Below are 112,217 nucleotides of genomic sequence, written 5' to 3'. Positions count from 1 at the left end.
CTTCGAGAGGGCGAGTTGGTACGGTTTCATGTGGTCGTTCGCCAACTGCGCGAGGAAGTTGTTCGCCACCTCGTCGACGGCGTCGTCGAGGTAGTCGTCGAGGGGTTCCATCACGGAGCGTTCGATGGTGAACTCGTGAGAGCCACCGCCCGGTTGCTGTATCACGTCGGTGAACGCCTCGAAGTCGTCGAAGTCGGCGTGTTCCTCTTTGTACTCGCGCGCCGTCGTCAGGTCGATGTTCACTCTGCCCTGCGTCTCCTCTTCGACGGCGTTCGCGATGCGGCGGTCCACCTCGTTGCCCGTGACGGCACCCGAGACGAACGGGGAGAGCTGTTCGCCGTGGCGGTACGCGGAGGCTTCGAGGTTGGTCGACCCCATGTTGACCGCGGCGAACACGCTGTCGATGGCCTCTAAGTCGTCGCCGAACGCCGGAATCGCCCCGCAGAGCGACTCGGGGAAACTGCGGACGAGGGCGTCGCCGACGGGGCTCTCTTCGATGACGCGGTTGAGGTTTCGCAGGCCGGGTTCGTTGTCGATGGTGGGAATCGCGTAGACGACGGCGCTGTCGCCGTCGAGGCCGTTCGCGGTCACCAACTCGGAGAAGAACTTCTTCGCCGACTCCGCACCGTCGTCGTCCTCGGGGAGTCCAGAGCGGAGCATGTACTCGACTCTGTCGGGGTACTCCTGGGCGGCCTGTTCGCCGTAGAGGACGCGTTCGTCGCCGGTCAGCGCGTCTTCGTACGTCGCGAGGCAGGTGAGCGTCCGAACCGTCTGCAGGTCGCCGTCGCCGTCGTAAAACTGGAGAATCGTTCGCGTACTCCCCAGTTTCACGCCGACGGGCGTGGGTCCGGTCGTCGATTCGTCGTCGAACGAGGCGTCTCCGTCTGTTCCATCCTCCGCCATACCCCCACCGTAGCGCACCGAATGAAAAACGTTGTCGGTCAATCGACAGACGCGACCCGCGGTCAGAGCGAGGGAGACCGACCCTGACGGGGGGACTCCTCGTCGCTCCGCCCGGCCATCGAGGCCAGTCTGGCGACGTGGACCAAGCTGAGGTGGTGGTCGTCCACGTCGAACTCCGTCGTGTTCGAGACGTTCCCCGAGAAGCCGATGAGGTAGTCGTGCAGTTCCGTCTCGACGTCTTCGGTGATCCAGTCGACCGAGAGGTAGTAGCGGAGTGCGTCCATCGTCCGCTTGAACCCGCCCTTGAGGACGAGGAACTCCAACCAGTCGAAGACGACGCGTTCGGCGGCGTACTCCTTCGGAACGCTGGAGAGGTAGGGCTTCTCTAAGGACCCGCCCGCGGCGGCCGTCTCGTGCATGAGTAGCTGTTCGAGTTGGTTGTGTCTGAGCGCCTCGCCGGCGCGCCCACGCGGACGGTCGTGCACCGGGTTGTCGAAGCGGAACTCGCCGACCTCCTCGAAGTCGAACCGCCGGCCGTCGTAGGAGCGTTCGTAGCCGAGTTCGTCGTACCCGCCTCGCGGCCCGTCGCGACCGTTTCGGCGGCCGTCACCGTCCCCACCGCCGAAGCCGAACCGGCTCACGATGTGGTCCGCGCGGGCGACTTCGTCGTACGCGCGCGCGTGGTCGCTGTATCCCTCTCGCGGTCGTCGAAGGCCGTCGTCCCGTCGGGAGCGCCCGCTTCGGTCACGTTCCTCGTAGCCGTCGTAGTCGTCGTGGTCGGCCCGGGTCTGTCCCCCGCGTCCGCCCCCGTCACGGTTCTCGCGGCGGTCGTAGCCTCGGTCGTCCCGGCGGTCGCGGCCGTCGCGTCCTCGGTCCGGACCGTCCGAGCGACTCCGACGTCTGCGACCCTCGCGCGGCGCGTCGGTGCGGGTCGGGCGACCCCCCTCGCCCCCGCGGCGACGGTCGTCGTCGGCGCTGTCTCGGTCGGTTCGTCGTTCGTCGGCGATACGCCGGAGTTCACGTAGGTCGTAGTTGTCAGGGTCTATCTTCATACCTCACCTCGCTCGCACGACGGCACGACGACGCCGTACGGTCACCTCCGGCGGCGCGGAGGCGACGTGCGTTGGTCCAGAACAGTCACGGGGTCGTGATAAACGTACCCCCGAGATTATCACCCGAGATAACGGGTCGCTCTCAGTCCGACGACGCCCCGCCGTCCGGCGCGGCGGCGCGACCCGAGACGTCGGGTTCGTCGTCTCCCGGTGGCGTCGAGTGCCCCTCCGAGTCCGTCCGGTCGTCCGGGGAGTCCGCCGAATCTCGCTCGGCGAACTCGACGCCGTCGGCCGACGCGTCGCGCACCTCGAACCGGTCGAGCATCGTCACCAACTGCGTCGTGTCCGTCGACAGCGACTGGATGCGGTCGTCGACGCTTCCGAGCGTCGCCGTCTGCCCCTCCGCGGCCGTCGCGACGGCGCCCGCCTCGCCCGCCATCTCCTCTGCGATACTCGCTATCTCGTCGGCCGTCGCCAACACCTCCTGCGCCGAGGTGGCCTGCCCGCCCGTCGCGTCGGTTATCTCGTGGACGCTGGCGTTCGTCTCCTCTATCTGTTCGACGATGTCGTCCAGCGACCGGAGCGCACCCTCCACGTCCTCGGCCCCGTTCCGGACCCCGTCGTGCATCCGTTCGACCCGTTCGACCACGCGTTCTCGCTGTTCGCCGATGTCCTCGACGAGTGCGGATATCTCCGCGGCGGAGGTCCGCGTCTCCTCGGCGAGCGTCTTCACCTCGCGGGAGACGACGGCGAAGCCCTCCCCCTCCTCGCTGGCGCGGGCGGCCTCTATCTGCGCGTTCAACGCGAGGACGTTCGTCTGCTCGGCCACGTCGGTGATGACCTCGACCACGTCGCCTATCTCGGCGAGTCTGTCGTCCAGTCGCTCAACCTCCTCGACGGTTCGCTCGGTCTCGGTTCGGATGTCGTCCATCCCGTCGAGGGCGTCGCCGGCGGCGTCGACACCGCCGTGGGCTCTGTCCGCCGTCTGCGCCGACAGCGACGCGAGTTCGTCGGCCGCCGAAGCGATCTGTTGGACGGACGCCGAGAGGTCGTTCACCTCCTTCGTGACGTGCGTCAGATTCTCGCTTTGCTCTTCGGCACCGGCGGATATCTGCTCGATTGACGTCGCGACCTCTCGGCTGGTCTCGCTGACGTGTTCGGTCCGTTCGGCGACGTCTTCGCCGAGGGCGGCGACCTGTCGACCGAACTCGGAGACGGTGACGATGGTTCCCTCCATCTCGTCCATCATCTCGTTGAACGAGTCGGCGATGTTCGCCATCTCTCTGGACCGACTGTCGCCGTCCATCCGGGCGGTCAGGTCGCCCGCGGCGGTCCGGTCCATCACGTCGCAGTACGCGTCCGCGTCCGCTCTCTGGTCGCGCAGGTCGTCGCGCATCTGGGCGACGCCCGCGAACACCTCGCCGAACTCGTCTTCTCTGTCGACTTCGAGGTCCGTGTCGAGCGCACCCGCTCTGAGTTGCGAGACGGCCCTGGAGAGTCGTTCGAGCGGTCTGACCGTGATACGCCGGAGGACGTAACCGACCGCGGCCAGCGAGACGACGGCGAGAGCGACGATGAGGAACACGTGCATCCCGACGGTGTGTTGGAGGGCGTACGCCGTCTTCGTCGGGACGTAGACGAGGACGACGGAACCGTCACCGCTCGGGGCGTACGCGACCAGGTGGCGTTCGTCCATCACGTCGTCCGCCGGACGTTCGAGGACCCCCGACTGTCCGCGCGTCGTCCGTTCGAGTATCGGACTGTCGGGGTCGATGTCGGCGAGGTCCGACCCGCCGGAACTGAACGTCGACTTCCCGTTCGCGGAGACGACGTGGACGAACGACCCGTTCATCTCCGTGTCGAGACGCGACTGGAGGACGGACACGTCGGCGGTGACGACGAGGGCCCCGTTCGGTTGACTCTGGACGCGAGAGCCGAAGGCGACGACGCGCTTTCCGGCCGCCGACGTGTACGGGTCCGACCGAACGACGTTGTCTGCGAACGTCGACTTGACGGACGAGACGAACGCCGTGTCACTCCACGGCGTCTCGCCGACCATCGAATCGTTCGAACTGGCCACGACTTCGCCGGAGTTCGTGTCGACGTAGTGGATGGCCGCGTATCCGAGTGGGAGTCTCGACCGCTCGGACTTCAGGTTCTCACTCAGGATGTACGACGGCGAATCGTACATCTCGTACGACGAGAGCATCCGCGTCGTCTCCCGTCGCTGTTGCATCCACTCGCCGAACTGGTTGGCCTGCAGTTCGGCTGTCTGTGCCACCTCCGACTGCGCGCTCGACTGCACCTCGGCGGCGACCGTCTGGTACTCGAACGCGGCGACACCGGCGAAGAGGACGATGACGACGAGGAACAGCGAGACGAGTTTCCGAGCGTAGCTTCCACGGACCTGTCGCGGCAGGAGCGACCGCCGACCGGTCGTTCCGGACCGACGTCTCTCCAGCAGGTCATCGAGCGAGCGTGTTGGCAGCCGTCTCCGAACTCGCCGAAGTGCGGCGCGAAACCAATCCATGCCCAGCGTGACACGAGTTGACGGATAAATTCTCTGCCGCGATTATCAAAAGCAGTAACGTCGGAGAGCTACGGTGCGAAGCCGGTCGAGACGCGGTCGGCCGAGAGTCAAATCGTCGTTCGTCCGGCGTTTGCACTGCGTACGCGAAGGTCACCGGTCGACGCGACGAGTTCGAGCGACCGGCCGTGGTCGCCGCCGACGTTCTCTGCGACGATACTGATACGCTCTCGGCCGAGAACCTCGCGGGCGGCGGCGACGTTTCGGTCGCCGATGCTCCCGTCCGTCGAGGAGAACTCGAACATCGTGCTGCCGCCGGCGAGTTTCGCCCGCACGTTGCGGGGGTTGGCTCCCCGGTCCACCATCGACTGGAGGAGGGCGGGAACGACCGTGTCGACGTACTTCGCCTCCTTCGAGTCGCCGTTCGCGTAGGGGAGCATGGCGTGTGCGAGTCCGGCGACGCCCGACGCGTTGTCGTAGAGGGCGATGCCGACGCACGACCCGAGTCCACTCGTCGTCAGCGTCTCGTCACCGGACACGACGCCGTAGTCTGCGATACCGACTTTCGTCCGCTCGCGAACCGTGTTCGTCGTGTCGCTCGTGTAGATTTTCATCGTGTGTGTCCGCGGAGACGAGACGGCCGGCTGACGGCCGCCCCGTCGGGGTGTCTACTGCGCCTCCGCCGCGAGTTGGTCGAGTGCCTCGCGGAGTTCGGACTCGTTCGGAAGGGCGTAGATGTCGCAGGTGAACGCGTCGTTCTCGGTCCGAATCGCCGAGTCGATGAGGAAGGCGTACTCCTGTGCTTGGGCGAGTTCGGTCGCCAACGGGTCGACGATGGCGGAGCCGATGTCGTCGACGTACGTGGGTGGCGATATCTCGATGACCGTCTCCAGCGCGTTCGCCCAGCCGTCGATGAAGCCCGACGTGACGATGTTTCCGATCTCCTGGATGGCGCTCTGCCGCATCGCCGGGTCGGCCTCCATGCCGGGCATGAGCGCGTCCGCCACCTTCTCGGCGGACTCGTCGTCGAACAGGATGGCGATGTAGCCCGACGGCGTCCCCATGAACTCCAACACGACGCCCTTCCGGGTCGCGTCGGTCAGTTGCATCGGCACCGCCTCGATGGGGACGAAACTCAGTCGGCTAACTTCGACGGCCGACTCCATGCCGGTCATCGCCGTGAGGTCGTCGGACGCCTGTTCGGCCCCCTCGGATATCATACTGGAGAACGACGTGAACGTCTCGATGGGGACCGAGTCCGACTCGCCTCCGGTGAGATTCGAGATGGTGTCGACCGAATCGTGCGTCGGGAGCATGTAGATGTGGAAGCCGACGCGACTCTCGCTGGTCTCCAGTTGGTTCCGGAACGCCAGTACGTGGTCGTCGCCGGTGGCCATCTGAAAGCCGGAGTCCCCGGTGATGTCTTCGAGCGTGCCCTCGGTCTGCGTGTCGACGAACGTCGGTGTGGTGATGTCGATAGACGTCTCGAGGTGGTCGGCCCACCCGTCGAGAAAGCCCCCGAGCATGATGTTCCCGAGTTCCTTCAGGCCGCTCGTCGCCATCTCGCCCTCGGGTTGGTCGGCCGCGCCCGGGACGAGGACGTCGACGAGTTCGACGGCCTCCGCTCGGTCGAACGCGAGGACGGTTCGACCGTCGATACCGCCGTTGAAGCCGATGTGAACCGTCACGAGGTCGCGTTCGTGGAACTCTCGCTCGACGTCCTGACGCGTACTGACCTCTATCTTCGTGACGTTGACGAACGTCTCGACGCCGGTGAGTTGCGAGAGCGACCCGGCGGCGCGTTCCGCACCGGAGTGAGCGAGGCGGCTGAACGTCCGTAGCGACTGGACGTCTAAGTTCATGCCTCGACGCTCACCACGTCGTCGATGGCTTGGAGGACGTTGGGCTTCTGGAACGGTTTCGTGATGTAGCCGTCCGCACCGGCTTCGACCGCCTCGCGCATCTTCTCTTCCTGCCCGACGGAGGTGCACATGATGACCGACGCGTTCGCGTCGAGCGACTTTATCTCGGTCGTCGCCTCGATGCCGTTTCGAATCGGCATCACGACGTCCATCGTGACCACGTCAGGGTCCAGTTCTCGGTACAGTTCGACCGCTTCGACGCCGTTCTCTGCCTCGCCGACCACCTCGTGCTCGCCGTCGAGCAACTGCTTCAGCAGGTTCCGCATAAACGCCGAGTCGTCCACGACCAGTACGGTGCTTGCCATGCTCCCACTTTCTGGGAAACCGGCTATAAACCCTTCCACCCCATTATCAACGCTGATACAGTACCGTCTCGGAATGGGGACGAACTGGCGGGAGGAGGCCGTTGTCGGGCGCTCGGGCTAGTCTCGCGGTGGTATCTGGAGACCGTCGCCCGCGAGCGCCTCGACGAGGTCACCGATGGAGTCACTCGTCGTCAGTCCGTGTTCGCGAAGAACCGGCGCGAGCACTTTCGTCGGGAACGTGACGTCGGTGTCGGACGCCAAAAGCAGGATACCGAGGACTTCCGCCGACGAGGCGTCGCCGTCGACGCTGTCGGCGTACCACGCGGCGAGGTCACCGAACGCCGTCGCCACGTCGTCGGAGAACAGTTCCCGATGGGAGACCGACCCGTCGAACGACGCCGTCAGTGAGAACCCGTAGTCGGCGTCGCGGTCGGAGACGTACCGGGCCATCTGCTGACTGGCGAACCGACCCCGCTCTTCTATCGTGTGGTCCGCTTCAGACGGGGCATCCCCGGTCTCGTCTACGTTCGGCGTCCCGTCGTTGTCGGTGGCGACGACGTACCGCCCCTCGCCGATTTCGGCGACGCGTTCGCTCTCGGTGTAATCCAACTGACGGGGACCGACGACTCCCTCTTCGCTCCGCCGTGTCGAACGGTCGCGCGGAGGGTCGTCGGAGGCCATGCCCGGAGGTGGCCTCGGGGAACTAATAAGACCATCGCCGACGCCGCGACTGTCGTCGCTCCGGTGGCGTACGTCCACCGGGCCGATGTCCCCTCACGATAACCAACACATTCACATTAACTCACGACAGAGATAGCTCCATCTATGGAGTCTGACAGGACCCTTGCAGCGCTGGGCAACGAATACAATCCCGATATCTTACGCGCTGCGGACGAACCTCACTCCGCTCAAGAGTTCAGCGAGATGCTCGATATTCCCATTGCGACGTGCTACCGTCGTATCGAGGAACTGACCGCCGCCGGCCTTCTCGACCTCCACGACAGAGTTCTCTCGGACGAACACCGCCGAACCAACGTCTACCGGCGCGAGGTAGACGAGATAGTCATCCGCTTCGACGGTCAGGAGTGCAACGTCCAAGTCACCGAACGACCCGAAGTGAAGAACAAACTCGACGACGTCTGGCGGCAGATCGCTCGCGACTGATCGCCCGACGCTGGGCCTGTTCTCTCCTTTTTCGTCTTTCGACGACGTTTCGACCCCCAACTGTTCGACCGCGGACTCACGTTCGCCCTCGCGTACGCGCACTATTTTACTCACGGCCGTGTGCTGGCTCTGTTATCGGCTCCGATAATTGGGACCGTAGCGTTATGTACGTAACACTGATTGTCAGTATCGTAGGTCTTCTCCTCCGGCAAGGGGGTGGGGCCGTACTGGAGATATACAACCCATGTTCGAACAATTTGACGCCGACCGCGGTCAGGTCGGTATCGGTACGCTCATCGTGTTCATCGCGATGGTCCTCGTCGCGGCAATCGCCGCGGGGGTCCTCGTGAACACGGCTGGCTTCCTGCAGGCGACTGCGCAGGACGCCGGGCAGGAAAGTGTTAACAAAGTTACCAACCGCGTCGACGTCGTCAGCACACACGGCATCGTCAACGACACCGGCAGCGGTCTCGCGGTCGACAGTCTGAACCTGACGGTTCGACTCGCCGCAGGTTCCGGCAGTGTCTCGCTCGAAGATACGACCATCAAGTACGTGAGCGACGACACCGCGCGCAACCTCGTGTACAAAAACGCAACGACGGACGCCGACGGCACGCAACTCGGTCCCGTTCACGAGTACAACATCAGCGGAAACGACCAGGGTCTGAACTCGACAGAGTTCACGGCGTACGCCCTCGAAGACGGTGACGACACGTCGTTCCCCGTCCTCAGCACGCAGGGCGACCGCTACGAGATGGTCATCAACACCTCGGTCGTCGAAGCGAACGGCGAAGGCGTCAGCACCGGCGATTCCGTGAAGCTCGAAATCACGAGCCGCTCCGGTGGTTCGACGCAGGTCATCCTGACGATGCCCCAGCAGCTCGCGGGCAAGAACAACAACGACCCAATCGCTCTCTAAGATAAGACCAATGTTCAACAAACTATTCAACGACGACGACCGCGGTCAGGTCGGCATCGGGACGCTCATCGTGTTCATCGCGATGGTCCTCGTCGCGGCCATCGCCGCGGGGGTCCTCGTGAACACGGCCGGCTTCCTGCAGGCGACCGCAGAAGACGCCGGACAGCAGAGCGTGGACAAGGTGACGAACCGCGTCGAAGTGCTCAACCAGCACGGCGTCGTCGGCGACGACACCATCCGCAGCATCAACCTGACCGTCCGCCTCGCGGCCGGTTCCAGCAGCGTCGACATGAACGAGACGTCGATCAAGTACCTCAGCGCGACCAACGTGCAAACGCTGACGAACCAGACGATCGTCGGAGATGACGGCACGGCGAACGTCGCCGACGCCGACGAGTTCGGTCTCACCGAGGTTACGGACGACGACGGGTCGTTCGGCGTGCTCAACAGCATGAACGACCGCTACGAGGTCGTCATCAACACGTCCGACGTCGAAGCGGGAGCGAACGACGCGGGTCACACGAACGGCCTCACCACGGGCGAGCAGGTCACGCTCGAAATCACGAGCCGAACGGGCGGCACGACGCAGGTCATCCTGACGATGCCCCAGCAACTCGCCGGTAAGGACGCGGGCGACCCCGTCGAACTCTAAGTTCGGCGCTCACTCCGAATCGCTTTTCGACTCTCCCATTTTTCACGGACGCTGACACGGTAGCGGCGGCACTCGCTCGGGACAGAGACGCGTCGTCCGACGCGGACGCACTGCTCCGGGGAGTGACGAACGCGAGACGGAGAGTCAGGAGGGGCGGGCCGTTACTCTAAGTCGCCTTCTTCGCCGAACCACGGCGGCGACTCGCCGACCATCGAGAACCCGGCCGCCTGCTCGTAGATCTGAATTCCGCCCTCGTTGATCTCTAAGGGGAACATCGAGTTCTTGATCGACTGCTTGCGCATCTTCGCGACCCAGACGTACCGGTTGCTCGTCGCGCCGGCGGGACTCTGGATGAGGTAGATGTTCCCGTCGGTGAGGAAGTTCTCCAGCCCGATTTCGGTCTCGGGGAAGATGGCCGACTGCTCGGTCGTCAGAAGCGAGGTCAGATCGCTCTCTTTCAGGATGTCGATGAACTTCAGGAGGTACTGACGCTGCTCTTTCTCGTCTTCGAAGAACAGCTGGAACATCGTCAGCGAGTCCAGGACGAGTCGGTCGTAGGAGGTGTCCTGAAGGTCGTCGAGGATGCGGTCGAGCGTCGAGGAGAAGTCACCGTCCCGGAGGAGCGTCCGCTTGTCGTACACTTTGATCTTCCCCTCGTCGACGTACTCCGACCAGCGGTCGAAGCCGATGGACTCGGCGGCCTCTCGGATGTCGTCTTCGGCCTCCTCGAACGTGAGGTAGATTCCGCCTTCGTCGAACTGGTCGACGCCGTTGTAGAGATACTGCAGACCGAGGATACTCTTCCCCGTCCCGGGGTTGCCACTGATGAGCACCGCGGCGTTCTTTACGATACCGCCGTTGAGGATGGAGTCGAGTCCGTCGACTCCGGTTTTTACGAGTTCTGGCATAGATGTTCACCCTCCATATAGGCTATCGGTTGGCTGTTCGGTCTTCCACCCGGATAATTCTTCTCACACGGGCTGAGACAGCGGTCTACCCCTCTGCCGCGGGTCCGACGTGTCGTATCACCGCTGATAATTTGGTGGCAACATTCTTGTACTGATGACTGTTCATTGGAGTCAATGCTACCTGTTCCCCCGACGTCGGAGTGCCCATCCGGCCGGGAACCGGCGAGACACCGGAGTGAGGGCCGCGTGTCTCAGTCGGACGGTGAGCGAGGCCACGCGGCCGTCCGCACACGACGGAGGCGAGACGGATGGGAATGATGGACTGGATAGACGGGGAAGACGAGGACGCGCTACCCGATGGTGACGCGACGGGTCTCGCGACGGACGGCCTCGGGTTCGACGAGGACCTCGACGACTTTTCCGACGACTTCGGTGACTTCGGAGACGAGGCGGACGACATGGACGGCTTCGACGACGAAGACGGCGACTTCGGCGGTGGCGGTGGCGGCGGCGGCGTCGACCCCGACACCGTCGCCGAACTGGAAGACCGCGTCTCCGAACTGGAGAACGAGGTCAGCGCCACGTCGTCCGGGATGAACACCGTCCGCGAGGAGAACAAACAGATCGGCGAGACCGTCGAAGAACTCGACGACACCATCCGCAAACTGCTCGACATCTACGAGATGGTGACGCGCGGAATCAACCCGTTCGTCGACGACGCCCGCGAGATGGGCGGACTCGAAGGCGGCGGGTCGTTCGGCCTGTTCGAGGCCGAAGAGGAGGAAGAAGAACACCTCGACCCCGACGTCGTGAGCGCCGACGCCGAGAGTTTCTTCGACGAAGACTTCGGCGACTTCGACTCCGAGGCGGAGGCCGAAGAGGCCGAGTTGGCCGCCGGCGACGAACTCTCCGAGAACGAACGGGACGACCCCTCGGAGATTCTCGGCGAGGAGGACCCGATGGTCGAAGACGACGGGGAGGACGAACCGAGCACCAGCGGGTCGAGCTTCGACGACCTGAAAGCCGAGTACGAGGAGGGAGACGGCTGGGAAGACGACGACGCGGACGTCGACGACAGCCCCCTCGACGCCGACGACCTGGCGGTCGAAGACGACGACGTCCCCACCACCGAGGAACTCGTCGGCGACGACGCGGACGACGCGGACGCGGACGAGGCCGAGGCGGCCGACGAAGCCGAATCGGAGTTCCTCGGTGCGACCGACGAACCCGACGCGTCCGAAGCAGCCGAACCGGACACCGGGTCGTTCGAGTTCGAGACGTCGGACACCGCGGAGACCACAGGCTCCGACTCGGGAGCGCAGGCCGAGCAGACGTCCGGACAGACCGCCGACGCGACGGCGGACGCCGACGTCTACCTCAGCGCCCTCCCGGCGAGTTACGTCGCCGAATCGGTCGCGCTGGAGTGGACGCGCTTTCTGGTCTCGGTCGGCGGCGCCATCGGCGCGGCGCGCGCCCTCCGGCAGTACCGCGAACAGGAGTGGATATCCCGCACCGTCGAGAGACAGATGAACGCGCACGTCCGAAACGCGGCGTCGTCGACGACAGCGGAGGAACCGCGTGACCTCCGCGTCGAACACCACAAAGAGAGCCTCACGTACGTGAGCAGGCTGGCTGGCGACGTCGCCGAAGCGCGTCTGCTCGAAGAACTGTCGCATCGGGGGGGTCACCGTGGGATTCGGCGTTAGCGGCTCGACGGCGATAATCTTCCTCGGTGTCCTCGTCTGCACGGGGACGCTGTACACCGCCGCGGCGGGGAGCGCAGAGCAACTCTCCGACGCACGGGACGCCACCGACGAACGACTCCTCGACCAGCGAAACACGGCGATAAACATCACCTCGGCCAGTTACACGAACAACAACGGCAGCTATCCGACCTCTATCGAAGTCGAGAACACCGGGACGACGACGTTGTCCGTCAACGACACCTCGCTACTCGTCGACAACGAGTACAGAGCGCTCAGTAACTCGACCGTACTGGAGGTCGACGGCACCGCCGGGACGGACATCTGGGCCCCCGGAGAGACGCTCCTCGTGGAGTTCTCCGGGGACGACGCGCCCCAGCGAGTCAAGTTCGTCACCGAGTACGGCGTCGCCGACGCGAACGAGACGGTGGTGAACTGAGATGGCGGACGTCTCCGCACCGACGCTCATCCTGTTCATCGCGAGTCTCGTCATCGCGGCGGGCGTCTCGGGCGTGCTCATCAACACGGTCACCGACATCAGTAGCGCGCTAGACGACCGAGGCGCGGACGTCTCGAAGAACATCCGGACCGACATGGAGGTTATCAGCGACTCGGAGTCGGCCGTCTACAACAGCACCTCCGGAAACCTTACGTTGTACGTGAAGAACACCGGAACGAGATCGATCCCCGCGACGGGGCAGTCGTTCGACGTCATCGTCGACGCGCAGTACCAGACCGACGTCACCGTCACCGTCGTGGACGGGGAGACGGGGTGGCAACCACACGGGGTCGTCAAGGTGGTCGTGAGCGGTCTCTCGCTCGACTCCGGCGACCACCGCGCGAAACTCATCGTCGACGGCGACGAGGAGATATTCCAGTTCAGAACGTAATCATGAAATCGAATCACTTCTCACTCGGGCTACAACAGCACGACCGGTTACAGAAGGAACTCGGGGGCGGGATTCCGAAGGGGTCTATCGTCCTCATCGAAGGGGACTACGGCGCCGGAAAGAGCGTCCTCTCCCAGCGGTTCACCTACGGGTTCAGTCGAGAAGATATCGTGACGTCGCTCATCTCGACGGAGTTGGGCGTGCGGGGCTTTCTCGACCAGATGCACTCGCTGTCGTACGACATGGTGAAACCGCTTCTCGACGAAGAAGTGCTGTTCATCCCGGCGGAGATAGACGCCTCGGGGACGCTCACCGGCGGCGCGTCGAAAGAGCGAAAGCAACTCCTCCGGCGACTCATGGAGGCCGAGACGCTCTGGGAGGCGGACGTGACCATCATCGACACGTTCGACGCCATCCTGCGGAACGACCCGCAGTTCGAGGCACTCGTCAGGCAGAACGAGGAGCGACAGGCCGCCTTGGAGATTATCTCCTTCTTCCGCGAACTGACGACGAAGGGGAAGACCATCATCCTCACCGTCGACCCCTCCACCGTGGACGACGACGCCATCGGGCCGTTCCGCTCTATCGCCGACGTCTACCTCCAGTTGGAGATGGTCGAAGTCGGTAACGACGTGCGGCGGAACGTCTTCGTCAAGCGGTTCGCGGGGATGGGCGAACAGGTCGGAGACCGCATCGGGTTCTCGGTCCGGTCGGGAATCGGCATCGTCATCGAGAGTCGGAGCGTGGCATAATGGCGACCGAACACGGCTCTGCGAAACTGTCCGACGACCTGAAACAGCACGCGATGCGCTGGGGACACCTGCGCGACCACCTCAAACGCTTCCGGCAGATAACGGGTGAGTTCCCGATGCTCATCGACGAGGCGTCCGGGGAGTACGAATCCCGGCGGCCGAACGTCATCTACCACCTCGGCGGCCCCATCTACGCGCAGGTGTACGGCAACTTCGGTGAGACGACGAAGTACTACACCATCGAACCGGAACTCGACGACGACGAACACGAGATATTCGACCAGGTGAAGGACAAACTCCTCGAACGCTCGGTGTCGAAACCGGCACCCGAAGCCGACGTCGAGTACGAGGACCGCATCGAAGAGTTACTCGAAGAGATCGTCATGCTGGAGGGAAAACAGCAGGGGCGGGTTCACGAACTCATCCAGCGACTCGACATCGGGCCCGTGCAGGTCACAGAGGAGACGTACGAGAAGATTCAGTACCGTCTCGTCCGCGACATCGTCGGCCTCGGCCCCCTCGAACCCATCATGCGCGACCCGGCGAACGAGGACATTCACGTCATCGGTCCCCGGCAGGTCGACGTCGACCACGGGGTCTACGGTCTGCTGGAGACGACCGTCGAGTTCGACTCGAAAGACCAGTTCGACAACTGGCTTCGGAACATGGGTGAGCGAATCGGCGACCCCGTCTCCGACGCGCACCCCATCGTCGACTCGACGCTCCCGGACGGGTCGCGTATCAACATCATCTACTCCGACGACGTGTCGCTGAAGGGGTCCAGCCTCACCATCCGTCAGGGCGACGACGTCCCCCTGTCGGTGTTCCAAATCGCGAAGTGGGGAACGCTCTCGCCGGAGCTGTGCGCGTACCTCTGGATGGCGCTGGAGAACGAGCGGACCATCTTCGTCGTCGGCGAGACGGCGTCCGGGAAGACGACGACGCTGAACGCCATCCTCTCGTTCATCCCGCAGGACTCGAAGATATACACCGCAGAGGACACCGCGGAGGTCCTTCCGCCGCACGACACGTGGCAGCAACTCCTCACGCGCGAGGGACGCGGGGCCGACTCCGAGGTGGACATGTTCGACCTCGTCGCCGCCGCCCTCCGTTCGCGTCCAGACTACATCATCGTCGGGGAGGTCCGTGGTGAAGAGGGCCGGATGGCGTTCCAGGCCGCCCAGACCGGTCACCCGGTGATGCTCACGTTCCACGCCTCGGACATCGTCTCGATGATCCAGCGTTTCACCGGCGACCCCATCCACGTCCCGGAGACGTTCATGTCGAACTGCGACATCGCCCTGTTCCAGAACCGGGTCAAACGCGGCAACGACACCCTCCGCCGCGTGACGAGCGTCCAAGAGATAGAGGGGTACTCGAAGGAGATGGGCGGCGTCGTCACCCGTGAGGCGTTCTACTGGGACCCCGTCGAGGACGAAATCGTGTTCCAGGGCCGGAACAACTCGTTCATCATGGAGGAGAAGATCGCGACGCTCCTCGGCTACGACGACACGCGGAAGATATACGACGACATCGAGTACCGCACCGAGATCGTCAACCGCGCCATCCAGGAGAACATCACGGGCTACCACGAAGTGAACGAACTCATCGAGGACTTCCAGCGGGACGGCGCCGAGGGCCTCCCGTTCGACATGGCGAGGCTGTAGCGATGTCCGAGGCGAGTACCACGGAGGGGTTCGGCGCACAGACCAGACAGGTGCGCGCGTTTCTCGACTCGGTCTTAGAGTCGTACGAGCGCATGCCGATGCCGATGCAGCGCTACGGAGTCGTCGTGTTGCTCCCGGCGTCGGTGTTCTTCCTCGTGGCACTCGTCGGTGCCCTCGCGCTTCCGCTCCCGTTACTCGTCCGCATCCCCGTGTTCCTCCTCGGTTCGCTCGTCCTCGCGGGCGCGCTGTTGTATCCGCGACTCCTCGTCGAGGAACAGCGCCGCGGCTTGGAGAACCAACTGCACCTCCTCATCACCCACATGACGGTGCTGTCGACGACCAACATCGACCGCGTGTCGGTGTTTCGGCAACTGGGGCGAGAAGAGGAGTACGGCGAACTCGCCATCGAGATGCGCCGCATCACCCAACTGGTCGATACGTGGAACCAGTCGTTGGACGACGCCTGCGAGCGTCGGGCCCGACAGGTGCCCTCGAAACCGCTCGCGGACTTCCTGGACAGACTCGCGTACTCGCTCGGGGCGGGCCAGCAGATAGACGACTTCCTCCTCGGCGAGCAGAACGCGATGGTCCAGAAGTACATCACCGTCTACGAGAGCGCCCTCGGAAACCTCGAAGTGATGAAAGACCTCTACCTCTCGATGATTCTCTCGATGACGTTCGCGGTCATCAACGCCATCGTCCTGCCCATCCTCACGGGGACGGACGCGACGATGACTATCGCGGCGGTCATCGTGCTGTTCGTCTTCGTCCAACTCGGCTTCTACTACGTCATCAAGACGATGTCGCCGTACGACCCGCTCTGGTACGTCCAAGACGAGTACCGGACGAAGGCCGACCGTCAGATAGACATCGCGCTGTACGGCGCCGTCGCGCTCTCGTTCGTCCTCGTCATGGTGCTGGCGCTCGGAACCGCCGGGTTCACTGACGTCGGGATGTCCGTCCGCGCGGTGATGCTCGACACGCCCGTCCCCATCCTCATCGCCGCACCGCTCACGCCGCTGGCCATCCCCGGCATCATCGCCCGACGGCACGAGAACCGCATCAAGGAACGCGACGAGGAGTACCCCGGATTTATCCGCGCGCTCGGTGCCTCCGAGACGGCGAAGCAGAGTACGACGACGGCCGTCCTGAAGACGCTCCGAACGAAGGACTTCGGCGTCCTCTCGCGGGAGATAGACCGCCTGTACGTCCGGCTCAACATGCGCATCGGCCCCGGACGGTCGTGGTTCTTCTTCACCGCCGAGTCCAGTTCCTACCTCATCCAGAAGTTCAGCGAGATGTACAACGTCGGACGGCAGATGGGTGGCAAGCCGAAACAGCTCGGCGAACTCATCTCCCGGAACATGAACGAGGTCATCAAACTCCGACGGCAGCGCCAACAGGCGACGGTGACGCTCATCGGCGTCCTCTACGGTATCACGGCGTCGGCGTCGTTCGCGTTCTTCATCGGCCTCGAAGTCGTCGAGATTCTGGCGTCGTTCTCGACGAAGATGAACCTCGGACAGATGCAGTTCGGACAACTCATCTACGCCGGCGTGTACGACATCCCGTTCATCGAGTATCTGCTCGCGCTCATCATCCTGTTCAACGCGCTGTTGTCGTCGCTGATGATCCGGATGGTCGACGGCGGGCACAAGGCGAACGCCTACCTCCACTTCGTGGTCCTCGTGTGGATCGGCTGTGCGAGTGCCGTCGCGACCTCTTCGCTCGCAGGAGCACTGATCAGTGTATGACGGACGAACTCGGCTCCGACACCGGCGTACCGACACCGACACCCGACGAGGGCGTCGAGACCGACTACCTCGCGGATTCGCGCACGGCGTCGCTTCGAACCGACGGCGGGAGCGACGGGGCAGACACCGACACCGGCGAGACGGCGGCGTCGCCCGCGTCGACCGGTGCGACGGGAGAAGACCTGCTCGAAGCCTACCGGAACAAGAAAGACGCGGCGGACGACGCGTCCGAGACGGACGCGGAACGCGAACGACGACTCAGACGGTCGAAGAACGGCGAGTCGATAATCGTCGACTTCGTCGCGAACTTCGTCGCCGGCGGAGAGGCGACGTTCGAACCGGTGAAAGGGCGCGTCCTGATGAGCGAACGCCGCCTCATCCTCGCCACCTCCGAGACGAAGACGGTGGTCCCCATCACCTCCATCTTCGACATCGCCGTGGGACAGGTCCCCGCAGAGGTCGAGGAGTTCTTCGACTACACGGTGATGGTCGGGTACGTCGTCGGCAACCGCCGGCGCACGACGGTCATCGGCGGCGACAGAGAGACCATCGAGAAGTTCTCGTTACTCCTCTTCCGGGCGGTCCTGAACGGGTCGACGACCCACGTGAAACACCCCGCGAAGGTGGGCGGGCGCGTGATGGACACGCCGAAGCGCAAGACCGGACTCCACCTCGACTACGAGTCCGTCGTCTTCCCCGGCAACGACGAACTCGGAGAGACGGAGGGACCGTTCGAGATAGACCTTGCCTCCGTCATCTTCTTCGAGGTCATCGAACGGACCATCGACGACGAGAAGCGACTCGTCCTCTCGGTACAACACGTCGAGAACGGCCAGACGGTCACCTCGGAGATGTCGATGGGGTCGCGCCGGAAGATGAACATCCTCGGCCGCTACCTGCGTCTCATCTACCACTGGATAAAGAGCGACGTCCGCGACGTGGAAGTCGAAGAGGAGACGCTCGAAGTGCTCGTCGGTCTCTACTCGACCGGTCCGGGAATCGACCTCGCGTCGCTCTTGGACCTCGACGAGGCCGAACTCGCGAGTCGCCTCGGCGAACTGTACGACGACAACCTCATCACCGAATCGGAACTCCCCTGCGACCTCACTCCGCAGGGCCGGTTCGTCGTCAACGAGGAGATAGAGGGCGTCAACGTCTGAGGCGCGTATCTGCGCTCTGCGTTCGGTCTCTCGGTCTCTTCTCGGCGACAACTCGGTCGCACGCCCGCGCTTGTCCTACCTCGTCACACTCGTCCGCGACCGCCGACGTGTCGCTCTCCGGTGTCTTCTGTTCTCGGAGAATCTCGAATCGGTCGGTCGTCGGGTCGGTCGTCGGGTCGGTCGTCGGGTCGGTCGTGGCGGTCGGTCGTCGGGTCGGTCGTCGGGTCGGTCGTGGCGGTCGGTCGTCGGGTCGGTCGTGGCGGTCGGTCGTCGGCGCGTCCCCGAGGTCACATGTTCGCGCCTTGGTCGTCGATGGCGTCCGCCGCGATGGACCGTCCGCGCGCGTTGAGTTCGACCTCGTGTCGAATTCGGACCTCGTCTAAGACGTGGTGGTCGATGAGTCTGACGAACAGTTCCTCCACGTCGTCCACGTCGATACCGAGGAACGCGGGGATGTCGAACGGCGAGACGCCCGAGTACAGCGCCATCAGCACCTGCTTGTCCTGTTTGGACAGTTCGAGCGCCGTCTCGGACTGCTCTTCGCCGATACGGAGCAGCGACTTCAGGATGCTCACCGGACGCTCGGGACCGGAGATGTACGTCTGGAGACTCGTCCCCTCGTCGTTCGAGTGTTCGACTTCGATGACCTCGCGCGGTTCCTCGCGGACGGTCCGCCGACCCATCTCGATGTCGCCGATGTCGTCCAGTCTGACGTGGACGAACGACCCCGAGACGGTCGCGATACTGACGGCTTCGTCCTCGACTTTCATGCGAGCGCCCTCCCACTCGGTGTTCTGGACGACGCCGCCCTCGACGGCGGGGTGCCGAACGAGGAACCGAACCGAGTTGAGCAGCGCGCCGTACAGTTCGAGTTCGAACTCCTCGAAGTCCTTCGGGGCGACGAGCACCACGTTCTCGCCGTCGTCGTACTGCAACGCCAGGTAGTCGGAGACGGTGGCGATACGCTGGTTCACGTCGAACCGGCCGCCGAGTTGCTGGATAGAGGAGAGCGGGAACGTCCGCTTACCTCCCGTCCCCGCGAGGATGAGTCGCTGGTTCGAGAGGAGGATGCGCCCGTTCGTCCAGTTCGCGTCGTTCAGCTTTCGGCCGCCGCGCTTGACTTGGAGGAACCGACCGCTCGTGTCCGCGACCTTCTTTTCTCCGGGTTTCATCGTCTCAGCTCACCTCACGAAGTCGTGTCGTTCGCGGCGTTTCGGTAGATTCTGAGGCGTTTCTCGACGGGGTCGAACCGACCGCGACAGGACTGCGGAACCGTCTCGGTCATCCCGATGGTGAGATAGCCGTCGGGGGTGAGAGACGACCCGAGCGTGTCGAATATCGCCTGCTTCGCCTCGGTGTTGATGTATATAAACAGGTTCCGGCAGACGACGAGGTCGAACGTGTCCGGCGGGCGCTGTTGGACCAGGTCGTGGCGGCGGAACGACACCAACGACTGCACCGCGTCGCTCACGCGGTACACGTCGTCGTCGCGTTCGACGTACTGCTCGTAGCCGTCGAGCGGTTCGAGTTGCGACGTCACGTCGTTCGTCTCCGAGACGTGGTACTCGCCCGCCCGGGCGGCGCGGAGTATCTCCGGTTTGATATCGGTGCCGAGGATGGAGACGTTTCGCGGGTCGATTCGGTCGTCGTCGTGCGCCAGCATCGCCAGCGAGTACGCCTCGCGGCCGTCCGAACACGCCGCGCTCCAGACGTTGACCCGCCGGTTCGACTGCGCGATGTCCGCGAGTACCTCTCTGAGCGCCGTCCACACCTCTGGATTGCGGAAGAAACTGGTGACGTTGACGCTCAGGGAGTTCAGCAACGCCCGCTGCTCTTCGTCGTCGTCGCCCAGCAACGACTGGTAGGCGTCGTAGTCGTCGACGCCGCGGCGACGCATCCGCGCGGAGATTCGCCGGTCGAGGTACGCGTCGTTGTACGAACTCGTCGCGAACGACAGCGACTCCTCGACGTACTCGAGCAGACGCCGAAACGCGGGGTCGGACGATTCGGCTCTCGCCATCAGTCGGCGGCCTCCTCGACGCCGGCCGCGTCGGAGTCGGACGACTCCCCGTTCGCGTCCGACGGCGGCGTCCACTCGCGCATCGCCTCCTTACCGCCGTCCGGCAGTTCGAGCGTGCTCACGTCGAGGATGGGGATGACGTTCCCGTCGCCGATGACGGCCGTGCCGGAGAGCCCCTGCGTTCCGCTGAGCGGCCCTTGAAGCGGCGTGACGACGACTTCCTCCTGTCGGGTGACGTGGTCGCAGTGGAGTGCGACCTGTCTGTCCTCCGGACGGATGCGAACGATCATGCCCGTCTCTCGCTCGTCGATGTCCACGTCGAGGGCGTCGCGGAGGCGGACGAGCGGGTAGATGGCGTCCTCGTGGACGACGACTTCCGCGCCGTTGACCGTCTCGACTTTCTGTCGGCGGGATATCTCGTCGATGTACTTGATGGGGACGCCGAACTCGCGTTCGCCGACGCGGACGAAGAGCACCTTGATGATGGCGACGGAGACGGGCAGGCGGATGGTGAACACCGACCCCTCGCCGGGCGTGCTGGTCACCGTCGCGGACCCGTCGAGCGCTTCGACGGTGGTCTTCACCACGTCCATGCCGACGCCGCGACCGCTCACGTCCGTTATCTCGTCGTTCGTGGAGAACCCCGGGTGGAAGATGTAGTCGTACACCTCCTCGTCGGGGAGTTCGTTCAGTTCCTCGCGGGTGGCTAGCCCCTTCGAGACGGCCTTGCTCCGCACCGCGTCGGCGTCGATGCCGCTCCCGTCGTCGGTGACGGTGATGACGACGGTGTCGTGTTCGCGCCGGGCGGCCAGTTCGATGGTCCCGGTTCGGGACTTCCCGTTGGCCTCGCGTTCGTCCGGCGACTCGATGCCGTGGTCCACGGCGTTCCGCAGGACGTGCATCAAGGGGTCGGATATCTCGTCGAGGATGGTCCGGTCGAGTTCGATGTCCGCGCCCTCCACGTTGAACCGAACGCGCTTGTCCTGTTCGCGAGCGATGTCGCGGACCATGCGCGGGAACTTATCGAACACCTTCTTCAGCGGGATGAGTCGCATGTCCATGACGGTGTTCTGGAGGTTCGTCGAAATCTTGTCCAACTCGTCCAACGTGTCGAGTCCGCCCGTCTGGTCGGTCTCGCCCTCCATCGCCTGCCGGAGTTTGATACGACTGGTGACGAGTTGCTCGACGAGTTCGTGGAGTTGGTCGAGTTGGTCCACGTCGACGCGGACGGACTTGACCGCCGAGATGGACCGGTCTTTGTCCTTCTTCTCGCGCGTCTCGGTCCTCTCGGCCTCGGACGTCTCCTGACCGCCGGGCGTCGCCGTCTCGTCGTCGGGGGTTTCCCGCGACGAATCGCCGGTGTCGTCGGTGTCGTCGGTGTCGTCGGTCTGGTCGCTCTCGTCGGTGCCGCCGGGAGCGTCTACGGCGTCGACTGCCGGCGTCGCCTCGGCGGCCGTCCCGGCTTCGGCGGGCGTCTGCGCGTCGGGTTCCGCATCGGATGCGTCGACGGATTCTGCGTCGGATTCGACTCCCGCGTCCGTCTCTGACTCGGCGTGGTCGGCCGCGGATTCCGCGTCGTCAGTCGACGACCCGGCGTACGCGGCTTCGACGGCCGCGACCGCTTCGGCCGCCTCGGCGGGGTCGATACCGTCGCCGTCGGCGTCCGAAGCGCCGGTCGCCTCGGCTTCGGCGTCCGCCACGTCCGTCGCTTCCGCTTCGGCGTCCGCCGTCTCCGCCTCCGTCTCGTCGGTGCCGTCCGGAGCGTCCGCGCCCGCCTCGTCCGCCTCGTTCCGCGGTTCGGCGTCTGCGCCCGCGCTCTCGTCGACGTCCGCGGCCGTCCCGTCGGCGTCCGCGTCGAACTCGTCGGTGAGAATCGCGGAGACGTCGGTGAGTTCGACGCGTTCGACCTTCCAGAGGTCCGCGAGCGTCGGGCCGAGTTCGGACTCGGGGACGTCCGCGACGAACAGCGCAAAGCCGTTCTCGAATCTGCCCTCTTCGATGCTGTCGATGTCGGGGACCGACCCCACGACGTTCACCTCGTCGGGGACGCCGCCGAGGAACAGGCCCGCGTCGACGCCCTTCATCTCACCCGCGTCGAGGTCGATGGCCGCGTGGTAGAGCAGTTCCGTCTCCGCGAACTCGTCGGCGTCGGTGTCGAGCGTCTCGGCGGCGACGGCCAGTGCGTCCGCTCCGCCCGACGCGTCGTCAGTCGCCGCCGAGTCCGCGTTTCCCGCCTCTTCGCCGTCCGCTTCGGCGGCCGCGCGAATCTCTTCGACGAGGTCCATCGGGTCGCTCTTGGACTCGCCGTGTTCTTCGATGTCGTGCAGGATGTCGAGAATCTCGTCCATCCCGTCGAACACGAGGTCCATCCGCTCCGGCGTCACCTCCAGTCGGCCGTGCCGAATCTCGTCCAACAGGTCCTCGACGGCGTGCGCCACCGTCGCGGCGTTGTCGAAACCCATCGCGCCGAAGTTCCCCTTCAGGGTGTGCGCCTGACGGAAGATGTCGTCGATTGCCTCGGTGTCGTCGGGGTTCGACTCCAGTTCGAGCAGCGAGTTGTTCAGTTGGGTGATGCTCTCTTCGGATTCGGTGATGAATGCTTGGTAGAGTTCTTCGTCCATCGTTCACTCCTCTGTGAGTCCGGCAAGAATGTGCGAGGCGATGTCGTCGGCGGGGGAGACTGCGTCGACGCACCCCGTCTCGATGGCTCGCTTCGGCATGCCGAAAATTGCCGACGTGTCTTCGTCCTGTGCGACCGTGTGTCCGCCCGCCTCGTGGATGCGGCCCATCCCGTCGACGCCGTCCCGTCCCATCCCGGTGAGGAGAGCGCCGACGAGGGGGCCGTCGACCGTCTCGACGGCAGAGGCCATCGTGAGGTCTATCGCGGGCTTCACGCCGTGAATCGGTTTCGTGTCCGTGAGCTTCAGCGACAGTCGGCCGTTCCGGTCGCGTTCGGTCACCAGATGCGACCCGCCGGGGGCGACGCGCGCGTCGCCGACGCCGATTCGTTCGCCGTCCGTCGCCTCCCGCACGTCGTACGCCGACCGCGTGTCGAGGCGGTCGGCGAACCGTCGCGTGAACCCCTCGGGCATGTGCTGGACGACGAGGACGCGGAGGTTCGCCATCGCCGGAAGGTCCGACAGGACGCGTTCGACGACGTTCGGACCGCCCGTGGACGCGCCGACGACGAGTGTCGACAGGTCCGGGTACGGCGTGTCGGCGTCCGCGGGCGAGTCGGACGCGTCGTCGGTCGCCGTCCGCTCGTCGCTCTCGCGGCGACTCCGACTCCGACTCCGTTCGGCGGTTCGCGTGCCCGTACTCCGTGGCATCTCTCGGCGGCCCAGCGTCGTCGTGCGCCGGGTCGCAGAGAGGTCCACCGCCGCGGCGGAACGGACCTTCTCGACGAGTTCGCGCTTGACGCGCGGCATCGACGACGTGACCTCGCCCCCGGGTTTCGTGACGAAGTCGACCGCGCCCTTGTCGAGTGCCTCGAACGTCACGTCGGCGTCGTCCTCGGCGTGCGCCGAGAGCATCAACACCGGCGTCGGGTGGTCGTCCATGATGGCTTCCACCGCTTCGATGCCGTTCATCTCGGGCATCTCGATGTCCATCGTCACCACGTCCGGACTGTACTCCGCGACGGTGTCTATCGCCGCGGCACCGTCGGCCGCCTCGGCGACGACGTCGATGTCTCCGTCTTCGAGGAGCGTACGAATGAGCGTCCGCATGAACCGCGAGTCGTCCACGACGACCGCACGCGTCGTTTCACCGCCCGCGTTCGACTCCGACGCGGTACTCACCGTCCCCCACCTCGCACGCGCCCCGTTCGGAGTACTCGTCGCACGTCCCCGTACTGCGCGGAGCGGTCCTCCTGACCGTCTGCACACAGTCTTGCGGACGGCGCGTTTCGTCCTCCGTTCTGACCGCTCATCTCTGTCTATGCTTCCTGAGTAGGGGTCTTAAACGCTCGCCGGCGAGAATCACGGCTGATAATCGGGTACGTACCTTTATGCCCGATTTGACGCGAGAGTGTGACAAGCCGGTGGCGCACGACGCGTCACGGGGGATTACACCATGTCGCAGGAACCACAGACCGCTGCCGTCCCCAGCCCAGACGGGGAAGACGAAGAGTCCGTTCGTGAGATACAGGTCCTCGAGTTCAAACTCGGAGGCGAGACGTACTGCGTCGACATCGAGTACGTCTCCGAAATCGTCGACAAAGGCTCGCTCACGGCCGTCCCGAACGCGCCCGACTACGTCGACGGGGTGATGGACCTCCGCGGTCGGACCACCTCCATCGTCAACCCCAAAGCGCTTCTCAACGTCGACAGCGAGGGCGAATCGAAGCGTATCGTCATCTTCGACGCGAACAAGTTCGAAGACGACGCCGCCATCGGATGGCTGGTAGACGAGGTGTACCAGGTCGTCCGCGTCTCGATGGACGAGATAGAACAGCCACCGCTGGAGAAAGACGACTCCATCGAGGGCGTCATCAAGCGCGACGGCGAACTCGTCATCTGGATCTCGCCGGTCGACGCCGTCGCCCAGCGCTGAGTTCGCGACGGACCCGTTCGCTCTTCTCTCGGTTCTTCTCTCCTCCGGTCGTTCTCACTCTCTCCTCTCTTCGCCCTCACGCTCCGCTCTTCTCCCCTCCGTTCGCTCTCACTCTCCTCTCCCTCCGTCTCACGCGTCGTTCGCTCGCTACAGTCCGGACCCGACGGGCCGGTCTTCGCGCGCGACGACGAGGACGGCGACGAGGACGCACCCGGCGGCGAGGAGGAACGCCGCCGCGTAGCCGAGTGCGGCGGCGACGACGCCGCCGACGGCGCTGCCGAGTCCGCCGCCGAGGCTCCCGAGCGCCGTGTACGCGCCGAGCGCTTCGCTCCGGACCGGTTCGGGAGCGAAGTCGGTGACGAGTCCCGTCGCCGTCACGGCGATGACGGCCCACGAGACGCCGATTGCGGCGAACAGGACGCCGACGGCGACCGGTCCGACCGGCGGCGCGACGACGCCGCCGGCGACGGCGACGAGGGGGAAGAGGACGGCCCGCGAGACGAGCGCTCCCGTCTGGAGGCGCAGACTGTCGACGTGCGTCGCGAGCGTCCCGACGCGGGCGTACGAGACGGCCGACGCCGCCGCCGAGACGACGAACAGGGCGAACACCTCGCCGGTTCCGTAGCCCGCGTCCGTCAGAAACGCCGGAAGCGGCGCGAAGAAGACGGCGAACCCGGCGAAGAACAGCGTCGCCGCGGCCAGGTACCGGCTCAGAGAACCGGAGAACCGACCGCGGAGGCGCGACCGCAAGCCGTCTCGCGATTGGAGCGACCGGACGGCCCAGTAGACGCGCGTCGGACCGAACGGGACGGCCCGCGTCGACCGCCCGCCGACGAGTCCGTTCTGTCGGACGTGACGTAGGAGACGGACGTACCGCCGTTCGGACAGACTCGGCCGTTCGGGGTAGCGAACGTAGACGACGAGGAAGCCGAGGAGGGCGAGGACGGCGCTCGCGACGAAGAACAGTCGCTTCGCCGGGAGGGGCGCGACGCCGAACACCGCCCCGGCGACGGCGGACCACGCCCCGCCCGCGACGAGTCCCGCCAACCAGCCGTAGCCTTGGTACTCGTTCAGGCGGCCGAAGCGGACGGGCCACTCCGTGGGGTCGTATCCGGCGACGACGACGAGGTTCAACACCGGTGCGGCCGCGGCGACGACGAACCACAGCATCGCGTTGGCGACGAGGACCGTCCACGGCGACGAGAGGAACGTGGTACAGAGGAGGACGCCGCCGGTCAGTCCGAGTGCGACGAGGATGAACGGGCGTCGCCGGTGCGTCTTCGCGACGAGTCGCCCCCAGAGAATCGCGCCGGGGACGCCGGCGAACGCCGCCGTCGCGGCGACCAGACTCACGAGGAACGCGCCGGCACCGAGGTCGATGGCGTACAGGGGGACGAGAAGCGACGCCGCACCCACCGCCGCGTATCCGAGTGCCCACCCGTACAGCCACGTGTCGTCGGGACGTTTCGTCGTGTTCACGCTCAGTCACACGACCGACCCTTAGAAAGGAGTTGGCAATCCGAACGAACCCGCGGCGGCGGACCGCGCGCGGGACGGACGCCGGCGAGACGAACGGGGGAGTGTCACTGCACAAACAGCCGCCACGACGCCGAAAGCGGTCGAAAACGTCGGATATATGTATCTCTAGTCGGAGACGAACGACAGGCATGGACGGGGATACCCCATGAGCAAGTCGGACGACTCCTTCGTGGAGTACGGCATCGAAGACCAACCACCCCTCGGAACCTCTCTCCTTCTCGGCGTTCAACACTACCTCACGATGGTTGGCGCGAATATCGCCGTCCCACTCATCCTCGCGGGCGCACTCGGGATGCCCGACGAGATTATCCCGCGGTTCGTCGGGACGTTCTTCGTCGTCTCCGGCGTGGCGACGCTGGCGCAGACGACGTTCGGGAACCGGTACCCCATCGTCCAGGGCGCGCCGTTCTCGATGCTCGCGCCCGCCCTCGCCGTCGTCGGCGTCGTCACCGCGACGGACCCGTCGGGGCCGGCGTGGCAGACGGCGCTGTTACAGTTACAGGGGGCGATAATCGCCGCCGCCCTCGCCGAAGTCGTCGTCGGCTACTTCGGCCTCCTCGGTAAACTCCGCTCGTTCCTCTCGCCGGTCGTCATCGCACCCACCATCGCCCTCATCGGTCTCTCGCTGTTCAACACGCCGCAGGTCACGTCTGCGACGACGAACGTCCCCCTCCTCGCGTTGACGCTCCTCCTCATCGTCCTGTTCTCGCAGTACATCGACACCGCCCATCGCGTCTTCCAGCTGTTCCCCGTCCTCCTCGGTATCGTCGTCGCCTACGCGTTCGCGGGCGTCCTCTCGGCCGTCGGCGTCTACGCGCCCGGAACCTCGGGCTACGTCGACTTCGCCGCCATCCTCTCCGCGCCGGCGTTCATGCCCATCTACCCCCTCCAGTGGGGCTTCGCGGGCGGCCCGAACACGGCGACCGTCGCGCTCCCGTTCGTCGGGTCCGTCGCCTTCGGCATCCCACAGTTCACCTCGTCGTTCGTCGTCGGGATGCTCGCGGGCGTCGCGGCGTCGATGATAGAGAGTCTCGGCGACTACCACGCCGTCGCCCGCCTCTCGGGCGTCGGTGCCCCCTCCGAGAAGCGCATCAACCACGGCATCGGCATGGAGGGCATCATGAACGTCTTCTCGGGCCTCATGGGCGGGTCGGGGTCGACCTCCTACTCGGAGAACATCGGCGCCATCGGTCTCACCGGCGTCGCCTCGCGCTACGTCGTCCAGGTCGGCGCGGCGGTGATGCTCCTCGTCGGCTTCGTCGGCTACTTCGGCCAACTGGTCGCGACCATCCCCGACCCCATCGTCGGCGGCCTCTACATCGCCATGTTCGGCCAAATCGTCGCCGTCGGCCTCTCGAACCTGAAGTACGTCGACCTCGACTCCTCGCGCAACATCTTCGTCGTCGGCGTCGCCCTCTTCGTCGGCCTCGCCGTCCCCACCTACATGACGAACGTTGGGTCCGCGCAGGCGTTCCAAGAGGGGATGGCCGCCGTCGCGTACCTCGGGCCGATTCTCGGCACGCAGGTCGTCTCGAACACCGTCTTCGTCATCGGGTCGACGGGGATGGCCGTCGGCGGCCTGTTCGCCTTCGTCCTCGACAACACCATCGAGGGCACCCGCGAGGAACGCGGCCTGAACGAGTGGGAAGAGTCCGCGGAGGCCGACGAGGACTTCGCCTCCGCGTACGACCGGTTCGTCCGCGACGACGACTCGCCGACCCGCGCCGACTGAGAGACGGCGCACGCGACTCGACTCGTTCTCCGCCTTCCCCACACCTTTCTTTCGGCCTCCCGTCTCGGCGTCCATGACGGACCTCGACCTGCCAGACATCGGCTTCGGCACCTCCGGCGACGAGACGGCCGACGCGTGGACGGACGCCGTCGCGGACGCACTCGCCGTCGGCTACCGCCACGTCGACACCGCGCAGATGTACGACAACGAGGCGGACGTCGGCGCGGGCATCGAACAGAGCGGCGTGGACCGGGACGAGGTGGTTCTCGCGACGAAAGTCCACCCGGACAACCTCGCGCCCGAGGACGCGAAGCGAACCGCGAGAGAGAGTCTGGACCGTCTCGGCGTCGAGAAGGTGGAGATGCTGTACGTCCACTGGCCCACCTCGGCGTACGACGCCGAGGAGACGCTCCCCGCGTTCGACGAACTCCGCGAGGCGGGCGTGACCGACCACGTCTGCGTGAGCAACTTCACGCCCGAGTTGCTGGACGAGGCGCGCGAGATACTCGACGCGCCCATCGCCGCGCATCAGGTCGAGTGTCATCCCCTCCTGCCGCAAGAAGAACTCCGAGCGTACGCGAAGGAACACGGCCACCGCCTCGTCGCCTACTCACCGCTCGGCCGCGGGGAGATTCTCGACCACCCCGTCCTCACCGACGTGGCGGAGAAGTACGACGTGTCGACGGCGCGCGTGTGTCTCGCGTGGGCGGTCCAGAACGACATCGTCCCCATCCCGAAGTCGACGGGCGACCACGTCGCGGACAACCTCGCGGCCACCGAGTTGGAACTGGACGAGGAGGACCTGCGGACCATCGACGACATCGACGAGACGCGGCGCGTCATCGACCCCGACGCCGCGCCGTGGCACTGACGACGGTTCGTGACTGCGATTACCGACGACGGTTTGCGACTGCTGGCGACGGTTTGCGACTACGACCGTTCGTCCGCGTCGTCGCCCGACTCGCCGGACTGACGCTCGAACTCTCGGCGCGTCTCCGCGCGCGACGCTTCGGCGGTGAGTCCCGCGCGGCCGACGGCGACGAGAAACAGGTAGCCGACCGCACCGACGGCGAACAGCAACACCGGGATGACGAACGGCCCGTACGCGTTGACCAGTCCGTCGAGTAACTCGGCGACCACCGTCTGGAGTACCGCGGGCATACCGGTGATTCGGTCTCCCGCGAGTTACCGTTTCGGGCTCGGACCGTCCGAGGCGAGTTCGGCTTCGGACGCCCGTTCGCTCTCCCCGTCGGCGAGTTCTTCGACGCTCGCGCCCGCGGGCGGCGAGAACGTCAGGTCGCGCTTCGGGTACGGAATCTCTATCTGAGCGTCGTTCAGCGCCTTGTATAGCGACCGGTTCAGTTCGTGTTGGGCGCGGCGGCGGCGCGTCGGACCGTTCACCCAGCAGAGCAGTTCGTACTCCAGCGCCGAGTCGCCGAACCGGCGGAGTCGCATCCGCGGTTTCGGCGAGTCGAGGACGAGCGGTTCGGCCTCTGCGACGTCGACTGCGAGTTCCTCGAAGGCGTCCACGTCCGTCCCGTAGGCGACGCCGACGGGGACGCGGATACGCCGTCGTCGCTGCGGCGCGGACTCGTTCGTTATCTTCGCCGCGTTGAGCACGGAGTTCGGGACGGTGACCATCAGTTCGTCGCGGGTGAGAAGCGTCGTCGAGCGAATGCCGACTTTCACCACCGACCCGGCGGTGCCGTCGTCCAGGACGATGAAGTCGCCCAGTTTGTACGTGTCGTCGAAGTAGAGCGCGATGCCCCCGAAGAAGTTCGCGACGGTGTCTTTCGCGGCGAACCCGACGGCGATACCGGCGACGCCCGCCGCGCCGAGAAGCGGCGTTATCTCGATGCTCCAGAGCCAAAGCAGGGTGGCCGCGCCGCCGAGGAGGACGACGAGCGTCCAGACGTTCGAGAAGACGGGGGCGAAGTCGAACCGACTCCCCTTGTCGTTCACCTCTTCGACGAGACGGTTCACGACGCGGTTGGCCGCGTACGCCCAGACGAGGACGATTATCGAGAGCGACGGCCGACCGAAGAACGTGTCGAGCGTCGTCGTCGTGAACACCGTCGACTCCCTGACGGCGGGCACCTGCGAGAGGAGCAACACGCCGGTGAGGGCGGCGGTGACGACCAACGGGAGGCGCAACTCGGAGATGACGATGTCGTCGTACGACCCGTCGGTGTGGGTGACGTACCGCCGCGCCGCCCGGAGGACGACGAACTCCAAAGCCAGGGCGGCGACGACGGAGACGAGGAGGAGTCCGACGGTGGCCTCGACCGCCGAGAGGCCCGCGAGTAGGTCCGAGAGTGGGCCGAGCATGGCTGAAGTTCCACTCGATACGAGATAACAGTTTCTCGTATCGTCGTCGTCACGGACCAATCGGTTTTTCCGAGTCCGACCGAGAGGGCGAGTATGCTCCGTCAGGGCCACTACGGCGTCTCTCTCATCGCGTTCGCGCCCGTCGGATTCGTCCTCGTCCGTCTCGGGCGCCCCGAGTTGGCGTTCGTCGTCGGCGCGGCGATGCTCTGGTTGGCGATGCTCCCCGACGTCGACCACCGAATCCCCGGCGTGCCGCACCGCGGACCGACGCACTCGCTGGCGTTCGCCGCTCTCGTCGGCGGCGTCTTCGCGGGCGTCGGGCAAGCACTCGCGTCCGCGGGTGTCGGGAACGTCGGCCCCGCCGCCGTCGCCGACGGCAGCGTCGTCGTCTTCGCGTTCCTCGTCGGCTTTCTCACCGTGTTCGCGCACCTCCTCGGCGACGCGCTCACCCCCGCGGGCGTGAACTTCCTCTGGCCGCTCTCGGGACGGACCTACTCGCTGTCGCTGTGGACGGCGGGCAACTCGGTCGCGAACTACGGCCTGTTCGGCGTCGGCGTGTTCGCCGTCGCGGGCGCACTCTACCTCGCGGCGACGGTCTGAGTGCGTCGACGCCGACGGCGACACGCACGTCGACCGCGACGCCGACTCCGAACTGTGGCATCAACGCCGGCCGCGACGCCGACGCGGGGGTCTCGGTCGCTGGTCACCGGTCGTTCTCTCACTCTTCTTCGCGGACGGTGACGACGGGGACGGGCGACGTTCGAACCGTCTTCTCCGCGACGCTCCCGAGGAGGATGCGGTCGACGCCGCGCTTTCCGGTCGTCCCCATCACGACGGCGTGCGCGCCGTTCTCGGCGACGCAGTCGAGAATCTCCTCGTGCGCCGACCCGCGTTCGACGTGTTCGACCACGTCGATATCGCGCGACTCGGCGGCCAGCACCACGTTCTCGACGGCCTCTCTGGCGGCGTCCTCGCCCGCGGTTTCCGCCATCGCAGAGCGCACGTCGATGCCGAACATCGCGTCGTCGACGACGGCGAGGACGTGTACCGTCGCGCCGACTGCTTCGGCCACGTCGAGGGCGTGCTCTGCGGCGTGCATCGCCGCCGAACTCCCGTCCGTCGGGACGACGAGTCGTTCGTACGGGAAGGCGAGTTCACGGTCGGTGCCGGTTCGGACGGTGAGCACCGGGCGCGACGCGAGGCGGACGACTTTCTCGGTGACACTCCCGAGCAACTGCTCCGAGACGCCGTCTCGGCCCTGCGTCGGCATCACGATGACGTCGTAGTCGTACTCCGCGGCGTAGTCGACGATGGCCGAGACGGGGTCGCCCTGTATCACGTCCGCCGAGTAGTCGACGTCGAGCGAATCGAGGATGCGTCCCGCCTCTTCGAGGACTTCGTCTCCCGCCTCCGCGAGGGCGTCCACCACGTCGCCGTCGACGACGGTGACGCTGTCGCGGGCGGTGTCGGCGACGTTGAGCAACTGTATCGTTCCGTCGGACCACTGCGCTATCTCTCCCGCGTGGTACAGCGCCTCCGTCGAACCGTCGCTCCCGTCGACGGGGAGGAGGATTCGTTCGTACATGGAGTACACCTCGGGCGAGAGACGCTAATCGTTTTCCCACCCCCGGACGGACCGAACGCGGGGCAGTCCTTAAGCATCGACCGGGATAGTCACAGGTATGGCCGAACTCGACGACGACGCGATGACGCGCTTTCCCGTCCCCGACTACGACGAACTCCCGGAGGACCTCAGAGACCGAATCGACGCCGAGACGGAGCGCGCGGGCTTCACTCCCAACGTCTTCTCGGCGTTCGCGTACAAGCCGAGTCACTTCCGCGCGTTCTTCGACTACCACGACGCCCTCGTCGAGGACTCCGCACTCGACAGAGAAGAGGTGGAGATGATAGTCGTCGCCGTCTCCGGCGTCAACCACTGTTACTACTGCAACGTCGCGCACGGCGCACTCGTCCGCATCTACGCGAAGGACCCGACGCTCGCGGACCAACTCGTCGCCAACTACAGACAGGCCGACATCTCCGAAAAACGGATGGCGATGCTCGACGTCGCCGTGAAACTCACCGAGTCGCCCAGAGCGGTGACCGAAGCGGACCTCGACAGACTGGCAGACGTGGGCTACTCCGAAGAGGCGATGTGGGACATCGCCGCCGTGACGGCCTTCTTCAACCTCTCGAACCGGATGGCGATGTTCGCCGACATGCGACCGAACGACGAGTTCCACACGTTGGGGAGAGAGACGAAGGAGTGACCGGCGAGTCTCAGAACACGCCGAACACGAACCCGAGACCCATCAGTATCAGAATCGCGGCGGAGATGGTGGGGAAGTGTTCGGCCACCGCCTCCATCCGCTCTTCGTAGCGGTAGTAGCCCGCGACGAGGAGGAGCGTCAGCGCGACGATACCGAAGACGACGGTGAGGGCGTAGACGGTCATCAGTTCGAGACAGTAGTTCGACCCGGTGCAGAGCAGGAGTATCTCGAACTCCTCCTCGTGAGCGAAGCCGAGGAGGAAGGCGAACCACGCGAGACTCCGGAGACTCGTGTTCGAGGGGTCCGCGTCGAGTCCGTGCGAGTGCGAGTGCGCGTGGCCGCCGCCGAACGGAAGCGCGGCTTTCAAACGGGCGAGAGCGCCGTCGTCTCCGTGGTCGTGAGAATCGAGCGAGTGGCCTCCCTCGTGAGCGTCCGCGTGTGAATGGCCGTGGCCGTCGACGGCGACGAAGGCGTACTTGTGTCCGTCGTCACCGTCGCCGTCGTGCGTGTGGGCATAGTCGCCCTCCGCGTCTCCGTGCCCGTGGTGGTGGCCGCCGCCCCGGAGTTCGTTGAGTCCGAGGAGAATCAGGAGGACGCCGGCGACCTGCGGGAGCCACGTCAACTGCGTCAACTCGAAGTACGACTTCGCCGCGAAGAAGACGAGGACCATCGCGATACTGCTGACGAGGTGCCCGATACCGAGAACCGTCGCCGCCGCCGCCCCGGAGAGCCACTTGTTCTTTCTCTCCATCGCGTACGAGGCGGCGATGGGCCACCCGTGGCCCGGTTCCGCGCCGTGGACGAGTCCGAGTCCCACCGCGCCGGCGAACAGTCCGAGGAGTTCGCTCACCATAGCTACGCTTGGGTCTCACCGGCGGATAACGGCTGTTAAGACCGAAACGGCGACTCCGTAATAACCGTGCGCGGATGCGACGGTTCTTAGGGCTCGTCTGCGGACCAACGGACATGCGAACCAGTCTGAACGTGCCCGACGACGTCCTCGCGGAGTTCGACGCCGTCTGGCAAGCGGAGGGGTTGGAGTCTCGCTCTCGCGCCATCCGAGAGGCGATGCTGGAGTACGTGGAGTCGCACACGCGGTTGGAAGAAGCCGACGGCGACATCGCGGCCGTCGTCGCGTTCGACTACGAACACGAGGCCGTCATCGGCGAGTTACACACCGTCCAACACGACTTCGAGGACGTGATAGAGGCGACGAGTCACACGCACCACGGCGAGTGGTGCTTCGAGGTGGCCTTCTGCGACGGCCCCGCAGAGGCCGTGCGTCGACTCGTCTACCGACTGCGGGACTTCGATGCGGTCCATCGGGTCTCCGTGCTGTCGCTCACTGCGTCGGAAGTCTGACACTCTCGGAAAACCGAGAGACGGCGGAAGCCTTATCAGGACAGTCGTTCTCTGGTCACATGCAATGGCGAAAGGTACGGTTGCGTTCTTTAACGACACAGGCGGCTACGGATTTATCGAATCAGACGACGCGGACGAAGACGTGTTCTTCCACATGGAAGACGTTGGAGGTCCGGACCTCGAAGAAGGCCAAGAGGTGGAGTTCGACATCGAGCAGGCCGACAAAGGCCCGCGCGCCAAGAACCTCCAGCGTCTCTAAGAACGCAACACGATAGCGGTACTGCGGTCGGCGGTCACGTCGATTCTCACCACGATTCTGCGGTATTTTACCCCTCGCGAGCGACAGCCTCGTTCTCCTCCCTGTCGCGGCATCCCGCCGAGACGGTGCTTCGAGATGCGGCGGACCGCGGCCGCCTATCGGCGACTGCCCGGTTGCGGGTCCAGATGCGCCGGCGCCATCAGGTCCTCGAACCGACTCGCGTCTAACCACTCGACCAGTTTCACCAACTGCTCGGTCGCCGCCTCGAACAACTGCTCGCCCTTCTCCGCCGTCGCGTCCGTCTGGTCGCCGAAGACGCCGTTCCCGGAGTTCTCTACGGCGTCGTAGAACGTCCGAGCGCCGTGCATCATGTAGTTCTCCGAGTCGTCGAGGTCCACGAGTCCGCCGTCCCGGGCCGCCTCCAACTGGTCTTCGCGGACGAGGTGGCCAGCGACGTGCTGTATCATCGCCGTCTCCTTCGGTCCGCCGTGCGGGCCGTTGTGTTCGAACACCTCGCTCACGAGGTCCGGAATCGACTCGTCCCACATCCACTCGATGGCGTACATCGTCCCGTCGTCGCGGAGGCGACGGCCGACTTCGCGCAGGTGTTGGGCGTTGCCGCCGTGCGCGTTGACGTAGACGACCCGGTCGATGCCGTGGTACGCGAGGTTGCGCGTCAGCGACTCCACGTAGTCGCGGAACTGGGGGGCGTCCACCCACATCGTCCCGTGGAACTGTCGGTGGTGCGGACTGACGCCGACGTTCACCGTGGGCGTGCAGAGGACGCTCGTCCGGTCCGCGGCCTCGCGCGCCAACGCCTCCGCGATGAGGTGATCGGTGGCGAGTGGCAGGTGCGGGCCGTGCTGTTCTGTCGAACCGAGCGGAACGAGTGCGACGGACTCTTCGGCGACGTACTCTCGGAGTTCGGGCCACGTCTGGTCTGCGACGTACATCTACTCACTGAAAGGGAAACGAGTGGTAAGAAGGTACGTGCGTGGGGCGATTACCGTCCGAACGCATCCTCTTCTCGACTCCGGAGTTCGATGCGCCGAATCTTCCCCGAGGAGGTCTTCGGCAGTTCGTCGACGAACTCGACTCGGCGCGGATACTTGTACGGGGCCGTCTCCTCTTTCATGAACGTCTGTATCTCGGTCACCAGTTCGTCTGACCCCTCGTAACCGTCCGCGAGGACGACGTACGCCTTCACGACGTCGCCGCGTTCCTCGTGCGGGGAGGCGACGGCGGCCGCCTCCGCGACGGCGGGATGCGAGACGAGTGCGTCCTCCACCTCGAAGGGACCGATGCGGTAGCCCGCGGAGATGATGATGTCGTCCGCGCGGCCCTCGAAGAAGAAGAAGCCGTCCTCGTCGCGGGAGGCCAAGTCGCCGGTGCGGTAGAACTCCCCGAAGAACGTCTCGCGGTCCAAGTCGTCGCGTTCGTAGTAGCCGTCGAAGATGCCGGGACAGTCCACGGGAACCGCTATCTCGCCGATTTCGCCCGCCTCCAGTTCGTTCTCGTCGTCGTCGATTATCGTCGTCCCGAGACCCGGCGTCGGCTTGCCCATGCTCCCCGGTTTGACCTCGACGCCGGGGTAGTTCGTCACGAGAGCGACCGTCTCGGTCTGTCCGTACCCGTCGCGCGGGGTGACGCCGAACGCCGACTCTATCTCCTCGATGGGTTCGCGGTTCAGCGGTTCGCCGGCCGAGAGCGCGGCCCTGAGGTCGATGTCGTACGCCGAGAGGTCCACCTGCGAGAACATCCGGTACTGGGTCGGAACGGCGCACAGACGCGTCACGCCCTCGTCGGCCATGATGGAGAGGAACGTCTCGGGGTCGAACTCGCCGTCGTAGAGCAGTTGGGTCGCTCCCGTCGTGAGACCGACGCCGACGGGACTCCAGAACCACTTGGCCCACCCGGTTCCCGTCGTCGCCCAGAGGAGTTCGTCCGCTAAGTCGGCGGGTTCGTCGGACTCGCCGGGCGGGACGACGCCGTCGGCGGTGACGCCCCACCAGTACGGCGCGTTGACGAGTTCGAAACAGCGCATCCAGCGGTGGCGGTGCATCACGGGTTTCGGTTGCCCCGTCGTCCCCGACGTGTAGTTGATAGACATCGGGTCCGACGCGCCGAGTTCGGGGCCCTCGTGCGTCGTCTCCCGCCCGTCGACGAGCGATTCGAACGACTCCCACCCCTCCGGCGACCCGCCGAGACAGACGAAGTTCTCGAACGGCGTCTCCTCGCGAACGTCGTCGACCATCTCCACGAGAGAGTCGTGCGCCACCACCGTCGTCGCCTCGCAGTCGTTCGCGCGGTAGGCGATGTCTTTCGGCTTCAGCATCGCCGAGGAGGGGACGAGGAGTGCGCCGCGTTTCAGCGCGCCGAGTTGGACGGCGAACACGTCGGGGTGTCGCGGGACGAGGTGCATCACGCGGTCACCCTTCTCGACGCCCATCGATTCGAGAGCGTTCGCGAAGCGGTTCATATCGTCGCGCAGGTCGGCGTAGGTCCGTTCTTCGCGCCCGCCGTCGTCGTCGCGGAAGCGAAGCGCCACTCGGTCACCGAACGCGTCGGCGTGCGAGGCGACGACGGACGGGAGCGTGTAGTCGTCCGGGATGTCCCACTCGAACTCGCCGACCGCGTCGTCGTATGACAGTGCCATGCCTCTCAATCGGAAACGTGATGAATAATGATTTGGGTCACGGAACCGATGGGTCTCCCGTTCGATGGCGCTCTCGCGAAACGAGTCTGCGCCGACGTGTTCGGGTCGAGACAGTACCTCTCGCTCGCGTACCGACGCGGCGTCGTGTCGGACGCGACGGAACGAGAGACGTCGTGAAAGTGTCGCGAGAACTCGCGACACTCGTCGGTCGCTGTGCTCCCTCTCGAATCCGTCTCGAAACGGTCGAAAGCGCCGAAGAACGGAGGAGCGGCGCTTCTCTCGCGGTCGCCTTCCGGAACTCCCGTCTGCTCGTACGGTTGCATTAGATAAAAATTGTTTCCTTGCTTACACAATTGCTGACTCAGTTTATATCAGGACGATTCGCGAAGAATCTCTCGGTTCCGGGGAGAGTCACGCCATCGGCGCTTCGTCGCCGCCGAACGACTCCACGGAGTCGTCGCCGTCGTCGCCACCCTCGCCGCGGACCGCGAGTGCGAACGCACCGAGGCCGACGAGGAGGACGACGAACTGCACGACGCCGCCGAGGGGGACGAACCCGACGAGACTGACGAGGAACAGGCCGACCAGTAGGGCGGCCCACCGGTTCTCGTAGTCACCGAGCGAGAGGAGCCACGTCCCGAGGACGAGTGCACCGTAGACGCTCGTCACCCAGAGGACGAGGGCGAACGCGAGCAGTCCCGCGAGGGAAATCGGGATGCCGACGACGGTGAGGAGCAGCAACACCAGTGCGACGGGGACGCCCACCAGCACGAGGAGGCCGACACCGCCGCTTCTGACCGCACCCGTGGTACCGACGGTGGTCACGCGGGCGGCGAACCGAGGCGCGACGAGCAAGAGTGCGGCACCGAGGACGGCGTTGACGAAGAGACCGTAGGCGGCGACGACTCCCGGGGGGAGAACGAAGCCGTCGAAGTCGCTCCCGACGACGGGCGTTCCGACCGTGAGCGACGTGTCTCGGGTGACCGGTCCGGCGACCGAGGCGTCGTCCGCGAGCGTGAACGTCTCGGCGTCGTACGTGACCGCGCCGCCGACGACGGCGGTTCCGGCGACGACGAACGTCTCGGCTCCGACGGTCACGTCGCCGTCGACGGTCCCGGCGAGTCGGACGTCACCCGCGCCCGCTTCGAGGTCGCCGCCGACGGTGGCCGTCTCGCCGACGGCGAGTACGCCGCTCGCGACGCCGACGGACCCGCCGACCGCTCCGTCTATCGTGACGGTCCCGGCGGCCGCCTCGACCGACCCGGTCACCCGACCGGTGTCGGTGAGGACGACGGTTCCGGCGACCGCTTGCAGGTCGCCCTCGACCGTCCCCGCGACGACGACGCTGCCCGCGACTGCTTCGAGCGTTCCGACGTAGGTCTCACCTTCGGCGACGACGACCGTCGCCCCGAAGGGCTCTTGCTGCGCGCTCGCGACCCCCGCGACGCTCCCCGTGAAGACGAGGAGTGCAACGAGGACGGCGAGTAGTCTCCTGACCGACGTAGTGTGCATGGCGAACACCTCGAACGAGCGGTCCCCACTGAACCGCTTCGCTCTCGTTCGTCAGTACGACGTGATAGCCGATAAACGCCGCGTGAACCGCTGTGACGTGCGAATATCTGTCTTCTCACCGACCCCGTCTTCGTCTCTGAACCGGAGCGTCGTCGAGAATGCGGTGGTCCGAACCGCCTCGCGTGGTTTTTTCGTCCGTGCGGGTGTGTGTACGGCCACCATGGAGTACACGACGCTCGGTGACACCGGGATGGAAGTGTCGAAAATCTGCCTCGGTTGTATGAGTTTCGGGACGAGCGACTGGCGCGAGTGGGTGTTAGACGAGGAGGAGGGCAAGGAGTTGGTCGACCGGGCCATCGACCTCGGAATCAACTTCTTCGACACCGCGAACATGTACTCTGCGGGCGAGTCCGAACGTATCCTCGGCGAGGCGTTGGAAGGCCGCCGCGACGAGGCGGTGGTGGCGACGAAGGTGTACTTCCAGATGGACGAAGACGACCCGAACTCGGGCGGCCTCTCGCGGAAGGCCATCGAACAGGAGGTGGACAACTCCCTCGACAGACTCGGCATGGACACGGTCGACTTGCTTCAGATCCACCGCTGGGACTACGACACGCCCGTCGAGACGACGCTCCGCGCCCTCGACGACGTCGTGCGGCGCGGGAAGGCGCGCTACTTCGGCGCGTCGTCGATGTGGGCGCACCAGTTCGCCGACGCCCTCCACACGTCCGAGCGCCTCGGTCTGGACCGGTTCGCGACGATGCAGAACCACTACAACCTCCTCTATCGGGAGGAAGAGCGCGAGATGCTCCCGCTCTGCGAGAAGGAGAACGTCGGGGTCATCCCGTGGTCGCCGCTCGCCCGCGGGTGGGTCGCCCGCCCGCACGAGGACGCCCGTTCGACGAAACGCGGCGAGACGGACTCGCTCGCGCACGACCACCCCTACTTAGCGGGCGGCGGCGTCGAGGTGAACGAGCGCATCGAAGAACTCGCCGAGGAGAAGGGCGTGAAGATGGCGCAGATAGGGCTGGCGTGGCTGTTCCACAAAGACACCGTCGACGCGCCAATCGTCGGGACGACGAGCATCGAACACCTCGAAGACGCCGTCGAAGCCCTCGACGTGAAACTCACGTCCTCGGAGATGGACTACCTCGAAGAACCGTACGAACCGGTTCGCGTCTCCGGGCACGACTGACTCGGTCCCGGGTCAGTCACCCGCGCCGTCGACGACGCCGACGCCGAATCCCCCCGACGAGAGGCGCCTGACCGCCCGCGCGGCGACGACGGCGATGGCGACTTCCGAGAGGCCGACGGCGAGGAAGGCGGTGAGGTAGCCCGCCGTCGACGTCGCGAGTCCGCCGACGAGGAACCCGGCCAAGAAACCGAGACTGCCGAACACGTTGAAGCCGCCGAGCGCGGCCCCTCGCTCTTCCGGACTCGCCACGTCCGTCACCAGCGCCATCGTCGCCGGAGCGACGAGCGCGCCGAACACGCCGACGAGGACCATCGACCCGAGGGCGACGGGAAGCGTCGGCGCGACGCCGACGGCGACGATGGTGACGCCGTAGCCGACGGAACCGACGACGACGGGGACGAACCGCCCCACCCTGTCGGAGAGCACGCCGAGCGGATACTGCAGAATCGCGAACGGGAAGAAGAACGCGAACAGCGAGAGGCCCGCGCCGAAGGCGTCGAGGCCGAACGTCTCTCTGAAGTAGAACACGCCGACGAGCGCGAAGAACCCGGCCGTCATCCGGTCGACGAAGCCGAACGCGTACGGGATTCCCAACTCGGGTCGTTCCCGGAGGCGGCCGAGGGCGACGCCGAGGCGCACCCGCACGCCGTCCGGGGTTCGGTCGGGGACGGTGGCGACGAGTGCCGCGGCGACGACGAGGAGGACGGCCGCGCCGTACAGCGGGTAGAGCGGGTCCGCGTCGGAGAGTCGCCCGCCGACGACCGAACCGAGGGCCGCGCCGAGGCCGATGGCGATGCCCGCCGCGCCCATGTTCCGGCCGTTCTCCGAGGAGAGGTCCGCGAGCGCCGTCATCGACAGCGAGAACGCGCCGATGGTCATCGCCCCGCCGAGGACGCGCACGAGGAGGACGGCGGCGAACGAGAGGTCGAGCGAGGGGGCGGCCGCGAGGGCGAGATAGCCGAGTGCGCCGCCGAGTGCGCCCGCGACGACGAGGGGACGACGGCGGCCGAGCGAGTCGCTGGCCGCGCCCCAGACGCCCGCGAACGCGACGAACGCGGCGAACTCGGCGACGAGGAACCACATTCCGGCCCGCACGTCGCCCGCGCCGCCGAGCGTCCGGACGAGGTCCGAGACGCCCGGGTAGAGGAGGACCTGCGAGACCAACACCGCCCACACCGCGAGTGCGAGTCGTCGTCGCTCGGTCCGTCTGTTCATGTGAGTGAGTCGAGTCGGGGAGGGAAAGCCGCGTCGTTCGTCGTGGTCGTGGCCGTCGTCGTCTCGGTCGATTCGGGGTGCGTCGTCCGTCAGTTCGACGCTCGTCGGACCTTTTTCAGGTCGTCGATGAGAACCGTCTCGTCCGGTTCTGTGCCGCGGTAGGCGCGTTCGACGTAGCCGTCGCCGTTCACGAGGAGGACGACGCTCGTGTGCGCGAACATGTACGGGTCGCCCTCGTTCTCCGGGTCCTGCTTCTGGAAGAAGACGCCGAACTCGTCGTCGACGATTCTCCGGGCCTCGCTCTCGCCGTCGGGCCGGAGGAAGTGCCAGTTCCCGGCGTCCGTGTCGACGTTCATCTGGTCGGCCTCCGCTCTGAAGGCCGCCTCGTCGTCGCGGGCGGGGTCGAACGACACCGGGTAGAACGACACCTCGTCGGCGTAGCCCTCGGTGACCGAGTGGACCTGTACCTCGCGGAGGGCGCTGATGAGGACCGGACAGACGGTCATGCAGTTCGTGAAGAAAAACGTGTGAAAGTGCGGGCCGTCGATGTCGCGGACGGACACGCCCTCGCCGGAGAACGCGTGCGGAATTGTCACGTCGGGGACGCGTTCACCCCACGCCGGGTACGGGAGGTCGGAACTCTCCAGTTCGGGGTCGCGGTCGGGTTCTCGGAGGACGACGTTCGGGTCGTCGTCGCCGAACCCGGCGACCGAACTCCCGACACACCCCGCCAGTCCCGTCGCGCCGACGAGTCCGGCGGCGCGCAGGTACGAGCGTCGATTCATCGTCCACACTTGCACATCGACGGCTAAGAACCGTGTGGTTGGCGGCGCGTCGTTCGAGAGACGCACCCCTCACGACGCCCGCACCAGAACCCACTTGACCGTCACCGCCCTAGCCCCGACTATGTTCGAGGGCGACGCATCGCGCCGAGCGTTTCTGAAAGCCGCCGTCGCCGTCGGCGGGGCGACGGCGCTCTCGGCGTGCGTGTCACGGGCCGACGAGCCGATACCATCGGGAACGGACGACCCCTCGTCGCTCCCGCGACGTCAGCACGCGTGGAACGACTCGCTCCCGAGAGACGACTCCGGAAACGTCGTCCTCCCGCGACATCAAGTCCTCCTGTACCTCTCTCTCGACGGCGACGGCGTCCCCGACGGCGACGACCGGCAGACGGTCGAGGACGCCCTGACGACGCTCGACCGCGCGTACGAACGGAGCAACCGGGGCCTCGTCTACTCCATCGCCTACTCGCCGCGCTACTTCTCGCGGTACGACGACCCGCTTCCCGAGACGCTCGACCTCCCGGAACCTCGCGCCCTCTCGTCGTTCGAGGACCCCGAGTTCGACCGGCAGGACGCCCTCCTCCACCTCGCCTCCGACAGGGCGGACGCCGTCCTCGCGGCCGAAGAGGCCCTCCGCGGGGAGACGGACACGCTGAACACCGTCGACGTGGCCGCGCCACTGACGGACGTGTTCACCGTCGCCGACAGGCGAACGGGGTTCGTCGGTGCGGGGATGCCCGCCGAGCGACAGGGGGAGTTGAAGGGCATCCCGGAGTCGGGTCCGGTCCCGGAGGAGTCGCCGCTGTTCATGGGGTTCAAAGCCGGGTTCGCGAAGAATCAGGCGTCCGAAGACTACGTGACCATCGACGAGGGGCCGTTCGCGGGCGCGACGACGAAACACGTCGCGAACATCCGTCAGCGTCTGGACGACTGGTACGGAGAGCAGGACTTCGAAGAGCGCGTGATGGAACTGTTCTCGCCGGTCCACGCCGCGGACGGACTCGTCGAAGGCGTCGGCGACAACCTCGGCGACGACAGCGGAATCACGCCCGAAATCGTCGACCGGATTCGCGACCACGCGGAAACGTTCGGACGCGTCGGCCACGCGCAGAAGGCCGCCCGCGGCAACCGCGACGCCGACGGCAACGTCCGTCTCCTCCGCAGACACTTCGAGTCCACCGACGACGGCGAGGCCAGCCTGCACTTCCCGAGTCTCCAGCGACGCATCACCGACTTCGAGGAGGTGCGCGAGGCGATGAACGGGTCGGACCTGACCGACATCCCCACGATTCGACAACGGGTGAACAACGGCATCTTGGAGTACATCTTCGTGCGACGCCGCGGCAACTTCCTCGTCCCGCCGCGGTCGCTCCGGGCCCTCCCGTCGCCGACGGGCGAGGCACCTCGCTGAGCGGCGGTCCCGCGGCGGCGACGGACTCACACGCCGAACAGCTAAGCCCCTCCTATCCGTCTGGCCGGCCGCCAGAGATGCAAGTGCGCCAGATACAGAGTGCTCCGGTCGAGACGGTCAGCACGGACGCGACGCTTCGTGAGGCGGTCGGTGCGATGCTGGAACGGGGCGTCGGAAGCGTCGTCGTCGTCGACGCCGGACCGGTCGGAATCGTCACGGACACGGACGTCCTCGCGGCGACGTACCGGGAGGACTGCTCTCTCTCGGCGTTCGCCGTCACCGACGTGATGAGTCGCGGGTTGGTGACGACGACGCCGAAGGCGAGCGTGACGCGGGCCATCGAGACGATGGAACGTCACGGGGTGAAGCGACTCCCGGTTCGAGACGGACTCGACGTGGTCGGTATCGTGACGACGACGGACGTCGCGAGACACCATCCCGAGGCCGTCAGCAGGATTCGGAGTCGGCAGTCGAACCGCGACGACTGGTGAACGCGGAAGCGACGCTGTGAGACGTCGTCTCGCCGAGTGGGGTCACACCCACCCGAGGAACTGCACCGAGATGGCCACCTGCCACAGACCCGCGAGAATCATCACGATTCCGGCGAGACGCTGGACGGACCCGACGTGCTTCGAGACTCGTTTGAACGCGTCACTCCCGAGAGCGCCGAGCACCGTCACCGCGGCGAGAGGGACGGCGGCGGCGAGGGCGTACGCGAGGAGGGCGAGCGTCGCCTCCGCCGGAGCCAGCGTCAACGACTGGGTGACGACGCCGACGAAGACGGGGACGACACAGCCGGCGGCGGCGAGGGCGTAGACGCCGCCGAACAGGGCGAATCCCCCGACCGACGCGCGACGCTCGGGGAGTTGGAGGTGGAGCGTCGGCGCGCGCCCGAGGACGAACAGCGTCCCGAGGACCACGAGGGCGAGGCCCACGACCGGTTCCAGAAGCGTGAGTCGAGCGACGACGGCGCTTCCGGCCGTAAAGAGGAGTCCGGCGATACCGGCGAGGACGACGAGTGCGCCGAGGGCGGCGGCCCCGCCGCGGACGAGCGCCCCGTTCAGGTCGGCGTCCTCGCGTCCAACGTAGTAGCCGACGTAGCCGGGGAGAAGCGGGTACGCGCAGGGCGCGAGGAAGGTGGCGACGCCCGCCGAGACGGCGAAGGCGACGGTTCCGACGAACGCGTTCGACGCGCCCGCCGTCTGCAGCAGAGCGCCCGCCGTCTGCATCACAGCACCGCCCGAATCCGCTCGCGGAGGCTCGCCTCGCTCGCGAGGCCGCGGTGCGTCCACGTGACCGTCCCGTCGGCGTCGACGACGGCGAGATACGGGAGGCCGCCGGCTTGCAGTTCGCGCATCAGGCGGCTCTCGGGGTCGTGGCCGAGCGTCCACGCGCCGTCGTGGTCGACCCACCACCGGCGCACGTCCGCCTCCGTCAGACCGCCGCCGAAGCGTTCGTTCGTCACGGAGACGAACGCGACGCGGTCGCCGAACTCCTCGTGGAGGCTCGTCAGCGACTCCATCTGCGCCGAACACGGGACGCACCACGTCGCGAACAGGTCGAGGACGGTTGGCGACCCGGGGACCGGGACGGGTCGTTGTCCCGCCTCGGAGCCCGGAGCGTCCAGCGTGGTCACCTGTAGCGGGAGGCCGTCGTCGCCGAGTCCGACGCCCTCGAGGGCGACGTAGCCCGCGCCGCCGACGACGCCGAGTCCGGCGACGCCCGCGAGGAGTTCGCGCCGCTTCACGGCCATGCACCGCCGATGGCGGACGTGTCGCTCATACCGGTACGGACGCGGTCACGGTACAAAGTCGGTGTGCGGTCGTGCATCTTCGGCGCGCAGTCTACGACTTCGAGGCGGACTTCAGGTGGCCTTCGATGCCGTTCTGGACTGTCGCCCAGTCGTAGTTCGCCAGCGTCTCGCCGTTGACGACGACGGTGGGCGTCGACTGTATCCCCCTGTCGACGGCGCGTTGTCGGTCGCTCTCGACGACGGGTCGGTAGGCGTCTTGGTCCACCGCGGCGGCGACCTCACAGCCGTCCACGTCGAACTCCTCGGCCACGTCGTGGACGACGGTGTAGCCGTCGCTCGTCAGGTCGTCCTGTCGGTCGAACAGCGCCTTCGCGTAGTCGAAGTACGTCTCGGCGTCCGCGCGGTCCTGCACCGCGCGGGCGGCGACGGCCCCGCCCCACGACCACTGCTCGCTCACGGGGAGCGGGAAGTCGAAGAATCGGTAGCGGATGTCGCCGGGCGCGATGTACTCCTCTCTGACCTTCGGGAAGACGTCGAGGTTGTACGTCGCGCAGTGCGGGCACGCGAAGTCCTCGTACACGTCGACGGTGACGGCGGCGTCGTCGGGGCCGAGCGTCGGTCGGGGGAGCGAGTCCACCTGCTCCAGTTGTCCCACGTCACACGAGAGGGCGGCGTAGCCGCTTCCGCCACCGCCGCCCAGACAGCCGGTGGTCGCGGCGAGGGCACCACCGGCCGCGGCGAGGTAGGCGCGTCGGGTCGTTCGCATAGTTCCACCCAAGGTGTCACCGTATTTAGGACCACCGTGAACCGGCAGCCGTGACCGGGGCCGACTAGTCAGCGGCGGGACACCGGCGACGCTATGCTCGTCCGGCGCCCTCGTTCGTCCATGCCGACAGTCAGGTTTCGCGGTCGCGACTTTCCCTGTAACCGCGGGGACGTCCTCAGAGACGTCCTCATCGCGGGCGACGACTCGCCGCACAACGGCAGGTCGCGCGTCCTGAACTGTCGCGGAAGCGGGTCGTGCGGCACCTGTGCCGTCTCGGTCACCGGAGCGGTCACGGACCGGACGCGACGCGAGACGGCGCGCCTGTCGTTTCCGCCGCACGCCCCGGAGTCGGGGCTCAGACTGGCGTGTCAGACTCGCGTCCTGGGCGACCTGACCGTCGAGAAGCATCCGGGGTTCTGGGGACAGCACACGGAGACGGACGAGGAGTCGTAGTCACCGCCTTCGAGTCGTCAGTCGCGGGCGGGGCCGTACCGAACCGGGAACTCCGTCCCGCACGCCTCACAGGTTAGCGTCTCGTCGGTCAAGTCGTCGCGTCCGTCGTCGCCCTCGCCGGGTTCGGCCGTGACGAAGCGGTGTCCGTCGGGGAGCGACAGATACGTCGACGCGTGACAGGCGGGGCAGGGAACGCTCACGAGAGGCATCGTCTTCGACGTACGCGCCTCGGACGGTCGTAGTTGTCGGCGCGCCTCGAAAAAGAGTGGCTCGGAGTTCGCGTCGTCAGTCGCGGCGACCCGCGAGGAGTGCGGCCGCGAGGAGGGCGACGACGGCGGCGACGACGCCGAACCCGGGCGTTCCGACGGGCGTGAGCGTCGGCGTTGCCGTCTCCGTCTCGGTGTCCGTCGGCGTCGCCGTCGGTGTCTGGGTGTCCGTCGGCGTCGCCGTCGACGTGTCCGTCTCCGTCTCCGTATCGGTCGGCGTCACGGTGTCCGTCGGCGTCGGCGTCTGGCCGTCGTCGGCGACGACGCCCTCGGCGGTTATCGACGGGGCGGCGCCGCCGCGAACGGTCATCTCGAACGTGTCGTTCACGCGTTCCTCGGAGAAGTCGAACGTGCTCTGGAACGACCCGTTCTCGGCGACGTAGGCGGTGGCCGTCTTCAGGAAGCGCGGTCGGGTGTCACCGCTCGACCGGATGCGCACGTCGAGTCGAGTGCCCGGCGCGACGTTCGTCTCGCCGCGAATCGTCTGGCCCGTCGTCGCCGAAACTTCGATGGGTTCCTCCACGACGTGTTCGGCCTCGACGAGTTCGTACGCCGTCTCGACGGTCTGTCGGTCGTCGGCCAGCGGCGTGTCTTCGGGGACGGTGAAGTTGGCCGTCAGTTCCTCGCCCGCGTCCAGGTCGTTCCCGGTCGTCTCCACGTCGTCGGTGTCGACGACGACGAAGTAGGTGTCGTTCGCCGGGTCGGCGACGACGTCCGAGTCGGAGCCGTCGAGGACGAGTTCGAAGGGTTCGCGGTTCGGTCCCGCCTCGGCCTGTTCGACGGTGAACTGGAGCGTCCCGTCGTCTTCGAGTTCGAAGAACGCGTCCGTCGCGTCGCTGTCCTCGGCTTCGAGGGCGCCTTCGAGACCGGACGCCTCGATTCGGTGGACGATGAGGTCACCGAACGCTATCTCGTCGGCCTGCGTGAGGTTGTCGTTCTCGATGGCGGCGTACACGTCTTCCGCGTCGTCGAGCGTCGTCTGCGAGGCGGCGGTCCAACTCCCGAGCGACTTCGTCTCGCGCTCTCTGAGGACGAGCGTTCCGACGCCCTGCGAGTCGTCGGGGTCCGAGCCCGTGCCCGACTGCACTTCGAGTTCGTACTCGGCGCTGTCGAGGAGGTCACCGACCGAGTTATCCTCGTCGACGTCGGCGCTCTCCACCTCGTCGTCCGCGTCCTCGGTCGAGAAGACGGCGTCCCGTTCGTCGTTCGAGAGTTCGCCTTCGAGGTCCGTGACCGCGTACGTGTTGAACAGGAGGTCGACGCGGCCGTCACCGTCGTCTTCGACGGTCACGTTGGTGACGAAGCCCATATCCGAGGACCCGATAGTCACCGTCGCGGTGTCCGTGTTCTCTATCTCGATGGGGATGGAGGCCACGTCGCCGCGTTCGTCGGTGCTGATTCCGTCGCCGGCGATGTCGGCGGTTCCGACGCCGGCCTCGGTCACGGTGACGACGCTGGATTCGGCGTCGACGCCGGACTGGTTGTCGACCACCGTCACGGTGTACTCGCCGGGGTCGAGGTCCAGCGACTCCGCGTCGAAGGTGAACTCGTACTCGGCTTGGCCGTCGAGTTCCGCGCAGAGGACGCCGCCGTCGACGACGTCACCGTCGTCGTCGCGGAGTTCGAGGAGGATGGGTCTACTGCCGGCGTTCGCCGAGATGAGACCCGTTATCTCGTCTCTGGTCGTCACGTTTCGGTCGTCGACGTCGACGTCGAGGCCGAGTTCGCGGAGGACGATTTCGGCGTCGACTTCACCGGCGCCGCTGCCGATGGTCACGTCGTAGGTGTCGGGGTCGCGGTCCGCCGTCGAGAAGACGTAGACCCGACTGTTCTCGCCGGTCGAACCAGACCGGAAGAAGTTGCCGTCGGTCACTTCGACGGGCGTCTCGTCGGCGTCGGCGACGACGGCGACGTTCGACCCGACGTAGGCGTTCACGTCCGTGCGGGCCGCGGAGACGGTGACGGGCGCGACCACGACGGTCTTGTTCCCGGCGTTCTGCAACTCGTTTCCGGCCGCGTCGGTGACGTCGGTCGTCAACCGAATCCGAATCTCACCGGTCTCGACCTGGTCGCTGTCTATCGTCGCGACGTACCGGCCGCCGTCGTTGGTGAGACTCGAAGCGAAGTCGTCGAGCGTTCCCCGCGGTCGGTCGTCGACGTACACCCGCGCGTCGTCGAGGTTCTGCACGGGTTCGCTGAAGGAGAGTTCCAACTCTGTCTCGTCGTCTCCCCTGTCGGCGTCGTAGTGGACGCTCTCTAAGTACTCGGGGGCATCTTCGTCGGGACCGGGGGTCTGGACGGTTACGTCCACCGTCGCCTCGTTCGAGACGGCGCCGTCGTCGTCGGCGACTTCGTAGGTGAACGAGTCCGTCGTCGGGTCGTCACCCGTGTGCGTGTACGTGATGCTTCCGTTCGCGTGCACCGTCGTCGTCCCGTCCGTCGGGTCGGTGACGACGGCGACGGAGGAGTCGTTCAGCGTCCCGTCGGCGTCGTCGTCGTTGTCGAGGACGGGCACGACGACGCTCTCGCTCACGTTCACCGTCGCGGTGTCGTCGTTCGCCGTCGGGGCCGCGTTCGCGCCGACGTCGACGGTGGCGGACTGGTAGAGTCCCTCGCTGGGGTCCCAGTAGAGCGCCGTGATAGTGTCGCCGTCGGCGACCTGCAGGACGTCGTTACCCGTGTTCGAGTCGCTTTCGGCCGTTCCGATGGTGACGTTGATTCCGCTGGCCGTCGGGGTGATGTCCTGCGCCTCTGGCGCGATGGTGTACGTGAACTCGACCGTGGCGTCCGTCTCCGGGGCGGTCTGGAGGGTCACTTCGTTCGCGTACGGGTCGACGCCCGTCACGGTCGCCGCGCTTCCGTTCACGGTGACAGACACCTCGTCGAGGAGCGACTCGTCGACGTCGTCGTCGACGACGGGCCCCGTGTCGAGGGCGAACGTGGTCGTGGTGCCGTCACCGGTTCTCGTGTCCGAGACGTTTCTGACGGGGTCGGACGTGCTGAAGTACGCTATCTCGGTCGGTGCCTCGTCGTCGTCTTCGACGGTGAAGTTCGCGTCGTCTCCGATACCGACCTCGGATTCGACGGGAGTCACCGTTCCGGCGACTGCCGCGGCCGCTCCGGAGAAGGCGACGCTGGTGGCGACGACCGACGTCACCAGCAACGCCGAGAGAAGGAGCGCGCGCAGTCCGTGTGTGTGCTGTGTCATTGTTGGATGTCTCTGCGGTGGTAATCGGCCTACCACGAGCGATTCCACCGCCTGGAGGGGGGGCGTGTAAAATAGATGACGGCTCCGTTAAGTACCTTGTGTAGTTGACTGACACGTAACCGAGAAAATCGGCCGCAGGTGGGTTCTCACCACGAGAATCGGTCGCACCACGTGAGAATCTCCGACCGGTCGCGGGTGTCCTCCGGGAGGTCGGAGACGGGGAACCACTCCGCGGCGGAAATCTCGTCGTCCGGGTCTTCGACGCGGAGTTCGGCGTCGTCGGCAGTCGCGGCGAACACCGGGAGGACGCCCCACGTCCCGTACTCCGCACAGCAGATATCGACGCGGGCGGCGACGGCGAGTCCGCGGTAGTCCGCCGAGACGCCCGCCTCCTCGCCGAGTTCGCGGACCGCCGCCTCGTGGTACGTCTCCTCGTCGTCGACTTCTCCCCCGGGGAGGACCCACATGTCGACGCCGTCGTGGCGCACGAGGAGCAGTTCGTCGCCGGTTCGGGAGACGATGGTCTGTGCGCCGTACGGCGCGCCGGTGCGTTTGACTCGGGCCGCGAGCGTCCGGAACTGCCCCCGCGAGACGTGTCGCGTCCGCCGGTCGTCGAGGTAGTCGGAGTAGCGTTCGCCGAGTCGGTGGTACGCCTGTTCGGCGCGTTGACTCGCTTCGTCCGCGAGGAACCAGAGGTCGTCTACGACCATCGCTCGCGGTCGGGCGGCGGCGTCGTTCGGGTGTCCGTGAGGGTCATGCGGGGCGTTTCGGCCGGCCGGCGTAAGATGCCTTCGACACCGCGAGCGTGAGCGTCACGGCGAACCAGTTTCCTTTTCACCTCCGCGGTTCCCAACGCAGGTATGGAATTCGACGAAGGCGACGCCGTCGTTCTGCACGACAAGCACAGCGAGTTCGACGGACAGGTCGGAAAGATCACGCAGGTCATCGAGACGATGTTCGGCGACGAACAGTACGTCGTGAGTTTCGACGAGGGGCAAGAAGTCGGTATCTCGCCCGACCAACTCGACGCGGCCGACGACGACGAACTCGACGACGCCGACGAGGAATAGGACGAGTTTTTTCCGCCGCGGTGCGAACGCGAGATAGAACATGCCTCGCGTCCCGTTTCACTACATCGACCTGCGGACGTTCTGCTACGAGACCGAAGACGACAAGCGCGTCGAAGCGGCGCTTCGGACGCTTCTCCCCGACGAGTTCGAGGTCGAACGCGTCGAGAACACCGGGCACCACGGCGACCGAATCGTCGTCTTCTCCGCGCGCGTCGAACGCGCCGCGGAGGTCCGAGACGTGCTCTCTGCGCTCTCCGCCATCGAGGACTTCGAGGGCCTCGTCGACGAACTGGACGAGAGAGTGACCGAGAACTGCGAACTGTTCATGCGACTGGACAAGCAGGCGGCCTTCGGCGGCGACGTCCGCCTCGGACCCGGAATCACCTTCCGCGCCAAGGTGGAAGCCTACCCGGCGAAGAAGGAGGCGGCCGTCGAGAACGCGCGGGAGGCGTTACGGCAGGCGGCGGAGATGGGCGACGAAGACGAGTCGGACGCGGACGACTGAGTCAGTCGCGCCACTTTATCGAGCACCCCTGCGACGGCGTCTCGTCTATCGGTATCTCCTCGTCCGAGATGACCGCCTCGATAGCCGTGCGCATCTCGTAGTCCGTCACCTCGTCGTCGGGACTCATCGCGTCGTCGACGCGCGAGTGGAACGCCAGTCGGAACTCGTCGTCCTCGCGGGAGAAGAGGAACGGGTCCGGCGTGCACACCGCGCCGTACTCGCGGGCGACGGCTTGCGACTCGTCGCGGAGGTAGGCGGTGTAGCCTATCGTCCCGTCCTCGACGAGTTCCCGCATGCGGTCGAACGAGTCGTCGGGGTACTCCTCGGCGTCGTTCGGGTTGATACCGACCACCGCCAAGTCGTCGTACGCTCGCGTGAGGTAGTTCAACTCGTCGAACTTCGCCTTCGCGTACGGGCAGTGGTTACACGTGAAGACGACGAGGAGTGCGTCGTACGCCGCGAACGACTCCAGCGTGTACGTCTCGCCGTCGGTCCCCGGAAGCGAGAACGCCGGGGCGGCGTCGCCGTGCGACAACGTCGAATCTGACTCCTTCAGGACCATCTCGCGAGGAGGTAGGGCTTCGACGGCCAAAGACGTTACTCGACGGTCACGAGGTAGACGGCGACGACGGCTAGTCCGATACCGAGCGCCTTCCGGGCGGTGAGCGACTCGTTCAAGAAGACGACACCGACGAGAGAACTCAGCACCAGGAACATCCCGAATATCGGCGAGACGACACTCACCGGCCCCATCGAGAGCGCGCGGTAGTACGCGAGGATGCCGACGGTGAGACAGACGCCCGCGGCGAGGACGAACTTCGTCTTCGGGTGGACGAGGTAGGTGAGCGCATCGGAGTCGTTGTAGACGACGATGGCCGCCGTCCCGACGACCAGAAGCGAGTTGGCCAACAGGGCGGCGACGTTGCTCGGAATCTTCGTCGAACCGGTGGTCGCGACGCTCATCAGCGGCGAGACGAACGCGTACGCGGCCAACGCGAGGACGGCCCACGGGAGGTAACTCATCTACGTCGGAGTATCGGAGGCGGAGAGTTGACCGTTTCGACCTCTCTCGAAGACATTTATTGAAAACCTCGCTCTAAGGTTCGGAATAGAACTCAAAACAAGCGTCAAAATCTGCGAGAGTTGCCTACATTTATCACTGTTGAGGGTATCTCTGGTTGTATGTCCCAATCGACAACCCCCTCAGAAGTCGCGTACACGTGGGACGACCCGAACCGATGTCCGTTCTGCCTCGACGAGTTGGCGGACCCCGGTTCGGGGTTCGTCGCCCACTTGGACGAGAGCCCCGTCTGCAAACGCGGGTTCGACACGTGGCGAACCACCGTCGCGAACGACATGCGCGGCGAGTGGTCCGGCTAGTCGTCTTCGAACGCCGCCGCTCGAACGTCCCCGCATCGCTTCGGCCCTCCCGTGTTTTCGGTGCGACCACTCAGTCACTACTCGTCGCGGCGGCACCGGTCTCGCCGTCGCTCGTCCCCAGAATCCACCGCACGAGTGCCAACGAGAGCAGTCCGAGGACGCCGACGACGGCGAACGCGGCCGAGACGCCCACCGTCTGCAGGAGGTAGCCGAACGCGGGCGGCGCGACGGTGCCACCGAGCGAGATACCGATGGTGACGAGCGCGAAGTTCTTGCCGAGGTCCGTCCGCGCGGAGAGACGGTCCGCGAGCGCGGACCGCGCCGGGCGAGAGAAGCTGATACTGCCGCTGAACAGGAGAACGACGACGAGTGCGACCGAGGGAAGTACGAGCGTCGAGAGCGCGAACGCGAGGACGGCGAGGCCGGCGTAGCCGGCGTAGACGACGGGCGTCTCGCCGACACTGTCGGTGAGCGCGCCGCCCGCGAGGATGAGCGTCGCGCCGACGCCGAACATCGCCGAGACGAGGAGGTTCGCCGTCCCGTCCGGGAGCGCGTAGCCGACGGTCAGCAGTTGGGGCGTGTACGTCCGGATGCACCACGCCGCCGCTGACGTGAAGAACGCGAGCAGCGTGAGGCCGAGGATGCCCGGTGCGTCGGCGAACGTGGCGACGAACCCGCGGAGGCGACGCGGAGTCGACCGGACGAAACGGGGGAGCGCGCGCCCGCCGCGGCGCACCGACGCGAGCGTCGGCCGCGCGGGGGCCGTCGCGCCGTCGGTCGGGTACTTCACCGCGTCGTCGACACCGCGGAGGGCGAACAGCGTCGAGAGCGTGTACGCCGCGCCGACGACGGTGACGACGCCGACGGCGACGCGCCACGAGAGCGACAGCGCGCTGGTAGCGGCGACGACGGCGTACGGGGCCGCGAACCCGACGGACCCGCCGAAGGCGTGCGCGCTGTACGCCCGACCGCGAGACCCGTCGGTCGACACGGCGGCGAGAAGGGGGTAGTGCGCGGGATGGTGTCCCGCGATACCGACGCCGAGTACGACCTGTGCGGCGAGGAGCCACTCGTACGACTGCGCGAACGCGGTGAGCGTGAGACCGGCGGTGGCGACGACCAAGGAGACGGCGAGGACGAGCGCTCGACTGTACGTGTCGGAGACGTGGCCGTAGGGGAGTTGCAACAGCATGACGACGGCGTTCTGGACGCCGATTGCCAGTCCGATGGCCGCGAGACTCACGTCGAACTCGGCGGCGAGGACGCCGACGAGTGGCGCGAGGACGACGATGTAGGCGTGGTGGACGAAGTGCGACCCCGAGACGAGGCCGACGACTCGACGGGACTGACTGGACACGTGCGTCGGTCGCACGCGGGCGGACAAATAGGCGCGGAAAGCGGCGACAGGGCGACTCGCGGGCCGGCGTCCGAGCGACTACCCGACCCAGACGTCGGCGAAGGCGTCGAAGAACTCCGACCCGGTGTTCACGAGGACGTGGTCCGCGCGGAGCGTCGCCGCCCGGTCCGACACCGCCTCGACGTGCGCCTCCAGTCGCGAGCGGTACTGCTCGGCGAGCGACCCGCCGAAGTACGACCGGCGGGAGTCGCCCGATTCGGGGTCCTCGAAGATGGTGTCGCCCGTCACGTTCGGGTCGAGTTCGTCCGGTGCGAGCGTCTGGACGAGGAGCACGTCGTTGTCTTCGAGGGCCGCGACGGCCGCCTCCACCTCGTCGGGGTCCGCGAGGAAGTCGCTGACGACGACGACCAACGACCGAGAGCGGATGGTGCTCGCGTACTCTTCGAGCGACCCGACGAGGTCGGCCTCGCCCCCCAGTTCCGCCTCGTTCAGCAGGTCGACGGTTCGGAGGAGGTCACCGCGACTCGACCGCCCGGTGTCGAGGCGGCGCGGCCGGTCACGGAACGTCGAGAAGCGGAAGTCGTTGTTCTCCTCGACGGTGAGGTAGGCGAACCCGAGTCCCACCTTCGCGCCGAACTCGAACTTGTTCGCCTCGCCCTCGCCGTAGTCCATCGACGCGGAGGTATCGACGAGGACGTGGACGGTGAGGTTCCGTTCCTCTTCGAACTGCTTGACGTAGTACTCCTCGGTGCGCGCGTACACCCGCCAGTCGATGAGGCGCGTGTCGTCGCCGGGGGCGTACCGCCGGTAGTCGCTGAACGTCAGCCCTTCGCCGACGCTGCGAGAGTCCTGTTCGCCCTGCTGGGTGTCCTCGGAGATGCGCTTCAGCGAGGCGTCGAAACGGGCGAGTTCGGCGAAGAACTCCGGGTCGATAGCCATTATACCTCGTCGAGGAGTTGGTGCACCGCGTCGTCCGGCGTCGTTCCCTCGCGTTCGGCGCGGAAGTCGAGGAGGATGCGGTGCCGGAGAACCGGCGGTGCCATCGCGACGACGTCCTCCCAACTGACGTGCGACCGGCCGGAGACGAACGCCCGCGCCTTCGCGGCGAGGACGAGACCCATGCTCGCGCGGGGACTCGCGCCGTACTCGATGCTGTCTGCGTGTCTCGTCGACCGGACGAGTTGGACCGTCCGGTTCCGGATGTCGTCCGCGATGGGCATCTCGCGGACGTAGTGCTGTGCGGCCCTGAGTTCCTCGCGGGAGAGCACCTGTTCGACGGCGGGCGCGGACTGTCCGCCGGTGTAGCGGTCCACGATTTCGAACTCCTCGTCCAGAGAGGGGTAGTCGACGAGAATCTTCATCAGGAAGCGGTCGGTCTGCGCCTCCGGAAGCGGGTACGTCCCGCCCTGGTCGATGGGGTTCTGCGTGGCGAGGATGAAGAACGGTTCCGGGAGGGCGTACGTCTCGCCCGCCGCCGTCACCTGTTTCTCCTGCATCGCTTCCAGCAGCGCCGCCTGCGTCTTCGGCGTCGCGCGGTTTATCTCGTCGGCGAGGACGAGGTTCGCGAACACCGGCCCCTTCTCGAAGACGAACTCTCTTCCCTGCGCCGACTCGCGGATTATCTCGGTACCCGTGATGTCGGAGGGCATCAGGTCCGGCGTGTTCTGGATTCGGGAGAAGGAGAGGTCCGTCACTTCGGCGACGGTGCGGACGAGCGTCGTCTTTCCGAGACCCGGATTCGACTCCAAGAGGGCGTTGCCGTCGCAGAGGATGCAGACGAGCAGTCGCTCTACCACGTCGGACTGGCCGACGATTCGCTTTCCTATCTCACCGCGGACGCGGGTCAGTTTCTCCTGCACTCGGTCGATGTCGTCTACTGACATTGTTAGCTGGTTTCGTCGTCTTCGTCGTCGTTCTCGCGTATCTGCAAGTTGTACTCGCGGATGAGTTCGGCGTCCTCGACGTTCTCGGACTCGGCGTACCCCGCGTCTTGGCTCTCCACGGCCGCGTCGGAGAACCCGCCGTCGTCGTACGCCGAGGGCGGTGCGGTCGACCCGCCCTGACCCTCGCCGCTCTCGGAACCCTGGACGGATGCATTGATGCTCTCGTCGCCCGCCGTCACGTTCTCGGGGTCGCCGAGAATCTGGTCGCCGTCCTGCAGTTCGTCGTCCTCCCGTTCGGTCTCTTGTCTGTCGCTCGGTACGTCGTCGTCTTGCCCGTTCCGCCCGTCCAGCGTCTCCGTGAGGTCCAGGTCGACGACGGCGACCTGGATGCTGGCGAGGCTCACGAGGACGACGAACAGCGTCGTGACGACGACGCGGCGCGTCCCGACGAGTTCGAACGTCGACGTCTCGCGCAGGCCGGAGAGCACGTCCTCGTACAGGCGGCGGGCCATGTCTGTGTTCGCGCCGTCGTCGACGGTGTCGCGGGCGGTTCGAAGCGACTCTCTCACGGCCGGGTTTGCCGACTCGAACTGCTCGACGAGGGGCCGTCGTGACCGGGCGACGTACTCGGCGGCGAACGTCACGGCACCGAGTGCCAGGCCGACGACGGCGGCGGCGTGAATCGTCCGCGGGACGACGCCGCCGGCGCCCGCGAGGGCCGCGGGGAGCGTCAGCACGTCACCGAGGGCCGCGGGACGGAACAACCGAAGGGTCACGTTGACGACGAGGGCGACGAGGGCGGCGTCGAGGGCGGCGTAGAGGAACGCGACCTTGCGGCCCTCGCGTCGGACCTCGGCGAGCGCCTTCCGTATCCGAACGGTGGCCGCGTCGGGGTCGCCTCCGGTCGCGGCGTCGTCTCCGCCACCCACCGTCTCGGTCGTCGCCTCGAATCCCGACTCGGCGTCGAACTCCCGTTCGTCGTCACCGGACATCAGGGACACTCCGCCGGTTTGGAGCTGTTCTGTGACTCCTCCCACTCGTTACAGACGCTCCGGAGGTCGCTCTCGGCGTCGTCGAGGTCCGACTCCAGACGGTCGACGTCACCCTGCAAGTCCTCGTTGTCGGCTTCGAGGTCGGACACCTCGCTCTCTAACCGAGCGTTCTCCTGTTCGAGTTCGTTCACCTGCTGTTCGAGTTCCCCGATGGTGCTCTGTGCGTCGGTGAGGTCCTCGCGGGCGGCGTCTAACTGCTGGCGAGTCTCCTGCAGCGACGACTCCGTGCGGTCCAACTCGTTTCGCGTCTGGTTCAGCAGGTTCTCCGTCGTCTCCAGTTCGCTCGCGACCTGTCCCACGTCGCCCTGGGACCGTTCGAGGCTCTGGTTCAACTCCTGCAGTCGCTCTCTGACGCGCTGGAGGTCCTCGCGCGTCTCCGCGAGTTCCTCCCGGAGGTTCTCGTTCCGGTCGCGTAACTCCTCGTTCTGTGCCTCCAGACCACCCGCCGACGACTGATACACGACCGTCGCGCCGACCGTTCCGGTGAGGAGGAGGGCGACGACGGCGACGAGGGCGAGGTTGATCGGACGGCCGATGAAGCTCATGTCAAGCCTCCTTCTCCCGCGGTACTGCTGCGACGAACTTGAACCCGCCGGTAGACGACCTCCAGCGTGAACAACGCGAGTGCGACGACGAGAAGCGCCCACGTCCAGTCGGTCCGGACCGACCGAACTCGACGGGACTCTTCGCGGGTGAACTCGGCTATCGCCTCGCCCTGACTCGCGGTGAACTCCCGCCCGCCGGTGTCCTCTACCAGCGTCTCCAACGCCGGGTCGGGACCGAAGGCGGCGTACTCCTGCCGATAGCTCGCGGCGTACGCCGCGTCGAGGACGTCGTGGTAGCCCGCCTCGTTCGGCGTCACCGACGCGCGGTACGTCTCATCGCCGACCTGACGGAACGAGACGTCCTCGGTCGCCGGGCGTTCGCCGCCGCGGTACGTCACCGTCGTCGGGACGCCGACGCGAGTGTCGGGGATGCCGACGACGCCCGTCGCCTTCCGCTCGGGGTCGCCGATGACGTAGTTCGTCGACTTGGTGAGGAGCAGCGAGTCCGGGCGGCCCAGGAGGCCATCGAGACTGCCGTCGGCGGCGTAGGTGGTGATGGTTCCCACGCGACCGAGGCCGTAGCGCCACGTCGCGACGGCGGGCGTGCCGTCGTCGCTGGCGACGAGGAAGTTCGCGCCGCGCCGAATTGAGACGTCGTTCGTCGACCCCGGGTTGGCCGTCAGGCGCACGCCGGAGGTGACGAAGTCGTTCGGGTCGACGATGGTCAGTCCCTCGCCGTCGTACGACTGCCCGCCGCCGAACAGGAGGTTCAGCCGGTTCGTCTCGGTGGCGCGGAAGTAGCTCCCGCCGGACGCGCGGGCGATGGCGCGGAGGTTATCCTCGTTGGGGTTGTCGCCCGCGCCGATGGCGATTATCTGCTTGCCCTGCGACCGCAGGCGGTTCGCGTACTGGACCGAGGCGTCGGGGTTGTCGTGGCCGTCGCTGATGAGGATGACCGTCCCCGGGTCGTCGCCGAGCATCTCGCCCGCGCCGCGGAGGCCGCCCGCGATATCGGTCGCACCGCCCGCCTGCAGGCGACGCACTCTGTCGGAGAGTCCCTCGCGGTTGGGTCCGAGCGGTTGTATCGGCGCGACGCTGTAGGCGCGTTGGTTGAACCCGACGATACCGACGTCGTTCTGGTTGCCGAGTTGTTCGAGCGCCGAGAGGGCGACGGCCTTCTGGACGCGCATCCCGCCCTGCGAACTGCCGGAGACGTCGATGGTGAGGACGATGTTCGTCGCCTGTCCCGTCCCTTCGCCGGTCGTGACCGGGAGCATCGACGCCAGCGACGACCCCTCGTAGCCGCCGTTCTCGAAGGCGTTCGGGCCGCCGACCACGAGGAGACCGTTGCCGTCGATGACGAACTCCTGTAAGGCGTCGACGTTACCGACCTGACTCGCGGGCGTATCCTGCATCACGACGGCGTAGTACGGCGAGAGGTCGTCGGGGACCGACGACGCCGTCTCCACGTCGTACACCTGTTCGAGGTAGCTCTCGAACGGGTACGACCGCTGAGAGACGTACAGAATCTTCGGTCGGTCGACGGCGCGGACCGTCTTGTAGAACACGTCGTTCTGCTCGAACTGGTCGACGGAGTCGATGCGCGCGGTCACCTCGTGCGTCCCCGTCTCCGAGAACGTGTAGGTGAACTCGCGGGCGTCCGACGCGTTCTGTATCGTCTCTTCGAGCACCCGTTCGCCGTCGACTTCGACTGTGACGGTGGTGGGCGAGTCTATCTCGACGCCGCCGACGCTGACGAGGAACGTGCTCTCGACGCCGACGCTCGTCTTCGAGGGGCCGTTGACGGTGACGTGTCGTTCCGTCTCGCCGGGGGTCGGCGAGACGACGGAGACGGTGGCGTTCAGCGACCGGGCCAGTTCCGTCACCTCCGGTATCGACCGTCCCTCGGTGACCCGGCCGTCCGAGAGGAGGACCACGCTCCCGTTCTCCCTGAGGTTCGCCGCGACGCCGTCGCCGACGGGCGAGGAACTCCCGGTGGCGATGGTCGTCGTCGTCACCGGCACGCCCGCCTCCTCGACGGCCGTGGCGAGTCGGTCCGCGCGGGCCGGTGCGACGCCCGTGCTGTCCGAGCGGTCGACGAGGAGCGTCACGCGCGGGTCGCCCAGCGTCTCCGTCGACTGGACGGTGTACGGCCCCGCCGCGGCGACGACGAGGAGGGCGACGGTGAGGACGCGCGCGGCGAAGAACCAGCGGCGACTCCGCTCGGAGGCCGTCCCGTCGGCGCCGTACCAGACGAGGCCCCAGAGGAGGAGCGCCCCGAGCGGGAGTGCGAGGAGGAACAGGGGTCGTTCGAGACCGGCCGTCACCTCGCCGAGTGCGACTTCGACGCTCCCGACCGGAAGCGAGGCGGCGGCGGAGACGGCCGCAGTGGGTGCCGCGGCGACGACGCCGGGCATCAGAGGTCACCTCGCTTGCGCAGGTAGGCGACTTCGAGGACGACGCCGCCCATCACGGCGAGTGCCACCCACTCGGTGAGCGGGTCCGGGACGGTCCGTTCCTCTTCGCGCGCGGGGACGGTGTCGTTCCCCGCCGATTCGATGTCCGGGGCGACGACGTCCGACTCGGACTCGCTCAGAAGCGACGCGCTGTACCGCGTGTCGTCGGCCTCGTAGAACCCGGCGTCGTCGAGTCTGACGGCGGACGCGGTCACCTCGCCCCCGGGCGTCGACACGGTGGTCTCGTTCCCGAACGAGAGTCGCGCCCCCGTCTCCGCGTTCAACTGCGAGAGCGGCGGCCGCCCGGCGAGGTCGTACACCGCGCGCTTCCAGAACACGGGGTACTGATAGTCGTACTTGAACGCGGAGTGCTCCTCGATGTAGCCGTAGTAGAGAACCTTCCCGTTCCCGCGCTGAGCGGTGGCGAGGACGGGCGACCCGTCCGTCGTGGAGAGCAGCGCCCGACCCTCCCGGAGTTCGCCGGTGACGTACAGTTCCGGCGGCGGGAAGTCGATACCGCGCGTCAACTCGGACTGCGCGGGCGTCCCGAGCGTCGGGTTCGTCGCCGTGCCGTTCGGTGAGACGAGGAGCAGGTCGCCGTACTTCCCGGGCATCGGGTCCTGCGCCTGAATCACGACGCCGCCGCCCTCTCGGATGGCGTCGCGTCCCGCCTCGACGTTTCCGGCCAGCAGTCGCTCGCCGTTCACGTTCGAGTAGACGACGACGTCGTACGTCTCCGTGACCGAGGTGGGCGGGTTTCGGACCGTCACCTCGACGTTGTCGACGACCGAGAGCGCCGTCGTCAGATAGCGGTTCTCGTCGTTCGTGAGGACGAGCACGTCGACGACGGCGTCGGAGGGTGCGGCGACGTAGGAGACGTCGTCCGCGGCGAAGTCGTCGCCCGGCGAAAGCCGGACCGTCCCGCCGCCGCCCGGAATCCGAAGTGAGACGGACCGAACGTCGCCGGGACCCAGCGAGAGCGTCTTCTCTTGGCCGCCGAGCGACACCGACCGGGCCACGGCGCTGTCGCCGTAGTTCTTCAGCGAGACGGTCACCTCGTCGCCGGAGAACGACCGGTCGACGATGCCGACGTTGCCCGTCCCGCCGTCGGCGAACTGGCGGAGTTCGACCGACAGGCCGCGGGCGCGGGCGACGCGGACGGCGTCCTGCCACGCGCCGTCGTCGGCGAAGTCGCTGACGACGACGATTCGCGACCCCTCTCCCGCGATGGCCGTCGCCGTCGAGATGGCGGAGCGCAAGTCGCCGGGCGCGGCCGTGGCCGACAGGTCCGACAGCGCCGTCCGCGCCTGCTCGGGGTCGCCGCCGCGGAGTGCGACGTCCGCGTTCGACCCGGCGACGACGACGGACGTGGTTCCGGTGACGGCGCTTCGCGCCTCGGTCACTGCGCGCGAGAACCGCGTCTGGCCGTCCGACTCGACGCTCATGCTGGCGCTGGCGTCGACGACGAGCACCGTCTCTTCGACCGTCGAAGACTCCGACACGGGCACGTACGGCGTCGCGAGCGCCGTCGCGAACAGGAGGATTGCGAGCAGTTGGAGCAACAGGAGCAGGCTCCGTTTGAGTCGCTCGAACAGGGGGTTCGACCGGTCTTCGCGTCGGTCCGCCGAGAGGAAGCGGTACGTGGGGAGGCGGACTCGGCGCGGGTCGGGACGGACGAGATACAGGATGATGATGGGAATCGCCGCCGCGAGGGCGGCGAATCCGAGGGGGGTGAGAAAGACGTCGGCGAGGGCCATCGACTGAGTTGCTGTTCGCACGCCTCTTGGCTCTTTTCCAACGCGACCGGTCACGGAAAATATTCAGGTGTCGCTACTGGTCTCTCGGGGGGTCGACCGGACGGGGAGAGCGAGGACGGTGCCGGACGTTTATCACTCGGTGGGGCAGACGTCAGGCATGGTCGAACGAGTCACCGTGTCGGACATCCCCGACACGCCGAACCCGACGAGTCACAAGCGAGAGGTAGACGAGGCCGTCGGCGCGACGGCGTTCGGGTTCAACGTCCTCGAAGTGCGGCCGGGCGAACAGGTGCCGTGGGGCTATCACTCCCACCCCGAACACGAGGAACTGTTCTACGTCGTCTCGGGGACGCTCACCGTCGACACCGAGGACGGCCCGGTGAGAGCGAACGCGGGCGACGCCGTGTTCGTCGCCGCCGGCGAGAAGAACCGCGCGCACAACGCCGCCGACGAACCCGCGGAAGTCGTCGCCGTGGGCGCGCCGAAGGACGCGGACCACGCCGTCATCGAAGAGGCGTGCCCGGCGTGCGGCGTCGTCGGCGGACGCGAGTACGAACGCGTAGCGGGAGACGACGGCCCGCAGTACGTGCTCTCCTGTGAGTCCTGCGGCGCGGAGACGCTCCGGTTCGGTGCGGGCCCCGACGACGAGTAGCGAACGCGACGGACGGAGGCGCGAGTGCCGCGGAGAGACGAGCGTTCATCGTCTCGCCGCGCGTCGTCTCGGGTATGAGAGAGGGGAACGGCGCGGCCGACGAGACGCCGCCGGACGCGGCGCGCGACAGGCCGGTGACCGAGGCGAGTTACGGGATTCCCGACGACGAGGCGGGACTGCTTCCTTGGTCGTTCGTCGCCGACCGTCTCCGTGAAGACCGGACGTTCTGGATGTCGACGACGCTGCCCGACGGCCGTCCGCACGCCCGACCGGTGTGGGGCGTGTTCGTCGACGGGCGACTCCACTGCGGCGGCGGCGAGGAGACGCGGTGGGTGCGTAACGTCGCGCGCGACCCCCGTATCGTCGTCCACCGCGAGAGCGGCGAAGACGTCGTCATCCTCGACGGCATCGCCGAGCGATTGGACGCCGAGACGGCCGACGCCGCGCGCCTCGAACGCATCGACGACGCCTACGAGGAGAAGTACGGCATTCGCCACGGGACGCCGGTGTTCTCGATTCGCCCGACGCGCGTCCTCGCGTGGTCGGAGTATCCGACGGACGCGACGCGGTGGCGGTTCGACGGCGAGTGAACCAGTTATGCCGTCCCGGCGAGTAGCGGACGTATGCGCGTGGAGATTCACGGGACGGGACTGGACTTAGACGAGTCGTATCTCGACGCCGACGCGTCGGAAATCGCCGAACAGATCCGCGAGTACGAACGCGGCGACAGACGGACGTTCGACCTCTCGGTCGCCTACCCCGACTCGTTCACTGGCGAAGTGATGCGAGCGATGTCCGAGATTCCGTACGGCGAGACGCGGACGTACGGCGAACTCGCGGCCGAGTTGGACACGAGTCCGGTCGCCGTCGGGCAGGCGTGCGGTCGGAATCCGGTGCCGCTGATAGTGCCCTGCCACCGCGTCGTCGGGTCCGACGGCGGCCTCGTCGGGTTCTCCGGCGACGGCGGCGTCGACCAGAAGCGGCGACTCCTCGAAGGGGAGTCCGCGGCGACGCAGGCGCGACTCGGCGCGTTCGAGTGAGCGGAAGAGAACGGAGTAGCGGGCTTCAGTCTCGGAAGCGGTCGTCGCTCAGTCGCTCCGCGTGACCCCCTCGCTACGCGTGCTTCCGAATCCCGCCTCGTTGGCGACGCGGGCCACCTTCGGGCGGAACACCCACGACGTGAGGAGCACGATGGGAATCATCGAGACGGCGACGACGGCGTAGCCGGTGTGGAGGTTCGGCAGGAACGGCGCGGAGTAGACGAGGGGGTAGACGATGCCGCCGACGGTGCCGATACCGCCGACGACGCCCGCGACGGACCCGGAACTGTTCGGGAACATCGCCGGCACCTGCGCGAAGATGGCTCCCTCGGCGAACGCACACCCCATCCCGACGAGGAAGCCCGCGCCGACGGCGACGAGCACCTCGCCCGACAGTCCCGCGACGGTCATCCCGAGCATCGCCACGACGACGAAACACAGCGAGACGAACGTCCACTGCTCGCGGTAGCGACCGGTGAACACCGGGAGGATGTCCCTCTCCCTGCGCGCCAGCACGTCGCTGACGTAGCCGCCGATTGGACGGAGGAGGCCGGCCGCAATGGAGAACGTCGCCGCGAACGTGCTCGCCAAGACGAGGTTGTTGGTGTCGAACCCCTCGCGGTAGTAGGTGGCGAGCCACCCGTTCATCGACAGTTCGAGTCCGAACGTCATCACGTACGCGAGGGCGAGGACGATAGTGCCGTAGCGCGTCGCGGTGAAGAACCAGCCCTCGAAGCTCGTGTTCTCCGCCGTCGCCCGCCGCTTCTCCTCGCTCTTTGCGGCCTCGCCGAGCGTGTAGTACGCCAGGGCGAGGACGACGGAGACGACGCCCGTGTAGAAGAACGCCGCGCGCCAGTTCGTCGAGAACAGCGGTCCGTTCCACTCGGGGCCGAACACGCGGGGGAGAATCAACGCGCCCCCGGCCGCCCCGGCGTTCCCGACGCCCGCGTAGATGCCCTCCGCCGTGCCGAGTTCGTCCTCCTCGAACCACTCGGAGACGTGCTGGATGCCGATGACGAACGTGATGCCCGCCGTCGCGACGACGAGGCGTTCGACGAAGAACACCGCGTACGACTGCGCGAACGCCGACGCCATGGAGAACACGCCGACGTACCCCAACACGATGGCGAACACCGATGGCGCGCCGAACTTATCGGAGAGCCACCCGGTCGCGATGCGGCCGAACGGCGCGAGCCAAATCGCGGCGCTCGCGAGGATACCGATCTCCGCGAGGGAGAGACCGAACTCGTCGGCCATCGGCCCGGTGAACGGCGCGAACGAGAACCAGATGAGAAACGAGAAGTTGAACCCGACGGTCGCGAGCAGCAACGTCCGGTACTTCGTCATCTTCACGAGACCCATCAGACGGCCTCCATCCCGTTCGAACGTCTATCGTGTACGTTTATTATAGACCACTCGTCCACTATTTTCGTATTTTCATACGCATTTGCGAAGCACATCACGGGAGAACGTGATGGCCTTCCCCCTAATAATGCTAAGCGTTGACAAACAGCAGTTCAGGCCATCCTAAGTGACCATTGGGACAATATATATTCGAGCTTTTAGTCCTTAAGGTGTATGCGCGACCAGTTTTCGTCCGTTTCGCGGACGTCCGTCAACCGAACCGTCGCGACGCGCCGTCTCGTCCTCGCTACTCTCTCGTCGCCCCCGGCCTCGCGTCGAAGCGCGACTCGTCGCAGACGTTCTCTCTTCGGATACAGTCACGTTTCTTATCGCGTTATCCGATTCACGTCGGTCGACTCGCAAGCTTGCGCCGTGAGCAAACCATTTCACCGGGGACCGCAACCCGGTAGTATGGACGACAAGCGGGAACTGCTCGACCTGCTGCTCCGCAACGCTCGTGAGAGCCCAGAAGACATCGCTCGACAGACGGGACTCGACGCGGCGGCGGTCGAAGCACTCATCGAAGAGTTAGAGGCCGACGGCGTCGTCCGCGGCTATCAAGCGGTCGTCGACTGGGACCGCGTGGACGAAGAGCACGTGGAGGCGCAGTTGGAACTGAACGTCGAACTCGACCGCGAGACGGGGTACGAAGAGATTGCGCGCCGAATCGCGAAGTTCCCCGAGGTGTCGTCGCTCCGCTTGGTCTCGGGCGACTACGACTTCGCCGTGGACGTCGAGGGCGACTCGATGCACGACGTCTCGACGTTCGTCTCCGAACGCGTCGCGCCCATCCCGGAGGTCACGCAGACGGTCACGCACTTCATCATGGAGACGTACAAAGAGCGCGGCATCGAACTCGGAGACACCGACGAGGACGACAGGCTCACGTTCTCGCCATGAGCGGATACGTCTCAGAGCGCGTGCGCGAGACGCCGCCGTCGGGTATCCGTCGGTTCTTCGAACTCGCCGCGGAGATGGACGACGTCATCTCGCTCGGCGTCGGCGAACCGGACTTCTCCGCGCCGTGGGCCGCCCGGACGGCCGCCATCGACTCGCTGGAACGCGGACGCACCTCCTACACGTCGAACCGCGGGATGCGCGAACTCCGCGAGGCCATCGCGGAACGGGTCGAGCGCTACGACCAGCAGTACGACCCCGACGACGAGATACTCGTCACCGCGGGCGCGAGCGAAGCCGTCGACTTGGCGATGCGTGCGCTGGTCGACCCCGGCGACGTGGTGGCCGTGCCCGAACCGTCGTACATCTCGTACGAACCGACGGTGACGTTCGCCGGCGGCCAGACGTGTTCGGTTCCGACGCGCGCCGAGGAGGACTTCGCGCTTCGGTACGACGACCTCGAACGCGCCGGCGCGGCGGACGCCGACGTCCTCGTCCTCTGCTATCCGAACAACCCGACGGGGGCGGTGATGTCGCTGGACGGACTACGAGAGGTCGCCGAGTTCGCCCGAGAACACGACCTGTTCGTCCTCTCCGACGAGATTTACGCCGCGCTCCGGTACGAAGACGACCACGCCTCCATCGCGACGCTGCCGGGGATGCGCGAGCGAACCGTCGTGTTCAACGGCTTCTCGAAGGCGTACGCGATGACCGGGCTCCGACTCGGGTACGCGCTGGGACCGTCCGGCGTCGTCGGCGCGATGAACCGCATCCACCAGTACACGATGCTGTCGGCGCCGACGACGGCGCAGTACGCCGCTCTCGAAGCCATCCGGTCGTGTGACGACGCCGTCGGCGAGATGCGCCGCGCGTACGACCGTCGCCGTCGGTTCGTCATCTCGCGGTTCAACGAACTCGGGATGGACTGCTTCGAGGCGAAAGGCGCGTTCTACGTCTTCCCCGAGTGTCCGCCCGGGTGGGACGACGACGAGGCGTTCGCGGAGGCCCTCCTCGAAGCCGAACGCGTCGCACTCGTCCCCGGAAGCGCGTTCGGCGAGAGCGGTGCGGGCCACCTCCGCGTCTCCTACGCGACGGGGATGGCCGAGTTGAAGACGGCGCTGAATCGTATCGAGTCGTTCCTCCGCGCGTAAACGTTCAGCTGCGATACGGATTTCTTTCTGACAGACAGTCACGCCTCACACGTCGTACCGACGGTGGATACTCCCGTCCGTGTGAGACTCATCAAATACACAAAGTATTATTTGTCGCGGTTCCGTGAGTCAAGCTGAATGGATACGGGAGACGAAGACTGTGCGGCGCAGGCGGACGTGTCTCCGGGGCTTACAGCGGCTCTCGACGACCTGAAGCGGCGCGGGAGCGCGCTGTTGGTCGTCGGTGCCGTCCCGGCGGACGTCTACCGCGAGGTCTCCGCACAGATGCTCGGCGACGGCGGGAGTGCCCCGAGGCGCCGACTGCTCGTCACCGGCGCGAGTGACGGCGAACGCGACTCCCGACTGAAAGTCGTCCGCCGACGGACGCCGGAGTGGACGCGCCTCCTGGAGTTCGACGGACTCGCTCGCGGAGCGGCGACGGCGACGCCATCCCGGACGACTGCGACGCCGTCCTCGCCCGACACGTCGATGGAGGCGACGTTCAACCCCGACTCGCTGAGACGCCGCGTCGAGGGGGACGTCGCGCAGTTGGGTATCGAAATCGCGAAGACGGTCGACCAGTTCGAGCGCATCTCGGGTGGGTTAGCGCCCGCCGAACTTCGAGTGGCGTTCGACTGTCTCCCCACGCTCGTCGCCGAGTACGGCGAAGAGACGGCGTTCCGCTTCTCGCACGTTCTCGCGAACCACATCCGCGGGGTGGATGGGATGGTGCACTGTTGGCTCCCGCGCGACCGAGACGACCAACTCGTCCGCACGCTCGAACCGTTGTTCGACGCGACGGTCGAACTCCGTCTCGAGGAGACGCATCTGCAACAGCGCTGGCACTTCCGGGACGTCGACCTCTCGTCGGACTGGCTATGTCTCGGATGACCGTCCAGCGTCTCCGAACGTGGCGTGTGAGTGACCAACACGTTTTTACTCGTGAACGATGACAGAGAAGATGATGGAACCGTCCGGGAATCCTGAGAGTCACTCGTCGTTCGACGCTCCGGGTTCGTATCTGGAGCTCTCTATCGACGAGGCCCCGGGCGGTGAGGGCGTCGTCGTCACCGACCCCATCGAACGACACCAGTTCGAACTCTCGACGCCCGGACCGGTCGCGCCGGAACCGGCCGACCCGGCCGCGTTCACGTTTCCGGCCGACGCGGCGGTCCAGTTTCGAACCGACCGTCTCGACCTGCAGACGGTCGTCTCGGTCTGCGTCCGCGACGAAGCGGGACAGATGCTCGGGCAGACCGACCACTTCGCGACCGAGTCGTTTCCGGACGGGACGTACGGTATCGAACTGTTCGCACCCGTGAAGACGTACGTGCGCGTCGACGGGCCGGTGACGATACGGTCGAACGACGCCCGGACGACGCTCTCGTTCGACGAAACCGTGGACGTCCTCGTCGGCGCGCGCTCGCACCACAAGCGGCCGGCGGCGACGATAACGACCCCCGACGACCCCCATTCTATCATGCGAGCGGTGTCGCTTCTGGGGTCGGCGCTCAAGACGACCACGCCCGAGCGGTCGTACCCGACGCTCCGGGGGCATCCGCCCCTCGTCGAACGCGGCGAGCGATTCTCCGCACCGCCGGCGATGGCGGCGCCGGAGACGGGCGTCACGCTGGAACTCCCCCCGACCCACCGGCACGTCTACGTGGCGGCACCGTTGGCGTACTACCTCGGGGCCACCGTCGTCGAAGGGGAGACGCCGCGACTCCGGACCGAGAACGGGTTCACGTACGAGTTAGACGGACCCGCGGGATACGAGCGAACCGTCGAACGGGTCCTGAAGCAGACGTTCTTCCTCGACTGCGTCACGCGCACGGAGGGCTACTACCAGGTCGACCTCCACGAACGGCGCGCGGTCGAAGGCCACGTCGACCTCGACTTCGCCGACCTGTACGACCGGTCGCTGGCCGAACAGGTCGAAGCGTACCTCGGCGTCCCCTACGACGACGTCGCCGAGCACGTTCCCGAGTGGAAACTCACCACGCACGTGACGCCGACGCCGTCGAACGTCGAACTCCTCCCCTTCGTCGCGAACGACCTCGCCATCGTTCGGACGCCGAGAGCGAAACCGACGGCGAGTTCGGCGACGCAGGCGGCCTCCGTCGGGGAGTTCCTCCGGTCGACGCCGCGCGTCACCGACGGTGGATTCGTCCGGAGTGCGAGCCAGACGTCGCCGTTGCCCGACCGGACCTACGTCCAACCGGAAAAGACGGATTCGCTCGAACAGGCGTGGGTCGGGCAGGGGACGCCCATCGGCGCGAGCAAGGCGTCGCTACAGGCGTACCACAACCGACTGTACCGGTCGCCGACGGAGGGCGAGATATCGATTACCGTCGTCTGCAACGACCCGAAGATGGCCGCCGAGCGTGACGACGTGGAGTCAGTGTACGGGTCGCGCGAGAAGCTCCCGTTCGACGTGCGAGTCGCGTACGAACTGACGCGAGAGGAACTCAGAGACGCGCTGGCGACCGACGTGGACTTCTTTCACTACATCGGACACATCGACGACTACGGCTTCCACTGTTCCGACGGCACCCTCGACGCTTCGACGCTGTCGGACGTGGGCATGGACGCGTTCTTGCTCAACGCCTGTCGCTCGTACGAACAGGGGATGCACCTCGTCGACGCCGGCGCAATCGCTGGCGTCGTAACCCTCGACGACGTGGTGAACAGTAGCGCCGTCGACGTGGGGTCGATGCTCGCGCGACTGCTGAACGGCGGGTTCCCCATCCGGAGCGCGCTCGAACTCGTCCGGGGCGAGAACGCCGCCGGTGACAACTACATCGTCCTCGGCGACGGGGGACTGTCCGTCGCGCAGAGCAGTGGTGTCTACGCTAATATGTGCCGTATCGAGCAAACATCGGAAGGATTCGACGTCGAGTATAACATATATCCGAGTAGCTACGTTGGAATGGGAGGATTAGTGAAGCCGATGCTTCCCGAGATCAACAAACACTACTTGGGCTCGGGAGCCGTCGATGTCTTTTCGCTCTCCACAGAGGAGCTGAACAGTTTCTTGGAGCTAGAGAATATTCCGGTACTCGTCGAAGGAAAACTTCGTTGGAGCGACGCGTTCGATACTGATTCTCTTCGTTGATCTACGGACCGTAAATTCCCGTGTTGTTCCCCGCCGCGACGGAGCCCGCCTGCGAGAGCAGCAAGAGCGCGGTGAACAGGACGCCCATCATGCGGGGGTGGTCGGCCAGGTACTGTGCGACTGCGTTCGTGTCAGTTTCGGACATGACGTATAGTCCATATCCCGGGCGATAGATGAATATTTTCGAGTAGTTCTGATATGAAATTAACTCAATTTAGGTTTAATTTCTAACGAATAAACTCGGAGCGTTGCAGAGAGCGTCTCTAACGGTCGTACGACCGTCAAATTGGGCAGACAGTCGTCACTCGGAGGAAATGCGTCGGAGAGAAGAGTGCCAACCGGTCGGTGCTACTCGTCGCGTTCGAGGTTCTCGAACGCGGAGTTGTCACCGAGGTCACGGTAGACCGCGGCGATGTCTCGTTCCTCGTCGAACTGGTGGAGGGTCTCGTCGAGGTCTGCGCGCAGTTCGGACAGGCGCGCGTCGAGTTCGCGGTACTCTTCGTTCTCTTCGAGGGCGATGGATTCTTTCTCGGACTCTAACAGCGCCTTCTTCGACGCGAGCGAGAAGAGTTCCTGTACGCCGTCGTCGTAGCTGTTTCTCAAGAGGAGGTTGTCTACCGTGTCTTCGAGCGCCTCTTTCGAGACCGGTTTGACGAGGTAGTCGTCGAACCCCATCGCGACGATGTCGAAGTCGGGTTCGACGGCCGTCACCATGGCGACGCGACACTCGAAGCCTCGATTCCGTATCTCGGCGAGGGCTTCGTCTCCGGAGAGGTCTGGCATGCGGCGGTCGAGGAGGACGACGTCGACGTCTTCGTCGAGTTCGTCGAGCGCCTCGTGGCCACCGTAGGCGACGCGGACGCGACAGTTCTCTCTGAGCCACGTTGCGTACAAGTCGGCGAGGTCCGGCTCATCTTCCACGATGAGCACGAGCGGCTGGTCAGCACTCATTTGTATGTTCGTGGTGTTGCGGGAACACGCACATCATCGAATGAAACACGGGGCCATATCAAGATACCCCTTATTCTGTCCCGCCTGAACGTTCGAACTTTCTGCCACCACGAGAGTCTGAGAAAGCCTTAGCGGTGTGGTAGTGTTATAATTTTTGGCTATCGGAAGACGTACGATGAGCCATTTGTCGGCTAATTTATATCCCGGCGGTGCGCCGTCACACCGAACGCCGGTGCGTCAGGCCGAGACGTCGGTGATGGTCACGCGCGTCGCCTCGACGTCTTCGAGGACCGCGCCCCACCCACCGACGCTGTAGCGTCCGTCGGCCGTCCGGAGGGTCAGAGACACCTGTCCCGCCAACTGCGACAGTGCGGGTTCGCCGTCGACCTCGGCGGCGCTAGAGTAGTAGACGTCGGTGATCTCTCCGTCGAGTTCGACCGACGCGCCGTTCGCCGTCTCGAACCCGGTGACCGTCGCGCGAACCGTCTCGCCCGCCGCGAGGTGCGGTTCGACGGTCCGGACACACCGCCTGATGTCCGCGAACGCGAACGGCGGGTCGCCGCCGTGTTCGGAGTAGAGCACGTCCCACACCTCCCAGAGACAGGTCTGAAAGTACCAGTGGAAGACGTAGGTGAGCGTGTAGTCGTCGACGAGCACCCCGTACTGGTTCAGCGAGTGCGCGTGCGGGGCGAAGCACGTCCCGGTCCGGTCGACCAACAGGACGAACGGCGTCGGAAGCGTCCGGTGACGCGCCTCGGTGACGACGCCCGCGAAGTTCTCGGCCTCCAGCGTGGAGCGATCGAACTCCGGGTCGGTGTGCAGCGAGACTTTCACAATCACGTCGTCGTCGTGTGCCTCGCGGAGTGCGGGGACCAACTCCTCGTACTGCGCGGGCGTGACCGACAGTTGCACCTCGCTCTCGGCGTCCCGAATGAGCGATTTCGCTCGCTGAAACACCGTGTCGAACCGCTTGACGATGCTCAGCATGTGTCGATTCACCTCCGGCGCCTCCCAGCGTTCCTCTATCTCGTCGGCCGCCTCTTCGAGCATCGACGCCCGCCCGCGCAGGTCGGCGAGCACCGTCTGCGGGTCGCACGCCCGCGCGTGGAGGCTGTCTTGCTCGTACGTCTCGATGTAGCCCTTCGCCTCCAAGTCTCGAAGCACGTCGTAGATGCGGGCCGTGGGGACCGCACAGGCGTCCGCTAACTCGGTCGCACTCGCCGTTCCCAACCGGAGGAGCGTGCTGTACGCCTCCGCTTGGTACTGGGAGAGACCAGCATCTTCGAGAGCGTCGCGGAGTTCCGTGGGGTCCATCGGTACGTTGCGACTACCCCAGCGTCACTCATCATTGTTCCGGAGAGATACGACAGGTGGTGTACCGAATCGCGCGCGAATCGACGGCGTCGCGGCCGGCGAAGAAACCGGGGAACGGAGAGACCACGGTCCGACCGGTAGTCGAGACCGCCCGCGGCGGAGACTACTCCTGCGGGCTGTAGTTCGGCGCTTCGTCGGTGATCATCACGTCGTGCGGGTGGCCTTCCGTCTGGCCCGCACTGGAGACGCGGACGAACTCGGCGCGCTGTTTGAAGTCGGGGAGCGTCTCGGCGCCGACGTAGCCCATCCCGGAGCGCATCCCGCCGACGAGTTGGTGGAGTTCGGACGCGAGCGTTCCCTTGTACGGCGTCGCCGCTTCGACGCCCTCGGGGACGAACTCCTCGTCGTCGTCGGCGTCCTTGAGGTAACGGTCACCGCCGCCGGACTTCATCGCGCCGACCGACCCCATCCCGCGGTACTGTTTGTACTTCTTCCCGTTCATCGTGATGACGCGGCCGGGGGCGGCGTCGGTGCCGGCGAAGTACGACCCGAGCATCACGGCGTCCGCGCCCGCGGCGATGGCCTTGATGGCGTCGCCGGAGTAACGAATCCCCCCGTCGGCGATGACGGGGACGCCCTCGCGCGACGCCACGTCGGCGACTTCGGCGACGGCGGTTATCTGCGGCATCCCGGCACCCGAGACGACGCGCGTCGTGCAGATGGACCCCGGCCCGATGCCGACTTTGAGACCGTCGGCGAAGTCGACGGCCGCCTCGGCGGCCTCTCGCGTGCCGACGTTGCCGACGACGACGTCCGCTTCGACGGTCTGTTTGATGTCGCGCGCGCTGTCGAGGACGTTGAGGTTGTGCGCGTGTGCGCAGTCGATGAAGAGGACGTCCGCACCCGCTTCGTCGGCGGCCTCCGCGCGGTCGGTCTCGAACGGACCGACGGCGACACCGCAGACGAGACGCCCGTCCTCGTCGCGGGCGGCGTTCTCGTGTTCGCGACGCTGGAGGATGCCTTGCATCGTGACCAGACCGACGAGGTGACCGCCCTCGTCCACGACGGGCACGCGCTCTATCTTGTGGTCGTACATGAGTTCGAGCGCTTCGCGGGCCGTGACGTCGCGAGAAGCGGTGATGACTTCGTCCGTCATCGCTTCCTGCACCTCGTCGGACTCGCCGACTTCGAGGTACGGACGGATGTCGGTCCCGGAGATGATTCCGAGCACGACGTCGTCCTCGTCCACGACGGGGGCACCCGAGACGCCCTCGCGTTCCATCATCTCGTCCACGTCGCGAATCGTCTGTGCCGCGCGGGCCGTGACGACGTTCTCACGGCGGATGACGAGTTCGTCCGCGCGCTTGACGCGCTCTATCTCGGCGACCATCGCCTCCACGTTCATGTTTCGGTGGAGCACCCCGAGTCCGCCCTCGCGGGCCATCCCGATGGCCATCCCGCTCTCGGTGACGGTGTCCATCGCCGCCGAGAGGACGGGAAGGTTGAGTTCGACGTTCTTCGAGACGGTAGTCGACACGTCGGCGTCGTCGGGTTCGACGCGACTCTCCATCGGTCGCAGCAGTACGTCGTCGAACGTCAGTGCCTCTGGAACGCGCAGTTTCTCGGAGAAGGATTCTCGTTCGGGAACGTCGTTCGCCATGTAAATCGTCCAGACTACTGCGACAAAAGGGTTGCGAGATAGCACGGGTGTGCAGACTGTTGCCAGCCGTTCCCGAGATGTATACACGTTCGAGGATATCTGTCGGCCGCGACGAGTCGGGATGGTCGTGACGGGACGCGAGTCGACGAGCGGCGCCGACAGACCTCGCAAGTATCACCCGAACCGCCACGAGAGGAGAACGAATCCGAGATTATTCTTCCCTCAGCCAACGATTCGTAGTCCTATTTAAGTATATGACTGAAGGGTGTCTACACCCATGCACCCACATCTCACACAAATTTTAATAGATTAGTGCGACTCTGTGCAGACATGGACTCCGAGCGTCCCGCTGCATCGCGTATCGCCGGTCAGACGAGCTTCCGCTCCGGCATTCTCCTCAAATTTATCGCGATGTGGCGAACATTTACATTCGGGAAACAGGCCCTCCCGAATCTCGGACTCGGAGTACTCGGACGAGCCACCGACGACGAGTCGAGTCGGTTACGTTCGTATCACCGCTTGGCCGATGGTGACGGCCGTTAGACCCGAATGAGTGTCTCACAGCATCCGGTCGCGCTTCGCTTAGAGCAACAGGTGGGCGGCGCGACGCGCCTGCTCGCGACGGTCATGGCGCTTCCGCTCGTCGACGGTATCTTCCCCGCACTCGTCATCGCGGGTGCGCTGAGCGGTCCCGTCGGCATCCTCCAGACCGGACTGCTCATCTTCGGTGGCTCAGCCACCGTCGCGGTCATCCTCGCCGAGATGGAGGGGACGCGCCGCGAACAGGTCACGTCCATCCTGCTTCTCGCCGCGGTGCTGTTACCCGTCGCGGGGTTGGAAGCGGCGTTCGCACAGACCATCAAGACGGTGCTGAACTTCGAGGTGTTCCACCGGTTCGCCGGACTCGTCATCCTCGCCGTCGCGGCGAAGACGGCGTCCTCGGAGGTCGGTGAGAAGCTCCCCTCGCCGAGCGTCATTATCGGTCTCGGACTGGTCGCGAGCTTCGAACCCTCCGGCGCGCAGTTGATACTGACGCCCGACCCGACGACCATCCTGCACGCCGTCGCCGCGGCCGGGACGGGCGTCGCGTTCGCCCTCGCCGTCGCTCTGTCCGCGCCGCGCCTGCGCGGTGCGGTCGACATCGACCGCTTCCGCTTCGGGAGCGCCGTCGCTCTCGGGATGCTCGCCATCGACGTGCTCGGCGTCCTCCCGACGGAGCGTCCCATCGCACTGGGCGTCCTCGGCGTGACGGCGTTGTTCGCGTACGACCCCTCCGCCGGAGACCCGTCCGTCGAAGACGTCGCGGACGACGACAGCGCGGACGGGCCGGAGACGCCCGACGGCGTTCCGACGGCCGCGGCCGTCGCCGACGGCGGCGAACGCGGCGAGACGGACGACGACTCCGCGCTGGAGGACGAACCCTCCACGGCGGCGGAAGACCCCGGCTACGGCTACCCGAGCGAGAACGACTCGCGCGCGCCGTGGCTCTGAGCCGGGTTCGACCAGCTTTTCGGAGAACGCCGTACACGAAGGAGTTACCAGTCCGCCGGTCGTCTGCGCCAGTATGAGCAACCGCGTCGTCCAAGGACGGATGGTGACGCCCGAACGACTCGCCGAACTCGTCGAGGGAGAGCGACCGCTCGAAGCCGAGGCGATAGAGGACGCCGACCGAGACTGCCCCGACTGCGGCGGCAACGTCATCTCGGTGGGCTACATGCCGAGCGTGACGGAGTTCGTGACGGCCTACAAGTGCCAAGACTGCGACTGGAGTGAGACCGACCGCGACTGACGACCGTCAATCGAAATTCCTTTAAGTCGAATCGCCATACGAAGAGACGCACAAGTGGGGGTCGTGGCCAAGCCCGGCATGGCGACTGACTCCAGAGGCAACGCGCCCGGGACGAAACTCCAGACTGATATACCGAGCGACCGACTGATCATCGGTCGTGTTGACGACCCTCTGGAGTTCCGAGGCGCTACACCGGAGATATCAGTCGATCGGGGGTTCAAATCCCTCCGACCCCACTTCTACTCTGAACTCACCCACCCAGCGAGCGCTCCGTCGCTCGCGTACGGCGTGAGTTCAGGTGACGTTTCCGAGGAGGATTGGAACCAAGGAGCGTAGCGACCGAGGTTCAAATCCCTCCGACCCCACTTCTACTCTGAACTCACCCACCCAGCGAGCGCTCTGTCGCTCGCGTACGGCGTGAGTTCAGGTGACGTTTCCGAGGAGGATTTGAACCAGGGAGCGGAGCGACCGAGGTTCAAATCCCTCCGACCCCACTTCTACTCTGAACTCATCCACCCAGCGAGCGCTCTGTCGCCCGCGAGACGCGCCTCCCGGGAGGTTCTGGGCGTATCGTCGACGCCGGCCGAGAACGACAGTCAGAGATAGTCGTCGCGCCGACCACGGAGGAAAGACGAGAGCGAAGAGGCGACCCCGAACCGGGTCGGAAGCGCCGCGAGAGTACCTAGAACTCCCACGTCCAGAGCGTCACGGAGTCGTCCGTCGAAGACGACTGCCAGACGATTCGGACGGTCGCATCCTGCAGGTCCAGATAGTCGCTGTTGTCGATGGCCGCGCCGCCGGCCTCTCTGAAACTACTGCTGTTGATGGAGACCGTCTCTGCGGCAGTGAAGTCGCTCCCCGCCTGCGACGCGAACGGGTTCGGGCCGACGTACACCGCTGGCTCGTTGTCGTTCGGGTCGTCCGTGTCTCTGCTCCACGCCCCCGTCACCGAGATGTTGAGCGCGCCCGTCTGGAGCGTGTCGCCGGCGGTGTGCGTGACGTTGAGGTAGTGGCCGTCCGGCGACGTTCCGACGTTGTCGCGCGTCGAGGTATCGTACTCGGCCGAGAACGCGGTGTTGGGTGCGTCGTCGACGCTGTCGGTCAACTGAAACAGGTACCCGCCCGTCGCCCCTGTGAGCACGACGACGACCGCGACCATCAAGATAGTCGCGACGACGGGACTCACTGCTCTCGTATCAGAATTCATGATTGAACTGCTATTCGTTTCGTCTCACAAAACAGTTGCGCTCAGGAGAAATTCATCGGGAAGAGGTGGCGCGGAGGCGGTTTATCCCCGGACTGGACAGTCGAATAGGGAGAGAGGTGGAGGACGAATCAAAATATCTGTCGAATGATAAAAGGTGTGAGAAGAGGTCGCTCTGCCGGGGAGAGACAAGACGAGAGAGACGAACGAGCGGTTACGCCGAGCGGTCCGAGACGTACTCGAAGTCGACGGTGCCGTCGGACGCGAGCGTCACGTGTCCGCCCTCATACGCGAACCGAATCTCGAACTCGGCGTTCGGCGTCGCGGCGAGGAGGTTCTCCAGTGCGTCCGGGTCGGTCACGTTCGAGAGCGGTTCGAGGTCGACGGCTCGGCACCCCTTCACGTCGGCGACGCGGGAGACTATCTCCAAGGTCGTGCACTCGCGAATCGATGCTCCTCCTGCTCCGGTCCCTGCGTGCGTTGGTGTGGTCTTCCCCATGTAGTGTATTCCCACCTGCAGTCTCCACCGCCGGGGCGCACTCCAGTTCGGCACGGGAGAGCCACCACCACCAGGAAGACTGCGCTTCGAATCGATACGATTCCTACAGTGGTATAATTGTTTTCTTTGCCGCCGTCACGGTCGCTACGGGACACTCACAGGGAGTGCAGATAGATGCTCGAACAAACATTTTCTGCGGGCACCCGGTCGCCGGCCGTCGGTTGTCAGTCGTCAGTCGTCGTTTCCGCAGTCGATTCGGCTCAGTCGTCGGCGACTTCGACGTGGGGCCGGTCGAACTCCACGTCGGTTCCTTCCTCGCGGCAGACTTCGAGCGCGTGCTTCGCCGCGAACCCGGCGACGTGTGCGGTCCGTCCGGTTCCGACGCCGACTTTGAGTTCGACGCCCGCCTCCCGTTCGACGTGTGCGATGGCGTCGCGGTAGTCCGCTTCGTCCATGTCGGGACAGACCGAGATGATGTTGTCGCCGCCGACGAAGAAGGAGAGCGCGCCGTACTCCTCGCGGAGATACCGCATCAGCGTCGCGTACCCCTGTTCGATCTGGATGAACGAGTCGAACTCGTTGAGTCGGTCGGTGTACTTGCCCGTCGCGTCGTTCACGTCGAAGTGGGCAATCTGGAGGTCCTCGGGCATCCTGTCGCTCTCGGCGAGGACGTCACCCGACAGCACTTCTCGTCTGTCGCCGTCCTGCGCGCTCCCGGCGGTTTGGAGGCCGGCCGTCGCCGATTCGAGCGCCTCGACGGGCGATGCGTCGACGCCGGTTCCGAGGCTTATCGTCACCGGATAGCGGTTCGCGATAGACTCTTGCAGGAGTTCGTGGTCCGCCTCGTCGAGGCCGTTCGTGACCGCGACCATGTTGTCGAAGCGGGTGAAGAAGACGTAGCCGTCTCGGCTTCCGACGAACTGTGCGAGGTCGGCGAACAGCCGCGACTGGAGCGTCTGCAGGTCCATCTCTCGGCGTGGCTCGGGGGTGACCGTCCACGGGCCGTAGTTGTCTATCTGGATGAGCGAGAGCTGCGTGTTCGTCACACTCTCTGAGACGGAGTTCGCGCATATCGTTCTTTGGTTCCACGAGCGGGCGGTGCTACCACGTCGTACGGTCGGGACTCACTCCGCGCCTGCTCACTCCACGTACCTGTCCCCCGTGTAGCGCCCGTAGACGACGTCGAGCGCCATCCAGACGAACACCCACAGCACGATGCCGACGAACGCGAGGAACGTCGTCGAGAGCAGTGGAACGAGGTTCGCGACGCTCACCAAGAGCGAGTACGCCGCGAACATCGCCAGTGCGGCGACGACGAGTCCGACCACCCCGAGCAGATAGTGGTCCCGCACCGCGTGCGAGTTCGGATGTGACTTCGCACCTCCGACGCCGACGGTGAATACGACCATGTGTGTACATTGGTGCCATACGTCATAATTCTGCTGCGGCGCGGCGAGCGATTCAACAGGGGGAGCGCTCTACTGAGGAGCGATGAACTATCGAGGCGTCGTTCTCGACGTTGACGGAACCGTCGTCCGAGGTAACGAACCGATACCGGGAGCGGGAGCGGGGATAGACGCACTCGCCGCCGCGGGACTCGAACGCGTCTTCGTCTCAAACAACCCGACGAAACCTCCGGAGGCGTACGTCGAGCGCCTCGGCCGCGCCGGGTTCGACGTCTCCGCGTCGGAGGTGGTCACCGCGGGGACGGTGACGGTTCGGTACCTCACGGAGGAACACCCGGACGACGACCTGTTCGTCGTCGGCGAACCGGGACTGGTCGAACTCCTCGCCGACGCCGGACTCTCGGTCGTCGACGCAGACGAGGACCCGGACACCCTCGTCGCTTCCATCGACCGGGAGTTCGACTACGATACGCTCTGTCAGGCGCTCTGGACGCTCTCGGACGAGCGAGTCGGCTTCGTCGGCACCGACCCCGACATCGTCATTCCGGCCGCCGGACACGACGTCCCGGGGTCGGGGGCGGTCATCAACGCCATCGCGGGCGTCGCCGAACGCGACCCGGACGTGGTTCTCGGGAAACCGTCCGACACCGCGCGCGAGATGGCGCTCGAACATCTCGGCGTCCCCCCCGAGTCGGTGCTCGTCGTCGGCGACAGACTCGACACGGACATCGCGCTCGGCGAACGCGCGGGCATGACGACGGTGCTCGTCAAGACGGGGGTGACCGACGAACGGACGCTGGCCGAGAGTTCGCACGCGCCGGACTACGTCCTCGACTCGCTGGGCGACATCGAACGGGTGCTGAACGGACGCGACGCCTAACGAGACAAATCGTTAAGGTGTCTCCGCCTGCAGGTCACGGTAGGTGACACCGATGGGCAAGAAGATTCTGATGATCGTCGGCGACTTCGGCGAGGACTACGAGACGATGGTGCCGTTTCAGGCGCTTCAGATGGTCGGTCACGAGGTAGACACCGTCTGTCCGGAGAAGGCCGCGGGCGACACGGTGAAGACCGCTATCCACGACTTCCGCGGCGACCAGACGTACCTGGAGACGCGGGGGCACGACTTCGAGGTGAACGCCACGTTCGACGACGTGGACCCGGCCGAGTACGACGCACTCGTCGTTCCGGGCGGACGCGCGCCGGAGTATCTCCGGACGTACGACGAAGTCCTCGACGCCGTTCGGCACTTCTTCGAGGAGGACAAACCCGTCGCGGCCGTCTGTCACGGCCCGCAGATTCTCGCGGCGGCGGGCGTCTTAGAGGGCTACGAGATGACCGCCTACCCCGCCGTCCGCGCGGAGGTAGAGGCCGCCGGATGTTCGTGGGTGGACGGCGTCACCGTGGACGGAAACCTCGTCACCGGACAGGCGTGGCCGGACCACCCCGAGTGGTTGGCGAAGTTCCTCGAACTCCTCGGAACCGAGATATCCGAGGCGGAAGCGGCCGCCGCGGACGACTGACGGGACGCTCTCACCGCGTGCGAGTAGTTCTCTCGTTTGAGAATGTCTGACAAAGCTTATAGTGGGTGGTGCGGTAGAACATACCATGGAAGGTCAGCCGAACAGCCCGTACGTCTTCGACGAAGGCGCCGAAGAACTGCGCGGATCGTACGTCTCCCGAGACGAAGTGGAAGAAGTCGCCGACTACGACCCCGAAGAGAAAGAGGTCGTCATCGTAGAGGGACAAGCCATGAGTTTCCGGGCGTACCGACGCTGACACTCCATGCCTCGGGCGAACCGAGGCGTCTCCAGTTCTGCGCGCAGTCGCTCGACGACTGACGAGTAAAAGAAAACGAGAGTTGCGTCGGCGTTAGAACGCGCCGCCGTGGACGTCGATTTCGGCGTGGAGTTCCTCGCGGAGCGCCGCGTGGACGTGACAGATACCCTCTGCTCGCTCGACGATTTCGTCGAACGTCTCGTCGTCGAGGTCCGCTTCCACGTGGATGGAGAAACGGATGCCAGAGAGGTCGTCGTCGTCGTCGAGGTCCGCGTCGGCGTCGATTTGAATCTTACCGAGGTCGTCGTGGCCGCGCTGTTGGCCGCCGACGCGGAACGCGGGCAGGAAACAGGACGCGTAGTCCGCGACGAGGACGGCGTTCGGGTTCGGACCCGTCTCGTCCGTCGCGTCGATGGTGAGTTCGTAGTCGCCGACCTGACTCGTCGAGGCGAATCCCTCTTCGCTGACAGTGGAAGTTTCGATGTCGCTCATGCGTCCTGATGGTCGGACGCCGTGGCCCTAAAGGTTGCTCAAACGGCACCCGAACTCGTCCTCGACGCGTGCCCGTTCGCACGCCACAAAAACACTCCAAAAATTCATATAGTCTTGTATACAAGACATTCATTAGATAGATAATGAGAGGGCGTACGAACAGAGCGGAGACGGCGAGTGTGACTCTCGTGGTCGTACTCCTCCTCGTCGTTCCGTTCAGTGTTCTCGGTGGGGGAACCGTGGGGGCGGTAACAGGCTGTCAGACGGGCGACGATGCCTGTGAGACGGGCAACGAGTACGAACGCTCGCCGCTCGCTTCGAGCGGATGGAGCGGACTGTTCGGCGCCGGCGACGCTGACGACGACGATTCTGATGGCGACGACGATTCTGACGGCGACGATAACGGGACCGTGACAGAGACCCCCGAGAGTAGTACCCTCGGGACCAGTGTACCGGGCACAAGCACGGTGTCGGACGTCATCTCGACTGTGACGGGAGATTCCGACGACTCCGACGCACCGGGGAAATTCGGTGACGCTCCCGGCCAGAACGACCAAGACGACTCCGACGACTCCGACGCACCGGGGAAATCCGGTGACGCTCCCGGTCAGAACGACCAAGACGACTCCGACGGTGACGACTCCGACGACTCCGACGCACCGGGGAAATCCGGTGACGCTCCCGGTCAGAACGACCAAGACGACGAAGACGACGACGTCTCTCGGGGAATCGACGGGCGGAACGTAACCAACGCTCCGGTATCAGTCTCTCTTCGGACGGCTAACGCCTCCGAGAACGCGAGCGGTACCGAGAAGAGAGACGGCGACGACGACAGCGAAGCGGAAGCAGACGGCGATGACGACGACGTGAAGATAGTCGACGCCACCGTCAGTTCCGTCGACGCGAACGAGCGGACGCGAATCAACCTCACGCCGCCGAAAGCGGCGGCGAACGGGACGCCGAAGAACTCGTCGTCGGACCGTCCGGGGAACGTCTCCGACGGAAGCGCGAACGAGACGGACACGGTGAACGAATCGGTCGACAACGAGTCGATGACGAACGCCTCCGACGAGGACGACGTCACCCTCACCGGGATGGAACTGACGCCGACGCGGAACGGGTCGTTCACGATGAACGTGACGACCGGCGACCGAATCGAGGGGTCGCCCGACTTCGAGACCGACGACGGGTCCGAGTCGATGAAACAGATTCGCGTCGACCACTCCATCTCGAACGACGAACTGAACGGGAGCGTCGACATCGACTTCCGGGTGTCGAAGACGCGGATGGAAACTGACGACGTCGAACCCGACGAAGTGGCGCTGTACCGCTACGAGAACGGGTCGTGGACGGAACTCCCGACCGAAGTCGTCGGTGAGACGCCGACGGCGTACGAGTTCCGCGCCGTCTCGCCCGGCCTCTCCGAGTTCGCCGCCGGGGCCAAGCGGCCGAAGTTCACGGTGGAGACGGTCGACGTCGACGTCGCGGAGATTACCGTCGGCGAGGACCTGCGCGCGCACGTCCAGATTGCGAACGACGGCGGCGCGGACGGCGAGTTCGTCGCGCAACTCCTCCTCAACGGCGACGTGGTCGAACAGCGCGAACTCACCATCGCCGCGGGCGGACAACGGCAGGCGCTGTTCGACCACCAAATCTCCGACTCCGGCGAGTACGAGGTGAAGATAAACGACGTGCTGGCGGGTACCGTCGTCGTCCGCGCGTCCGTCGGCGAGACGGAGACGCCGACCGCTACTGGCGCGGCGACGGAACCCCCGACGACCACCCGACGGTCCGGTGCGACGGGGACCGCACGGCAGACGACCGAAATCTCGGGCATTCGCGCGACGAGTCCCGTGTTCCACCCGACAGCGCTCGTCGCGGTGGTCGTCGTCGCACTCGGCGCGCGGTTCAGACGCCGGTTCCGATAGTCGGTCGGCCGCGACTTCGACACGTTTTCACCGGTCAGTCTCGCGACGACAGAGCGGCGTCACGGGAGAGCGAACGCTGGAGCGCGTCGTATCGGCATCGCGCAGAACGGGCACTCGTGCTCGAACGTCAGTTCGACCCCGTCGTCAGTTCGACCCTGTGGTCAGTTCGACTCCCTCGCCGGTTCCTCGTCGCCGCCCTCCCGCCGCGGGATTCGGAGCGTGACGACGCACCCGCGCGGGTCGTTCTCGCCGAAGGAGACGCTGCCGCCGTCCCTGTCGGCGAGCCACTTCGTTATCCACAGTCCGATACCGCTTCCGTGTTGCAGCGCCGTCTCCTCGCCCTCCTCGAGAACCGCCCGTTCGTGCTCGGGGATGCCGGGGCCGTCGTCCGCCACGGAGACGACGACGTCGTCGCCGTCCGGTGTGACGCGGACGTCGACCGTCGGCGCACCGTTGTCGTTGTGGAGGCAGGCGTTCTCGACGACGTTCCTGACGGCCGGAGTTATCGACGGCGCAGTCGGTTCGTGAGCGTCACCGTCGACGGACAGCGAGACGTCGACGTCGGGGTACGCCTTCCGGGCGTCGGAGACGACTTCCTTCACCGCGTCCGCGGCGTCGACCGTTCGACCGTCGCCGGTGTCGAACTCGCCGTCCAACCACCGCGCCTTCTCGCTCACCGAGACGAGACGCTCGCCCCTGTCGAGAATCGTCTCGGCGGCGTTCGCGGTCTGTTCGTCGTCCGAGCGGTCGGCGACGAGTTCCGCGTAGCCGAGGACGACGTTCATCTCGTTTCGCACGTTGTGTCGGAGGACGCGGTTCAGGACGTCCAGCCGTTGTTCGCGCTCTCTGACGGCCTTCTCGCGTTCGTCGAGTCCCGTCGCGAGCGCGTTGAACCCCTCGCTGATTCGCTCCCACTCCTCTGCGGAGTCGAACTGGAGCGAGTGGCCGTGGTCACCCCGTCGGAGTGCGTCGAACCCGTCGAGAAGCAGTCTCGTCTGCCTGCTGTTGTACACGTACTCCAACACCCACAGGGCGACGATGAGCAGGAGTATCAAGAAGAGTCCGCCGCCCTGCGCGAACGCGAGTTGTTGCAGTCGGGTGTTCAGCGGTCCGCGGTCCCGTTGCACGGTGACGGTCCACCCGTAGGAGTCGACGGTCGCACGGCCCGTTATCGACTGCTCGAACTCGGTTCTGCTCTCGTACAGCGTCGCGTCGTCCGCGTGGACGGTGACGCGCTGGTTCTCTCGCGAGAGCGGTTCGACCGGTTCGAGGAACGTGTCCGAGGAGACGTAGATGGACGCCGCGAGGACGCCGCGAACCGAACCGTTCCGGATGATGGGCGCGCTGACGACGACGAGATACTGGTCTCGCGACTCGACGTACTCGGGGTCGGAGACGGACGCACTGTGGTAGCGCGCCGACCGGAAGTACGACTCCTCGCTCACGTCGGTTCCGATAGCGTCCCGTCGGACCGACTCGTCTATCTGTCCGTCGAAGGCGACGACGGTGCCGTTGGCCGCGACGACTTGCGCCGCGAAGAAGCGACTGTTCGAAACCACCCCCCGAATCACCCCGTTCGCGTTCGAGAAGTCGGCCGTCTCGGGTTGCGAGGCGACGTAGCCGACGTAGTCGGCCCGTTCGTCGAGCGCGGACTGTATCTGGACCGCGGCGATGGTCGCCGACTCGTCGACGCTCGACTGACTCTGCGAGAGCGCCTGCTGTTTGTACAGTTCGAGTCCGCCGTACGTTGCACTCCCGAGAACGAGTGTCAGAACGACGAGGACGAGGGCGAACTTCGTTCGGAGTTTCATCGGCGGTGGGACAGGTCTGTTACCAACCGTCTCCGTGAACCGTCATGAACCTATCGTATAGGAGTACTTTCAGTATCGCTTGTAGTTACTCGCGGGACTGGAGTTCGAGATTGCGGAACGCGGAGGCGTGACGAGTGTCTTCGCGAGACGGGACGCGAACCCAGCGTCGAAAAACGGACGGGTGAGTTCAGCGGCAGGTGTCGCCGTTACTCCAGCGTGAACGTCTCGTCGCCGTCCAGAATCTGGACGTCGGCGTTCGACCCCGTGGCTTTGACCTCTTTCTCGAAGTCGCGGATGTCGATTTCGATGGGCGGGAACGTGTCGTAGTGCATCGGCAACACGTGGTCGACGTCCAACCAGTCGGCGGCGATGGCGGCCTGAACCGGTCCCATCGTGAAGTGGTCACCGCACGGGAGGGCGGCCGCGTCGGGTTCGAGGTACGGCCCGATGACGTCTTTCATCTCGGACATGAGTCCGGTGTCGCCCGCGTGGTAGAACGTCGTCGCGTCCGCGTCGGACTCCTGTGTGGGCTTCTTGTCGCTGATGACGAAGCCACCCGGCATCCCGAGTTCGTGTTCGTAGCCGGTCATCAGACCGTTCGTGTGGTCCGCGCGGTGCATCGTGACGAACGCCTCGCCGCACTCGACGGTGCCGCCGAGGTTCATCCCGATACTGTTCTCGAAGCCCTCCTCGTCCTCCATGTAGCCCGTCAGTTCGGGCACGCCGACGACGGTGGCGTCCGAGAACGACCCCGCGTCGGCGATGTGGTCCGCGTGACTGTGCGTCAAGAGGACGTAGTCGGGAGTGTCAACGTCCTCGGGCGACAGGTCGGTGAACGGGTTATCGAAGAACGGGTCGATGAGGAACGTCGTGCCGTCGACGTCGACGTGCCAGGTGGAGTGGCCGTGCCAGGTGAGTTCCATCGTCATAGCCAGTTCGTCGTTGTCGCGTCAGGCGCTTAAAGCCAACAGTCCACAGACACGTCTGCTTCTTTCACGCGGGTCGGATACTGTCTCGAAAGGGAACGTCTTCGACGCCGGGACACTGATTCTTCACCTGACAGGACGAGTCGGCCGTATGGAGTTCGAAATCGGTTCCAGACCGTCGTTCGCTCTGTTGACCGTCTCGCTCGACGCCGACGAGTCGATACGCGCCGAGGCGGGGGCGATGGTAAGTCACGACACGACGGTGGAGATGGAGACGAACGCCACCGGCGGGTTCCTCAGTTCTATCAAACGGGCGTTCGGCGGCGAGAGCTTCTTTCAGAACACGTTCCACGCGACGGCGCCGGGCGACGTGCAGTTCGCGCCGCCCCTCCCCGGCGATATCGCCCACGTCGACCTGGCCGGCGAGACGCTGTACGTCCAGTCGGGGTCGTATCTCGCGGGCGACGCCGGGTTGGACGTCGACACCGAGTTCGGCGGCGCGCGGACGTTCTTCGGCGGCGAAGGGCTGTTCTTACTGAAGATTTCGGGGACCGGCCCGCTGTTTCTCTCCAGTTACGGGGCCATCGAAGAGATTTCGCTGGACGACCGAGAGTCGTTCGTCGTCGACACCGGCCACGTCGTCGCGTTCGAGGAGACGGCGGACTTCACCGTTCGACGCGTCGGCGGACTGCGCTCGACGCTCACGAGCGGTGAGGGACTCGTCTGCGAGTTCGCCGGGTCCGGGACCGTCTGGGTTCAGTCGCGAAGCCCCGACGCGTTCCTCGCGTGGCTCCTTCCGAAAATACCGCGTCAGCCGTCCACGTCGCAGTAGGTTCCGTCGAGTCGGCGATTTCCGCGAGGGAAAGAACGAAACCGCCACGCGGTGACACACCGCTCATGCACCGCGTCCGCTTCCGCGACCCTGCCGGGTCAGTCCGCGACGGCCACTGGCACGACGACCACGTCTCGTTCGCCGGTGAGACGTACTCCTTCGACGAGGTAGACATCCTCCCGCCGTGCGAACCGACGAAAATCGTCTGCATCGGCCGCAACTACGCCGAACACGCCGACGAGATGGAGAACGAGGTTCCGGACCGACCGCTGCTGTTCCTCAAGGCTCCGAACGCCCTCGCCTCGCATGGCGGCACCGTCCCCCTCCCCGCCGGAAAGGAACGCGTCGACTGGGAGGCCGAACTCGCCGTCGTGGTCGGCGCGCAGGCCCGGAACGTCGCGGAAGACGATGCGATGGACTACGTCGCCGGGTTCACCTGCATGAACGACGTGTCGAACCGGGACGACCAGAACCGAGAGCAGAACTGGGTGCGCGGGAAGGCGTTCGACAACTCCGCACCGCTCGGACCCGTCCTCGCGACGCCCGACGAGGTGCCCGAGGACGCGAGCATCGAACTGCGCGTGAACGGCGAGACGAAGCAATCCTCCTCGCGGGACTACATGATGTTCTCCGTCCCCGAACTGATAGCGGAGATAACGACGTACCTGACGCTCGAACCCGGCGACGTGATATCGACGGGGACGCCCGCCGGCGTCGGCGCACTCTCCGACGGCGACCACGTCGAAATCGAAGTCGAGGGCGTCGGTGTCCTCGAACACGACGTCCGCGCCGCCGAGTAACGGCTTTCCCTTCCGGCGGCGTCCGTCCGCCTATGGCTTCGACGTTCGTCACCGCTGCGTACGCCGTCCTCGCCGTCGCCACCGTGGCGGGCCTCCTCGCGTATCCCTCGCTCCCGGAACGGATGGCCGTCCACTTCGGCGTCGGCGGCCAACCCGACGGCTACGCGCCGCGTCTGTTCGGCGTCCTCGTCGTCCCCGTCGTCGGCCTCGTCGTCCTCGGCGTGATGCAACAGGTATCGACGCCCGCCGACCCGATTCCGGACGCGTTCCTTCTCGCACTCGCCGCCTTCCTCGCGTACGTCCACGGCGTCGTCCTCGCGTGGAACCTCGGCTATCGCTTCAACGTCCTCTACGCCATCCTGCCCGTAACCGGCGTCTTCCTCGTCGTCACGTTCTCGCTCGTCGGCCTCCTCTGACCGTCTCGCCGCTTCGCTCTCGCGCGGTTCCCCGGACGCGATGTGAGGGGAGCGTCCGCGCCGCCAACCACGACGTCACCCGTCTATCCCGACGGCGAGAGCTTCCGCCTCGAACGACAACCCATAAGTTTAGGCCTACCTAATCCGAGTTCGTGAAACTGACGCGACGCGACGCGGTGGTCGCTCTGGCGGCCGTCGGTGGGGTCGGCGCGTCGTCCGTCGCCGCGCGGTTCGACGCGCCTCGGGCGGGAGACGGGGACTGGGACGGGGCGGGCGCCGACGCGTCGGCCGCCTCCGCCGACCTCCTGGACGTGATGGACGCCGCCGCCGCCGCCGTCTTCCCGTCGGACGTCGACGGCCGCCGGACGTTCGTGGAACGCTACGTCGTCGGCCGAACCGAGGACAGGGCGTCCTACCGCGAGGGACTGACGGAGACGGCGGCCGAACTGGACGCCATCGCCCGCGACTGGCGAGACGCGGCGTTCGCCGACCTCTCCGTCGAGACGCGGGACGAGATACTGCGAGGACTCGGCGTGGAGACGGCGGACCCCGAACCCGACGGCACCGTCTCCGAGCGGATTCGGTTCTACGTCGTGAACGACCTGTTGTACGCGTTCTACTCCACGCCCACCGGCGGCCGACTCGTCGGTATCGAGAACCCCGTCGGCTACCCCGGAGGGACGGAGAGTTACCAGCGAGCGACGATGCCCGACGCGGGAGCGGACGGGACCGGAGAGGAGGAGGAGACCGATGGCTGAGACGGGCACACCCGCAGACGAGGACGGCGGCGTCGGCGACGGCGTCGACCGGACGCCATCGCCGCGGGCGGACGTGTGCGTCGTCGGGTCCGGGCCGGCGGGTGCGCTGGTCGCGCACCGACTCGCCGAGGCGGGCGCGGACGTTGTGATTCTGGAGGCGGGGCCGCGGTTCGACTTCTCGCGTCGCGCGGCACAGATGGAGACGCACCTCCGCGCGGGGATGGAGAACCCCTGGGAGATGGGCGGCGAGCGAGACGCCTACACGACCGCGGGGCGACACTACCCGCTGAACGCCGCGCGGGTGAAGGGCGTCGGCGGGACGACGCTCCACTGGCAGGGGATGGTGATGCGCCTGCACGAACGCGACTTCGAGATGCGGAGTCGTCACCGCGTCGGCGCCGACTGGCCCCTCTCGTACGACGACCTGAAACCACACTACCGCGAGGCGGAGACGGCGTTCGGCGTCGCGGGCGCACTGGACAACCCGTACGCGCCGCCGCGGGACGAACCGTTCCCCCTCCCGGCGTTCCCGCCGTCGCACTCGGACTCCATCTTCGCGGAGGCGTGCGAGTCGCTGGGCCTGGACATGCACTCGGTGCCGAACGCGCGCAACTCCGAACCGTACGACGGCCGGGCGCCCTGTCAGGGGTTCGGGACGTGCAAACCGGTCTGTCCGTCCGGAGCGAAGTACACCGCCGAGTCGCACGTCGACAAAGCCGTGGCCGCGGGCGCGAGACTCGTGGACCGCGCGCCCGTCCAGCGACTCGAACACGACGACGCGGGCGAACGAGTCGAACGCGCCGTCTACGCGACGCCCGACGGCGCGGAACACGTCCAGTCGGCCAGACGCTTCGTCGTCGCCTGCGGCGGCGTCGAGAACGCGCGACTCCTGCTCCTCTCGCGCTCGGAGACGTACCCCGACGGCCTCGCGAACACCAGCGGTGCGGTCGGGCGATACTTCATGGACCACCTGTTCGCGGGCGTCGGCGGCCGCGTCGACAGGCGGACGAGACAGAACCACGTCGGCTTCAACACCAGCGAGTGCCACCAGTTCTACGACGACGACTCGCCGGTGAACGGGCTGAAACTGGAGTTTCTGAACTACGCCGGTCCCTCGCCCGTCATCGATGCGACCCACGCGGAGACGTGGGGCGACGAACTCCTCGGCCAGTTGCGCGAGTCGTACGGGACGCACCTGACGATGGGCGCGTTGGTCGAACAACTCCCGCGCGCGGAGAACCGAATCACGCTCGACCCCTCGCGGACGGACGACCACGGCAACCCCGTCCCGCACGTCGAGTGGTCGCTCGATAGCGAGACGAGACGGGCGCTCCGCCGGGCCAACGAGATACAGCGACGCGTGTTCGACGAACTCGACGCGACGGTCGACTGGGTCGTCGGACCCGAGAACACCGGCCCCGCGTACCACCAGATGGGGACGACGCGCATGGGTTCCGACCCCGAGTCGAGCGTCGTCGACGCGGAGATGCGGGCGCACGACCTGTCGAACCTCTGGGTCGTCGGGTCCAGCGTCTTCCCGACCGGCGGGGCGATGAATCCGACGCTCACCATCGCCGCGCTCTCTCTCCGGGCGGCGTCGGCCATCGAGTCGTCGATGTAACCACGGATGGTTTCGCTCTCGGACGAGCGCAACCGAAGTTGTATGTCGGTTCCGTGCGAATCGGTGACTCATGAGACGCCGACGGTTTCTCCGGGCGGCCGGTGCGGCGGGCGTCGCCGCTACCGCCGGGTGCGTCGCCGACAGGGAGCGTTCGGCCGCCGGAGCGGGTTCGGCGACGAGCGGTTCGCAGTCGCCTCGGTCGTCGTCCGACGACTTCCTCACCCTCGCGACGGCGACGACGGCGTACGACACCGGCCTCTTGGACGAACTCCACGCCGGCTTCGAAGCGCGGTTCGGCGTCCGCGTCAAGACGCTCTCGCGGGGGACGGGTGCGGCCCTCCGGACGGCACGCGACGGCGACGCCGACGTGGTTCTCGCACACGCACGCGAGGCCGAAGCCGAGTTCGTCCGCGCGGGACACGGCGTGAACCGACGCGACCTGATGCACAACGACTTCCTCGTCGTCGGCCCGGCGGACGACCCGGCGGGCGTCACCGGGACGGCGGACCCGACGGACGCCTTCGAGCGAATCGCCGCCGAAGAAGCACTCTTTCTCTCTCGCGGCGACGACTCGGGGACGCACGTCCGAGAACGCCGTCTGTGGTCGGCCGCCGACGCCGCACCCGGCGGACGCTGGTACCAGGCCACCGGCGACGGGATGGGTGACACCCTCCGACACGCGGCACGGCGGGGCGCGTACACCCTCGTCGACAGGGGGACGTACCGCGTCTTCGGTGACGACTCGTCGCTGGCCGCGTTCGTGGAGGGACCGCTCGGCGGCGGCCCCGAGATACTGCTCAACGAGTACGGCGTCATCCCGGTCAACCCCGCCCGTCACGACGTGGCGTACGAACTCGCGATGCTGTACGTCGGCTACCTCACGGGGCCGGACGGGCAGGACGTGATTCGCTCGTTCCGCGTGGACGGCGACCCGCTGTTCGTCCCGAACGCGCTCTCGGAGTCGCCGGACTTCGCGCAGTACGGTCCCGACTCGGCGTCCGGCGGCGACGACTGACCGCCGTCCGGTGTAAGCACCCTTAAGAACCGCGAGCGGCATCGTTCGACCATGCAACCGAGGGACCTCTCCGCGCACGAAGCCTACGTGCCCGGGCGCGGAGCCGAGGAGGTGGCCCGCGAACTCGGGATGGACCCCGACGAGTTGACGAAGCTGTCGTCGAACGAGAACCCCCACGGCCCGAGTCCGGACGCCGTGGCCGCCATCGAGGACGCCGCGCCGGAGGTGCACGTCTACCCGAAGACGTCGCACGCCGACCTGACCGACGCCCTCGCCGAGCGGTGGGACCTCGCGTCCGAACAGGTGTGGGTGAGCGCCGGCGCCGACGGCGCGCTCGACTACCTCTCGCGGGCGTTTCTCGAACCGGGGGTCCGCGTCCTCGCGCCGGAACCCGGCTTCTCCTACTACCCGATGTCCGCGCGCTATCACCACGGCGACGTGGCGACGTACCACCTCTCGAAGGCCGACGACTTCGCGCAGACGCCGGAGACGGTTCTCGACGCCTACGACGGCGAGCGCATCGTCTACGTGACGACGCCGCACAACCCCGCCGGGACGGAGATGGCCCGCGCCGACGTCGTGGAACTGCTCGAATCCGTCGCGGACCACACGCTCGTCGTCGTCGACGAGGCGTACGGCGAGTACGCCAGAGAGCCGTCCGCGATTTCGCTCCTCGACGACCACGACAACCTCGCCGTCACGCGGACGTTCTCGAAGGCGTACGGCCTCGCGGGACTGCGAATCGGCTACGCCGCCGTCCCCGAGTCGTGGGCGGACGCCTACGCCCGCGTCAACACGCCGTTCGCGGCGAACGAGGTGGCCTGTCGGGCGGCGCTCGCGGCCCTCTCCGACGACGACCACGTCGAACGCTCCGTCGACTCCGCGGAGTGGGCGCGACGGTACTTCCACGACGAACTCGACGCGAAGACGTGGCCCTCCGGCGGGAACTTCGTCCTCGCCGAAGTCGGCGACGCCACCGCCGTCGCCGAGGCGGCCAAGCGACGCGGCATCATCGTCCGCGACACGAGCAGTTTCGGTCTGCCCGAGTGCGTCCGTGTCTCCTGCGGCACCCGCGAGCAGACGAAACGCGCCGTCGAGGTGCTGAACGACGTCGTCGCCGACGTGGGAGTGCCCGAGGCGTGACCCGTCGAATCGTCCTCACGGGGACGCCCGGAACGGGCAAGACCACCGTGTCGACGCTCGTCGCGGAGCGGACCGGTCTCGACGTGGTCCACCTCAACGACGCCATCGCCGACGAGAAGTTGTACACCGAACGCGACGTCGAACGCGACTCGCTGGTCGCCGACGTCGAGGCCATCACCGAGTGGTTGGGCGACTGGGACGGCATCGTGGAGTCGCACCTCTCGCACCTCCTCGACGCCGAGGAAGCAGTCGTCTTGCGGTGTCACCCCGAGGAGTTGACGAGTCGGCTCCGCGAACGCGGCGAAGCAGAGAGCAAAATCGCCGAGAACGCCGAGTCGGAGGCGCTGGACGTGATTCTCTCCGAGACGGTCGAACGCTTCGGCGAGGACGGCGTGTACGAGATAGACACGACGGACCGACCGCCAGCGGCCGTCGCCGACGACGTGGTGGCGGCCGTAGAGGGCGAGATGAGTCCCCGCGTCGGAACCGTGAGCTTCATCGACTACCTATGACCCACCACCAATGACCCGCCAGCCATGACGCTCGACCAGTACCGCTCCGTCGCGGACCGACTGCTCGACCCGTTCGTGGGCGCCGCGGACCGTCTCGGCCTCTCGCCGGACGGCGTCAGCGTCGTCGCCTTCGGCTTCGCCGTCGCCGCCGGCGCGGCGTTCTACCTCGGCGACCCCCTCTGGTACGCCGTCGGGGCGCTTTTCGTCTTCGCGAACGGGTGGTTGGACCTCGTCGACGGCGCACTCGCCAGAGCGCAGGGCGTCGCCAGCGAGGGCGGCGACCTGTTGGACCACGTCCTCGACCGCTACGCCGACATCGCGATGCTCGTCGGCCTCGCGGCCGGCATCGACTCGTTCGGACTCGGTCTCGCCGCCGTCACGGGCGTCCTCATGACCTCGTATCTGGGGACGCAGATTCAAGCGGTCGGCCTCGGCCGCGCCTACGGCGGACTCGTCGGCCGTGCGGACCGACTGGCGCTCATCGGCCTGTTCGCCGTCGTCGCGGCCCTCGTCCCGCGTCCGGTGTTCGGCCTCCACCCGGTGGGGTGGCTGTTGGCGTTCTTCGCGGTCATCGGCCACTTCACCGCGCTCCAGCGGTTCTGGGGCGCGTGGTCGGACCTCTCCTGACGCGCCGGCTCTCACCGCGTCTCACCGCGTCGTGCCTTTTATATCGCGGCTCCGATTACGACAGGGTATGCCCCAGTGCGAAATGTGCGGCAAAGAGCGACCGTCGCTGACGACGGTCAAAGTCGAAGGGGCCGAACTCGAACTCTGTGACGACTGTTCGCAGTTCGGAACCGAAGTCCGCACCGAGTCGAGTTCGTCCAGCTCGACCAAGTACTCGACGTCCAGTTCCTCCGGGAAGTCGTCGGGTTCGTCGAGTGCTTCGTCGGCCTCGTCCGGGTCGGGCGGGTCCACTCGGCGTCGTCGCGATATGTTCGACGACATGGACGAGATAGCGACCGACTACGACGACCGAATCCGACAGGCCCGCGAGAACCGCGGGATGAGCCAGGAGGACCTCGCACAGTCGCTCAACGAGAAGGCGAGTCTCATCCGTAAACTCGAACGCGGCGACATCCTCCCGCCGGACACCGTCCGGAAGAAACTGGAACGGAAGCTCGAAATCACGCTCGTCGAAGGCGCGGACGACGACGACGAGGAGTGGTCCAGCGGGTCGTCAACCACGACGACGCTCGGCGACGTCGTCAAGCGGAAAGACTGACTCGGACGCCCGCGGCTCGTCTCTTCTCGCGGCCGCTCACTGTTCGGAGAGAAATCGCGTCCTCGTCTCGGTCGAGAGCGTCTCCACCGTCCCGATTCGAATCACCCTGTCTTCGAGGAGCGTCGCCGCCGCCTCGCGGTCGACCGGTTCGGCCGGGCCCTCCGCTCCGGTTCGAGCGAAGCGGAACGGCTCCCTCTCGGGGTCGAAACGGTCGTCCGCGTCCGCGTCCGCCGTCTCCGGGCGGTGTCTGAGGACGCCGTCGTCCGTCCGGAGATAGAGCACGTCCGGCGTCACCTCGAGCGCGGTCAGCCAGTCTGCGGGCGTCACGTCGTCGGCGTCGCGCCACCCGGCGACGGCTTCGACGACGGGTTGGAGCGCGCCCACCGTCTCCGTGTCCGGTCCGTCGAGGTGTCGCTGGAGCGTCTCGGCGACCCCCGCCGGGTCGTCCGCCGGCCCCGATTCGTCCGGGTCGTTCATGTCGAGTTCGTCTCGCTCGGGCCGTAAATACGAGGGGGGATGCTCAACTTATTTTGCTCGGGACCGAGTACTCGTTCTCGTGTTCATCCTCGTCAACCTCAAAGCGTACCCGTGCGACCCCATCGAAGTAGCGACCGCGGCGAAGGACGTCGCCGAGGAATCCGGCGTCCGCATCGCCGTCTCCCCGCAGGCCGCCGACGTTCGCCGCGTCGCCGAGACGGGCGTCGAGACGTGGGCCCAGCACGTCGACCCGAACGACTACGGCAGTCACACCGGGAGCACGCTCGCCGAAGCCGTCGCCGACGCTGGAGCGGAGGGAACGCTCGTCAACCACTCGGAGAAGCGCATGAAACTCGCCGACATTGACGGCTCCGTCCGCGCCGCGGAACGCGCCGGACTGGAGACGTGCGTCTGCGCGAACAACCCCGCGCAGATCGGTGCCGTCGCCGCACTCGGCCCCGATTCGGTGGCCGTCGAACCGCCGGAACTCATCGGCGGCGACGTCTCCGTCTCCACGGCCGACCCCGACATCGTCGAAGACGCCGTCGCCGCCGCCGCGAACGTCGACGAGGACGTCGACGTGTTCTGCGGCGCGGGCATCTCCTCGGGCGACGACGTGGCCGCCGCCGGTGACCTCGGCGCGACGGGCATCCTCCTCGCCTCCGGCGTCGCGAAGGCCGACGACCCCCGGGCGGCACTCGAAGACCTCGTCGCACCGCTGTAAGGTGAGGCGTCCGGCGTCGACAGACGGTCTCCACTCTTCTCTCGTCGCGGTCAGACACCGCCCACACACCCGTAGAACACGCATCCGAACAGCAAGTACGTCGGGACGAATCCGGCAAGTGATACCGCGCCGAACGCGACGAGCGACTTCGCTCGCCGGAGTGAGAAGGGTGCGGCGACGACGCCGGCGAGGACCGCGAGACCGCCGACTACGGCCAACGAGAACGTCGCGAGCGGACCGTACTCGGGGAACGTCCACGGAAGCATCGTGAACTCCGCGAAGTTGAAACCGAGAACGAGAAGCACCGTCTCGGCACCGAGCACCGCCGAGCGACGGGGTCCGTCGAACACGACTGTCGGTCAGTCGTCCGCTTCGGCGGCGTCTTCGTCTCGCTCGGCCGTCTCCTCGGCCCCGCCCGTCTCCACGACGAACGACGACTCCACGGCGGCGACGACGGCGGCGAGTTCGTCGTCGTCGAGTCTGTCGGCGAACGTCTCGCGGACGAGTTCGGGGAGGGCGTAGGCGTACCGGCCGCGACCGACGTGTTCGACGAACTCGGCTCTGCGAAGCGGCGCGTTCCGACTGTACGCGAGTTGTCTGTCGCCGACCGCGCCCGCCGCGACGTGCGCGTCCACCGGGTCGCACGAGCGGTCCAGTTCCCGGTAGAACGCGAGCATCCGGCGCGACACCGGCGGGAGGGCGTCGACGACGCTCGTGAGACGCTCTATCACGTCCTCTCGGCCGGAGACGCCCGCGAGTTCGCGGTGCGCGCGTTCGGGGGCGACGGCCGGGTCCGTGTCGGCACCGACCTCGCCGACCGACGCGTCCAGTCCGGGGTAGGCGTCGGCGGCCGCGGCCGTGACGGCGTCTTCTTCCTCCGTCTCTCTGTCGCCGTCCGACCCGGTGTCGGTCCGGCCTTCGCCTGACGTGTCGCCGTCTGGTTCGAGGGTTTCAGGCGTCGGACCCTCCGCACTCGCCGCCGACGCGTCGTACTCGCCGAGCGCGGCCTGTTTCTCCGTCGGCCGATTGAGGTTCCGTCCCTGCCCGCCGCGGTACGGCGACTCGCCGCGTTGGAACATCGCCTGCGCGAACTGGTCGGCCATCCGCGAGAGGTCGCGGGCCTCCTCTAACTCCCGTTTCAGGTCGCGAATCGTCGCCTCCTTCTTCTCTAACTCCTGTCGCAGGTCGGCGAGTTCGCTCTCCCGGCGGGCTTTCTCGTCGGAGATACCCTGCAACTCCGAGACGAGGTTGCCGTCGATGGACTTCAGGTCGGGCCGTTCGAAGTCGTCCAGTCCGGGCGTCGCGCCCGCGTCGAACGTGTTCTTCTTTCGGAACTGCACCCGTCGAATCGACTCGGACCAGTCGGTGACGAGGAACGCCTCGCCGTTGCCCATGTCCTCGATTGCGTCGGCGTACTCCGACCCGAGGATGCGCCCGACGACTTTCGTGTCGTTGTTCCACGTCAGTCGGTGCCAGCAGAGCCAGTCGCACTGGGTGATGAAGTCCTTCTTCACGTCGGCCGGTCGCTGCGAGATGCCGACGATGCCGAGGCCGTGTTTCCGCCCTCGCTTGCCGATTTTGATGAGCATCTTGCCCGCCTCGTTCATCCCGCCGCCCTCCGGGATGTACTCGTGACACTCCTCGACGAGCATGAGGAAGGGCTTTTTCAGTTTCTTCTCCTTCGCGAAGAGGTTCTTCGCCACCTCGGTGAGGAGTTTCTGCGCGTCGTCCTCGTCCAAGTAGCCCGAGACGTCGAGGATGATGGGGACGTTCTGTTCGAGTGCGAGATGCGCCAGTTTCTCGGCGTGTTCGGGGCTGACCTGGATGTCGCACTCGTCGTCCGCGCCGGCGTGCAGGAGTTCGAACTGCTCTTTCAACCCGTAGTACTCGCCGTCGGTATCGACGATGAGCACCGGGAAGTTGTTCGACAGCAGTTTCTCGATGATGACCGACGCCGTGTTCGACTTCCCCGACCCGGACTTGCCGGTGACGAACCCGCGACCGGTCAGAATGTCGACCACGGGGAGGTCCACCGGCGTCCCCGGGTCGGCGTTCGCGTCTCCCCCCACGCCGTCGCGTACGTCCGCGACGGTGATAGTCTCCGTATCCTCCGTCATCTATCGGTTTCTCAGCGCCCCGCCTCATAGTTCCTCCCCTCGCGTCCGACACGCGACCGACGGTCGAGACTCGGAGGCGAACGCCCCCTACTGATTTAAGAGGCCGCATCCCCACCCGCGAGTACGTGTGACAGGAGTCCAGAACGGCCACCCCCGAGTCGGCGTCGTCGGCGCGGACGACCGATTCGATTCGACCGTCGCCGACGAACTGACCGAGAGACTGTCGCTGCGCGTCGAACGGGTCGCGCCGGCGACAGTGGAGGCGGAATCGTTCGACTGCCTCGTCGTCGCCGGCGCACTCGGAGAGATTCGGCGGGCCGCCGAGAGCGACGTCACAAGCGTGGTCGCACTCGTCTCGGACCCCGACGAGGAGAGCATCGCCGCCGCCTTCGAGGCGGGCGCGACGGACGTTATCCCCCGCGCGAACGGGGCCGAGTGGCCACTCCTCGCCGACGCGGTGAGACGCGCCGTCGCTGACCGACGCGCAAAAGACGGCCGCGCAGATGACGGCCGCGCCGATGACGGCCGCGCCGATGGCCGCGCGGACGACGGCCACGACGACCACCTCGGAGACCCCGAGACCATACTGAACTCGCTGTTCGAGAACCTCCCCGTCCACATCTTCGTCAAAGACGCCGAGAGGAGACATCTCCGGGTGAGTTCGGCGTTCGTCGACGACCCCGACTACCTCGTCGGGCGGCGGGACACGGAACTCGGCGAAGAGTTGGTCTCGGACGAGGCGGCGGCCGCGGCCTCCGAAGACGACAGGCGCGTCCTCGACGGGGACGTGTCCATCCTCGACAAAGAGGAGTACCTCCCGTCTCGCGAACAGTGGAACCTCACCTCGAAGGTCCCGTGGCACGACGAGGAGGGAACAGTCGTCGGACTCGTCGGCGTCTCCCGCGACATCACCGAGCGAAAGGAGGCCGTCGAGGAACTCGAACGACAGAACGAACGACTCGACGAGTTCGCCTCGGTGGTGAGTCACGACCTCCGGAACCCGCTGAACGTCGCCCGGAGAAACCTCGAACTCGCGCGAGAGACGGGCGACGACGACCGACTCGACACCGTCGCCGACGCCCTCGACCGCATCGAGCACATCGTCGACGACGTGCTCTCGTTGGCTCGGGGCGGCGCGACGGTCCTCCACCGGGAACCGGTCCACGTCGCCGACGCGGTGCAGGAGGCGTGGGCGTCCGTCGACGCTCCGGACGCGACGCTCGACGTCTCGGACGAACTCGGCGACGTGCGGTGTGACCGGGTCCGTCTCGTCCGTCTCGTGGAGAACCTCCTGCGGAACTGCGTGGAACACGGGCACGATTCGAGCGAGGACGACGGCCCGCGCGCCGGCCCGACAATCTCGGTCGGTCGACTCGACGACGGCGCGGGGTTCTACGTCGAAGACGACGGCCCGGGGATTCCCGAGTCGGAACGAGAGGCGGTGTTCGACCGCGGATACACGACCGCGAAAGACGGAACCGGGTACGGTCTCGCCATCGTCCACGACATCGCGAAAGCGCACGGCTGGCAGGTCACCGCAACGACCGGAACGGACGGCGGCGCGCGCGTCGAAGTCGTGACGTGGAACGGGCCCTCGGAGTAGTCGCCGCTCCGACTCAGTCGCCGCCGAAGTCGCCGCTGAAGTCACCGAGCGAGGGTTGTGTCTCGCGCTGCTGCCGTGACGCGCCCGCGTCGTCGGTCACCTCGTCGTCGTGTCTCGCACCGGTACTTCCGCTCTCGTCCCTCGTCGCATCCGCCCCCTCCCATCCGTCGAGACGCGATTGGTCCGTGTCGGCGAACGAGAGGTTCGAGACGCGGACGCCGACTTTCCGCGCCGCGTCCGACTCGAACTCCGAGAGGAGGTCGAGTGCCACCTCTCGGACCAGTTCGGGGTCGTCGACGGGTCCCGACAGCGACCGCGCTCGCGTGTTCACCTCGTACGGCGGGACGACGACCTTGATTCCGATGGTCCGGTACATCGCGCCGCGGCTCCGCGCCCGTTCGGCGACGTCCGCGGCAAGTGCGGCGACGACCTGTGATTTCTCCTCGTGGTCGTCCGTCGCGTCGGCGAACGCCGACTCCCGGGAGAGGCTCTTCGGACGCCCCGTCGGCGTCACCTCTCTGTCGTCGTTCCCGCGGGCCCGTTCGTGGAGTTCTCGGCCGCGCGACCCGAACCGGTCTTCCAACGCGGCCGGGTCCGCCACCGCGAGGTCGCCCGCCGTCTCGATACCCATCTCGCCCATCTTTCGCGCCGTCACGGGGCCGACGCCGTGAACCTCCGTGACGGGGAGCGACTCGAGGAACGACCGAACCGACCCCGGCGGGACGACGACCAACCCGTCGGGCTTGTCGTAGTCGGACGCCACCTTCGCCGCGGACATGTTGGGCGCGACGCCGACGCTCGCCGGGACGCCGACGTCGCGGCGGATGCGCTGTTTGAGGTAGCGGCCGACGCCCTCCGCGAGCGTTCGGTCCTCGCCGTCGACGGTCCGCCAGGAACTGCTGTCGGTCACGTCGAGGTACGCCTCGTCGACGCTCACCTCCCGCACCACGTCGGCGCAGTCGTGCAGAATCTCCTTTACCTCGCCGGCGACGGACTTGTAGAACTCGATGTCGACGGGGCGGTAGTGGCCGGCGGGTTCGTCGGCGGCGGCGGCGGCGGCGTCGATGCGAGGGAGGCGTTCGAGCGCCTGCGAGATGGGCTGGGCGCTCTCGACGCCGTACTCGCGGGCTTCGTAACTCGCGGTGGCGACGGCCCCGAACGACTCGCCGTCCTCGTACCCCATCCCGACGACGAGGGGCTCGCCGACGAGTTCGGGTTCGCGGAGGCGTTCGCAGGAGGCGTAAAAGCAGTCCATATCGACGTGGAGGACGATACGCGAGTCGGAGTCGTCCTCGCGCGCCACGCCAGGGAGCGTCTCTCCCGCCATCACCAGACCGTGGGCGGTGCAGACTCGTTAGTGTTCGCAAAGCGGGGCGAAAGTGATGCGCGGCGGGGAGAGAACGGAGAGACGAGACGGGTGGGCGAAGCAGGTCGGAGGGGGCAGGCGGGGCGGATGGGATGCAACAGGGTGGGGCAGCGTGGGACGAGACAGCGGTTCGATTACTTCAGTCGCTCTTGCAGGAACGACGGGTGCGCGGCGGTGACGCCCTCGATAGAGAGAATCTGTTCTGCGATGACGTCGCCCAAGGCGTCGCCGTCGGCGGCGCGCACCTCGGCCATCAGCATGTGGTCGCCCGACGAGGAGTACAGCGACTCCACGTCGTCGAGCGATTTCAGCGCGCGCGTCGCCTCGACGTAGCGTTCGGACGCCACGTCGATGCCGACGAACGCGATGGACTGTCCGGAGAGTTTCTTCGGGTTCACGTCGGCCGAGTAGCCGACGATGACGCCGTCGGACTCCAGTTTCTGGATGTACTTTCTGACCGTGGGCTTCGAGACGCCCGCCCGGTCGGCGATCTCGGCGTAGGACGCCTGCGCATCCTGTTCGAGGACGGCGAGGATACGTCCCTCCGTGGAGGTGGCTTCCATGGCTCTGTCTTTTGCTTCACCGAAAAAATATCTTCCGAATCAGAAAACAGCGTGCCGGTCCGCGATTGCGGCCGCGAACGGCCGCGTTCGGGCCGTTACTTGTGCTTGTCGAGGAACAGGTCGTGGGTCCGCTCCCACTCGTAGTCCTCGTCGAAGTACCGCTCTGCGAGCGGTTCCTCGGGCATCTCGCCGATCTGCTGTTTCTCCTGCTGGTAGGACGGTCGGTCCGCGTCGTGGTAGTACCGACCGGTGAGGACGGTGCCCTCGTGGAGTGCGTCCTCGGTCTCGAACATCATGTCCGCGGCGGACTTGCGGTCGGTGATGTCGATGTCGTAGTCCTCGGACTCGTTGATGTCGATGTACGGGACGTACTGCTTTGCGTCCTTGTTCCACGTCGGACACTGCGTCAGGAAGTCGACGTGCGAGAAGCCGTCGTGCTGGATGGCCTCGACGATGATGTCCTTCGCCTGGTTCGGGTTGACCGCGGCGGTGCGGGCGACGTACGACGCGCCCGAGTTGAGGGACATCGAGAGGGGTCGAAGCGGCTGTTTCGCGGAGCCGTGAGGCTGCGTCTTCGACTTGTGACCCTTCGGCGACGTGGGCGAGGTCTGCCCCTTCGTCAGGCCGAAGATCTCGTTGTTGAACACGATGTAGGTGAAGTCGTGGTTCTCACGAGCGGTGTGCATGAAGTGGTTGCCACCGATACCGTAGCCGTCGCCGTCGCCACCGGCGGCGACGACGGTCAGGCCGGGGTTCGCGAGCTTCGCGGCGCGCGCGATGGGGAGCGAACGGCCGTGGATGGTGTGGAAGCCGTAGCTCTCGAAGTAGCTGTTCAGTTTGCCCGAGCAGCCGATGCCCGTGGTGACGAGCATCTCCTCGGGCGACAGGCCGAGTTCCGCCGCGGCACCTTTCAGGGCCTTGAGGACCCCGAAGTCACCACAGCCGGGACACCACGTGGGCTGGGGTTCGAGGCCGGGCGTGTACTCGTTGCGGTCTCGTTCGACGTTTTCGCCGATTGCGTTGAATGCGCTCATTGGTTAGTCACTCGCTGCGGGAACGAACTTGGTCTCGTGGCTGGAGAGCTCTCCATCCTCGACGATGCTTGTGACGAAGCCTTCGGTGATGTCCTCGGGCTCGAACGGGTTGCCGTTGTACTTCAGGAGGCTCGACATCTTCTCGCCGAAGCGGCCGACTTCCTTCTGCGTGAGGCCGCGGAACTGCGCCGAGGCGTTCATCTCGACGACGAGACATTCGTCGACGCTCTCTAAGAACTCCGACACCTGGTCGACCGGGAACGGAGCCATCTCGCTGACGCCGAGCGCTTTCACGGAGTGGCCCCGTTCGTTGAGTCGGTCGACGGCTTCCTCGACGGTTCCCTGCTGGGAGCCGAACGTCATAAGGCCGTAGTCGGCGTCCTCGGGGCCGTAGTGCGTGTTGTTCGGCACGTCGGAGCCGTCGAGTTCCGCGCGGATGGCCTCGAGCTTCTGCATGCGGCGGTTCACCTGGAAGACGCGGTTGTCCGGGTCTTCGGCGATGTGACCGGCGGGCATGTGCTCGTTACCCGTCGCGAGGTAGCGGCCGCCCTTCTGACCGGGGATGGAACGCGGGCTGACGCCGTCCTCGACGTCGTGCTGGAAGCGGTTGAACTTCCCGGAGGCGTCGTGGGACGCCTCGGCGAGTTCCTCTTCGGAGAGGACCGAACCGAGGTCACCGTTCGGCTCCTCGTCGAAGACGCTGGCCGGGATGTTCTGGAGTTCCCCACCGTTCTTCTGGTCGTAGAGGACGATGGCGGGAATCTGGTACTCGTACGCGATCTTGAACGCCTGCCGCGTCTGGCGGTAGGCTTCCTCCGCGCCCGAGGGCGCGAAGACGACGCGGTGCGAGTCGCCCTGCGAGGTGTACAGGACGTGTTCGAGGTCGCCCTGTTCGGGCTTCGTCGGCATCCCCGTCGAGGGGCCGGCGCGCATGGCTTCGACGAGGACGACCGGCGTCTCGGTCATCTCGGCGAGGCCGAGCGGTTCGGACATCAGCGCGAAGCCACCGCCGGACGACCCGGACATGGCCTTCACGCCGGCGTGGGAGGCACCGATGGCGAGTGCCGCCGCCGCGATTTCGTCTTCGACCTGTTCGGAGATGCCGCCGACCTCCGGCAGGTTCTGCGACATGATGGTGAACACTTCGGTCCACGGCGTCATCGGGTAGCCCGCGATGAAGCGGCAGCCCTCGTCGAGAGAGCCGTACGCGATGGCGTCGGACCCGGAGAGGAGCACCTGTTCCTCGTCGTGTTCGCCCTCGGGGACCTTCACGTCGTGGGCGTCCACGTCGTAGTCCTCGGAGACCATGTCGTAGGCCTCGTGGAGAATCTCGAGGTTGGGTTCGAGAATCTTCTCCGGCATGGCGTCCTCCATGAGTTCCTCGATCCACTCGGTGTCGATGCCGGCGAGTGCGCACGTCGCGCCGACGCCGGCCGTGTTGCGCATGACTTCGCGGCCGTGTTCGCGGGCCATCGTGCGCAGGTCGAGGTCGTAGACGTGCCAGTTGTTCTCTTCGACGCGTTCGTCGAAGTCCTCTATCTCGCTGGCGTCGAGGAGACCGGAGTCGTAGATGATGACGCCGCCCTCGCGGAGTTCGTCGAGGTTCTCCGAGAGCGGTTTTATCTCCTCGTTGCCGTAGTACGCGTTCTCCTGCGGGTTCCGAGCGAAGGAGTCACCCAACGCGAGCAGGAAGTTGTAACCGTCCCCGCGGGACTTGACGGGGTCGGCGGAGGCGCGAATCTCCGTGTACGTGTGGCCGCCGCGGATGCGCGACGGGTAGTGACGGTGCGTGAATACGTGGAGCCCCGACCGCATCAGGGCCTTTGCGAAGTTCTGACTCGTCGAGGCGATACCGTCCCCAGAACCGCCTGCGATGCGCCAGATAAGTTCGTCGTTAGTCATATCTTCAACTCAGGCCCGTGTGGGCCACTAACGGATATTTTCGTGAGGACTTGATTAAAGCCTTTGCTATGGATTAACAAGGAAAGATGATGAAGGACCTAATATCCATAGGAGGTTCCTCCGAGAGGGGGAGATAATTGGACAGACGTGAACTTCTCCGTCGCGTGAAGGGGGTGCGTCTGTATCCGTCTCCGAGTGAACCCTCGGTCGGAGAGGCGGCTATTCGTTGTCCGGACTGCGAGGGTGGTAGTCGGTGTCGTACTGACCCACCTGTCCGTCCATCCGGTCGGGGTTGATGTGCCCGCCCAGGAGCATGAAGTCCACGACGGTCAGGTTGAGCATCGCCTCGACGACGGGGACGGCCCGCGGCGGCAACACGGGGTCGTGCCGGCCGACGACCTGGATGTCTTTCTCCTCGCCCGTCTCCCAGTCGACCGTCTTCTGCTCTTTCGGGATGGAGGTGGGCGCGTGCCACGTCACCTCGCCGAAGACGGGTTGGCCGGTGGTGATTCCGCCCTGAATGCCGCCGTGTTTGTTGCCGACGGGAACCGGGTCGCCCTCTTCGGAGAACGTCCAGTCCTCGTTTCGGTCCTTGCCGGTCCACTCGCGCGCCTCGCGGCCCAGACCGAACTCGAACCCGGTCGTCGCCGGGATGGCCATCATCGCCTGTCCGAGTCGCGCCGAGAAGGAGTCGAACCGCGGTGCGCCCAGTCCGCGGGGGACGCCGCGCGTCTCGAAGTAGATGGACCCGCCGATGGAGTCGCCCTCCTTCTGGTACTGCTCTATCTTCTTCATCATCCGGTCTGCGGTCTCGGGGTGCGCACAGCGGACGTCGTTCTCTTCCGTGTGTTCGAGCATCTCCTCGAACGTCACCGGCGGCGCCTCCACGTCGCCGATCTGGTTGACGTGCGCTTTCACCTGCACGTCGTGTTCGTCGAGAATCTTCCCGGCGATAGCGCCGGCGGCGACCCAGTTCACCGTCTCGCGCGCGGAGGACCGCCCGCCGCCGCCCCAGTTTCGCGTCCCGAACTTCGCCGAGTAGGTGAAGTCGCCGTGAGACGGACGCGGCGCGGTCACGTACGGTTCGTACTTGCCCGACCGCGCGTCCTTGTTCTCGATGACCATCCCGATGGGCGTCCCCGTCGTGTAGCCGTCTTGGGTCCCGGAGTTGAGGACGACGGCGTCGGGTTCGCCGCGGGAGGTGGTTATCATCGACTGCCCCGGTTTTCGCCGGTCCAGTTCCTTCTGCACGTCGTCCGCGTCGAGTTCGAGTCCGGCCGGGCACCCCGAGACGGTGACGCCCATCGCGTCCCCGTGGCTCTCACCGTACGTGGTCACCTGAAACAGGCGGCCGAAACGATTACCGTTCATGTTCGTCGCTCTGTGGCGCGGACATTTAGAGGTTGCAGAAAGCCGCAATCGTGGGGACCCGAGAGCGAGGTGGGGACCGAGAGGTTCGCTCGCCCGACGCGCGCCGTCGCGCGTCGGGCGAGGGTCGGTCTGCGGGGAGTTACTATACTTCGGGTGGCCGTACCCGTCCGTATGACCACACCACCGGAGACGCTCCGGGAGACGCTCGAAGAGGCGTTCTGGGAGCGACACGCGAACCCGTGGAGCGTGGGCACGCGGTTCGTCCTGCTCCCGGCGCTGATGACCGCCATCTACCGCCGCGACGCCCGACTCCTCGCTGCGACGCTCCTGTTCGTCGTCCTCAACCCCGTCTTGTTCCCGCCGCCGAAGCGGACGGACTCGTACCTCAGCCGCATCGTCCTCGCCGAACGCGAGTGGTTGGCCGCGGGCAACGGGACGATGGGGCCGTCGTACCCGAACGTCCTCAACCTGCTCAACGCCCCCACGACGCTGTACGCCGTCGTCTCCGCCGTCAGGCGCGACCGACGGGGAACGGTGCTCGGGACGGCGGCGGCGATGGGGCTGAAACTCTGGTGGGTGGACGCCGTTGTCCGCCGAACGGGCGTCACCGGCGAGCGGTCGACGGCCGAGGCGACGCGCGACTGAGTGGCCGCGACTGGCGACGACTCAGGCGGCGAACGGTCGGTCGGCGAGTCGGCGACGGACGGGTGACGAGTCGGCGACCGACGCCCGACTACGACCGCTGGACCGACGCGCCGAGCGACGCCATCGTCTCGAAGAAGTTCGGGAACGACACGTCGACGTGTTCGGCCCCCGTCACCGTCGTCTCGCCGTCGGCGACGAGTCCGGCGACGGCCAGCGACATGACGATTCGGTGGTCGTGCCGGCCGTCCACCGTCGCGCCCGCGAGGTCGGTCCGGCCGCCGTGAATCGTCAGGCGGTCCTCCTCTTCTGTCACCTCGGCGCCCATCTTTCCGAGTTCCTCGGCCATCGCGCGCACGCGGTCGGTCTCCTTGTACCGGACGTGCTCGCAGTTCTCGATGACCGTGTCGCCGTCGGCGACGGCCCCGAGGGTGGCGATGGTGGGCAGGAGGTCCGGCGTGTCGCCCACGTCGACGGTCGTCCCGGAGAGCGACGCCTGCGAGACGGTGAGTTCGCCCGCGTCGTGGTCCCACGCCACGTCCGCGCCCATCTCGCGGACGACGTCGACGATGGCGGAGTCGCCCTGTGCGCTCGGCCGCGCGCCTTCGACGACCACCCGTTCGCCGTCCGCGGCGGCGACGGCACCGGCGGCGAGGAGGTACGAGATAGAGGAGAAGTCGCCGGGCACCTCGTATTCGCCGCCCGCGGGGTCGTACGACTGCCCGCCGGGGACGGAGAACCCCTCGTCTGTCGTCGTCGTCTCGATACCGTAGTCGGCCAGCAGTTCGAGCGTGATGTCCACGTACGGCGCGGACTTCAGTTCCGTCTCCAACTCGATGTCGATGCCCTCGTCGGTGACCGCGCCGGCCATCAGGAGCGCCGTGATGTACTGCGAGGAGACGTCGCCGGGGATGGAGACGGTTCCGCCCGTCATCCCGTCGCCGACGACGAGGGGTGCCTGCCCGTTCCGGCGGGTGGACTCGCCGCGTCCGTGTAACTCCGAGACGGCTTCCAGAAGCGGACCCTGTGGACGCGAGCGGAGCGAGTCGTCGCCGGTGAGGACGGTCAGACCGTCGCCGAGGGCGGCGCAGGCGGTGACCAGACGCATCGTCGTCCCGGAGTTCTCGCAGTTCACCACGTCGTCGGGGACGTCGGGGCGGCCGTCGAACCCCGCGACGGTCAGGCGCGACTCGTCCGCCGAGAGGTCGGTCTCGCCGCCGAACGCGTCGACGGCGCGCATCGTCGCCTTCGTGTCCGCGCTCACGAGGGGGTTCAGTACGGTCGCCTCGGCACCGTAGCCCGCGGCGAGGATGGCTCGGTGCGTGTAACTCTTCGACGGCGGCGCACGCGCGCGCCCTTCGACGCGCGACGGCGAGATGGTGACGTCCATGCATCTCGTTGGCGTGGGGGTGGGCATGAGGGTACCGGACGCGGCGAGGATTCCCCCGACGCGTCCCGGCGTCCGTTCCGCGACGCGGACGCTTATCAAGCATCGCGGCGAACCCCGTCGCATGGACCCGGACTTCTCCCGTCTCGACGACCTCCTCGCCGAGGAAGACGCCGACGGCTACCTCGTCGACGACACCAGTCACAACTCCACGCAGAAGTATCTCTCCGGATTCGACGCGCACGACCCGTTCGTGACGCTGTACACGCCCGAACGGACGGTCCTTCTCGTCTCCGCGCTGGAGTACGGCCGCGCGAAGAAACAGAGCCGGGCCGACGAGGTTCGCCGGAGCGCCGACTACGACTACCGAGAACTCCGCGCGGAGTACGGTCCAGCGGAGGCGAAGGCTCGCGTCCACGCCGCCTTCCTCGCCGACTACGACGTGTCGTCGGTGCTGACGCCCGAGCGATTCCCGCTCGGACCCGCGGACGGCCTCCGCGAACGCGACGTGACCGTCACCCCGGAGGAGAGCGACCGCGTGACCGAGATTCGCGCGACGAAGACGGAGGAGGAGAGACGACACGTCCGCGACGCGCAGGCGGCCAACGAGGAGGCGATGCGGGCCGCAGAGGACCTCCTCGTCGCCGCCGAGGTGGACGACGGCGTCCTCGTCTACGAGGGCGAACCGCTGACCAGCGAACGGGTGAAAGAGGAGATAGAGGTGACGTTGCTCCGGCACGGCTGTGGACTGGACGACACCATCGTCGCCTGCGGTGCCGACGCCGCGGACCCGCACGACCAAGGAAGCGGCCCCCTCCGCGCGGACGAGGCCATCATCGTCGACATCTTCCCGCGTTCGAAGACGACGGGCTACCACGCCGACATGACGCGGACGTTCGTGAAGGGGGCCCCGAGCGACGAGATTCGCGAGTGGTTCGACCTGACCCACGAGGCGTTAGACGCCGCCCTCGACGCCCTCGAACCGGGCGTGACGGGCGAGGAAGTGCACGACGTGGTGTGCGACATCTACGAGGCGGCCGGACACGACACCCTGCGAGCGAACCCGACGGCGGAGACGGGGTTCATCCACTCGACGGGACACGGCGTCGGACTGGACGTCCACGAACTACCGCGCATCGCGCCGGGCGGTGAGGAACTGAAGCCCGGACACGTCGTCACGGTCGAACCCGGACTGTACGACCCGTCGGTCGGCGGGGTTCGTATCGAGGACATCGTCGTGGTGACCGAAGACGGCTACGAGAACCTGACGTCGTACCCGGTGAAACTGGTCGTCTGAGCCGTCCGGTCAGCTCTCTGACTGCTCTTCGACGGACTCGCTGCCGAGTTCGGACCATCGGCTCTGTGCAGTCTCGTACTCCGAGAGGAGCGATTCGAGAGCTTCTGCGGTCTTCGGTGTCAGAACGCCCGCCGCCTGTCTCACGACGTCGCCGTCCTCGACGAGGAAGGCGTATATCGTCTGTTCGCCGACGATACCGAGGCGGCGCTGGAAGGCGTTCTTGTCGACGGGCACGAACACTGTGTTCTCGTCGAGGCGGTTGCGAGCGTTGGAGGGAGCGAGGCCGCCCATCGTCGTCGGTGGGAGCATCCCACTGTTTCCACCCGTGACGGAGAGTTCGTAGTAGTCGAAGTGGTCGTACTTCTCGCGGAGTTCCTTCGCGAACCCGCGCCAGGAGTCGACGAGCGACTGCTGACGCCGGTGGAAACTGAGAACGACGAGCGTCTGCTCCCCCTCGAAGTCGACGGGGAGGTGGACTCGTCGACCGTCCGTGGTTCGCCCGGGGACCGAGGGGAATTTCATCACCAGGAACATCTGTCCAGACCACTATAAATCTACGCACTAGTCAGCGACCAATAACGAACTATGCGGCCGTTATACTGCTCCTAAATGGGATATTACGTAGTCAGGTCGCCGAACCTCGAAGGGAGTCAGAGAACATAATTTCTTGGAGAAGTCGTGGTCGCCCACTCACAGCTCTCCGTCCGCGTGCATTCCCCAGGTGCGCAGTGAGAACCGAGCCATATAGTTCTACGGTGCCAACTATCAAAATTGAAATTCGGAGCCGCCGCGCGACCTACGTCGGTCGTTCGTACTCGGGGTCGAACAACTGCGCGGACGTCGGTCCGGGGTCCGACCCCTCGACGACGTTGTACCGGTCGAAGTCTTCGACGCCCGCCTCGCGCAGGACGTCTTCGTCGTAGAACGCGTTGCCCGTGCACTCCGTGGGGTCCCGAGAGAGCAGTTCGGTCACGGCGTCGCAGACGATTTGGGGCGTCCGCCAATCCTCAGGGGACCCCATCCCGAAGTGTCGCGTCGCCTCCGACTCCACGGCCGCGACGGGCCAGAGACTGTTCACGCCTATCTCGTCGCCGGCGAGTTCCTGTGCGAGAGACTGCATCACGACGGTCATCCCGTACTTCGAGACGGCGTAGGCGGCCATTCCCGGCCGAGACGGGTTCGTCACCGGCGGCGAGAACGCGAGGGCGTGCGCGTGGTCGCTCTCTCTAAGATGCGGCAGGGCCGCCTGCGTCGTCACGTACGTCCCGCGCACGTTCACGTCCGTCAGGAGGTCGAACCGCTTCGGCGGCGTCTCCTCGAACGGCGCGATGTGGATGGCCCCGGCGTTGTTGACGACGAAGTCGATGCCGCCGAACTCCTCGACGGTGTCGTCGACGGCCGCCTGCACGGACTCCTCGTCGCGGACGTCTATCTGTCGCCAGATGGACTCCCCCCCCGCCTCGCGTATCTCTTCTGTAGTCTCGACGATGGTTCCCGGGAGCGTCTCCTTCTCCTCGACGGTCTTGCCCGTCGAGACGACTTTCACGCCCGCGTCGGCCAGTTCGAGCGCCAACGCTCTCCCGATACCGCGACTCGTCCCGGTGATAAACGCTACACGCCCGTCTAGTTTATTCTCGTCCATAGCTCACCTACCGCGGCCGGATACTTCACGTTTCCTCATGCGACAGCGGGCGAGTGTGGGTCGGGCGCGACGCGGCCACCGAACCCCTTTTGTCGGTCTCGGCGCGTAGTCGGCGGCGATGGAGGTACTCGTCGTCGGCGCGGGTGAGATGGGTCGCTGGGTGGGGTCGACGCTCGCTCGCGAGTTCGACGTTGCGTACGCGGACCGCGACTCGGACGCCGCGCGGGTCGCCGCGACGGCCCACGACGGCCGAGCCGTGCCGCTCGATTCGGACGAGACGTTCGACGCCGTCTGCCTCGCCGTTCCCATCTCGGCCGTCGCGCAGGCCGTCGACGACCACGCGCCGAACGCCGAACGCGCCGTGTTCGACGTGACGGGCGTGATGGAGACGCCAGTTCGCGCGATGCGAGCGGCCGCGCCCGACCGAGAGCGCCTCAGTCTCCACCCACTTTTCGCCGCGGCGAACGCGCCGGGCAACGTCGCCGCCGTCCGCGACGCCGAGGGGCCGGTGACGAACCGCGTCTGCGACGCCCTCTCGGCGACCGGAAACCGCGTGTTCGAGACGACGGCCGCCGAACACGACGAGGCGATGGAGACGGTGCAATCGAGCGCTCACGCCGCCGTCCTCGCGTACGCGCTCGCGGCCGACGACGTGCGCGACGAGTTCGCCACGCCCGTCTCGGAGGCCCTCGACGCCCTCGTCCGGACGGTGACGGGCGGAACGCCACGCGTCTACCGGGAGATACAGGAGTCGTTCGCGGGCGCGGACCGAGTCGCCGACGCCGCGGCCGAACTCGCCGACGCGGACGCCGAGGCGTTCGAGCGACTCTACCGCGAGGCGAGCGTGCGAGACGGAGGCGACGACGCGAGAGGCGGGAACGCGGGCGACGAGGATGCGAGAGGCGACGACGCGAGAGACGAGGCCGCAGGAGACGAGGAGTCAGACCAACGATGATAGACAGAGACGCCGTGCGGTCGAACGCCAAGTATCTGCGAAGTGTTCGGCCCATCGACCCCGAGGAGATTTGTGAGTACATCGAGGGGACGCCACACCCCGCCGTCGTCCGCGAGGCACTCCGCGAGGAGGCGTTCGACCTCCAACTGGTCGAACGCGAGGACGGCACGTTCGTCCCCGTCCCCGACGACCCCGCGCCGTTCCGCGACTGGCGACCGACCGAGTTCCCCGAGGACCACGCCTTCCGGTTCGAGGACCTCCTCGTCGAGCGATACGGCGTGAACTGGCACCGCGGCGACTCTGGAGACACGCTCAGAGAGGCGATTCGACGTCTGAAAACTGACTACTACTACCAGAACGACGTGGCCTACGACGGCGACGCCGCCCTCGGCTACGGCATCTACCACCTGCCGGACTACTACGCTGCCGTCGGCTACGTCCTCGACGACATCGCGGAGCGCGGGTTGTTGCCGCGCGTCCTCCGCGTCCTCGACGTGGGCGCGGGCACCGGCGGCCCCGCCCTCGGCCTCCACGACTACCTGCCCGACGACAGTCTCGTCGAGTACCACGCCGTCGAACCCTCCGCATCGGCGGACGTCCTCGAACACGTCCTCTCGGAGACCCGACAGACGTTCCGGACCACCGTCCACCGCGAGACGGCCGAGGCGTTCGACCCCGAGTCGGTCCTCCCCGAGGGCGAGGGGTTCGACCTCGTCTGCTTCGCGAACGTCCTCTCGGAGTTGGACGACCCCGTCGCCGTCGCCGACCGGTACCTCGACGCCGTCGCCGACGACGGGTCGTTCGTCGGCATCGCGCCGGCGGACCTGAACACCAGCATGCAACTCCGCGAGGTGGAACGCGAACTCGCCCCCGCCGACGGCGACGTGACCGTCTACTCGCCGACGCTCCGTCTGTGGCCCGGGTACGCCCCGTCGGACCACGGGTGGTCGTTCGACGTGGGCGAGGACGTCGCCGCGCCGCCGTTCCAGACGCGACTCGACGAGGCGGGCGAGGCGACGGAGAGTCGCCAACCCGGCGACGGCACGTTCACGAACGAGACGGTGCAGTTCTCCTCGTTCGTCCTCCGGCACGACGGGAAACGCCGCCTCGACGTGACGGCCGACGCCGGCCGGTACGCGAAGATGGCCGAGATGGAACGGCACGTCACGAACCGCATCGACCTCCTCGCGGTGAAACTGAGCCACAACCTCGCCGAACGCGAGGGGTCGA

General features: G+C 66.3%; 113 protein-coding genes, 1 tRNA gene and 2 pseudogenes (2 of these 116 running past the window's edge). 56 read left to right on the top strand and 60 right to left on the bottom strand.

Features of this window, described 5'->3' with window-relative positions; all coding sequences use genetic code 11:
- The 7 genes from BM282_RS06585 to BM282_RS06555 form a co-directional block, all read right to left on the bottom strand.
- Positions 1-903 carry the 5' portion of a cell division FtsA domain-containing protein gene (locus BM282_RS06585; protein ID WP_089878248.1) on the bottom strand. Its footprint begins 168 nt before the window's first position, so 903 of the gene's 1,071 nt are visible here — the first part of the coding sequence; the start codon lies at positions 901-903; its stop codon lies off the left edge, out of view.
- A 62-nt stretch (positions 904-965) separates the two neighbouring features.
- Positions 966-1,544 carry a FlaD/FlaE family flagellar protein gene (locus BM282_RS19020; protein WP_394327787.1) on the bottom strand — a complete coding sequence of 193 codons (579 nt, stop codon included), beginning with the start codon at positions 1,542-1,544 and terminating at the stop codon, positions 966-968.
- Between the two features lie 553 nt (positions 1,545-2,097).
- Complete coding sequence (locus tag BM282_RS06575) at positions 2,098-4,485, bottom strand: methyl-accepting chemotaxis protein (protein ID WP_089878243.1); 2,388 nt, start codon at positions 4,483-4,485, stop codon at positions 2,098-2,100.
- Positions 4,486-4,592: 107 nt separating this feature from the next.
- On the bottom strand, positions 4,593-5,096 hold the full coding sequence (locus tag BM282_RS06570; protein ID WP_089878240.1) for a chemotaxis protein CheD: 504 nt from the start codon (positions 5,094-5,096) through the stop codon (positions 4,593-4,595).
- A gap of 54 nt (positions 5,097-5,150) precedes the next feature.
- Positions 5,151-6,344, bottom strand: a complete 1,194-nt coding sequence (locus BM282_RS06565) for a chemotaxis protein CheC (protein WP_089878237.1) — start codon at positions 6,342-6,344, stop codon at positions 5,151-5,153.
- Entirely contained in the window at positions 6,341-6,709 is a 369-nt protein-coding gene (gene cheY / locus BM282_RS06560; RefSeq protein WP_089806186.1) for a chemotaxis protein CheY, read from the bottom strand. Before cheY ends, BM282_RS06565 begins: the two co-directional genes overlap by 4 nt.
- Positions 6,710-6,826: 117 nt before the next feature.
- The gene (locus BM282_RS06555; RefSeq protein WP_089878234.1) at positions 6,827-7,390 is read right to left on the bottom strand and encodes a DUF7500 family protein; all 564 of its coding nucleotides are present in this window, start codon (positions 7,388-7,390) and stop codon (positions 6,827-6,829) included.
- A 144-nt stretch (positions 7,391-7,534) separates the two neighbouring features.
- On the opposite strand from BM282_RS06555, the gene BM282_RS06550 reads away from it, so the two are divergent.
- From BM282_RS06550 to BM282_RS06540, 3 genes are all read left to right on the top strand, one after another.
- Positions 7,535-7,873 (top strand): ArsR/SmtB family transcription factor, encoded by a 339-nt coding sequence (locus BM282_RS06550; RefSeq protein WP_089878231.1) that lies wholly within the window; start codon positions 7,535-7,537, stop codon positions 7,871-7,873.
- A 244-nt stretch (positions 7,874-8,117) separates the two neighbouring features.
- The gene (locus BM282_RS06545) at positions 8,118-8,792 is read left to right on the top strand and encodes an archaellin/type IV pilin N-terminal domain-containing protein (protein WP_089878228.1); all 675 of its coding nucleotides are present in this window, start codon (positions 8,118-8,120) and stop codon (positions 8,790-8,792) included.
- 10 nt (positions 8,793-8,802) lie between these two features.
- Complete coding sequence (locus BM282_RS06540) at positions 8,803-9,444, top strand: archaellin/type IV pilin N-terminal domain-containing protein (RefSeq protein WP_089878225.1); 642 nt, start codon at positions 8,803-8,805, stop codon at positions 9,442-9,444.
- Positions 9,445-9,605: 161 nt separating this feature from the next.
- Here the strand turns inward: BM282_RS06540 and BM282_RS06535 are convergent, their stop codons facing one another.
- Complete coding sequence (locus BM282_RS06535; RefSeq protein ID WP_089878222.1) at positions 9,606-10,352, bottom strand: RAD55 family ATPase; 747 nt, start codon at positions 10,350-10,352, stop codon at positions 9,606-9,608.
- A gap of 308 nt (positions 10,353-10,660) precedes the next feature.
- Between BM282_RS06535 and BM282_RS06530 the strand changes: the two genes are divergently transcribed.
- The 8 genes and pseudogenes from BM282_RS06530 (at position 10,661) to BM282_RS06500 (ending at position 18,278) form a co-directional block, all read left to right on the top strand.
- Positions 10,661-12,058, top strand: coding sequence for a flagella accessory protein C (locus BM282_RS06530; protein ID WP_089878220.1), 1,398 nt, complete (start codon positions 10,661-10,663; stop codon positions 12,056-12,058).
- Positions 12,042-12,494 carry a fla cluster protein FlaF gene (locus tag BM282_RS06525; protein WP_089878217.1) on the top strand — a complete coding sequence of 151 codons (453 nt, stop codon included), beginning with the start codon at positions 12,042-12,044 and terminating at the stop codon, positions 12,492-12,494. Before BM282_RS06530 ends, BM282_RS06525 begins: the two co-directional genes overlap by 17 nt.
- A 1-nt stretch (position 12,495) precedes the next feature.
- Positions 12,496-12,945 carry a CARDB domain-containing protein gene (locus BM282_RS06520; protein ID WP_089878214.1) on the top strand — a complete coding sequence of 150 codons (450 nt, stop codon included), beginning with the start codon at positions 12,496-12,498 and terminating at the stop codon, positions 12,943-12,945.
- Between the two features lie 2 nt (positions 12,946-12,947).
- Positions 12,948-13,697, top strand: coding sequence for an ATPase domain-containing protein (locus BM282_RS06515; RefSeq protein WP_089878211.1), 750 nt, complete (start codon positions 12,948-12,950; stop codon positions 13,695-13,697).
- Positions 13,697-14,093: pseudogene (locus tag BM282_RS19015) on the top strand (type II/IV secretion system ATPase subunit); the annotation flags it as partial. The gene BM282_RS06515 and the pseudogene BM282_RS19015, both read left to right, overlap by 1 nt.
- A gap of 50 nt (positions 14,094-14,143) precedes the next feature.
- A pseudogene (locus BM282_RS06510) lies at positions 14,144-15,364 on the top strand (type II/IV secretion system ATPase subunit); the annotation flags it as partial.
- A gap of 2 nt (positions 15,365-15,366) precedes the next feature.
- The gene (gene flaJ, locus BM282_RS06505; protein WP_089878207.1) at positions 15,367-17,118 is read left to right on the top strand and encodes an archaellar assembly protein FlaJ; all 1,752 of its coding nucleotides are present in this window, start codon (positions 15,367-15,369) and stop codon (positions 17,116-17,118) included.
- Entirely contained in the window at positions 17,115-18,278 is a 1,164-nt protein-coding gene (locus BM282_RS06500; protein ID WP_245758318.1) for a CheF family chemotaxis protein, read from the top strand. Before flaJ ends, BM282_RS06500 begins: the two co-directional genes overlap by 4 nt.
- A 287-nt stretch (positions 18,279-18,565) precedes the next feature.
- Here the strand turns inward: BM282_RS06500 and BM282_RS06490 are convergent, their stop codons facing one another.
- The 4 genes from BM282_RS06490 to cheB are packed head-to-tail and all read right to left on the bottom strand — an operon-like array spanning position 18,566 to position 24,026.
- Positions 18,566-19,450, bottom strand: a complete 885-nt coding sequence (locus tag BM282_RS06490) for a CheF family chemotaxis protein (protein WP_089878202.1) — start codon at positions 19,448-19,450, stop codon at positions 18,566-18,568.
- 14 nt (positions 19,451-19,464) lie between these two features.
- Positions 19,465-20,298, bottom strand: a complete 834-nt coding sequence (locus BM282_RS06485) for a CheR family methyltransferase (protein ID WP_089879461.1) — start codon at positions 20,296-20,298, stop codon at positions 19,465-19,467.
- Positions 20,298-22,919, bottom strand: a complete 2,622-nt coding sequence (locus BM282_RS06480) for a chemotaxis protein CheA (protein ID WP_089878199.1) — start codon at positions 22,917-22,919, stop codon at positions 20,298-20,300. The genes BM282_RS06485 and BM282_RS06480 overlap by 1 nt, the downstream gene beginning before the upstream one ends.
- A gap of 3 nt (positions 22,920-22,922) precedes the next feature.
- Positions 22,923-24,026, bottom strand: coding sequence for a chemotaxis-specific protein-glutamate methyltransferase CheB (gene cheB / locus BM282_RS06475; RefSeq protein WP_245758323.1), 1,104 nt, complete (start codon positions 24,024-24,026; stop codon positions 22,923-22,925).
- Positions 24,027-24,372: 346 nt separating this feature from the next.
- Here cheB and BM282_RS06465 point away from each other — a divergent pair, with 346 nt between their 5' ends.
- Positions 24,373-24,852 carry a chemotaxis protein CheW gene (locus BM282_RS06465; protein ID WP_089878194.1) on the top strand — a complete coding sequence of 160 codons (480 nt, stop codon included), beginning with the start codon at positions 24,373-24,375 and terminating at the stop codon, positions 24,850-24,852.
- A 147-nt stretch (positions 24,853-24,999) separates the two neighbouring features.
- Here BM282_RS06465 and BM282_RS06460 read toward each other — a convergent pair whose 3' ends face one another.
- On the bottom strand, positions 25,000-26,331 hold the full coding sequence (locus BM282_RS06460; protein ID WP_089878191.1) for an MFS transporter: 1,332 nt from the start codon (positions 26,329-26,331) through the stop codon (positions 25,000-25,002).
- A 205-nt stretch (positions 26,332-26,536) separates the two neighbouring features.
- Here BM282_RS06460 and BM282_RS06455 point away from each other — a divergent pair, with 205 nt between their 5' ends.
- A complete protein-coding gene (locus BM282_RS06455; RefSeq protein WP_089878188.1) occupies positions 26,537-28,123 on the top strand; it encodes a uracil-xanthine permease family protein in 1,587 nt (528 codons plus the stop codon).
- A gap of 73 nt (positions 28,124-28,196) precedes the next feature.
- Positions 28,197-28,994 (top strand): aldo/keto reductase, encoded by a 798-nt coding sequence (locus tag BM282_RS06450; RefSeq protein ID WP_089878185.1) that lies wholly within the window; start codon positions 28,197-28,199, stop codon positions 28,992-28,994.
- Between the two features lie 59 nt (positions 28,995-29,053).
- On the opposite strand, the gene BM282_RS06445 is transcribed toward BM282_RS06450, so the two are convergent.
- Together BM282_RS06445 and BM282_RS06440 are read right to left on the bottom strand one after the other, a co-directional pair.
- Entirely contained in the window at positions 29,054-29,284 is a 231-nt protein-coding gene (locus BM282_RS06445) for a hypothetical protein (RefSeq protein ID WP_089878182.1), read from the bottom strand.
- Positions 29,285-29,308: 24 nt separating this feature from the next.
- Positions 29,309-30,451, bottom strand: a complete 1,143-nt coding sequence (locus BM282_RS06440) for a mechanosensitive ion channel family protein (protein ID WP_089878179.1) — start codon at positions 30,449-30,451, stop codon at positions 29,309-29,311.
- Between the two features lie 93 nt (positions 30,452-30,544).
- On the opposite strand from BM282_RS06440, the gene BM282_RS06435 reads away from it, so the two are divergent.
- A complete protein-coding gene (locus BM282_RS06435; RefSeq protein ID WP_089878176.1) occupies positions 30,545-31,051 on the top strand; it encodes a metal-dependent hydrolase in 507 nt (168 codons plus the stop codon).
- Between the two features lie 118 nt (positions 31,052-31,169).
- Here the strand turns inward: BM282_RS06435 and BM282_RS06430 are convergent, their stop codons facing one another.
- Positions 31,170-32,036, bottom strand: a complete 867-nt coding sequence (locus BM282_RS06430) for a universal stress protein (protein ID WP_089878174.1) — start codon at positions 32,034-32,036, stop codon at positions 31,170-31,172.
- Positions 32,037-32,133: 97 nt separating this feature from the next.
- Between BM282_RS06430 and BM282_RS06425 the strand changes: the two genes are divergently transcribed.
- Positions 32,134-32,721, top strand: coding sequence for a peroxidase-related enzyme (locus BM282_RS06425; protein ID WP_089878171.1), 588 nt, complete (start codon positions 32,134-32,136; stop codon positions 32,719-32,721).
- Positions 32,722-32,731: 10 nt separating this feature from the next.
- On the opposite strand, the gene BM282_RS06420 is transcribed toward BM282_RS06425, so the two are convergent.
- Positions 32,732-33,574 carry a hypothetical protein gene (locus BM282_RS06420; protein ID WP_089878169.1) on the bottom strand — a complete coding sequence of 281 codons (843 nt, stop codon included), beginning with the start codon at positions 33,572-33,574 and terminating at the stop codon, positions 32,732-32,734.
- A 113-nt stretch (positions 33,575-33,687) separates the two neighbouring features.
- Here BM282_RS06420 and BM282_RS06415 point away from each other — a divergent pair, with 113 nt between their 5' ends.
- Positions 33,688-34,083 (top strand): CopG family ribbon-helix-helix protein, encoded by a 396-nt coding sequence (locus tag BM282_RS06415; RefSeq protein WP_089878166.1) that lies wholly within the window; start codon positions 33,688-33,690, stop codon positions 34,081-34,083.
- Between the two features lie 64 nt (positions 34,084-34,147).
- Entirely contained in the window at positions 34,148-34,342 is a 195-nt protein-coding gene (locus BM282_RS06410; RefSeq protein WP_089878163.1) for a cold-shock protein, read from the top strand.
- A gap of 155 nt (positions 34,343-34,497) precedes the next feature.
- On the opposite strand, the gene BM282_RS06405 is transcribed toward BM282_RS06410, so the two are convergent.
- The gene (locus BM282_RS06405) at positions 34,498-35,295 is read right to left on the bottom strand and encodes a creatininase family protein (protein WP_089878160.1); all 798 of its coding nucleotides are present in this window, start codon (positions 35,293-35,295) and stop codon (positions 34,498-34,500) included.
- 50 nt (positions 35,296-35,345) lie between these two features.
- Positions 35,346-36,998, bottom strand: coding sequence for an acyl-CoA synthetase (locus tag BM282_RS06400; protein ID WP_089878157.1), 1,653 nt, complete (start codon positions 36,996-36,998; stop codon positions 35,346-35,348).
- 27 nt (positions 36,999-37,025) lie between these two features.
- Here BM282_RS06400 and BM282_RS18460 point away from each other — a divergent pair, with 27 nt between their 5' ends.
- The gene (locus BM282_RS18460) at positions 37,026-37,175 is read left to right on the top strand and encodes a hypothetical protein (protein WP_175501415.1); all 150 of its coding nucleotides are present in this window, start codon (positions 37,026-37,028) and stop codon (positions 37,173-37,175) included.
- Between the two features lie 234 nt (positions 37,176-37,409).
- Here BM282_RS18460 and BM282_RS06395 read toward each other — a convergent pair whose 3' ends face one another.
- Positions 37,410-38,510 (bottom strand): bactofilin family protein, encoded by a 1,101-nt coding sequence (locus BM282_RS06395; RefSeq protein WP_089878155.1) that lies wholly within the window; start codon positions 38,508-38,510, stop codon positions 37,410-37,412.
- Between the two features lie 220 nt (positions 38,511-38,730).
- On the opposite strand from BM282_RS06395, the gene BM282_RS06390 reads away from it, so the two are divergent.
- Entirely contained in the window at positions 38,731-39,705 is a 975-nt protein-coding gene (locus BM282_RS06390) for an aldo/keto reductase (protein WP_089878152.1), read from the top strand.
- Between the two features lie 12 nt (positions 39,706-39,717).
- Here the strand turns inward: BM282_RS06390 and BM282_RS06385 are convergent, their stop codons facing one another.
- Both BM282_RS06385 and BM282_RS06380 read right to left on the bottom strand, forming a co-directional pair.
- Positions 39,718-40,920 (bottom strand): MFS transporter, encoded by a 1,203-nt coding sequence (locus BM282_RS06385; protein WP_089878149.1) that lies wholly within the window; start codon positions 40,918-40,920, stop codon positions 39,718-39,720.
- Positions 40,921-41,009: 89 nt separating this feature from the next.
- Positions 41,010-41,705: an SCO family protein gene (locus tag BM282_RS06380; RefSeq protein ID WP_089878147.1), complete on the bottom strand. Its 696-nt coding sequence runs from the start codon at positions 41,703-41,705 to the stop codon at positions 41,010-41,012.
- A 121-nt stretch (positions 41,706-41,826) separates the two neighbouring features.
- Between BM282_RS06380 and BM282_RS06375 the strand changes: the two genes are divergently transcribed.
- Positions 41,827-43,116 carry a DUF7405 family protein gene (locus BM282_RS06375; protein WP_089878144.1) on the top strand — a complete coding sequence of 430 codons (1,290 nt, stop codon included), beginning with the start codon at positions 41,827-41,829 and terminating at the stop codon, positions 43,114-43,116.
- 77 nt (positions 43,117-43,193) lie between these two features.
- Positions 43,194-43,607 (top strand): CBS domain-containing protein, encoded by a 414-nt coding sequence (locus BM282_RS06370; RefSeq protein ID WP_089878142.1) that lies wholly within the window; start codon positions 43,194-43,196, stop codon positions 43,605-43,607.
- Positions 43,608-43,649: 42 nt separating this feature from the next.
- Here the strand turns inward: BM282_RS06370 and BM282_RS06365 are convergent, their stop codons facing one another.
- From BM282_RS06365 to BM282_RS06355, 3 genes are all read right to left on the bottom strand, one after another.
- Positions 43,650-44,345, bottom strand: a complete 696-nt coding sequence (locus BM282_RS06365; protein ID WP_175501413.1) for a cytochrome c biogenesis CcdA family protein — start codon at positions 44,343-44,345, stop codon at positions 43,650-43,652.
- Positions 44,345-44,863: a TlpA family protein disulfide reductase gene (locus BM282_RS06360; RefSeq protein ID WP_089879452.1), complete on the bottom strand. Its 519-nt coding sequence runs from the start codon at positions 44,861-44,863 to the stop codon at positions 44,345-44,347. The genes BM282_RS06365 and BM282_RS06360 overlap by 1 nt, the downstream gene beginning before the upstream one ends.
- 97 nt (positions 44,864-44,960) lie before the next feature.
- Positions 44,961-45,635, bottom strand: a complete 675-nt coding sequence (locus tag BM282_RS06355; RefSeq protein WP_089878139.1) for a DsbA family protein — start codon at positions 45,633-45,635, stop codon at positions 44,961-44,963.
- A gap of 120 nt (positions 45,636-45,755) precedes the next feature.
- Here BM282_RS06355 and BM282_RS06350 point away from each other — a divergent pair, with 120 nt between their 5' ends.
- Complete coding sequence (locus tag BM282_RS06350; RefSeq protein ID WP_089878136.1) at positions 45,756-46,088, top strand: 2Fe-2S iron-sulfur cluster-binding protein; 333 nt, start codon at positions 45,756-45,758, stop codon at positions 46,086-46,088.
- A gap of 17 nt (positions 46,089-46,105) precedes the next feature.
- Here BM282_RS06350 and BM282_RS06345 read toward each other — a convergent pair whose 3' ends face one another.
- From BM282_RS06345 to BM282_RS06335, 3 genes are all read right to left on the bottom strand, one after another.
- Complete coding sequence (locus tag BM282_RS06345; RefSeq protein ID WP_089878132.1) at positions 46,106-46,297, bottom strand: Trm112 family protein; 192 nt, start codon at positions 46,295-46,297, stop codon at positions 46,106-46,108.
- A gap of 76 nt (positions 46,298-46,373) precedes the next feature.
- Entirely contained in the window at positions 46,374-49,562 is a 3,189-nt protein-coding gene (locus BM282_RS06340; RefSeq protein WP_089878130.1) for an Ig-like domain-containing protein, read from the bottom strand.
- A gap of 146 nt (positions 49,563-49,708) precedes the next feature.
- Positions 49,709-50,272 (bottom strand): NUDIX hydrolase, encoded by a 564-nt coding sequence (locus BM282_RS06335; RefSeq protein ID WP_089878128.1) that lies wholly within the window; start codon positions 50,270-50,272, stop codon positions 49,709-49,711.
- Positions 50,273-50,422: 150 nt separating this feature from the next.
- Here BM282_RS06335 and BM282_RS06330 point away from each other — a divergent pair, with 150 nt between their 5' ends.
- Together BM282_RS06330 and BM282_RS06325 are read left to right on the top strand one after the other, a co-directional pair.
- Positions 50,423-50,632, top strand: a complete 210-nt coding sequence (locus tag BM282_RS06330) for a DUF1918 domain-containing protein (protein WP_089878125.1) — start codon at positions 50,423-50,425, stop codon at positions 50,630-50,632.
- Positions 50,633-50,672: 40 nt separating this feature from the next.
- Entirely contained in the window at positions 50,673-51,137 is a 465-nt protein-coding gene (locus BM282_RS06325; protein WP_089878122.1) for an RNA-binding protein, read from the top strand.
- 1 nt (position 51,138) lies between these two features.
- Here the strand turns inward: BM282_RS06325 and BM282_RS06320 are convergent, their stop codons facing one another.
- On the bottom strand, positions 51,139-51,699 hold the full coding sequence (locus BM282_RS06320; RefSeq protein ID WP_089878120.1) for a thioredoxin family protein: 561 nt from the start codon (positions 51,697-51,699) through the stop codon (positions 51,139-51,141).
- Between the two features lie 35 nt (positions 51,700-51,734).
- Positions 51,735-52,160, bottom strand: a complete 426-nt coding sequence (locus tag BM282_RS06315; protein ID WP_089878117.1) for an EamA family transporter — start codon at positions 52,158-52,160, stop codon at positions 51,735-51,737.
- Between the two features lie 159 nt (positions 52,161-52,319).
- Here BM282_RS06315 and BM282_RS06310 point away from each other — a divergent pair, with 159 nt between their 5' ends.
- Positions 52,320-52,517 carry a DUF7501 family protein gene (locus tag BM282_RS06310; protein ID WP_089878115.1) on the top strand — a complete coding sequence of 66 codons (198 nt, stop codon included), beginning with the start codon at positions 52,320-52,322 and terminating at the stop codon, positions 52,515-52,517.
- A 70-nt stretch (positions 52,518-52,587) separates the two neighbouring features.
- Here BM282_RS06310 and BM282_RS06305 read toward each other — a convergent pair whose 3' ends face one another.
- From BM282_RS06305 to BM282_RS06275, 7 genes are all read right to left on the bottom strand, one after another.
- On the bottom strand, positions 52,588-53,874 hold the full coding sequence (locus tag BM282_RS06305) for an MFS transporter (RefSeq protein WP_089879450.1): 1,287 nt from the start codon (positions 53,872-53,874) through the stop codon (positions 52,588-52,590).
- A 78-nt stretch (positions 53,875-53,952) separates the two neighbouring features.
- The gene (locus BM282_RS06300; RefSeq protein WP_089878112.1) at positions 53,953-54,813 is read right to left on the bottom strand and encodes a DUF58 domain-containing protein; all 861 of its coding nucleotides are present in this window, start codon (positions 54,811-54,813) and stop codon (positions 53,953-53,955) included.
- A complete protein-coding gene (locus BM282_RS06295; protein ID WP_089878109.1) occupies positions 54,813-55,757 on the bottom strand; it encodes an AAA family ATPase in 945 nt (314 codons plus the stop codon). The genes BM282_RS06300 and BM282_RS06295 overlap by 1 nt, the downstream gene beginning before the upstream one ends.
- 2 nt (positions 55,758-55,759) lie before the next feature.
- The gene (locus tag BM282_RS06290; RefSeq protein ID WP_089878106.1) at positions 55,760-56,749 is read right to left on the bottom strand and encodes a DUF7502 family protein; all 990 of its coding nucleotides are present in this window, start codon (positions 56,747-56,749) and stop codon (positions 55,760-55,762) included.
- The gene (locus BM282_RS06285) at positions 56,749-57,354 is read right to left on the bottom strand and encodes a hypothetical protein (protein ID WP_089878103.1); all 606 of its coding nucleotides are present in this window, start codon (positions 57,352-57,354) and stop codon (positions 56,749-56,751) included. Before BM282_RS06285 ends, BM282_RS06290 begins: the two co-directional genes overlap by 1 nt.
- Positions 57,351-59,771: a vWA domain-containing protein gene (locus BM282_RS06280; RefSeq protein ID WP_089878101.1), complete on the bottom strand. Its 2,421-nt coding sequence runs from the start codon at positions 59,769-59,771 to the stop codon at positions 57,351-57,353. Before BM282_RS06280 ends, BM282_RS06285 begins: the two co-directional genes overlap by 4 nt.
- The gene (locus BM282_RS06275; RefSeq protein ID WP_089878098.1) at positions 59,771-61,567 is read right to left on the bottom strand and encodes a vWA domain-containing protein; all 1,797 of its coding nucleotides are present in this window, start codon (positions 61,565-61,567) and stop codon (positions 59,771-59,773) included. The genes BM282_RS06280 and BM282_RS06275 overlap by 1 nt, the downstream gene beginning before the upstream one ends.
- 157 nt (positions 61,568-61,724) lie before the next feature.
- On the opposite strand from BM282_RS06275, the gene BM282_RS06270 reads away from it, so the two are divergent.
- From BM282_RS06270 to BM282_RS06260, 3 genes are all read left to right on the top strand, one after another.
- Positions 61,725-62,219 carry a cupin domain-containing protein gene (locus BM282_RS06270; RefSeq protein ID WP_089878095.1) on the top strand — a complete coding sequence of 165 codons (495 nt, stop codon included), beginning with the start codon at positions 61,725-61,727 and terminating at the stop codon, positions 62,217-62,219.
- Between the two features lie 74 nt (positions 62,220-62,293).
- A complete protein-coding gene (locus BM282_RS06265) occupies positions 62,294-62,809 on the top strand; it encodes a pyridoxamine 5'-phosphate oxidase family protein (RefSeq protein ID WP_089878092.1) in 516 nt (171 codons plus the stop codon).
- Positions 62,810-62,842: 33 nt separating this feature from the next.
- Positions 62,843-63,259 (top strand): methylated-DNA--[protein]-cysteine S-methyltransferase, encoded by a 417-nt coding sequence (locus BM282_RS06260; RefSeq protein ID WP_089878089.1) that lies wholly within the window; start codon positions 62,843-62,845, stop codon positions 63,257-63,259.
- Between the two features lie 48 nt (positions 63,260-63,307).
- Here BM282_RS06260 and BM282_RS06255 read toward each other — a convergent pair whose 3' ends face one another.
- On the bottom strand, positions 63,308-64,606 hold the full coding sequence (locus tag BM282_RS06255; protein ID WP_089879447.1) for an MFS transporter: 1,299 nt from the start codon (positions 64,604-64,606) through the stop codon (positions 63,308-63,310).
- Positions 64,607-65,074: 468 nt separating this feature from the next.
- Between BM282_RS06255 and BM282_RS06250 the strand changes: the two genes are divergently transcribed.
- From BM282_RS06250 to BM282_RS06235, 4 genes are all read left to right on the top strand, one after another.
- Positions 65,075-65,563 carry an Lrp/AsnC family transcriptional regulator gene (locus BM282_RS06250; RefSeq protein WP_089878086.1) on the top strand — a complete coding sequence of 163 codons (489 nt, stop codon included), beginning with the start codon at positions 65,075-65,077 and terminating at the stop codon, positions 65,561-65,563.
- Positions 65,560-66,711, top strand: coding sequence for a pyridoxal phosphate-dependent aminotransferase (locus BM282_RS06245; protein ID WP_089878083.1), 1,152 nt, complete (start codon positions 65,560-65,562; stop codon positions 66,709-66,711). Before BM282_RS06250 ends, BM282_RS06245 begins: the two co-directional genes overlap by 4 nt.
- Before the next feature lie 138 nt (positions 66,712-66,849).
- Positions 66,850-67,602, top strand: coding sequence for a DUF7504 family protein (locus tag BM282_RS06240; protein WP_089878080.1), 753 nt, complete (start codon positions 66,850-66,852; stop codon positions 67,600-67,602).
- 70 nt (positions 67,603-67,672) lie between these two features.
- Positions 67,673-69,826, top strand: a complete 2,154-nt coding sequence (locus tag BM282_RS06235) for a caspase family protein (RefSeq protein WP_089878078.1) — start codon at positions 67,673-67,675, stop codon at positions 69,824-69,826.
- A gap of 1 nt (position 69,827) precedes the next feature.
- Here BM282_RS06235 and BM282_RS18455 read toward each other — a convergent pair whose 3' ends face one another.
- From BM282_RS18455 to guaB, 4 genes are all read right to left on the bottom strand, one after another.
- The gene (locus tag BM282_RS18455) at positions 69,828-69,971 is read right to left on the bottom strand and encodes a DUF7503 family protein (protein WP_175501411.1); all 144 of its coding nucleotides are present in this window, start codon (positions 69,969-69,971) and stop codon (positions 69,828-69,830) included.
- Between the two features lie 203 nt (positions 69,972-70,174).
- Positions 70,175-70,777 (bottom strand): HalX domain-containing protein, encoded by a 603-nt coding sequence (locus tag BM282_RS06230; protein WP_089878075.1) that lies wholly within the window; start codon positions 70,775-70,777, stop codon positions 70,175-70,177.
- Positions 70,778-71,014: 237 nt separating this feature from the next.
- Positions 71,015-72,091: a TrmB family transcriptional regulator gene (locus BM282_RS06225; RefSeq protein WP_089878073.1), complete on the bottom strand. Its 1,077-nt coding sequence runs from the start codon at positions 72,089-72,091 to the stop codon at positions 71,015-71,017.
- Positions 72,092-72,254: 163 nt separating this feature from the next.
- Positions 72,255-73,751 (bottom strand): IMP dehydrogenase, encoded by a 1,497-nt coding sequence (gene guaB, locus BM282_RS06220; RefSeq protein ID WP_089878070.1) that lies wholly within the window; start codon positions 73,749-73,751, stop codon positions 72,255-72,257.
- 549 nt (positions 73,752-74,300) lie between these two features.
- Here guaB and BM282_RS06210 point away from each other — a divergent pair.
- The 3 genes from BM282_RS06210 (at position 74,301) to BM282_RS06200 (ending at position 75,776) form a co-directional block, all read left to right on the top strand.
- Entirely contained in the window at positions 74,301-75,242 is a 942-nt protein-coding gene (locus tag BM282_RS06210) for a DUF5794 domain-containing protein (protein WP_089878064.1), read from the top strand.
- 73 nt (positions 75,243-75,315) lie between these two features.
- Complete coding sequence (locus BM282_RS06205; RefSeq protein ID WP_089878061.1) at positions 75,316-75,540, top strand: DUF5795 family protein; 225 nt, start codon at positions 75,316-75,318, stop codon at positions 75,538-75,540.
- 57 nt (positions 75,541-75,597) lie between these two features.
- Positions 75,598-75,776 (top strand) — tRNA-Trp (locus BM282_RS06200).
- 446 nt (positions 75,777-76,222) lie between these two features.
- Here the strand turns inward: BM282_RS06200 and BM282_RS06195 are convergent.
- The 4 genes from BM282_RS06195 to BM282_RS06180 form a co-directional block, all read right to left on the bottom strand.
- On the bottom strand, positions 76,223-76,747 hold the full coding sequence (locus BM282_RS06195; RefSeq protein ID WP_089878058.1) for a type IV pilin: 525 nt from the start codon (positions 76,745-76,747) through the stop codon (positions 76,223-76,225).
- 211 nt (positions 76,748-76,958) lie between these two features.
- Positions 76,959-77,258 carry a HalOD1 output domain-containing protein gene (locus tag BM282_RS06190; protein WP_245758317.1) on the bottom strand — a complete coding sequence of 100 codons (300 nt, stop codon included), beginning with the start codon at positions 77,256-77,258 and terminating at the stop codon, positions 76,959-76,961.
- 245 nt (positions 77,259-77,503) lie between these two features.
- Positions 77,504-78,289, bottom strand: a complete 786-nt coding sequence (locus BM282_RS06185) for a GTP cyclohydrolase III (RefSeq protein ID WP_089878055.1) — start codon at positions 78,287-78,289, stop codon at positions 77,504-77,506.
- Positions 78,290-78,382: 93 nt separating this feature from the next.
- Positions 78,383-78,652 carry a hypothetical protein gene (locus tag BM282_RS06180; RefSeq protein ID WP_089878052.1) on the bottom strand — a complete coding sequence of 90 codons (270 nt, stop codon included), beginning with the start codon at positions 78,650-78,652 and terminating at the stop codon, positions 78,383-78,385.
- An 82-nt stretch (positions 78,653-78,734) separates the two neighbouring features.
- Between BM282_RS06180 and BM282_RS06175 the strand changes: the two genes are divergently transcribed.
- From BM282_RS06175 to BM282_RS18450, 3 genes are all read left to right on the top strand, one after another.
- Positions 78,735-79,529: an HAD-IIA family hydrolase gene (locus tag BM282_RS06175; RefSeq protein ID WP_089878049.1), complete on the top strand. Its 795-nt coding sequence runs from the start codon at positions 78,735-78,737 to the stop codon at positions 79,527-79,529.
- Positions 79,530-79,581: 52 nt separating this feature from the next.
- Positions 79,582-80,172: a DJ-1/PfpI family protein gene (locus BM282_RS06170; RefSeq protein WP_089878047.1), complete on the top strand. Its 591-nt coding sequence runs from the start codon at positions 79,582-79,584 to the stop codon at positions 80,170-80,172.
- An 85-nt stretch (positions 80,173-80,257) separates the two neighbouring features.
- Positions 80,258-80,428 (top strand): hypothetical protein, encoded by a 171-nt coding sequence (locus BM282_RS18450; RefSeq protein WP_175501409.1) that lies wholly within the window; start codon positions 80,258-80,260, stop codon positions 80,426-80,428.
- A gap of 93 nt (positions 80,429-80,521) precedes the next feature.
- On the opposite strand, the gene BM282_RS06165 is transcribed toward BM282_RS18450, so the two are convergent.
- Positions 80,522-80,920: an OsmC family protein gene (locus BM282_RS06165; RefSeq protein WP_089878045.1), complete on the bottom strand. Its 399-nt coding sequence runs from the start codon at positions 80,918-80,920 to the stop codon at positions 80,522-80,524.
- Positions 80,921-81,099: 179 nt separating this feature from the next.
- Between BM282_RS06165 and BM282_RS06160 the strand changes: the two genes are divergently transcribed.
- Positions 81,100-82,848: a PGF-pre-PGF domain-containing protein gene (locus BM282_RS06160; RefSeq protein WP_139229693.1), complete on the top strand. Its 1,749-nt coding sequence runs from the start codon at positions 81,100-81,102 to the stop codon at positions 82,846-82,848.
- A gap of 161 nt (positions 82,849-83,009) precedes the next feature.
- Here BM282_RS06160 and BM282_RS06155 read toward each other — a convergent pair whose 3' ends face one another.
- Both BM282_RS06155 and BM282_RS06150 read right to left on the bottom strand, forming a co-directional pair.
- Entirely contained in the window at positions 83,010-84,659 is a 1,650-nt protein-coding gene (locus BM282_RS06155) for a cache domain-containing sensor histidine kinase (protein ID WP_089878039.1), read from the bottom strand.
- A 206-nt stretch (positions 84,660-84,865) separates the two neighbouring features.
- Positions 84,866-85,582, bottom strand: a complete 717-nt coding sequence (locus BM282_RS06150; protein ID WP_089879441.1) for a metal-dependent hydrolase — start codon at positions 85,580-85,582, stop codon at positions 84,866-84,868.
- Positions 85,583-85,736: 154 nt separating this feature from the next.
- Here BM282_RS06150 and BM282_RS06145 point away from each other — a divergent pair, with 154 nt between their 5' ends.
- The 10 genes from BM282_RS06145 to BM282_RS06100 all read left to right on the top strand — a co-directional run bounded on the left by BM282_RS06145 (position 85,737) and on the right by BM282_RS06100 (position 93,907).
- Positions 85,737-86,417 (top strand): TIGR00266 family protein, encoded by a 681-nt coding sequence (locus BM282_RS06145; RefSeq protein WP_089878037.1) that lies wholly within the window; start codon positions 85,737-85,739, stop codon positions 86,415-86,417.
- A gap of 65 nt (positions 86,418-86,482) precedes the next feature.
- Positions 86,483-87,217: a fumarylacetoacetate hydrolase family protein gene (locus BM282_RS06140; RefSeq protein WP_089878035.1), complete on the top strand. Its 735-nt coding sequence runs from the start codon at positions 86,483-86,485 to the stop codon at positions 87,215-87,217.
- A gap of 32 nt (positions 87,218-87,249) precedes the next feature.
- Positions 87,250-87,633, top strand: coding sequence for a DUF1648 domain-containing protein (locus BM282_RS06135; protein WP_089878032.1), 384 nt, complete (start codon positions 87,250-87,252; stop codon positions 87,631-87,633).
- 152 nt (positions 87,634-87,785) lie between these two features.
- Positions 87,786-88,391, top strand: coding sequence for a gluconate 2-dehydrogenase subunit 3 family protein (locus tag BM282_RS06130; protein ID WP_089878029.1), 606 nt, complete (start codon positions 87,786-87,788; stop codon positions 88,389-88,391).
- Positions 88,384-90,012: a GMC family oxidoreductase gene (locus BM282_RS06125; RefSeq protein ID WP_089878027.1), complete on the top strand. Its 1,629-nt coding sequence runs from the start codon at positions 88,384-88,386 to the stop codon at positions 90,010-90,012. The genes BM282_RS06130 and BM282_RS06125 overlap by 8 nt, the downstream gene beginning before the upstream one ends.
- A gap of 70 nt (positions 90,013-90,082) precedes the next feature.
- Positions 90,083-91,027, top strand: a complete 945-nt coding sequence (locus BM282_RS06120; RefSeq protein ID WP_089878024.1) for a substrate-binding domain-containing protein — start codon at positions 90,083-90,085, stop codon at positions 91,025-91,027.
- Positions 91,028-91,078: 51 nt separating this feature from the next.
- Positions 91,079-92,170 (top strand): histidinol-phosphate transaminase, encoded by a 1,092-nt coding sequence (gene hisC, locus BM282_RS06115; protein ID WP_089878021.1) that lies wholly within the window; start codon positions 91,079-91,081, stop codon positions 92,168-92,170.
- A complete protein-coding gene (locus BM282_RS06110) occupies positions 92,167-92,682 on the top strand; it encodes an adenylate kinase family protein (RefSeq protein ID WP_089878018.1) in 516 nt (171 codons plus the stop codon). Before hisC ends, BM282_RS06110 begins: the two co-directional genes overlap by 4 nt.
- A gap of 24 nt (positions 92,683-92,706) precedes the next feature.
- Positions 92,707-93,309, top strand: a complete 603-nt coding sequence (locus BM282_RS06105) for a CDP-alcohol phosphatidyltransferase family protein (protein WP_089878015.1) — start codon at positions 92,707-92,709, stop codon at positions 93,307-93,309.
- A gap of 67 nt (positions 93,310-93,376) precedes the next feature.
- Entirely contained in the window at positions 93,377-93,907 is a 531-nt protein-coding gene (locus BM282_RS06100) for a multiprotein bridging factor aMBF1 (protein WP_089878012.1), read from the top strand.
- Between the two features lie 36 nt (positions 93,908-93,943).
- Here the strand turns inward: BM282_RS06100 and BM282_RS06095 are convergent, their stop codons facing one another.
- A complete protein-coding gene (locus tag BM282_RS06095) occupies positions 93,944-94,384 on the bottom strand; it encodes a hypothetical protein (protein ID WP_089878010.1) in 441 nt (146 codons plus the stop codon).
- Positions 94,385-94,463: 79 nt separating this feature from the next.
- Here BM282_RS06095 and tpiA point away from each other — a divergent pair, with 79 nt between their 5' ends.
- Positions 94,464-95,108 (top strand): triose-phosphate isomerase, encoded by a 645-nt coding sequence (tpiA, locus tag BM282_RS06090; protein WP_089878007.1) that lies wholly within the window; start codon positions 94,464-94,466, stop codon positions 95,106-95,108.
- Positions 95,109-95,158: 50 nt separating this feature from the next.
- Here the strand turns inward: tpiA and BM282_RS06085 are convergent, their stop codons facing one another.
- Positions 95,159-95,458 (bottom strand): hypothetical protein, encoded by a 300-nt coding sequence (locus BM282_RS06085; RefSeq protein ID WP_139229692.1) that lies wholly within the window; start codon positions 95,456-95,458, stop codon positions 95,159-95,161.
- Between the two features lie 9 nt (positions 95,459-95,467).
- A complete protein-coding gene (locus tag BM282_RS06080; RefSeq protein ID WP_089878002.1) occupies positions 95,468-97,225 on the bottom strand; it encodes a helicase HerA domain-containing protein in 1,758 nt (585 codons plus the stop codon).
- A 127-nt stretch (positions 97,226-97,352) separates the two neighbouring features.
- On the opposite strand from BM282_RS06080, the gene BM282_RS06075 reads away from it, so the two are divergent.
- Positions 97,353-98,828: an ATP-binding protein gene (locus BM282_RS06075; protein ID WP_089877999.1), complete on the top strand. Its 1,476-nt coding sequence runs from the start codon at positions 97,353-97,355 to the stop codon at positions 98,826-98,828.
- A gap of 13 nt (positions 98,829-98,841) precedes the next feature.
- Here BM282_RS06075 and dinB read toward each other — a convergent pair whose 3' ends face one another.
- From dinB to aroC, 5 genes are all read right to left on the bottom strand, one after another.
- Positions 98,842-100,155, bottom strand: a complete 1,314-nt coding sequence (dinB, locus tag BM282_RS06070) for a DNA polymerase IV (protein ID WP_089877996.1) — start codon at positions 100,153-100,155, stop codon at positions 98,842-98,844.
- A 173-nt stretch (positions 100,156-100,328) separates the two neighbouring features.
- Complete coding sequence (gene lrpA1 / locus BM282_RS06065) at positions 100,329-100,757, bottom strand: HTH-type transcriptional regulator LrpA1 (RefSeq protein WP_089877993.1); 429 nt, start codon at positions 100,755-100,757, stop codon at positions 100,329-100,331.
- 95 nt (positions 100,758-100,852) lie between these two features.
- Entirely contained in the window at positions 100,853-101,791 is a 939-nt protein-coding gene (locus BM282_RS06060; RefSeq protein ID WP_089877991.1) for a thiamine pyrophosphate-dependent enzyme, read from the bottom strand.
- A 3-nt stretch (positions 101,792-101,794) separates the two neighbouring features.
- Positions 101,795-103,693, bottom strand: coding sequence for a 2-oxoacid:acceptor oxidoreductase subunit alpha (locus tag BM282_RS06055; protein ID WP_089877988.1), 1,899 nt, complete (start codon positions 103,691-103,693; stop codon positions 101,795-101,797).
- A 219-nt stretch (positions 103,694-103,912) separates the two neighbouring features.
- Positions 103,913-105,064: a chorismate synthase gene (gene aroC / locus BM282_RS06050; protein WP_089877986.1), complete on the bottom strand. Its 1,152-nt coding sequence runs from the start codon at positions 105,062-105,064 to the stop codon at positions 103,913-103,915.
- Between the two features lie 171 nt (positions 105,065-105,235).
- Between aroC and BM282_RS06045 the strand changes: the two genes are divergently transcribed.
- The gene (locus BM282_RS06045) at positions 105,236-105,709 is read left to right on the top strand and encodes a DUF6653 family protein (protein WP_089877984.1); all 474 of its coding nucleotides are present in this window, start codon (positions 105,236-105,238) and stop codon (positions 105,707-105,709) included.
- Positions 105,710-105,797: 88 nt separating this feature from the next.
- On the opposite strand, the gene aroA is transcribed toward BM282_RS06045, so the two are convergent.
- Entirely contained in the window at positions 105,798-107,096 is a 1,299-nt protein-coding gene (gene aroA / locus BM282_RS06040) for a 3-phosphoshikimate 1-carboxyvinyltransferase (protein WP_089877981.1), read from the bottom strand.
- A gap of 121 nt (positions 107,097-107,217) precedes the next feature.
- On the opposite strand from aroA, the gene BM282_RS06035 reads away from it, so the two are divergent.
- Complete coding sequence (locus tag BM282_RS06035; protein ID WP_089877978.1) at positions 107,218-108,390, top strand: M24 family metallopeptidase; 1,173 nt, start codon at positions 107,218-107,220, stop codon at positions 108,388-108,390.
- A gap of 9 nt (positions 108,391-108,399) precedes the next feature.
- Here BM282_RS06035 and BM282_RS06030 read toward each other — a convergent pair whose 3' ends face one another.
- Positions 108,400-108,912, bottom strand: coding sequence for a hypothetical protein (locus tag BM282_RS06030; protein WP_089879439.1), 513 nt, complete (start codon positions 108,910-108,912; stop codon positions 108,400-108,402).
- A 274-nt stretch (positions 108,913-109,186) separates the two neighbouring features.
- The gene (locus tag BM282_RS06025) at positions 109,187-110,032 is read right to left on the bottom strand and encodes an SDR family oxidoreductase (RefSeq protein ID WP_089877976.1); all 846 of its coding nucleotides are present in this window, start codon (positions 110,030-110,032) and stop codon (positions 109,187-109,189) included.
- A gap of 118 nt (positions 110,033-110,150) precedes the next feature.
- Between BM282_RS06025 and BM282_RS06020 the strand changes: the two genes are divergently transcribed.
- On the top strand, positions 110,151-110,987 hold the full coding sequence (locus BM282_RS06020; RefSeq protein ID WP_089877973.1) for a prephenate dehydrogenase/arogenate dehydrogenase family protein: 837 nt from the start codon (positions 110,151-110,153) through the stop codon (positions 110,985-110,987).
- Positions 110,984-112,217, top strand: the 5' portion of a protein-coding gene (locus BM282_RS06015; RefSeq protein ID WP_089877971.1) for a small ribosomal subunit Rsm22 family protein. The gene runs 206 nt beyond the window's last position; 1,234 of the gene's 1,440 nt are visible here — the first part of the coding sequence; it begins with the start codon at positions 110,984-110,986; its stop codon lies beyond the right edge, outside the window. The genes BM282_RS06020 and BM282_RS06015 overlap by 4 nt, the downstream gene beginning before the upstream one ends.

The organism is Halogeometricum limi (assembly GCF_900115785.1).
In the GTDB taxonomy this organism is placed as follows: domain Archaea; phylum Halobacteriota; class Halobacteria; order Halobacteriales; family Haloferacaceae; genus Halogeometricum; species Halogeometricum limi.
Note: the sequence above shows the minus strand (reverse complement) of the source record. Positions and strands in the feature narration are given on the sequence as shown.

Coding starts and splice junctions, on each gene's coding strand:
- BM282_RS06180 (WP_089878052.1), bottom strand. CDS start 78,652: ATGGTCGTATTCACCGTCGGCGTCGGAGGTGCGAAGTCACATCCGAAC.
- BM282_RS06155 (WP_089878039.1), bottom strand. CDS start 84,659: ATGAAACTCCGAACGAAGTTCGCCCTCGTCCTCGTCGTTCTGACACTC.
- BM282_RS06450 (WP_089878185.1), top strand. CDS start 28,197: ATGACGGACCTCGACCTGCCAGACATCGGCTTCGGCACCTCCGGCGAC.
- BM282_RS06575 (WP_089878243.1), bottom strand. CDS start 4,485: ATGGATTGGTTTCGCGCCGCACTTCGGCGAGTTCGGAGACGGCTGCCA.
- BM282_RS06205 (WP_089878061.1), top strand. CDS start 75,316: ATGAGCAACCGCGTCGTCCAAGGACGGATGGTGACGCCCGAACGACTC.
- BM282_RS06300 (WP_089878112.1), bottom strand. CDS start 54,813: ATGGCTATCGACCCGGAGTTCTTCGCCGAACTCGCCCGTTTCGACGCC.
- cheB (WP_245758323.1), bottom strand. CDS start 24,026: ATGCGGACGCTCATTCGTACGCTCCTCGAAGACGGAGACATCGACGTC.
- BM282_RS06145 (WP_089878037.1), top strand. CDS start 85,737: ATGGAGTTCGAAATCGGTTCCAGACCGTCGTTCGCTCTGTTGACCGTC.
- BM282_RS06455 (WP_089878188.1), top strand. CDS start 26,537: ATGAGCAAGTCGGACGACTCCTTCGTGGAGTACGGCATCGAAGACCAA.
- BM282_RS06315 (WP_089878117.1), bottom strand. CDS start 52,160: ATGAGTTACCTCCCGTGGGCCGTCCTCGCGTTGGCCGCGTACGCGTTC.
- BM282_RS06530 (WP_089878220.1), top strand. CDS start 10,661: ATGGGAATGATGGACTGGATAGACGGGGAAGACGAGGACGCGCTACCC.
- BM282_RS06545 (WP_089878228.1), top strand. CDS start 8,118: ATGTTCGAACAATTTGACGCCGACCGCGGTCAGGTCGGTATCGGTACG.
- BM282_RS06165 (WP_089878045.1), bottom strand. CDS start 80,920: ATGAGCGACATCGAAACTTCCACTGTCAGCGAAGAGGGATTCGCCTCG.
- BM282_RS06285 (WP_089878103.1), bottom strand. CDS start 57,354: ATGAGCTTCATCGGCCGTCCGATCAACCTCGCCCTCGTCGCCGTCGTC.
- BM282_RS06350 (WP_089878136.1), top strand. CDS start 45,756: ATGCCGACAGTCAGGTTTCGCGGTCGCGACTTTCCCTGTAACCGCGGG.
- BM282_RS06060 (WP_089877991.1), bottom strand. CDS start 101,791: ATGAGCGCATTCAACGCAATCGGCGAAAACGTCGAACGAGACCGCAAC.
- BM282_RS06260 (WP_089878089.1), top strand. CDS start 62,843: ATGCGCGTGGAGATTCACGGGACGGGACTGGACTTAGACGAGTCGTAT.
- BM282_RS06440 (WP_089878179.1), bottom strand. CDS start 30,451: ATGCTCGGCCCACTCTCGGACCTACTCGCGGGCCTCTCGGCGGTCGAG.
- BM282_RS06480 (WP_089878199.1), bottom strand. CDS start 22,919: ATGGACGAAGAACTCTACCAAGCATTCATCACCGAATCCGAAGAGAGC.
- BM282_RS06225 (WP_089878073.1), bottom strand. CDS start 72,091: ATGGACCCCACGGAACTCCGCGACGCTCTCGAAGATGCTGGTCTCTCC.
- BM282_RS06485 (WP_089879461.1), bottom strand. CDS start 20,298: ATGGCGAGAGCCGAATCGTCCGACCCCGCGTTTCGGCGTCTGCTCGAG.
- BM282_RS06335 (WP_089878128.1), bottom strand. CDS start 50,272: ATGGTCGTAGACGACCTCTGGTTCCTCGCGGACGAAGCGAGTCAACGC.
- BM282_RS06045 (WP_089877984.1), top strand. CDS start 105,236: ATGACCACACCACCGGAGACGCTCCGGGAGACGCTCGAAGAGGCGTTC.
- BM282_RS06175 (WP_089878049.1), top strand. CDS start 78,735: ATGAACTATCGAGGCGTCGTTCTCGACGTTGACGGAACCGTCGTCCGA.
- BM282_RS06265 (WP_089878092.1), top strand. CDS start 62,294: ATGAGAGAGGGGAACGGCGCGGCCGACGAGACGCCGCCGGACGCGGCG.
- BM282_RS18450 (WP_175501409.1), top strand. CDS start 80,258: ATGGAAGGTCAGCCGAACAGCCCGTACGTCTTCGACGAAGGCGCCGAA.
- BM282_RS06245 (WP_089878083.1), top strand. CDS start 65,560: ATGAGCGGATACGTCTCAGAGCGCGTGCGCGAGACGCCGCCGTCGGGT.
- BM282_RS06340 (WP_089878130.1), bottom strand. CDS start 49,562: ATGACACAGCACACACACGGACTGCGCGCGCTCCTTCTCTCGGCGTTG.
- flaJ (WP_089878207.1), top strand. CDS start 15,367: ATGTCCGAGGCGAGTACCACGGAGGGGTTCGGCGCACAGACCAGACAG.
- BM282_RS06365 (WP_175501413.1), bottom strand. CDS start 44,345: ATGCAGACGGCGGGCGCTCTGCTGCAGACGGCGGGCGCGTCGAACGCG.
- BM282_RS06280 (WP_089878101.1), bottom strand. CDS start 59,771: ATGCCCGGCGTCGTCGCCGCGGCACCCACTGCGGCCGTCTCCGCCGCC.
- BM282_RS06290 (WP_089878106.1), bottom strand. CDS start 56,749: ATGTCCGGTGACGACGAACGGGAGTTCGACGCCGAGTCGGGATTCGAG.
- BM282_RS06415 (WP_089878166.1), top strand. CDS start 33,688: ATGCGAACCAGTCTGAACGTGCCCGACGACGTCCTCGCGGAGTTCGAC.
- BM282_RS06275 (WP_089878098.1), bottom strand. CDS start 61,567: ATGGCCCTCGCCGACGTCTTTCTCACCCCCCTCGGATTCGCCGCCCTC.
- BM282_RS06330 (WP_089878125.1), top strand. CDS start 50,423: ATGGAATTCGACGAAGGCGACGCCGTCGTTCTGCACGACAAGCACAGC.
- BM282_RS06030 (WP_089879439.1), bottom strand. CDS start 108,912: ATGAAATTCCCCTCGGTCCCCGGGCGAACCACGGACGGTCGACGAGTC.
- BM282_RS06500 (WP_245758318.1), top strand. CDS start 17,115: ATGACGGACGAACTCGGCTCCGACACCGGCGTACCGACACCGACACCC.
- BM282_RS06370 (WP_089878142.1), top strand. CDS start 43,194: ATGCAAGTGCGCCAGATACAGAGTGCTCCGGTCGAGACGGTCAGCACG.
- BM282_RS06230 (WP_089878075.1), bottom strand. CDS start 70,777: ATGAGTGCTGACCAGCCGCTCGTGCTCATCGTGGAAGATGAGCCGGAC.
- BM282_RS06025 (WP_089877976.1), bottom strand. CDS start 110,032: ATGGACGAGAATAAACTAGACGGGCGTGTAGCGTTTATCACCGGGACG.
- BM282_RS18455 (WP_175501411.1), bottom strand. CDS start 69,971: ATGTCCGAAACTGACACGAACGCAGTCGCACAGTACCTGGCCGACCAC.
- BM282_RS06550 (WP_089878231.1), top strand. CDS start 7,535: ATGGAGTCTGACAGGACCCTTGCAGCGCTGGGCAACGAATACAATCCC.
- BM282_RS06410 (WP_089878163.1), top strand. CDS start 34,148: ATGGCGAAAGGTACGGTTGCGTTCTTTAACGACACAGGCGGCTACGGA.
- BM282_RS06295 (WP_089878109.1), bottom strand. CDS start 55,757: ATGTCAGTAGACGACATCGACCGAGTGCAGGAGAAACTGACCCGCGTC.
- BM282_RS06055 (WP_089877988.1), bottom strand. CDS start 103,693: ATGACTAACGACGAACTTATCTGGCGCATCGCAGGCGGTTCTGGGGAC.
- BM282_RS06405 (WP_089878160.1), bottom strand. CDS start 35,295: ATGTACGTCGCAGACCAGACGTGGCCCGAACTCCGAGAGTACGTCGCC.
- BM282_RS06445 (WP_089878182.1), bottom strand. CDS start 29,284: ATGCCCGCGGTACTCCAGACGGTGGTCGCCGAGTTACTCGACGGACTG.
- BM282_RS06465 (WP_089878194.1), top strand. CDS start 24,373: ATGTCGCAGGAACCACAGACCGCTGCCGTCCCCAGCCCAGACGGGGAA.
- BM282_RS06150 (WP_089879441.1), bottom strand. CDS start 85,582: ATGGAACTCACCTGGCACGGCCACTCCACCTGGCACGTCGACGTCGAC.
- BM282_RS06120 (WP_089878024.1), top strand. CDS start 90,083: ATGAGACGCCGACGGTTTCTCCGGGCGGCCGGTGCGGCGGGCGTCGCC.
- BM282_RS06490 (WP_089878202.1), bottom strand. CDS start 19,450: ATGAAACCCGGAGAAAAGAAGGTCGCGGACACGAGCGGTCGGTTCCTC.
- BM282_RS06420 (WP_089878169.1), bottom strand. CDS start 33,574: ATGGTGAGCGAACTCCTCGGACTGTTCGCCGGCGCGGTGGGACTCGGA.
- BM282_RS06210 (WP_089878064.1), top strand. CDS start 74,301: ATGAGTGTCTCACAGCATCCGGTCGCGCTTCGCTTAGAGCAACAGGTG.
- BM282_RS06390 (WP_089878152.1), top strand. CDS start 38,731: ATGGAGTACACGACGCTCGGTGACACCGGGATGGAAGTGTCGAAAATC.
- BM282_RS06125 (WP_089878027.1), top strand. CDS start 88,384: ATGGCTGAGACGGGCACACCCGCAGACGAGGACGGCGGCGTCGGCGAC.
- BM282_RS06100 (WP_089878012.1), top strand. CDS start 93,377: ATGCCCCAGTGCGAAATGTGCGGCAAAGAGCGACCGTCGCTGACGACG.
- BM282_RS06035 (WP_089877978.1), top strand. CDS start 107,218: ATGGACCCGGACTTCTCCCGTCTCGACGACCTCCTCGCCGAGGAAGAC.
- BM282_RS06435 (WP_089878176.1), top strand. CDS start 30,545: ATGCTCCGTCAGGGCCACTACGGCGTCTCTCTCATCGCGTTCGCGCCC.
- BM282_RS06555 (WP_089878234.1), bottom strand. CDS start 7,390: ATGGCCTCCGACGACCCTCCGCGCGACCGTTCGACACGGCGGAGCGAA.
- BM282_RS06385 (WP_089878149.1), bottom strand. CDS start 40,920: ATGAACAGACGGACCGAGCGACGACGACTCGCACTCGCGGTGTGGGCG.
- BM282_RS06135 (WP_089878032.1), top strand. CDS start 87,250: ATGGCTTCGACGTTCGTCACCGCTGCGTACGCCGTCCTCGCCGTCGCC.
- BM282_RS06375 (WP_089878144.1), top strand. CDS start 41,827: ATGTTCGAGGGCGACGCATCGCGCCGAGCGTTTCTGAAAGCCGCCGTC.
- guaB (WP_089878070.1), bottom strand. CDS start 73,751: ATGGCGAACGACGTTCCCGAACGAGAATCCTTCTCCGAGAAACTGCGC.
- BM282_RS06320 (WP_089878120.1), bottom strand. CDS start 51,699: ATGGTCCTGAAGGAGTCAGATTCGACGTTGTCGCACGGCGACGCCGCC.
- BM282_RS06345 (WP_089878132.1), bottom strand. CDS start 46,297: ATGCCTCTCGTGAGCGTTCCCTGCCCCGCCTGTCACGCGTCGACGTAT.
- BM282_RS06020 (WP_089877973.1), top strand. CDS start 110,151: ATGGAGGTACTCGTCGTCGGCGCGGGTGAGATGGGTCGCTGGGTGGGG.
- BM282_RS06430 (WP_089878174.1), bottom strand. CDS start 32,036: ATGTACGAACGAATCCTCCTCCCCGTCGACGGGAGCGACGGTTCGACG.
- BM282_RS06570 (WP_089878240.1), bottom strand. CDS start 5,096: ATGAAAATCTACACGAGCGACACGACGAACACGGTTCGCGAGCGGACG.
- aroC (WP_089877986.1), bottom strand. CDS start 105,064: ATGAACGGTAATCGTTTCGGCCGCCTGTTTCAGGTGACCACGTACGGT.
- BM282_RS06235 (WP_089878078.1), top strand. CDS start 67,673: ATGATGGAACCGTCCGGGAATCCTGAGAGTCACTCGTCGTTCGACGCT.
- BM282_RS06250 (WP_089878086.1), top strand. CDS start 65,075: ATGGACGACAAGCGGGAACTGCTCGACCTGCTGCTCCGCAACGCTCGT.
- BM282_RS06170 (WP_089878047.1), top strand. CDS start 79,582: ATGGGCAAGAAGATTCTGATGATCGTCGGCGACTTCGGCGAGGACTAC.
- BM282_RS06380 (WP_089878147.1), bottom strand. CDS start 41,705: ATGAATCGACGCTCGTACCTGCGCGCCGCCGGACTCGTCGGCGCGACG.
- BM282_RS06080 (WP_089878002.1), bottom strand. CDS start 97,225: ATGACGGAGGATACGGAGACTATCACCGTCGCGGACGTACGCGACGGC.
- BM282_RS06520 (WP_089878214.1), top strand. CDS start 12,496: ATGGCGGACGTCTCCGCACCGACGCTCATCCTGTTCATCGCGAGTCTC.
- BM282_RS06540 (WP_089878225.1), top strand. CDS start 8,803: ATGTTCAACAAACTATTCAACGACGACGACCGCGGTCAGGTCGGCATC.
- BM282_RS06355 (WP_089878139.1), bottom strand. CDS start 45,635: ATGCGAACGACCCGACGCGCCTACCTCGCCGCGGCCGGTGGTGCCCTC.
- BM282_RS06195 (WP_089878058.1), bottom strand. CDS start 76,747: ATGAATTCTGATACGAGAGCAGTGAGTCCCGTCGTCGCGACTATCTTG.
- BM282_RS06095 (WP_089878010.1), bottom strand. CDS start 94,384: ATGAACGACCCGGACGAATCGGGGCCGGCGGACGACCCGGCGGGGGTC.
- BM282_RS06565 (WP_089878237.1), bottom strand. CDS start 6,344: ATGAACTTAGACGTCCAGTCGCTACGGACGTTCAGCCGCCTCGCTCAC.
- BM282_RS06515 (WP_089878211.1), top strand. CDS start 12,948: ATGAAATCGAATCACTTCTCACTCGGGCTACAACAGCACGACCGGTTA.
- BM282_RS06240 (WP_089878080.1), top strand. CDS start 66,850: ATGGATACGGGAGACGAAGACTGTGCGGCGCAGGCGGACGTGTCTCCG.
- lrpA1 (WP_089877993.1), bottom strand. CDS start 100,757: ATGGAAGCCACCTCCACGGAGGGACGTATCCTCGCCGTCCTCGAACAG.
- hisC (WP_089878021.1), top strand. CDS start 91,079: ATGCAACCGAGGGACCTCTCCGCGCACGAAGCCTACGTGCCCGGGCGC.
- BM282_RS06105 (WP_089878015.1), top strand. CDS start 92,707: ATGACGCTCGACCAGTACCGCTCCGTCGCGGACCGACTGCTCGACCCG.
- BM282_RS06255 (WP_089879447.1), bottom strand. CDS start 64,606: ATGACGAAGTACCGGACGTTGCTGCTCGCGACCGTCGGGTTCAACTTC.
- BM282_RS06425 (WP_089878171.1), top strand. CDS start 32,134: ATGGCCGAACTCGACGACGACGCGATGACGCGCTTTCCCGTCCCCGAC.
- BM282_RS18460 (WP_175501415.1), top strand. CDS start 37,026: ATGATTTGGGTCACGGAACCGATGGGTCTCCCGTTCGATGGCGCTCTC.
- BM282_RS06395 (WP_089878155.1), bottom strand. CDS start 38,510: ATGCACACTACGTCGGTCAGGAGACTACTCGCCGTCCTCGTTGCACTC.
- BM282_RS06270 (WP_089878095.1), top strand. CDS start 61,725: ATGGTCGAACGAGTCACCGTGTCGGACATCCCCGACACGCCGAACCCG.
- BM282_RS06535 (WP_089878222.1), bottom strand. CDS start 10,352: ATGCCAGAACTCGTAAAAACCGGAGTCGACGGACTCGACTCCATCCTC.
- BM282_RS06140 (WP_089878035.1), top strand. CDS start 86,483: ATGCACCGCGTCCGCTTCCGCGACCCTGCCGGGTCAGTCCGCGACGGC.
- cheY (WP_089806186.1), bottom strand. CDS start 6,709: ATGGCAAGCACCGTACTGGTCGTGGACGACTCGGCGTTTATGCGGAAC.
- BM282_RS06400 (WP_089878157.1), bottom strand. CDS start 36,998: ATGGCACTGTCATACGACGACGCGGTCGGCGAGTTCGAGTGGGACATC.
- aroA (WP_089877981.1), bottom strand. CDS start 107,096: ATGGACGTCACCATCTCGCCGTCGCGCGTCGAAGGGCGCGCGCGTGCG.
- BM282_RS06325 (WP_089878122.1), top strand. CDS start 50,673: ATGCCTCGCGTCCCGTTTCACTACATCGACCTGCGGACGTTCTGCTAC.
- dinB (WP_089877996.1), bottom strand. CDS start 100,155: ATGGCGGGAGAGACGCTCCCTGGCGTGGCGCGCGAGGACGACTCCGAC.
- BM282_RS06310 (WP_089878115.1), top strand. CDS start 52,320: ATGTCCCAATCGACAACCCCCTCAGAAGTCGCGTACACGTGGGACGAC.